General features: G+C 56.3%; 111 protein-coding genes and 2 pseudogenes (1 of these 113 running past the window's edge). 48 read left to right on the top strand and 65 right to left on the bottom strand.

The genetic code is table 11. The features are described 5' to 3' along the window. Window positions 1–35: 35 nt before the first annotated feature. The 11 genes and pseudogenes from CWR52_RS06635 to CWR52_RS23575 all read left to right on the top strand — a co-directional run. Window positions 36–926, top strand: coding sequence for an oxidoreductase (locus CWR52_RS06635; RefSeq protein WP_104949195.1), 891 nt, complete (start codon window positions 36–38; stop codon window positions 924–926). Between the two features lie 117 nt (window positions 927–1043). Continuing rightward, window positions 1044–1481 carry a DcrB-related protein gene (locus tag CWR52_RS06630; protein ID WP_104949194.1) on the top strand — a complete coding sequence of 146 codons (438 nt, stop codon included), beginning with the start codon at window positions 1044–1046 and terminating at the stop codon, window positions 1479–1481. 17 nt (window positions 1482–1498) lie between these two features. Beyond that, the gene (locus CWR52_RS06625) at window positions 1499–5680 is read left to right on the top strand and encodes a glycohydrolase toxin TNT-related protein (RefSeq protein ID WP_104949193.1); all 4182 of its coding nucleotides are present in this window, start codon (window positions 1499–1501) and stop codon (window positions 5678–5680) included. Then, window positions 5673–5894, top strand: coding sequence for a hypothetical protein (locus tag CWR52_RS06620; protein WP_072251983.1), 222 nt, complete (start codon window positions 5673–5675; stop codon window positions 5892–5894). The genes CWR52_RS06625 and CWR52_RS06620 overlap by 8 nt, the downstream gene beginning before the upstream one ends. 147 nt (window positions 5895–6041) lie before the next feature. Next, a pseudogene (locus CWR52_RS23520) lies at window positions 6042–6532 on the top strand (RHS repeat-associated core domain-containing protein); the annotation flags it as partial. A gap of 407 nt (window positions 6533–6939) precedes the next feature. Next, window positions 6940–7506, top strand: coding sequence for a hypothetical protein (locus CWR52_RS06610; RefSeq protein ID WP_104949192.1), 567 nt, complete (start codon window positions 6940–6942; stop codon window positions 7504–7506). 158 nt (window positions 7507–7664) lie between these two features. Next, window positions 7665–8249, top strand: coding sequence for a hypothetical protein (locus tag CWR52_RS06605; protein WP_104949191.1), 585 nt, complete (start codon window positions 7665–7667; stop codon window positions 8247–8249). Between the two features lie 142 nt (window positions 8250–8391). Beyond that, window positions 8392–8913, top strand: a complete 522-nt coding sequence (locus tag CWR52_RS06600) for an SMI1/KNR4 family protein (RefSeq protein WP_104949190.1) — start codon at window positions 8392–8394, stop codon at window positions 8911–8913. 188 nt (window positions 8914–9101) lie between these two features. Beyond that, the gene (locus CWR52_RS23580; protein WP_114149324.1) at window positions 9102–9218 is read left to right on the top strand and encodes an HNH endonuclease; all 117 of its coding nucleotides are present in this window, start codon (window positions 9102–9104) and stop codon (window positions 9216–9218) included. Then, on the top strand, window positions 9212–9757 hold the full coding sequence (locus CWR52_RS06590) for an SMI1/KNR4 family protein (protein WP_104949189.1): 546 nt from the start codon (window positions 9212–9214) through the stop codon (window positions 9755–9757). Before CWR52_RS23580 ends, CWR52_RS06590 begins: the two co-directional genes overlap by 7 nt. A gap of 86 nt (window positions 9758–9843) precedes the next feature. After that, a pseudogene (locus CWR52_RS23575) lies at window positions 9844–10026 on the top strand (RHS repeat-associated core domain-containing protein); the annotation flags it as partial. Between the two features lie 494 nt (window positions 10027–10520). Here CWR52_RS23575 and CWR52_RS06580 read toward each other — a convergent pair. From CWR52_RS06580 to CWR52_RS06565, 4 genes are all read right to left on the bottom strand, one after another. Continuing rightward, entirely contained in the window at window positions 10521–10787 is a 267-nt protein-coding gene (locus CWR52_RS06580) for a hypothetical protein (protein ID WP_252152184.1), read from the bottom strand. A 70-nt stretch (window positions 10788–10857) separates the two neighbouring features. After that, window positions 10858–11448, bottom strand: coding sequence for a hypothetical protein (locus CWR52_RS06575; protein WP_104949187.1), 591 nt, complete (start codon window positions 11446–11448; stop codon window positions 10858–10860). Window positions 11449–11584: 136 nt separating this feature from the next. Continuing rightward, window positions 11585–12040: a hypothetical protein gene (locus tag CWR52_RS06570; RefSeq protein ID WP_104949186.1), complete on the bottom strand. Its 456-nt coding sequence runs from the start codon at window positions 12038–12040 to the stop codon at window positions 11585–11587. Between the two features lie 229 nt (window positions 12041–12269). Next, complete coding sequence (locus tag CWR52_RS06565; RefSeq protein WP_104949185.1) at window positions 12270–13151, bottom strand: LysR family transcriptional regulator; 882 nt, start codon at window positions 13149–13151, stop codon at window positions 12270–12272. A 105-nt stretch (window positions 13152–13256) separates the two neighbouring features. Between CWR52_RS06565 and budA the strand changes: the two genes are divergently transcribed. The 5 genes from budA (at window position 13257) to CWR52_RS06540 (ending at window position 17932) form a co-directional block, all read left to right on the top strand. Then, a complete protein-coding gene (gene budA / locus CWR52_RS06560) occupies window positions 13257–14036 on the top strand; it encodes an acetolactate decarboxylase (protein ID WP_104949184.1) in 780 nt (259 codons plus the stop codon). Window positions 14037–14049: 13 nt separating this feature from the next. Then, window positions 14050–15729 (top strand): acetolactate synthase AlsS, encoded by a 1680-nt coding sequence (alsS, locus tag CWR52_RS06555; protein WP_104949183.1) that lies wholly within the window; start codon window positions 14050–14052, stop codon window positions 15727–15729. Between the two features lie 20 nt (window positions 15730–15749). Next, window positions 15750–16520, top strand: coding sequence for a (S)-acetoin forming diacetyl reductase (locus tag CWR52_RS06550; RefSeq protein WP_104949182.1), 771 nt, complete (start codon window positions 15750–15752; stop codon window positions 16518–16520). Window positions 16521–16651: 131 nt separating this feature from the next. Next, window positions 16652–17125: a cold-shock protein gene (locus CWR52_RS06545; protein ID WP_008499407.1), complete on the top strand. Its 474-nt coding sequence runs from the start codon at window positions 16652–16654 to the stop codon at window positions 17123–17125. A 108-nt stretch (window positions 17126–17233) separates the two neighbouring features. Further along, the gene (locus CWR52_RS06540) at window positions 17234–17932 is read left to right on the top strand and encodes a GNAT family N-acetyltransferase (RefSeq protein ID WP_045909642.1); all 699 of its coding nucleotides are present in this window, start codon (window positions 17234–17236) and stop codon (window positions 17930–17932) included. Window positions 17933–17965: 33 nt separating this feature from the next. On the opposite strand, the gene CWR52_RS06535 is transcribed toward CWR52_RS06540, so the two are convergent. From CWR52_RS06535 to betI, 8 genes are all read right to left on the bottom strand, one after another. After that, window positions 17966–19660, bottom strand: coding sequence for a thiamine pyrophosphate-binding protein (locus CWR52_RS06535; RefSeq protein WP_104949181.1), 1695 nt, complete (start codon window positions 19658–19660; stop codon window positions 17966–17968). A 33-nt stretch (window positions 19661–19693) separates the two neighbouring features. After that, entirely contained in the window at window positions 19694–20434 is a 741-nt protein-coding gene (locus CWR52_RS06530) for an SDR family oxidoreductase (protein WP_104949180.1), read from the bottom strand. 273 nt (window positions 20435–20707) lie between these two features. Then, on the bottom strand, window positions 20708–21355 hold the full coding sequence (locus tag CWR52_RS06525; RefSeq protein ID WP_104949179.1) for an anti-sigma factor: 648 nt from the start codon (window positions 21353–21355) through the stop codon (window positions 20708–20710). Next, a complete protein-coding gene (locus CWR52_RS06520) occupies window positions 21352–21906 on the bottom strand; it encodes an RNA polymerase sigma factor (protein ID WP_032649640.1) in 555 nt (184 codons plus the stop codon). The genes CWR52_RS06525 and CWR52_RS06520 overlap by 4 nt, the downstream gene beginning before the upstream one ends. Before the next feature lie 43 nt (window positions 21907–21949). Continuing rightward, the gene (locus CWR52_RS06515) at window positions 21950–22513 is read right to left on the bottom strand and encodes a fasciclin domain-containing protein (RefSeq protein ID WP_104949178.1); all 564 of its coding nucleotides are present in this window, start codon (window positions 22511–22513) and stop codon (window positions 21950–21952) included. A 587-nt stretch (window positions 22514–23100) separates the two neighbouring features. Further along, window positions 23101–24765 (bottom strand): choline dehydrogenase, encoded by a 1665-nt coding sequence (betA, locus tag CWR52_RS06510; RefSeq protein ID WP_104949177.1) that lies wholly within the window; start codon window positions 24763–24765, stop codon window positions 23101–23103. 13 nt (window positions 24766–24778) lie between these two features. Further along, on the bottom strand, window positions 24779–26251 hold the full coding sequence (betB, locus tag CWR52_RS06505) for a betaine-aldehyde dehydrogenase (RefSeq protein WP_104949176.1): 1473 nt from the start codon (window positions 26249–26251) through the stop codon (window positions 24779–24781). Between the two features lie 13 nt (window positions 26252–26264). After that, complete coding sequence (gene betI, locus CWR52_RS06500; protein WP_104949175.1) at window positions 26265–26852, bottom strand: transcriptional regulator BetI; 588 nt, start codon at window positions 26850–26852, stop codon at window positions 26265–26267. Window positions 26853–26980: 128 nt separating this feature from the next. Here betI and betT point away from each other — a divergent pair, with 128 nt between their 5' ends. Beyond that, window positions 26981–29014 (top strand): choline BCCT transporter BetT, encoded by a 2034-nt coding sequence (gene betT / locus CWR52_RS06495; RefSeq protein ID WP_104949174.1) that lies wholly within the window; start codon window positions 26981–26983, stop codon window positions 29012–29014. Between the two features lie 157 nt (window positions 29015–29171). On the opposite strand, the gene CWR52_RS06490 is transcribed toward betT, so the two are convergent. The 5 genes from CWR52_RS06490 to CWR52_RS06470 form a co-directional block, all read right to left on the bottom strand. After that, window positions 29172–29681 carry an Hcp family type VI secretion system effector gene (locus CWR52_RS06490; protein ID WP_104949173.1) on the bottom strand — a complete coding sequence of 170 codons (510 nt, stop codon included), beginning with the start codon at window positions 29679–29681 and terminating at the stop codon, window positions 29172–29174. After that, the gene (locus CWR52_RS06485) at window positions 29681–30037 is read right to left on the bottom strand and encodes a putative T6SS immunity periplasmic lipoprotein (protein ID WP_104949172.1); all 357 of its coding nucleotides are present in this window, start codon (window positions 30035–30037) and stop codon (window positions 29681–29683) included. The genes CWR52_RS06490 and CWR52_RS06485 overlap by 1 nt, the downstream gene beginning before the upstream one ends. After that, window positions 30034–30594: a type IV secretion protein Rhs gene (locus CWR52_RS06480; RefSeq protein WP_104949171.1), complete on the bottom strand. Its 561-nt coding sequence runs from the start codon at window positions 30592–30594 to the stop codon at window positions 30034–30036. The genes CWR52_RS06485 and CWR52_RS06480 overlap by 4 nt, the downstream gene beginning before the upstream one ends. A gap of 158 nt (window positions 30595–30752) precedes the next feature. After that, a complete protein-coding gene (gene entD, locus CWR52_RS06475) occupies window positions 30753–31394 on the bottom strand; it encodes an enterobactin synthase subunit EntD (RefSeq protein WP_104949170.1) in 642 nt (213 codons plus the stop codon). Window positions 31395–31503: 109 nt separating this feature from the next. After that, window positions 31504–33753 carry a TonB-dependent siderophore receptor gene (locus CWR52_RS06470; protein ID WP_045909630.1) on the bottom strand — a complete coding sequence of 750 codons (2250 nt, stop codon included), beginning with the start codon at window positions 33751–33753 and terminating at the stop codon, window positions 31504–31506. Window positions 33754–33897: 144 nt separating this feature from the next. Between CWR52_RS06470 and fes the strand changes: the two genes are divergently transcribed. From fes to entF, 3 genes are read left to right on the top strand one after another with little or no spacing between them, the layout of a single operon-like run. Beyond that, window positions 33898–35097 carry an enterochelin esterase gene (gene fes, locus CWR52_RS06465; RefSeq protein ID WP_104949169.1) on the top strand — a complete coding sequence of 400 codons (1200 nt, stop codon included), beginning with the start codon at window positions 33898–33900 and terminating at the stop codon, window positions 35095–35097. A gap of 10 nt (window positions 35098–35107) precedes the next feature. Next, on the top strand, window positions 35108–35320 hold the full coding sequence (locus CWR52_RS06460) for an MbtH family protein (protein WP_048026930.1): 213 nt from the start codon (window positions 35108–35110) through the stop codon (window positions 35318–35320). Further along, the gene (gene entF, locus CWR52_RS06455; RefSeq protein ID WP_104949168.1) at window positions 35317–39174 is read left to right on the top strand and encodes an enterobactin non-ribosomal peptide synthetase EntF; all 3858 of its coding nucleotides are present in this window, start codon (window positions 35317–35319) and stop codon (window positions 39172–39174) included. Before CWR52_RS06460 ends, entF begins: the two co-directional genes overlap by 4 nt. 105 nt (window positions 39175–39279) lie before the next feature. Here entF and CWR52_RS06450 read toward each other — a convergent pair whose 3' ends face one another. The 5 genes from CWR52_RS06450 to fepD form a co-directional block, all read right to left on the bottom strand. Continuing rightward, window positions 39280–39759 (bottom strand): Hcp family type VI secretion system effector, encoded by a 480-nt coding sequence (locus CWR52_RS06450; RefSeq protein ID WP_104949167.1) that lies wholly within the window; start codon window positions 39757–39759, stop codon window positions 39280–39282. 223 nt (window positions 39760–39982) lie between these two features. Then, complete coding sequence (locus CWR52_RS06445) at window positions 39983–40684, bottom strand: hypothetical protein (protein WP_104949165.1); 702 nt, start codon at window positions 40682–40684, stop codon at window positions 39983–39985. Window positions 40685–41287: 603 nt separating this feature from the next. After that, window positions 41288–42088, bottom strand: a complete 801-nt coding sequence (gene fepC, locus CWR52_RS06440; RefSeq protein WP_104949164.1) for an iron-enterobactin ABC transporter ATP-binding protein — start codon at window positions 42086–42088, stop codon at window positions 41288–41290. Further along, on the bottom strand, window positions 42085–43077 hold the full coding sequence (fepG, locus tag CWR52_RS06435; RefSeq protein ID WP_104949163.1) for an iron-enterobactin ABC transporter permease: 993 nt from the start codon (window positions 43075–43077) through the stop codon (window positions 42085–42087). The genes fepC and fepG overlap by 4 nt, the downstream gene beginning before the upstream one ends. Continuing rightward, window positions 43074–44078: a Fe(3+)-siderophore ABC transporter permease gene (fepD, locus tag CWR52_RS06430; RefSeq protein ID WP_104949162.1), complete on the bottom strand. Its 1005-nt coding sequence runs from the start codon at window positions 44076–44078 to the stop codon at window positions 43074–43076. The genes fepG and fepD overlap by 4 nt, the downstream gene beginning before the upstream one ends. A gap of 108 nt (window positions 44079–44186) precedes the next feature. On the opposite strand from fepD, the gene entS reads away from it, so the two are divergent. Beyond that, on the top strand, window positions 44187–45434 hold the full coding sequence (gene entS / locus CWR52_RS06425; protein WP_104949161.1) for an enterobactin transporter EntS: 1248 nt from the start codon (window positions 44187–44189) through the stop codon (window positions 45432–45434). A gap of 46 nt (window positions 45435–45480) precedes the next feature. Here the strand turns inward: entS and fepB are convergent, their stop codons facing one another. Further along, window positions 45481–46440 carry a Fe2+-enterobactin ABC transporter substrate-binding protein gene (gene fepB, locus CWR52_RS06420; protein WP_104949160.1) on the bottom strand — a complete coding sequence of 320 codons (960 nt, stop codon included), beginning with the start codon at window positions 46438–46440 and terminating at the stop codon, window positions 45481–45483. Between the two features lie 188 nt (window positions 46441–46628). Between fepB and entC the strand changes: the two genes are divergently transcribed. The 5 genes from entC to entH are packed head-to-tail and all read left to right on the top strand — an operon-like array spanning window position 46629 to window position 51455. Further along, entirely contained in the window at window positions 46629–47804 is a 1176-nt protein-coding gene (gene entC, locus CWR52_RS06415; RefSeq protein ID WP_104949159.1) for an isochorismate synthase EntC, read from the top strand. A 9-nt stretch (window positions 47805–47813) separates the two neighbouring features. Beyond that, window positions 47814–49424, top strand: a complete 1611-nt coding sequence (gene entE / locus CWR52_RS06410) for a (2,3-dihydroxybenzoyl)adenylate synthase EntE (RefSeq protein WP_104949158.1) — start codon at window positions 47814–47816, stop codon at window positions 49422–49424. Window positions 49425–49434: 10 nt separating this feature from the next. Continuing rightward, window positions 49435–50289 (top strand): isochorismatase, encoded by an 855-nt coding sequence (locus tag CWR52_RS06405; RefSeq protein WP_104949157.1) that lies wholly within the window; start codon window positions 49435–49437, stop codon window positions 50287–50289. A 5-nt stretch (window positions 50290–50294) separates the two neighbouring features. Continuing rightward, a complete protein-coding gene (gene entA / locus CWR52_RS06400) occupies window positions 50295–51041 on the top strand; it encodes a 2,3-dihydro-2,3-dihydroxybenzoate dehydrogenase EntA (protein ID WP_104950896.1) in 747 nt (248 codons plus the stop codon). Then, window positions 51042–51455, top strand: coding sequence for a proofreading thioesterase EntH (gene entH, locus CWR52_RS06395; RefSeq protein WP_104949156.1), 414 nt, complete (start codon window positions 51042–51044; stop codon window positions 51453–51455). It abuts the gene before it with no gap. A 499-nt stretch (window positions 51456–51954) separates the two neighbouring features. On the opposite strand, the gene CWR52_RS06385 is transcribed toward entH, so the two are convergent. Genes CWR52_RS06385 through CWR52_RS06375 form a run of 3 tightly spaced genes read right to left on the bottom strand, consistent with a single transcriptional unit; the run spans window position 51955 to window position 54237 of the window. Then, a complete protein-coding gene (locus tag CWR52_RS06385; protein ID WP_104949155.1) occupies window positions 51955–53067 on the bottom strand; it encodes a M20 family metallopeptidase in 1113 nt (370 codons plus the stop codon). A 13-nt stretch (window positions 53068–53080) separates the two neighbouring features. Continuing rightward, window positions 53081–53545, bottom strand: a complete 465-nt coding sequence (locus CWR52_RS06380; protein WP_104949154.1) for a YjiG family protein — start codon at window positions 53543–53545, stop codon at window positions 53081–53083. Continuing rightward, window positions 53542–54237, bottom strand: a complete 696-nt coding sequence (locus CWR52_RS06375) for a nucleoside recognition domain-containing protein (RefSeq protein WP_104949153.1) — start codon at window positions 54235–54237, stop codon at window positions 53542–53544. The genes CWR52_RS06380 and CWR52_RS06375 overlap by 4 nt, the downstream gene beginning before the upstream one ends. A gap of 269 nt (window positions 54238–54506) precedes the next feature. Between CWR52_RS06375 and cstA the strand changes: the two genes are divergently transcribed. Together cstA and CWR52_RS06365 are read left to right on the top strand one after the other, a co-directional pair. Continuing rightward, window positions 54507–56612: a pyruvate/proton symporter CstA gene (cstA, locus tag CWR52_RS06370; RefSeq protein ID WP_104949152.1), complete on the top strand. Its 2106-nt coding sequence runs from the start codon at window positions 54507–54509 to the stop codon at window positions 56610–56612. A 60-nt stretch (window positions 56613–56672) separates the two neighbouring features. Continuing rightward, window positions 56673–56870 (top strand): YbdD/YjiX family protein, encoded by a 198-nt coding sequence (locus CWR52_RS06365; protein ID WP_006809671.1) that lies wholly within the window; start codon window positions 56673–56675, stop codon window positions 56868–56870. On the opposite strand, the gene CWR52_RS06360 is transcribed toward CWR52_RS06365, so the two are convergent. The 4 genes from CWR52_RS06360 to CWR52_RS06345 all read right to left on the bottom strand — a co-directional run bounded on the left by CWR52_RS06360 (window position 56867) and on the right by CWR52_RS06345 (window position 59621). Next, window positions 56867–57271: a helix-turn-helix domain-containing protein gene (locus tag CWR52_RS06360; RefSeq protein ID WP_063438248.1), complete on the bottom strand. Its 405-nt coding sequence runs from the start codon at window positions 57269–57271 to the stop codon at window positions 56867–56869. The genes CWR52_RS06365 and CWR52_RS06360 overlap by 4 nt on opposite strands. Next, entirely contained in the window at window positions 57246–57548 is a 303-nt protein-coding gene (locus tag CWR52_RS06355; RefSeq protein ID WP_104949151.1) for a type II toxin-antitoxin system RelE family toxin, read from the bottom strand. Before CWR52_RS06355 ends, CWR52_RS06360 begins: the two co-directional genes overlap by 26 nt. Window positions 57549–57731: 183 nt before the next feature. After that, on the bottom strand, window positions 57732–58475 hold the full coding sequence (locus CWR52_RS06350; protein WP_104949150.1) for an SDR family NAD(P)-dependent oxidoreductase: 744 nt from the start codon (window positions 58473–58475) through the stop codon (window positions 57732–57734). 57 nt (window positions 58476–58532) lie between these two features. Then, window positions 58533–59621 carry an oxidoreductase gene (locus CWR52_RS06345; protein ID WP_104949149.1) on the bottom strand — a complete coding sequence of 363 codons (1089 nt, stop codon included), beginning with the start codon at window positions 59619–59621 and terminating at the stop codon, window positions 58533–58535. A 159-nt stretch (window positions 59622–59780) separates the two neighbouring features. On the opposite strand from CWR52_RS06345, the gene CWR52_RS06340 reads away from it, so the two are divergent. The 4 genes from CWR52_RS06340 to CWR52_RS06325 all read left to right on the top strand — a co-directional run bounded on the left by CWR52_RS06340 (window position 59781) and on the right by CWR52_RS06325 (window position 64684). Continuing rightward, on the top strand, window positions 59781–61283 hold the full coding sequence (locus tag CWR52_RS06340) for a sugar ABC transporter ATP-binding protein (RefSeq protein ID WP_104949148.1): 1503 nt from the start codon (window positions 59781–59783) through the stop codon (window positions 61281–61283). Further along, complete coding sequence (locus tag CWR52_RS06335; RefSeq protein WP_104949147.1) at window positions 61280–62275, top strand: ABC transporter permease; 996 nt, start codon at window positions 61280–61282, stop codon at window positions 62273–62275. Before CWR52_RS06340 ends, CWR52_RS06335 begins: the two co-directional genes overlap by 4 nt. Before the next feature lie 19 nt (window positions 62276–62294). Then, complete coding sequence (locus tag CWR52_RS06330; RefSeq protein WP_104949146.1) at window positions 62295–63359, top strand: sugar ABC transporter substrate-binding protein; 1065 nt, start codon at window positions 62295–62297, stop codon at window positions 63357–63359. An 83-nt stretch (window positions 63360–63442) separates the two neighbouring features. Then, a complete protein-coding gene (locus CWR52_RS06325; RefSeq protein WP_104949145.1) occupies window positions 63443–64684 on the top strand; it encodes an LVIVD repeat-containing protein in 1242 nt (413 codons plus the stop codon). An 85-nt stretch (window positions 64685–64769) separates the two neighbouring features. Here the strand turns inward: CWR52_RS06325 and mtnK are convergent, their stop codons facing one another. Beyond that, the gene (gene mtnK / locus CWR52_RS06320; RefSeq protein ID WP_104949144.1) at window positions 64770–65969 is read right to left on the bottom strand and encodes an S-methyl-5-thioribose kinase; all 1200 of its coding nucleotides are present in this window, start codon (window positions 65967–65969) and stop codon (window positions 64770–64772) included. A 104-nt stretch (window positions 65970–66073) separates the two neighbouring features. Between mtnK and mtnA the strand changes: the two genes are divergently transcribed. Together mtnA and CWR52_RS06310 are read left to right on the top strand one after the other, a co-directional pair. After that, complete coding sequence (gene mtnA, locus CWR52_RS06315; protein ID WP_104949143.1) at window positions 66074–67090, top strand: S-methyl-5-thioribose-1-phosphate isomerase; 1017 nt, start codon at window positions 66074–66076, stop codon at window positions 67088–67090. Window positions 67091–67132: 42 nt separating this feature from the next. Then, on the top strand, window positions 67133–67603 hold the full coding sequence (locus tag CWR52_RS06310) for an SRPBCC family protein (RefSeq protein WP_104949142.1): 471 nt from the start codon (window positions 67133–67135) through the stop codon (window positions 67601–67603). Window positions 67604–68079: 476 nt separating this feature from the next. Here the strand turns inward: CWR52_RS06310 and CWR52_RS06305 are convergent, their stop codons facing one another. From CWR52_RS06305 to CWR52_RS06295, 3 genes are read right to left on the bottom strand one after another with little or no spacing between them, the layout of a single operon-like run. Next, window positions 68080–68622 carry a 1,2-dihydroxy-3-keto-5-methylthiopentene dioxygenase gene (locus tag CWR52_RS06305; protein WP_008501008.1) on the bottom strand — a complete coding sequence of 181 codons (543 nt, stop codon included), beginning with the start codon at window positions 68620–68622 and terminating at the stop codon, window positions 68080–68082. Then, window positions 68619–69308, bottom strand: a complete 690-nt coding sequence (gene mtnC, locus CWR52_RS06300; protein ID WP_104949141.1) for an acireductone synthase — start codon at window positions 69306–69308, stop codon at window positions 68619–68621. Before mtnC ends, CWR52_RS06305 begins: the two co-directional genes overlap by 4 nt. Continuing rightward, window positions 69305–69919: a methylthioribulose 1-phosphate dehydratase gene (locus CWR52_RS06295; protein ID WP_033144913.1), complete on the bottom strand. Its 615-nt coding sequence runs from the start codon at window positions 69917–69919 to the stop codon at window positions 69305–69307. The genes mtnC and CWR52_RS06295 overlap by 4 nt, the downstream gene beginning before the upstream one ends. Before the next feature lie 123 nt (window positions 69920–70042). Between CWR52_RS06295 and CWR52_RS06290 the strand changes: the two genes are divergently transcribed. After that, window positions 70043–71203 (top strand): pyridoxal phosphate-dependent aminotransferase, encoded by a 1161-nt coding sequence (locus CWR52_RS06290; RefSeq protein ID WP_104949140.1) that lies wholly within the window; start codon window positions 70043–70045, stop codon window positions 71201–71203. Here CWR52_RS06290 and CWR52_RS06285 read toward each other — a convergent pair whose 3' ends face one another. The 3 genes from CWR52_RS06285 to citR all read right to left on the bottom strand — a co-directional run bounded on the left by CWR52_RS06285 (window position 71204) and on the right by citR (window position 74035). Continuing rightward, window positions 71204–71830 (bottom strand): IbrB-like domain-containing protein, encoded by a 627-nt coding sequence (locus tag CWR52_RS06285; protein ID WP_104949139.1) that lies wholly within the window; start codon window positions 71828–71830, stop codon window positions 71204–71206. Then, entirely contained in the window at window positions 71815–73038 is a 1224-nt protein-coding gene (locus CWR52_RS06280) for a phosphoadenosine phosphosulfate reductase (RefSeq protein WP_104949138.1), read from the bottom strand. The genes CWR52_RS06285 and CWR52_RS06280 overlap by 16 nt, the downstream gene beginning before the upstream one ends. Window positions 73039–73129: 91 nt before the next feature. Then, window positions 73130–74035 carry a DNA-binding transcriptional repressor CitR gene (citR, locus tag CWR52_RS06275; RefSeq protein WP_104949137.1) on the bottom strand — a complete coding sequence of 302 codons (906 nt, stop codon included), beginning with the start codon at window positions 74033–74035 and terminating at the stop codon, window positions 73130–73132. Window positions 74036–74659: 624 nt separating this feature from the next. On the opposite strand from citR, the gene ahpC reads away from it, so the two are divergent. The 6 genes from ahpC to CWR52_RS06245 all read left to right on the top strand — a co-directional run bounded on the left by ahpC (window position 74660) and on the right by CWR52_RS06245 (window position 81337). Then, the gene (ahpC, locus tag CWR52_RS06270) at window positions 74660–75223 is read left to right on the top strand and encodes an alkyl hydroperoxide reductase subunit C (RefSeq protein ID WP_008501015.1); all 564 of its coding nucleotides are present in this window, start codon (window positions 74660–74662) and stop codon (window positions 75221–75223) included. 189 nt (window positions 75224–75412) lie between these two features. Next, on the top strand, window positions 75413–76978 hold the full coding sequence (gene ahpF / locus CWR52_RS06265; protein ID WP_104949136.1) for an alkyl hydroperoxide reductase subunit F: 1566 nt from the start codon (window positions 75413–75415) through the stop codon (window positions 76976–76978). A 258-nt stretch (window positions 76979–77236) separates the two neighbouring features. Continuing rightward, a complete protein-coding gene (locus CWR52_RS06260; RefSeq protein ID WP_104949135.1) occupies window positions 77237–77743 on the top strand; it encodes a TorD/DmsD family molecular chaperone in 507 nt (168 codons plus the stop codon). Further along, window positions 77740–80016, top strand: a complete 2277-nt coding sequence (locus CWR52_RS06255) for a molybdopterin-dependent oxidoreductase (protein WP_104949134.1) — start codon at window positions 77740–77742, stop codon at window positions 80014–80016. The genes CWR52_RS06260 and CWR52_RS06255 overlap by 4 nt, the downstream gene beginning before the upstream one ends. Beyond that, complete coding sequence (locus CWR52_RS06250; protein ID WP_104949133.1) at window positions 80013–80570, top strand: 4Fe-4S dicluster domain-containing protein; 558 nt, start codon at window positions 80013–80015, stop codon at window positions 80568–80570. Before CWR52_RS06255 ends, CWR52_RS06250 begins: the two co-directional genes overlap by 4 nt. Continuing rightward, window positions 80570–81337 (top strand): dimethyl sulfoxide reductase anchor subunit family protein, encoded by a 768-nt coding sequence (locus CWR52_RS06245; RefSeq protein ID WP_104949132.1) that lies wholly within the window; start codon window positions 80570–80572, stop codon window positions 81335–81337. The genes CWR52_RS06250 and CWR52_RS06245 overlap by 1 nt, the downstream gene beginning before the upstream one ends. A gap of 39 nt (window positions 81338–81376) precedes the next feature. Here the strand turns inward: CWR52_RS06245 and uspG are convergent, their stop codons facing one another. After that, window positions 81377–81805 (bottom strand): universal stress protein UspG, encoded by a 429-nt coding sequence (gene uspG / locus CWR52_RS06240; protein ID WP_023310731.1) that lies wholly within the window; start codon window positions 81803–81805, stop codon window positions 81377–81379. Window positions 81806–81985: 180 nt separating this feature from the next. On the opposite strand from uspG, the gene CWR52_RS06235 reads away from it, so the two are divergent. Continuing rightward, window positions 81986–83224: a zinc-dependent alcohol dehydrogenase gene (locus CWR52_RS06235; protein ID WP_045909599.1), complete on the top strand. Its 1239-nt coding sequence runs from the start codon at window positions 81986–81988 to the stop codon at window positions 83222–83224. 10 nt (window positions 83225–83234) lie between these two features. Here the strand turns inward: CWR52_RS06235 and yldA are convergent, their stop codons facing one another. Then, window positions 83235–83324, bottom strand: a complete 90-nt coding sequence (gene yldA, locus CWR52_RS23515) for a small membrane protein YldA (protein WP_008501020.1) — start codon at window positions 83322–83324, stop codon at window positions 83235–83237. A 139-nt stretch (window positions 83325–83463) separates the two neighbouring features. Next, a complete protein-coding gene (gene rnk / locus CWR52_RS06230; RefSeq protein WP_045261020.1) occupies window positions 83464–83874 on the bottom strand; it encodes a nucleoside diphosphate kinase regulator in 411 nt (136 codons plus the stop codon). Between the two features lie 245 nt (window positions 83875–84119). Here rnk and CWR52_RS06225 point away from each other — a divergent pair, with 245 nt between their 5' ends. After that, window positions 84120–84737 carry a flavin reductase family protein gene (locus tag CWR52_RS06225; protein WP_104949131.1) on the top strand — a complete coding sequence of 206 codons (618 nt, stop codon included), beginning with the start codon at window positions 84120–84122 and terminating at the stop codon, window positions 84735–84737. On the opposite strand, the gene rna is transcribed toward CWR52_RS06225, so the two are convergent. Together rna and dcuC are read right to left on the bottom strand one after the other, a co-directional pair. Beyond that, the gene (gene rna, locus CWR52_RS06220; RefSeq protein WP_104949130.1) at window positions 84731–85540 is read right to left on the bottom strand and encodes a ribonuclease I; all 810 of its coding nucleotides are present in this window, start codon (window positions 85538–85540) and stop codon (window positions 84731–84733) included. The two genes, CWR52_RS06225 and rna, sit on opposite strands and share 7 nt — an antisense overlap. A 94-nt stretch (window positions 85541–85634) precedes the next feature. Further along, window positions 85635–87002, bottom strand: a complete 1368-nt coding sequence (gene dcuC, locus CWR52_RS06215; RefSeq protein ID WP_048026951.1) for an anaerobic C4-dicarboxylate transporter DcuC — start codon at window positions 87000–87002, stop codon at window positions 85635–85637. 395 nt (window positions 87003–87397) lie between these two features. On the opposite strand from dcuC, the gene pagP reads away from it, so the two are divergent. Together pagP and cspE are read left to right on the top strand one after the other, a co-directional pair. Then, entirely contained in the window at window positions 87398–88015 is a 618-nt protein-coding gene (pagP, locus tag CWR52_RS06210) for a lipid IV(A) palmitoyltransferase PagP (RefSeq protein ID WP_080474221.1), read from the top strand. 190 nt (window positions 88016–88205) lie between these two features. After that, a complete protein-coding gene (gene cspE, locus CWR52_RS06205; protein ID WP_002439184.1) occupies window positions 88206–88415 on the top strand; it encodes a transcription antiterminator/RNA stability regulator CspE in 210 nt (69 codons plus the stop codon). A gap of 219 nt (window positions 88416–88634) precedes the next feature. On the opposite strand, the gene crcB is transcribed toward cspE, so the two are convergent. Next, the gene (gene crcB / locus CWR52_RS06200) at window positions 88635–89018 is read right to left on the bottom strand and encodes a fluoride efflux transporter CrcB (RefSeq protein WP_028019482.1); all 384 of its coding nucleotides are present in this window, start codon (window positions 89016–89018) and stop codon (window positions 88635–88637) included. Between the two features lie 67 nt (window positions 89019–89085). Here crcB and CWR52_RS06195 point away from each other — a divergent pair, with 67 nt between their 5' ends. Both CWR52_RS06195 and tatE read left to right on the top strand, forming a co-directional pair. Then, complete coding sequence (locus CWR52_RS06195) at window positions 89086–89874, top strand: deaminated glutathione amidase (protein WP_104949129.1); 789 nt, start codon at window positions 89086–89088, stop codon at window positions 89872–89874. Window positions 89875–89999: 125 nt separating this feature from the next. Then, window positions 90000–90203: a twin-arginine translocase subunit TatE gene (tatE, locus tag CWR52_RS06190; RefSeq protein WP_023310742.1), complete on the top strand. Its 204-nt coding sequence runs from the start codon at window positions 90000–90002 to the stop codon at window positions 90201–90203. Between the two features lie 81 nt (window positions 90204–90284). Here the strand turns inward: tatE and lipA are convergent, their stop codons facing one another. From lipA to leuS, 14 genes are all read right to left on the bottom strand, one after another. After that, window positions 90285–91250, bottom strand: coding sequence for a lipoyl synthase (gene lipA, locus CWR52_RS06185; RefSeq protein ID WP_024907012.1), 966 nt, complete (start codon window positions 91248–91250; stop codon window positions 90285–90287). 207 nt (window positions 91251–91457) lie between these two features. Beyond that, window positions 91458–92411 (bottom strand): YbeF family transcriptional regulator, encoded by a 954-nt coding sequence (locus CWR52_RS06180; protein WP_045909593.1) that lies wholly within the window; start codon window positions 92409–92411, stop codon window positions 91458–91460. 291 nt (window positions 92412–92702) lie between these two features. After that, entirely contained in the window at window positions 92703–93344 is a 642-nt protein-coding gene (gene lipB, locus CWR52_RS06175; RefSeq protein WP_045909592.1) for a lipoyl(octanoyl) transferase LipB, read from the bottom strand. 94 nt (window positions 93345–93438) lie between these two features. Continuing rightward, the gene (gene ybeD / locus CWR52_RS06170) at window positions 93439–93702 is read right to left on the bottom strand and encodes a DUF493 family protein YbeD (RefSeq protein WP_003858718.1); all 264 of its coding nucleotides are present in this window, start codon (window positions 93700–93702) and stop codon (window positions 93439–93441) included. A 106-nt stretch (window positions 93703–93808) separates the two neighbouring features. Continuing rightward, entirely contained in the window at window positions 93809–95020 is a 1212-nt protein-coding gene (dacA, locus tag CWR52_RS06165; protein WP_047745898.1) for a D-alanyl-D-alanine carboxypeptidase DacA, read from the bottom strand. 139 nt (window positions 95021–95159) lie between these two features. Continuing rightward, entirely contained in the window at window positions 95160–96272 is a 1113-nt protein-coding gene (rlpA, locus tag CWR52_RS06160) for an endolytic peptidoglycan transglycosylase RlpA (RefSeq protein WP_104949128.1), read from the bottom strand. 16 nt (window positions 96273–96288) lie between these two features. Further along, on the bottom strand, window positions 96289–97401 hold the full coding sequence (gene mrdB / locus CWR52_RS06155; protein WP_008501037.1) for a peptidoglycan glycosyltransferase MrdB: 1113 nt from the start codon (window positions 97399–97401) through the stop codon (window positions 96289–96291). Window positions 97402–97403: 2 nt separating this feature from the next. Then, window positions 97404–99305, bottom strand: a complete 1902-nt coding sequence (mrdA, locus tag CWR52_RS06150) for a peptidoglycan DD-transpeptidase MrdA (protein WP_104949127.1) — start codon at window positions 99303–99305, stop codon at window positions 97404–97406. Window positions 99306–99333: 28 nt separating this feature from the next. Next, window positions 99334–99801 (bottom strand): 23S rRNA (pseudouridine(1915)-N(3))-methyltransferase RlmH, encoded by a 468-nt coding sequence (rlmH, locus tag CWR52_RS06145; protein WP_003858701.1) that lies wholly within the window; start codon window positions 99799–99801, stop codon window positions 99334–99336. 3 nt (window positions 99802–99804) lie between these two features. Continuing rightward, window positions 99805–100122 carry a ribosome silencing factor gene (gene rsfS, locus CWR52_RS06140; protein ID WP_023334893.1) on the bottom strand — a complete coding sequence of 106 codons (318 nt, stop codon included), beginning with the start codon at window positions 100120–100122 and terminating at the stop codon, window positions 99805–99807. 269 nt (window positions 100123–100391) lie between these two features. Next, window positions 100392–101057, bottom strand: a complete 666-nt coding sequence (gene nadD / locus CWR52_RS06135; RefSeq protein ID WP_025912714.1) for a nicotinate-nucleotide adenylyltransferase — start codon at window positions 101055–101057, stop codon at window positions 100392–100394. Further along, entirely contained in the window at window positions 101050–102081 is a 1032-nt protein-coding gene (holA, locus tag CWR52_RS06130; RefSeq protein ID WP_104949126.1) for a DNA polymerase III subunit delta, read from the bottom strand. The genes nadD and holA overlap by 8 nt, the downstream gene beginning before the upstream one ends. After that, window positions 102081–102650, bottom strand: a complete 570-nt coding sequence (gene lptE / locus CWR52_RS06125) for an LPS assembly lipoprotein LptE (protein ID WP_104949125.1) — start codon at window positions 102648–102650, stop codon at window positions 102081–102083. Before lptE ends, holA begins: the two co-directional genes overlap by 1 nt. Window positions 102651–102664: 14 nt before the next feature. Then, window positions 102665–105247 carry a leucine--tRNA ligase gene (gene leuS / locus CWR52_RS06120; protein ID WP_152034557.1) on the bottom strand — a complete coding sequence of 861 codons (2583 nt, stop codon included), beginning with the start codon at window positions 105245–105247 and terminating at the stop codon, window positions 102665–102667. A gap of 214 nt (window positions 105248–105461) precedes the next feature. On the opposite strand from leuS, the gene CWR52_RS06115 reads away from it, so the two are divergent. Further along, on the top strand, window positions 105462–105944 hold the full coding sequence (locus tag CWR52_RS06115) for a zinc ribbon-containing protein (RefSeq protein WP_023617134.1): 483 nt from the start codon (window positions 105462–105464) through the stop codon (window positions 105942–105944). Window positions 105945–106527: 583 nt separating this feature from the next. Here the strand turns inward: CWR52_RS06115 and rihA are convergent. The 8 genes from rihA to ybeY form a co-directional block, all read right to left on the bottom strand. Next, complete coding sequence (gene rihA / locus CWR52_RS06110; RefSeq protein WP_104949122.1) at window positions 106528–107469, bottom strand: pyrimidine-specific ribonucleoside hydrolase RihA; 942 nt, start codon at window positions 107467–107469, stop codon at window positions 106528–106530. Between the two features lie 120 nt (window positions 107470–107589). After that, window positions 107590–108315, bottom strand: coding sequence for an amino acid ABC transporter ATP-binding protein (locus CWR52_RS06105; protein ID WP_014883001.1), 726 nt, complete (start codon window positions 108313–108315; stop codon window positions 107590–107592). Then, window positions 108312–108989 carry a glutamate/aspartate ABC transporter permease GltK gene (gene gltK / locus CWR52_RS06100; protein WP_008501047.1) on the bottom strand — a complete coding sequence of 226 codons (678 nt, stop codon included), beginning with the start codon at window positions 108987–108989 and terminating at the stop codon, window positions 108312–108314. The genes CWR52_RS06105 and gltK overlap by 4 nt, the downstream gene beginning before the upstream one ends. After that, window positions 108989–109729, bottom strand: a complete 741-nt coding sequence (gltJ, locus tag CWR52_RS06095; protein ID WP_008501048.1) for a glutamate/aspartate ABC transporter permease GltJ — start codon at window positions 109727–109729, stop codon at window positions 108989–108991. Before gltJ ends, gltK begins: the two co-directional genes overlap by 1 nt. Before the next feature lie 155 nt (window positions 109730–109884). Further along, the gene (locus CWR52_RS06090) at window positions 109885–110790 is read right to left on the bottom strand and encodes an amino acid ABC transporter substrate-binding protein (protein WP_008501049.1); all 906 of its coding nucleotides are present in this window, start codon (window positions 110788–110790) and stop codon (window positions 109885–109887) included. Window positions 110791–111143: 353 nt separating this feature from the next. After that, window positions 111144–112682, bottom strand: a complete 1539-nt coding sequence (gene lnt / locus CWR52_RS06080; RefSeq protein ID WP_104949121.1) for an apolipoprotein N-acyltransferase — start codon at window positions 112680–112682, stop codon at window positions 111144–111146. Between the two features lie 5 nt (window positions 112683–112687). Then, window positions 112688–113566, bottom strand: a complete 879-nt coding sequence (gene corC, locus CWR52_RS06075) for a CNNM family magnesium/cobalt transport protein CorC (RefSeq protein WP_021242574.1) — start codon at window positions 113564–113566, stop codon at window positions 112688–112690. An 89-nt stretch (window positions 113567–113655) separates the two neighbouring features. Then, window positions 113656–113788, bottom strand: the end of a protein-coding gene (gene ybeY / locus CWR52_RS06070) for an rRNA maturation RNase YbeY (RefSeq protein ID WP_008501052.1). Its footprint extends 335 nt past the window's final position; 133 of the gene's 468 nt are visible here — the last part of the coding sequence; its start codon lies off the right edge, out of view — the gene reads right to left on this strand; its stop codon occupies window positions 113656–113658.

Below are 113788 nucleotides of genomic sequence, written 5' to 3'. Positions count from 1 at the left end.
AACTGTTAGCAGGCTTAGCAAAAGGGGAGTTAACCATGTCTGACCATCCTGTGATTGCGCTGATTGGGCCTGGCGCAATTGGTACCACCATTGCCGCTGTGCTGCACGACGCGGGCCGCACGCCGCAGCTGTGCGGACGCACCGCGCATCCTGAACTGCGTTTGCGCTACGACGAAGGTGAAACGGTCGTGCCGGGTCCGGTATTAACCGATCCGAACGTCATTACGCGCCCCGTCGATCTCGTTTTTGTGGCGGTAAAAACGACGCAAAATGCCGACAGCGCCGGATGGCTGCGCGCGCTGTGCGATGAAAATACCGTGGTCTGTGCGCTGCAAAACGGCGTGGAGCAAAAAGCCCAGCTTGAGCCGTGGGTTAACGGCGCAACGGTGCTGCCGTCGGTGGTCTGGTTCCCGGCGCAGCGCGAGCCGGATGCCTCCGTGTGGCTGCGGGCTAAACCGCGCCTGACCCTGCCGGACGTGCCGCAGGCGCAGCGCGTGGTGGAGGCGCTTCGCGGTACGCGCTGTGACGTTGAGCTCTCGGCTGATTTCCCCACCGTCGCCTGGCGCAAGCTGCTGCAAAACGCGGTCGCCGGACTGATGGTGTTGTCCAACCGCCGCGCCGGAATGTTCAGGCGCGAGGATATCAGCGAGCTTGCGCTGGCCTATCTGCGGGAAGGGCTTACTGTCGCCCGCGCCGAGAGGGCGAAGCTGGCCGATGACGTGGCGCAGGAGATTCTGGCGAACTTTCAGCGCGCGCCTGAGGACCTCGGCACGTCGATTCTGGCGGACCGTCAGGCCAACCGTACGATGGAGTGGGATATCCGTAACGGCGTGATCCAGCGCTACGGGCGCGAGCACGGTATTGCGGTGCCGATTAGCGACGTGGTGGTGCCGCTGCTGGCGGCAGGGAGCGAGGGGCCGGGTTAACGGCCGCTGTATTTCCGTTCGGCGAGGGCTAGCGTAAGGCAATAATCTGGGGATAGTCAGCCTTAAACACATATGCGAAACTTACCGCTTCTGAAAAAATGTGGTGGGACCCGCTGAATGTCAGAACCAACTTCGCAGTGCCTTTTCAGTGAAGGACTGATCGCTTTTCCTGAAGGTTATCAGGATCGTACCGTCAACGTATTCGCGCCGTCCGCTGCGGATGCGCCAGCGTTCAACATCTCCCGCGATGCCCTCAACCCCGGCGAAGCGCTTGCCGCATATATCGATCGCCAGCTCGGCCTGATGGAAAAACACATCAAGGGCTGGAAGCAGGGGGAGCGCAGCGCCGCGACGCTGGGCGACGGCCTTTTGCAGGGTGAAACCGTCCAGGCGAGCTACCTGCGCGACGGGAAACGCATCTGGCAGCAGCAGGCCGTATTTAACGTCGAGAACGATAAAATTCTGGTGTTCACCATGACCTGCACCCGCGCGCCTGGCGATGTCGACCGCGCGCTGTTTGGCGATCTTCTCAGGAGCTTTCGCTTCCACCATTAACATCAGGGACCGTTGTTATGTTTGAAGCTGCACGCGTAGGTGATGATATCGGCCACTCCGGTGCGCTGGCAGGGATGATTGCCGGAACGATTGTCGGTGGCCTGATTGCTGCCGCCGGGGGCATTCTGGCGGGGGCGATGTTTATTGCCGGACTCGGCGCATCCTGCCTTGGGGTGGGCGTCCTGCTCGTCGGCGCCAGCCTGGCCGTGGGGTACTACACCGGGGAGCTGGCGACCGCCGCCCGGGACAGCATCGCGGACGCCGGGGCATCCAGCATGACGAAGAAAGGCGTCATCACCTCCGGCTCGCCCAATGTGTTTATCAACGGTAAACCCGCCTCCATGGCCACGGACAGCGCGGTAAAGTGCTCTGACGACGGCTCGCAGCAGATGGCCGAAGGCTCCTCGCGTGTTTCCATTAATGGCCTGCCTGCGGCCCGCATCGGGGATCGCACTACCTGCGACGCGAAGGTGATGACCGGTTCGGATAACGTCATTATCGGCGGCGACCCGCAGCAAACCCTGCCCATTCAGTCTGAAGTCCCCGAGTGGCTGTATAAAGTCTCCGATCTTACCCTGCTGTTCGCCGGGCTTATCGGCGGGTGGGGCGGTGCCGCCGGCAAAGTCGGGGCGTTGTCTAAGCTGCTGGGGAAAATCCCCGGGATCAACAAGCTGGCCCGTATCGCCTGCCGCGCCGGCACGCTGATGACCGGCGTGGCGGCCGCGGGGATCATCGCCCGTCCGGTGGATATTGTCAGCGGACAGAAGTTTCTCAGCGGGGATGATGAGCTGGACTTCATCCTCCCTTCCCGTCTTCCTGTGCGCTGGCAGCGCTACTGGCGCAGCGGCAACCCCGGCGACAGCGTGCTGGGCCGCGGCTGGAGCCTGTTCTGGGAAAGCCGCCTGGAGCCTTATCAGGACGGCCTGGTGTGGCGCGCGCCGTCCGGCGATTACGTCGCCTTCCCGAAGGTCCCGAAAGGGATGCGCACCTACTGTGAAAGCGAAAAGAACTGGCTTGAACACCACCAGGACGACAGCTGGTCGGTGTATGACGTCAGCGGCGAGCGCTGGCACTATGCGCCGCTGCGGGATGATGCCCCGTCACTGCTCCAGCGCATCTCTGAACCCTGCGGCAACGCTATCCTCTTCGAGTGGAATGCGGATAATACCCTGCATGCTCTGACCGACAGCGCGGGCCAGCGCGTGGTCTGCCGCTACGACCGCGACAGGCTCGTGGGCGCCTGGCTGGATGACGAGATCTGCCTGGTCAGTTACGCTTATGATGAACAGCGCCAGCTGGTCTGTGTGACCGGCCGGGGCGGTAGCGTGCGCCGACGCTTCCGCTGGCAGGACGGGCTGATGAGCGCCCACGAGGACGCCAACGGCCTGCTGAGCGAATACCGCTGGCGGGAGATTGACGGTCTGCCGCGCGTGGTCGGCTTCCGCCACAGCGGCGGCGAACAGCTGACGTTCGAATACGATTTTGATAACGGCACCCGCCGCGCGACCCGCGAAGACGGCGCGCAGGCGCACTGGCTGGTGGATGACGACGACAACGTCGCGCGCTTCACGGATTACGACGGTCGCCAGACGACGTTTGTTTACCGCGACGGCGAGCTCTGCGACGTCATCCTGCCCGGCGGGGCGATGCGCCGCAGCACGTGGGACAAATACGGCCGCATGACCAGCGAGACGGACCCGGCGGGCCGCCGCACGGAGTATCACTGGCATCGTCTGACCGACCGCATCACCCGCACGGTGTACCCGGACGGCACCTCATCGCAGGCCAGGTACGATCTTCGCGGCCGCCTGCTGTCGGAGACGGATCCGGCCGGTAGCGCCACCGCGTATCGCTATCCCGATGATGAAGAAAACCTGCCGGAGAGGATCACCGACGCCACGGGCGGCGTGGTGCGCCTGGTCTGGAACCACCAGGGGCTGCTGACGCAGCGCACCGACTGCTCCGGCAGCGTGACCCGCTTCACCTACGACCGCTTCGGGCAGCTGATTGCCAGCGAGGATGCGGAAGGGAACATCACGCGCCGGGAGTGGAACAACGCCGGGCTGCTGAGCGCCGTGATCCACCCGGACGGCAGCCGCGAGGCGCTGGTGTGGAATGAACGCGGCCAGCTCACGGGCTGGCGCGACCCGCTGGAAAGCGAGGTGAGCTGGGCCTATAACGCGCTCGGCCTCCCGGTCAGCCTTACCGACCGTATTGGCCGCGTGCGCCAGTGGCGCTACGACCCGCGCGGTAACCTGCTGCGACTCGATAACGGCAACGGGGCGGAATACCGCTTCACTTACGACGCCGTGGGCCGCCCGCTCAGCGAAACGCGCCCGGACGAGACCGTGCGCCATATGGAATGGGACGCGCGAGGGTTCCTCTGCGCGCTCGAAGAAAACGGCAGGCCTGCCGCCGACGGCGGCATCGCCCGTAGCGTCCAGCAGTTCAGCTATGACGATAGCGGGCTGCTGATCGGGCGCACTCAGCGCCACGCGGAGTACCGCTACTTCCGCGACCTGAGCGGCCAGATCACCCGCATCCGCCGCACGCCGACGGCCGAAGGCGTTGCCCTGGGTATCGAAAGCGATGAGATCGCTTACCGCCACGATTCCGCCGGCCGCGTGCTGAGCGAGTCCGGCATTAACGGCGCGGTGGGCTACGAGTGGGATGCCCTGAGCAACCTGACCGGTCTGACCCTGCCCGGCGAGCAAAAGCTGGCCTGGCTGCACTACGGCTCCGGCCACGTCAGCGCCATCCGCTTCGGGCAGCAGCTGGTGACCGAGTTCACGCGCGACCGCCTGCACCGTGAGGTGCGCCGCACCCAGGGCGCGCGCGAGCAGTTCCGTCAGTATGACAGCCTCGGCAGACGCACCCTGCAGCGCAGCGAATTGAGCACGGACGTGACCCTGCCGGAGCAGGCGATACTGGAACGCCTGTATCGCTATACCGCGCGCGGTGAGCTTTCCGGCGTCAGCGACACCCTGCGCGGTGAGGTGGACTACGGCTACGACGCCGAAGGGCGTCTGCTGAAGCACTACGAGGCCCGACAGGGGCACTGCCGGGCGCAGTTCAGCTATGACGCCGCGGATAACCTCGCCGCCAGTGACGATCCGGTACCGGTCACGGATAACCGCCTGCAGCACTGGCAGGCGCTGTTCATGAAATACGATCACTGGGGTAACCTGGTCAGCCGCCGCAACGGGCTGTATGAACAGCATTATGCGTATGACGCCGAGAACCGTCTGGTGTCCGCCCGGGGAACCGGGCCGGAAGGGCGGTTTGAGGCGCGCTATCACTACGACGCGCTGGGCCGCCGCACGCGCAAAATCGTCACCACGACGCACGGCACCACCGACACCCGCTTCCTGTGGCAGGGCTACCGCCTGCTGCAGGAGCAGCAGGAAAGCGGGCTGTGCAGCACCTATGTATACGACCCGAATGAGGCCTGGAGTCCGCTGGCGCGGGTGGATCATCTTCGTGACCAGAGCAGCGGTGAGATTTACTGGTTCAACACCGACCTGAACGGCGCGCCGCTGGAAGTGACCGACGAGCGCGGCGCGGTGCGCTGGAGCGGCCAGTACGGCAGCTTTGGCGAGGTGCGCCATCAGAGCGAAGGGTTCTCACGGGTTGTGAATCGCTCGGCAATGGCACACCAGCCGCTTCGCTATGCCGGACAGTACGCTGATGGTGAATCGGGGCTGCACTATAATCTGTTCCGCTACTACGACCCGCAGGTCGGGCGGTTTATTGTGCAGGATCCGATTGGGTTGAATGGTGGGTGGAACCTTTATCAGTATGCGCCGAATCCGTTGGGGTGGATTGATCCTTGGGGCTTAAGTGGCACAGATCTGGTCACTTATTGGCCTCCAAATGATGGTGCCTATGGTGAAACCAAGATAACTTTATTGAAACCAGGAACACAAATTGATCGTTATGGATATCCGGGTGGTACTTATACATCACCTGTCGGAACCCCATATCCGATGCGTGCTTTGCCTCCAGGAACTGATGCAAAACCTTATACTATTTATGAAGTTATGAAGCCAATACCAAACGTACAGGAAAGTAAAATTGCCCCTTGGTTTGGTGAAATGGGTATGGGCACTCAATATAAGCTCCAACAATCTGTACAGAGTTATATTGATTCCGGACATTTGAAAGTAATTAAGCAAACAGAAGGCAAAACCTGTGGATAGAGTAGAGTTACAAAGTGAATTAAATAAATTAAACATACCTAGAGATAGCTACTCTATTGATGGTGTTAAGGATGAGACATTATGTTTGATCTTCGATGGAGGGCTATGGTGTGTTTTTTATAGTGAACGTGGAAAACGCACAGAGATTGAATTTTTTGCAACTGAAAGTGATGCCTGTCAATCCTTCCTTGCCAGAATCACCAAATGGTTCTAGTTTCAAAAAGTATGTAAAATTAGGTGCCAGTTTTTGGTGTTTCTTAGGCTGGTACTAATTTTCATGCTTTGGTAATAATAATCAAAGAATGTGAGTGTAATTCTGTCGCATCAACCTTTTTTAGTCTGGTAAGTACTTTTTCCTAATCGGAAAATCGTCACCACGTCGCACGGCATCACCGACACCCGCTTCCTGTGGCAGGGCTACCGCCTGTTGCTGGAGCAGGAGAGTGGGCTGTGCAGCACCTATATTTACGAACCGAATGAAGACTGGAGCACGCAGGCGCGGGTGGATCACCTTCGTGACCAGAGCTGCGGTGAGATTTACTGGTTTAACACCGATCTGAACGGCGCGCCGGGGTGCGCTGGAGCGGCCAGTACGGCAGCTTTGGCGAGGTGCGCCATCAGAGCGAAGGGTTCTCACGGGTTGTGAATCCCACGGCGATGGTACACCAGCCGCTTCGCTATGCCGGGCAGTACGCTGATGGTGAAACGGGGCTGCACTATAACCTGTTCCGCTACTACGACCCTCAGGTCGGGCGGTTTATTGTGCAGGATCCGATTGGGCTGAATGGCGGGTGGAACCTTTATCAGTATGCGCCGAATCCGCTGGGGTGGATTGATCCGCTGGGTTTAATAAACGAATTTGGAATCGCAGGCTATGGAAGCCCCGTCCATGCAAAAGACGGTTTAACTGCACATGAGTTATTACAAAATGCTTGGCTAAGAAATAATGGCATAATAAAAGGTAGAATGTCTGGTATTGCAACTACCAACCCAGCGATAGCTTTGCAAGAAAACGCTATGCATAAAACCATATCCAAATTACAGGCCAAATATGGATTGCATAATCCTAATGTACTAAAAAACCAGTCCGCATTGCAGAATATCAACAGGAATACTGCAATTACTCGAAGAGGTATTTACGAAGACTTGGTGAATAACAGAGGTTGGGAACGTCAAAACGCTAAAAAATTTGCCACTGAAACGGCAATGAAACTTAGAGAAGAGTCTATTGGGTTTGCCAGAAAAAATGGGTTGACAAAATGTTAAAATCTAATCTTATCGCTAAAATAAGTACCCTGCCTGATGGTAATGTCATTGGGCGGATTGGTGGAAATATCCCTGAATACTTTTTAGATAAACTAGGTGATATTCAGGGGCATAAGTTTTATTTGACAGTTCAGAATCCTGATGATGGACATGAGTATATTACGATACTTATTCCTGAAGGATATGATGATATGATTGATAACAATATCTACCCCAATTGTTCAGTAAAAGTTTTTACGCATACGTTTTCTGATGAAAGCAATAATGATGCATTTACGATAAAACACATTAATAAGGCAGTTATTGTTGGGTATGATGAGGTTGAAAATGAAGAGTTTGATTTTATCACTAAAACCAAAGAAGCAAGGTTAATACAATCGGAAGATTATTATTTTGATGCTTTGCAGAAGGATGGTTATGAATTTTTCATGCAGATAGATGAAGATTATTATCCAGATGCATTGCTTGATGGTGATTACATCTTTGGTTACGGTGCTTTGTATTTGTATAAAAACATATCTGGCGGGAATATCATAGCTGGTTTTTGGCAGTACTCGTAAAATTAAGTTATGAATACAAGCCGGATTAATATTAATTATTTCCGGCTTATATAATACAGATGATGTATTTATCCAGAATGCATTTGCTTTCTTATTTTTTAATTGCTTTTATAAAATTTTTTTTCTAATTTAATTAGTTATTACTGAGGGCTATATTTATGGATGCGTCTGATACTGTTGTGAATGAGATTGAAAAAGCATTAAAACAACTTATTGTCATTTGCAATAAATACTCGCTGTCAGGGAGTTTCAGCACCGTCAATGATCTGGACAATGCATTCCCGTCCAACTTACCTCGTTCAACAGATGTTGATTACTTATATAAAAATTACAATCCTGAATATTTAAAAATTGAAACAGGATTCACGCCAATTAAAATTCATTCTGTCAGTGAACTCTCGAATGCTCAAAATGGTTATGAATACTTACCAGACAATTACCTTGTTATTGGTGATGATTTAGGTGGTGGTAAACCTATAATTGCGGTTGTCGATGAAGGGAATACCCCTGTTTATGCAAATTATGATGTAATTGAACCATTTACAATAGCTAGCAGTCTCTCTGGATTTATATTTTCATTAGCTGAGCTTATTGATTTGGTATATGGCCAATATGATATCTTTGATATAGCAGATGATAATGACGAAGTAAAAGATGATTTTATTGATGAGTTGCGGAAAAGAATTGTGCCTCTTATCGGCAATGAAAATTTCGATGCATTCTATGATTATTTTTATGGCTAGGATACATGTTTTTTGATTTAGATAAATGAATGAAATATGCCGGAAACCATTAAGTTCCGGCTTTAATTACTACCATCGATTTTTCCATAACAGAGGTGGAGTATCTAAGATCACTAAGTCATGACCTTAGCAAGGAGAGCTTATGCCTATTTCATGCGGTAAACCTACAACTCAAGATGAAATTAAAATTTTGGAGGCAAAATTCAAAATTAGTTTGCCTGAAGATTATACAGATTTCCTCAGGTTGAAAAATGGCTTTGTTGTAAAATCTCCGGATTTTTGTGAGTTAGAGTATGAAGGTGTCGATGAAGGGGTTATCGCCTTTTATGCCCTTTTTGGAATAAATATGAAAAATCCAAACCACGACATTTTTCGTCAAAATGAAAATTTTTTAAGTGAACTTGATTTCATTGATGATAAGTTAATTATTGGTGATGATCCTGGAGGTAACTTTTACCTTATATTAAATGGCAGTGAAAGCCAAGGTGTGTATTATTGGGACAGAACACCTCTACATGCTGAGGATGATATCCAAGAGTTTGAGATCGCTGAGCAAAATGAGTGCGGCAATATCTATAGAATTACTAATAGCTTTACGGAATTTTACAAGAAAATTTGTGAGACATCTCTTGATGCAGGAATGAATGTAACTGTTGATTTATGATATTTCAAAATAAAGCCATAATCAGAATATGATCATGGCTTATTTTTTTTGCATTTAGACGTTAGTAAATAGATAAACAGTAATAAAAAGAATGTCAGATATGCTTGTATTTTACTATTGGTAATAATGCCATTGCATAGGAAAAAGGTCTTACACAGAAAGGGGCTCAGAATTTGTTAAGGGAAAAGATGCACACTCCACATCATCTGATTGCGAATACCATAATTCTTGTCCCAAGAGATCTTCATGGCAATGTGCCACATATTGGCTCCGCATCAGATATGAGGAGGAAAGGAAAATGTTGAAAAAATTAGAGCGCTTTGGAGCGAAACCGACATCATTACCATTAGATGAACTGAAAAAGAGTTTAAAAGCATTAGAAACATCAATAGGGCCAATTCCTGAAAGTTATCGTGTCTATTTACTTCATTTTGGCGTTTCTGTTCTTTTTGATGTAAATATTGTTTTCAAGGCGTTTCAACCATCTCCGTGGTCTGATGAGCAAGGAAACGATACGCTTGAGTCTTTGTACGGGCTTGCAGAATCGGGTAAAGAATATACTATCTTTGAAATGGCTGATACATACCGGAATGATTTTCGCGATCAATGGTTACCGATAGGAGCCTCGTCTGGTGATAATCAAATCTGTCTTTGCCTCAAGGGAGGTATGTCGGGAGAGATTTGGTTTTGGGATCACGAGTCTGATCCAATATTCAATCATTCAGTAGTGACCTCCGGGCTGACGAAAATAGCAAACTCCTTCAATGAGTTTATTGATATGCTTACTGCTCAGGATGATAAAATAGATGCATCAGGGGTAGTTAAAGTCGATCTTGATTTTTAATAAAAGTGTACTTGTGGTGATCCTGGCGAAGCCCACCTATTGCTGTAAGGTGCGCGTGGCTGGTGCAGAAAATACCACAGTAGCAACAGCCGCTTCGCTATGCCGGGCAGTACGCTGACGGTGAGACGGGGCTGCACTATAACCTGTTCCGCTACTACGACCTGCAGGTCGGACGGTTTATTGTGCAGGATCCGATTGGGCTGAATGGTGGGTGGAACCTTTATCAGTATGCGCCGAATCCGTTGAGGTGGATTGATCCGCTGGGATTATGCAAGACAGAATCTGATGCTGGTGGAAAAAATCCTAATCCTCCAGGGCAGGGGTACCACAATGAGACTTATGCTCCTAAGCCAGTTAAACCAGAGGATGCCCTTAATCGTTGGGATGATTTCCTTGGCCCGGCCCCCATAAAAATACCCATCCAAGAACGGGATTACCAGACCCAGACCGAATCGTATCGGCTGACGGTAAGAGAAGTATCCGTTATGGTAATCATGAAATCCAGATAAGGTCGATATTATTGTCAAAATCACGCTGGATCGATAGCTCTTTTCAACTTCATGCTGCCCAAAGTGGTCAAAATCTATTTTTCGTGAGAAACGCTCAGGTGGTTCTCTTTTTTTCATGGAGAAGCTTTCCAAAAACGCTTATCTGTCGGTATTGTCGTGATGCCTATCTTTTACCTTGCTAAATATTTTGCCGGGAGAGGGAGGCAGGTAAGGAAACAGAACCAGGATGAGCTAGCGTATTGTCACGCTTTATTTCATTGCCTGGCGCTCTTCATTGCATCCTGCTTCCCCGGGTTGCATTGCTGTTTTGTTCCGGGAAGATAAAAATTCCCCGATGGATCCTGATCTGTTCCGCCCGGACAACCTGCTCGGCCATTAGATGAGACGGTGCCATCAGAACCGTTTCCGCCATCAGAGCCATTTCCTCCATCACCACCCTTACCGCCATCAGCAGCATTTACTGCGAATGCACTGAGTACGAGCAAACAGGCAATAGCGCGCTTATTCATTAAAATCTCCATTGTTCAATCCATTTACGTGCGGGAAAATATTCCCGCGAGGGTCCCATGCGGAACATTTCACAGGTACACCTCACGCCTGACTTTCAATATTCGCTTTGACAGCCTCCAGCGTCCTTTTACGAATCCAGCCGCTGCCTGCCCGGATTACCAGCCAGTAAGCTGTCATCCTTAGCCGAGTGCTTCTGTCCGGACAATAGACGAACGTTTCCGTACAGAGTTCATGTTGCCCTGGCGCCAGTTCCGTTATCCGATAGCGAAGTAACAGTTTCGCACTGCCCGGAGCGGCTGGCGTCTGAAAAGCACTGGCATCCGGCACGTTTTCCAGACCGAAATCAGTTCGCCAGAATTGTCCGATTAAGCCATAGCACAGCTCAGATGGTGAACTTTTCAACTGGGTAAAGCTGTGCGAACCAAAGTTGCCGATCGCGTTAGACTGCGGGTTGCGCAGTAATTTCTGCGGTATTTGACGTAATGACATTAGCCGCCGAATCACGGGGTCTTGCCGGACGTCAAAGTTAGCAATCAATGGCAGAATAGTTTCAGGATGAGCAGTATGAATGACCGTTCGATGTCTCTCATGGAAGTGAAACTGGGGTAGAAAAGCGGGAACGTCCCGCCAGTGAGCAAGCGCTTTGCGGGTAACGAATCCTGGATTCAGCATCTCTCATCCTTGTCATCCTTTTAGCCCAGCCAGAGTAACAGATGCTTTGATAAAGACAATTACCAGGAAAAGAGAGGGGGATTTGGCCGAAATCCTCGCCCATCCGCAGCAGAATTCCGGCCTTCCATCACCCGTCTCAGTGCGCCGGAATATACGGCTCCTTCACAAACTCAGCCAGCAGCCAGACCATATCATGCAGTAGCCCTGTGAGTTCTTTTGCCACGCTCGCAGGCAACGTCCCGCCCATCACCGCCCGCGTTAACGCCACGGCATAGTCCACCTGAAGAGCCGTTTCTTGCCAGCAGTCCGGTACGCAGGAGGTAACCTTTTCTCCTGCAATCAACTGCTCAACCAGATACGACGGAAGCTCCGAGTCACAGCATTCCCGCAGCCGCTTCAGCGCAGCCAGCAATCGCTTACAGAGCGTGGTAAACGTCACCGCGTCGTCAGTTTCCACCAGCACGCTAACATACGCCGTGCAGGCGTCAGCCAGTTGAAAGAGATCCGCAGAGTCAGAAAGTTGCAGGTGGAGAAGGTGATGAACAGCGCTTTCTTCAGCGCGTACGTACGAAAATCCAGGGGTAGTCGCCATTTAGCATCCTCTTTGTCCATAAAACGTCATGTTATGCTAACGGGTTCCTACGCCCGGTTACGGATGTGCCGCAACGCAGGCACTTTACGACCGCGAAGAAGGGATGAAAAGGGATGCCCCTGAATTACATAAGGTTGCTTGCAGGTTTGCGAGGCGGCTTCCAGAAGGGCATTGCCGGGTGGCGGCTACGCCTTACCCGGCCAACAAAAACCACCAACCAAACTGGCCGCTAACCCTCGCTCATCATTGTCAGAAACCGCTTCACCGTCCGCGAACGTTCAAAGCGCCGCCAGCAGAGCGCGATATCGGTATAGAGCGCCGGTGAACTCAGCGCATGATAGGTGACATTCGGCGGAGAAATGGCCGCCATAGATTTCGGTACCAGCGCGAACCCGCCGCCTGCGGAAACCATGCTCAGGGAGGATGAAAGCTGCGACGACTGCAGCGCGTGCTGCACGTCAATCCCGGCCCGCTCGCAGCAGCCGTAAACCCGGTCATACAGGCCCGGCGCGACCTCCTGCGGGAACAGCACCACCGGCGTATCCCGCAGTTGTTCTAATGCCAGCGAATCGCATGCCGCCAGCGGATGATCGCGATGCAGCGCCACCACCATCGGCTCGCGGTCGAGAATTTTGATTTCAAACATCTTGCTGCTTTCGCACGGCAGGCGCACGAAGGCGATATCCAGCTCACCGTCCGCCAGCATCGTCGTCAGCGAAGACATATTCGCTTCTACCTGATGAACCTGCACCGCCATGTTCTGCACCTGAAACTGACGGATTAGCGCGAAAATCTGAGGATGAAAAGCGTCAGAGCTGGTGATGCCAATCGACAGGCTGCCGTTCAGCCCGCGCGCGATGCCGCGGGCTTTCTCCAGCGCGGCGTCGCTCAACGCCAGGATCTTGCAGGCGTCCTCGTAGAAGGCTTCTCCCGCTTCGGTCAGCTCCACGCCCCGCGTCAGGCGCCTGAACAGCGGCGTGCCCACTTCCTCTTCGAGCCGTTTGATCTGCTGGCTCAGGGGAGGTTGTGAAATGCCCAGCGCTTTGGCTGCTTTGGTGAAGTGTCGCTCGCGTGCAACCGCGACAAAATAGCGCAGATAACGAAGTTCCATATCTAAAACGTCTCAAACCAGCATGGTATCTATATTGGAACTCTCTGCTGAATCGGGTCAACATTTATTTAACCTTTCTAAATAAAGTTGAAGAGGACGAGCATGATGGAGCATTCATCTGCCTGCGACTGTGAGGCCAGCCTGTGCGAGACCCTGCGCGGGTTCTCTGCTCAGCATCCTGACAGCGTGATCTATCAGACATCGCTAATGAGCGCCCTGCTAAGCGGCGTGTATGAAGGAGAAACCACCATCGCCGATCTGCTGGCACACGGTGATTTTGGTCTGGGCACCTTCAACGAGCTGGACGGCGAAATGATTGCCTTCAGCAGCCAGGTGTACCAGCTGCGCGCCGACGGCAGCGCCCGCGCCGCGAAGCCGGAGCAGAAAACGCCGTTCGCGGTGATGACCTGGTTCCAGCCGCAGTACCGCAAAACCTTCGATGCGCCGGTCAGCCGTCAGCAGATCCATGACGTCATCGACCAGCAGATCCCCTCCGATAACCTGTTCTGCGCGCTGCGCATCGACGGTAACTTCCGCCACGCTCACACCCGCACCGTACCGCGCCAGACGCCGCCGTACCGGGCGATGACCGACGTGCTGGACGACCAGCCGGTGTTCCGCTTTAACCAGCGCGAAGGGGTGCTGGTCGGGTTCCGCACGCCGCAGCATATGCAGGGTATCAACGTGGCGGGCTATCACGAACATTTCATTACCGACGACCGTCAGGGTGGGGGGCATCTGCTCGACTACCAGCTGGAGAGCGGCGTGCTCACCTTCGGTGAAATTCACAAGCTGATGATCGACCTGCCTGCCGACAGCGCGTTTTTACAGGCCAACCTGCATCCCAGCAACCTTGATGCGGCTATCCGCGCCGTCGAAAACTAACAGGAGAACTACCGTGAACAGTGAGAAACAGTCACGTCAGTGGGCGCACGGCGCCGATTTGGTTGTCGGCCAGCTGGAAGCGCAGGGCGTGAAGCAGGTGTTCGGGATCCCGGGGGCGAAAATCGACAAGGTCTTTGATTCCCTGCTGGACTCCTCCATCGAGATTATTCCGGTGCGCCACGAGGCCAACGCGGCGTTTATGGCGGCGGCGGTCGGGCGTCTGACCGGCAAGGCCGGGGTGGCGCTGGTCACCTCCGGGCCGGGCTGCTCGAACCTGATCACCGGCATCGCCACCGCCAACAGCGAGGGCGACCCGGTGGTGGCGCTGGGCGGGGCGGTGAAGCGGGCGGATAAAGCCAAACTGGTGCACCAGAGCATGGACACCGTCGCCATGTTCAGCCCGGTCACCAAATACGCCGTGGAGGTGAGTGCGCCGGACGCGATTGCTGAGGTGGTTTCCAACGCGTTTCGCGCCGCTGAGCACGGCAGGCCGGGGGGCGCGTTTGTTAGCCTGCCGCAGGACATTGTCGATCAGCCCGCCATGGGGGCGATTTTACCCGCCAGCGGTCCCGCGCTGATGGGCCCGGCACCGGAATCCGCCATTAACGACGTGGCGAAGCTTATCGAAAAGGCCAAAAACCCGGTCATCTTGCTGGGGCTAATGGCGAGCCAGCCCGCCAACAGCGCCGCGCTGCGAAAGCTGCTGGAGAAAAGCCGCATTCCGGTGACCAGCACCTATCAGGCCGCCGGGGCGGTGAATCAGGAGCACTTCACCCGCTTCGCCGGACGCGTCGGCCTGTTCAATAACCAGGCGGGCGACCGTCTGCTGCATCTGGCGGATCTGATTATCTGCATCGGCTACAGCCCGGTGGAGTACGAGCCGTCCATGTGGAACAGCGGCGACGCCACGCTGGTGCACATTGACGTGCTGCCTGCCTATGAAGAACGTAACTACGTCCCGGATCTGGAGCTGGTGGGGGACATCGCCGAAACCCTGAATCAGCTCGCTAACCGTATCGACCATAAGCTGGAGCTAAGCCAGCGGGCCTCCGAAATTCTGGTCGATCGCCAGCATCAGCGGGACCTCCTCGACCGACGCGGCGCCTCGCTTAACCAGTTTGCCCTGCATCCGCTGCGCATCGTGCGCGCCATGCAGGACATCGTGAATAACGACGTGACGCTCACCGTGGATATGGGCAGCTTCCATATCTGGATCGCCCGCTACCTCTACAGTTTCCGGGCGCGTCAGGTGATGATCTCCAACGGCCAGCAGACCATGGGCGTCGCGCTGCCGTGGGCGATTGGCGCGTGGCTGGTCAACCCGAGCCGCAAGGTGGTGTCGGTCTCCGGTGACGGCGGCTTCCTGCAGTCAAGCATGGAGCTGGAAACCGCGGTGCGCCTCAACGCTAACGTGCTGCACATCATCTGGGTGGATAACGGCTACAACATGGTTGCCATTCAGGAAGAGAAAAAATACCAGCGTCTTTCCGGCGTCGAGTTCGGCCCGGTCGATTTCAAAGTCTATGCCGACGCCTTTGGCGCGAAAGGCTTTGCCGTGGAGAGCGCCGACGCGCTCGAACCCACGCTGCGTGCGGCGATGGATGTGGATGGCCCGGCCGTGGTGGCCATTCCCGTCGACTACAGCGATAACCCGCTGCTGATGGGCCAGCTCCATCTCAGCCAGATTTTGTGACTCAACATAAGGACAGAGAAATGCAAAAAGTTGCTCTCGTAACAGGCTCAGGCCAGGGGATTGGTAAAGCGATTGCGCTTCGCCTGGTGAAGGATGGCTTTGCCGTCGCCATCGCCGACTATAACGCGGAGACGGCCAGAGCCGTGGCCGATGAAATTATCCGCAACGGCGGTAACGCCGTCGCCGTGAAGGTGGACGTCTATGACCGCGAGCAGGTATTTGCGGCGGTGGAGAAAGCCCGCACCGCGTTGGGCGGCTTCGACGTGATCGTTAACAACGCCGGGGTTGCGCCGTCCACGCCGATCGAGTCCATCACGCCGGAGATTGTCGACAAGGTCTACAACATTAACGTCAAAGGGGTGATCTGGGGGATCCAGGCCGCGATTGACGCGTTCCGCAAAGAGGGGCACGGCGGCAAAATCATCAACGCCTGCTCCCAGGCGGGCCACACCGGCAACCCGGAGCTGGCCGTCTACAGTTCCAGTAAGTTCGCGGTGCGCGGCTTAACCCAGACCGCCGCGCGAGATCTTGCTCCGCTGGGGATCACCGTTAACGCCTACTGCCCGGGTATCGTGAAAACGCCGATGTGGGCAGAGATCGACCGTCAGGTCTCCGAGGCGGCGGGTAAACCGCTCGGCTACGGAACCGAAACCTTTGCCAAACGCATCACGCTTGGCCGCCTGTCCGAACCGGAAGATGTCGCTGCCTGCGTTTCATACCTCGCGGGACCGGACTCTGACTACATGACCGGCCAGTCTCTGCTCATCGATGGTGGGATGGTGTTCAACTAAATTCTAATAAGCTCTGACATGAGTTTTCCCCTGCCCCTGTGCAGGGGCTTTTTTTTGTCTCCTCCGTCATTGTGCATTACACTGCGCGCTGCAAAACTTTAGTCATTACGATCTGACAGGCGGTAACAGCGATGAACGGTACAATCACAACGTGGTTTAAAGATAAAGGCTTTGGATTTATCAAAGATGAAAACGGCGACAACCGCTATTTTCATGTGATTAAGGTCGCGAACCCCGATCTGATTAAGAAAGATGCCGCGGTGACCTTTGAGCCGACCACCAACAACAAAGGCCTTTCCGCCTATGCGGTGAAGGTGATCCCGGAAAGCAAACATCTCTATATCGCAGGCGAGCGCGTAAAGCTCACCTCGATCAAATCCTTCGTGGTGTTCAGCGAAGAAGAGCCCGTTGATACCAAAATCGACAAAGAGAACGCCGTGCTGTCGGTGGGCCTGCTGATGAACAGCATCAAACCAAAATCCGATAAAAAGCCGGGCGAAATGCGCACGGTGAAGAAGCTGGCGATCACCACCTTCCAGAACACGACGCTGATCTTCACCGAAGATGAGATCGACATTGATGCCACGGTGAAGCTGCTGAAGTAATCTTTTTGCCGGGTGGCGGCGATGCCTTACCCGGCTTAAACATCCTCTCTTTTCGCCCGCTTTTTAACCTGCTATAACAAACTCCTTACCTTTCAGGGAGTCACCGCCGTGCCCGAAATCAATCAACATGGTCAAACCGTTAACGATATCGTTCCCGACTGGAAAGGCGCGCGCGCGTTAACCCGCACGCCGCTGTTCGGCCAGTATTGTCGCCTGGAGCCGCTGGACGCCGATCGCCACGCGGCCGATCTCTATGAGGCCTACGCGCTGGGCGACGACAGCGACTGGACGTGGCTTGCCAGCACGCAGCCCACGAGCGTGGAAGCCACCGCGCACTGGATCATGGCGAAGGTCATGGACGATGAGCTGGTGCCGTTTGCCGTCATTGACTTACGCACCGAACGTGCGGTGGGGCTGGTGAGCTATATGGCCAACGAGCGACTGCTGGGGTCGGTGGAGATCGGGCACGTCACCTGGTCGCGCAAAATGAAAGGATCCCGCATCGGTACTGAAACGGTGTGGCTGCTGCTGAAAAATGCGTTTGAGCACGGCTACCGGCGCCTCGAGTGGAAGTGTGATTCGATGAACGTTGCCTCACGCAGGGCGGCGGAGCGGCTGGGGTTTGTCTGGGAAGGGCGCCTGCGCCAGAAGCTGGTGCGTAAAGGGCGCAACCGCGACAGCGATATGCTTTCTATTATTGACGGCGAATGGCCGCAAAGAGACGCGGAGCTGCGTGCCTGGCTGGCGGCGGAGAATTTTGACGACGATGGGCGTCAGATAAAGCGGCTTGAGGCGTTTCGGTTATAAGTTTTTTATGTAGGGTACAGCGTAAACGCGCGGCTAATCCGCGGAAATCGCAATTTCAATCAGGTTGGTTTTTCCTGACTGTAGCCCGCGCGCTACCGCTTCGGCGATATCTGCAGCCTCGGTCACCCGGCAGCAGTGGACGCCCATGGCGGTGGCCAGCGACTGAAAATCGATATGCGGGTTCACCAGGTCCATCCCGATAAAACGCCCCAGCCGCGTTGAGCTGTAGTCAGCCTGGCTCTTCATAAAGTTTTTCAGGATGTTGTACTCCCTGTTGTTCATAACGATAAAGGTGACCGGCAGATTTTCGTGTGCCGCCGTCCAGAGCGCCTGCGGCGAGTAAAGGGAGGCTCCGTCACCTATCAGGCAGACCACCGGCTCCCGTCCGCGCCCCAGCGAATGACCCACTGAGGCAGGCATCCCCCAGCCCAGTCCGCCACCGCGCATAAAGTAATAGCGCTGGTGCTGCTGGTCAGAGATGAACCGGCGGACATGCCTGGCGGTCGCTATCGCCTCATCAACGATGGTGGTGCCCGCCGGAATGGATCGGATGACTTCCCAGGCTGCGACCATCGGGGAGATCGCCGGGCGTAGCCGCTCGGCGGCCAGACGTTCCTCCTGCTGCTGCCACTCCTTCTCCCGTTCGTCGCGGGCCGCAACCAGCAGCCGCTGGTGGACCAGCGTGCTGGCGATCAGGCGCTGCTCAAGCTTTGGCAACAGTTCGTGCAGGGAGAGCTTGATATCCCCCATCACCGAGAGGCGGGTGGCATAGGTGCGGCCAAGTTCGTGCATATCCGCCGAGAGCTGATACACCGCGCAGGTCGCCGGAATGGCCTCCCCCTCGCTGTACAAAATGGTGATCAGGCTTCTGCCGCCGATGATGAACACAGCATCGTAGGCATTGATGATGCTGGCGATTTCGCTGGCGGTGGTGGGCATATTGCCCCGCCAGAGCGCGTGCTGAGTGGGAAAAGGCAAATTCAGCGGCCAGGAGGAGCCGTAGACGTGGGCGCTGAGCGCTTCCGCCAACTGGACAATCTCCTGCGTCGAGCCGCTGGAGTGCACCTCATCGCCCGCCACAATCATGATCCTGCCGGGCGTAACCTGGCTCAGTTCCTCGGCCAGCTCGTCCAGCGAGCCCGCCACGGTGTGGTAGTTCACTTTAGAGGCCGTTTGTATCCCGGCGTCGCTGAGCTCTTCCATCACGTTCATTGGCAGAGAGAGCAGCACCGGACCGGCCGGAGGGTAGCTGGCAGCGTGAAACGCGCGGCGCACCAGCACCGGGAGCTGGTCGGCGCTGGTGACCTCCTGCGCCCATTTCATGACCGGGGAGCCAATGGAAACAATATCATCATACAGCAGCGGATCGCGGACGTAGTGCCGCGTATCCTGCTGTCCAACGGTGACCACCAGCGGGGTTTTCATGATCCGCGAATTAATGAGGTTCCCCATGCCGTGCCCCAGACCGCTGGCGGTATGCAAATTGATAAAGCCCGTTTTGCCGGAAGCTTTCGCATAGCCGTCAGCAATCGCCACCACGGTGCTCTCCTGAAGCGCCAGAATATAGTGAATATTTTCATGGCGAAGCAGGGCATCAATGAGTGGAAGCTCGGTGGTTCCGGGGTTGCCAAAAATATATTCCACGCCTTCACTCTCCAGCACTTCAAGGAGAATATCGGCACCCGTTCGCATATTGAGATCTGATAAGGACGTTAATGATTTAATCATAATGACACCTCATTCAGCATTATTTAACGCCGGCTAAAATTCTTCCTGCGTTGGACGAACAACAATTTCATTAATATCAACGTCGCCAGGCTGTTCTATGGCAAATAAAACCGCGCGGGCAATCGCGTCAGCCGGAATAGCCTGCTTATAAAACTCATGGAGAAATTTTTTGCTCTCTTCGTCAGAACTGCCGAATTGCAGTTCGCTTTCGACGGCGCCGGGCGAAATAAGCGTCGTGCGGAGGGTTTTACCCGCCTCCTGACGTAAGCCTTCACTCAGTGCACGGACGGCGAATTTCGTGGCGCTGTACACCACGCCGCCAGGTGCCAGCACCTTGATGCCCGCGACGGAGGCAACGTTAATAAAATGCCCGCTGCCCTGACGCTGGAACACCGGAAAAGCGGCAGCGATACCGTACAGTACCCCTTTCAGATTGGTATCAATCATCTTGTCCCATTCGTCGGTTTTCAGCTCGCTGAGGGGGGCGATAGCCATAAAGCCCGCGTTGTTGATCACCACATCCACGCGCTGGTAGGCGGCAACGGCAGCGTCAATGGCGCGCTGAACCTCTTCCTGACGGGTGACATCGGCCTTGACGGCGATAGCCTTGCCGCCTTGCTGAATAATCTGATCCACCAGGGCATTAATTCTGTCCAGACGGCGCGCCACCAGCACCAGCGAAAACGCGTTATTCGCTAAATGGAGGGCAATCGCCTGACCAATACCGCTGCTGGCACCAGTAATGACAACAACCTTGTTTGCACTATTATTCATGAGCTTATCTCGCTATTGAGTGATGCAAAAAATAAAAGGCAGAGAAGCGTTAATGAATAATGACAAATTCATTAACGCAGTTTTGGATATATTGTGTATCGGGAATAAAATGATCTTCGTTTAAAACTTAATGGAGTATGGAAGAGTCTGTCAATGTCGTTTTTTAATAATTAAATTAATTACAGTCCTAATATTTAATTCTTATAGGTAACCGAGAATAGTATATAAATGAAATGGGGTCACGATAGCGGCCCTGCGAACAGGGCCTGAGGATTACAATTTGCCACTGTAAAGCACCGGGCCAGTGGGAAGTCCAGTGGGCGATCCGCCCTCTGGTTCAAGGCTTATGGCTATCGTGGCGTCAGGAGGGAGCGTTGTGTTCCTGAGGGTGACGCGTGTGGGGATGTCGTTATGCAGCAGCCCCATGGATACCGGCGCCTGCCCGCCTGGGATCAGCCAAAGCTGCAGGCTGTGTTGCGCCGCGACAGCCGTTGGTCGAAGAGGGGCAATGCTCAGGTGCTGACGGCTGGCGTCCGCGCTGACGACCCACTGTCCGTGCTGTTGGGTATCGTTGAGTACCATCAGCGGAGCGAGTTCCGGGGTACGGATGGCATACCAGGCAACGACCGACAGGACGGCGAGGGAGGCCGCAGCCATCCAGCCGACATAAGGCCGACTTTTGCGTAAAGGCTTTTTGGGCGGCAGATCGAGGGCGATTCTCTTCCACACCGTCTCGGGTGGAGGGACGGGCACAAGATGACTATCCAGCGTGCTGAACATTTCCTGCCAGTACGCCACGCGGGCGGCCAGAGCGGGTTCATGGAGGACCCTTTTCTGGAACTGAAGCCGTGCTCCTCCCCGCAGCGTGCCGAGGGCAAACTCTGCTGCTAGCATGTCGTCGCGTTTTTCTGCGTCATTCATAGCCCGACACACTCCCGAAGATGGTCCATTGCCCGACGTATCCAGCTTTTCACCGAGCCCAGAGGCTGCTGGAGCCAGTCGGCAATGTCGCTGTGAGACATTCCCTGATAGTAGGCGAGCGTAATGCTCTGGCGCTGTTCGCTGCTCAAATGTTCGAGACACTGTCTGAGCCGCTCTGCCTGCACATCGTCGTGCCAGTTATTCTGCTCATCGTTCTCGCAAGGCAGAATCGCGTCGTTATACGCCGTCTCGCGGTCGGCAGCGCGGGTTTGTCCGCTGCGCAGCCAGTCAATACAGCGGTTGCGCACAATGTGCGTAAGCCAGGTCATCGGGGAGCTCAGTGCAGCGTTGTAGGTTTCGGCTTTACTCCAGACGGTGATAAAACAGTCGTGAAGGATCTCTTCTGCCCACGCGCGGTCACGCAGCATGCGCAGCGCGACGGCAAACAGGTGTGGCGACGTGAGTCGATAAAGTTGTTCAAATGCACGGCGATCGCCGTTTGCGACCGCCTGCATTAATTTCAGTTGCTGTTCAGCCAGCGCGTTATCCATGTTTTTCCCGGAAGGCAACGTCACACTTCCGAAGTATAGACAACTACTTAGGCATCAGGACGGTATCAATCACATCGATCACGCCGTTTTTTTGATGAACATCATAGGTGCTAATGTTCGCCACATTGCCTTTACCGTCCTTAAGCTGAATATTGTGCGGGCCGTTGCTCATGATCCACAGCGGCTGACCGTTAACGGTCTTCAGCTCCGCGTGGCCGCCGCCCTGTTTAATTTTCTGCTCCAGCGCTTTCATATCGTAATTACCAGCGACCACGTGATAGGTCAGAATGCTGGTGAGCGTGGCTTTGTTTTCGGGTTTGACCAGGTTCTCGACCGTGCCGGCAGGCAATTTCGCAAACGCCGCATTGGTCGGGGCAAACACGGTGAATGGCCCTTTGCTCTGGAGCGTATCCACCAGCCCGGCCGCTTTGACGGCGGCCACCAGCGTGGTGTGATCTTTCGAGTTCACGGCGTTTTCAACAATATTTTTGCTCGGGAACATCGCCGCTCCGCCCACCATCACGGTGTCTGACGTCATGGCGGCTGATGCGCCTGCACAGAAGAGTAAAGCGCTGGTTACGAATGCAACACGGGTTAGCTTTTTCATCATCTTTCCTCGGATTGGGGAGCAAAGGGGTTGCTCACAGACTGATATACGAGGGGCGGGGGGAAACTGGATGCAGGTAAATAAAAAAATTTTGGGTGGGGAGATAAACGCCCTCTCCCTTATGGGGTAAGGGATCTCCATTCATTTTTTAACCAGAAGCGATAAATGTGATTCAGGAAAATGAATAACTTACAGCGATGCCCTGGTCCGGCTGTAAATCGCCGAAGCGTTTCCGTAAGGCCGGGGCGAGGCGCAGGGATGCGCCGAGAGGGCGTGGCCTGCAGGGATGCAGGCTCATGCCCGACCCGATAGCCTGAAGGAATAAGCTGAGGGTACCGCGAAGCGGCGATTTACCGCCGGGAGCCCGGGTCGCCAGGGCGGCGGCGATTGAGCCGCCCTGGCACGTTCACTGGTCATGTCGTTACAGAGTAGCAAGGAACATAATGTGAACGGAATGACCACCACAGCCGTATGTTCCCCCTCACCCCAGCCCTCTCCCTCAAGGGAGAGGGGGCCGTCCGTGCAGGCATTATTTTGTTGGAAACCCTCTCCCGTATGGAAGAGGGCCTGGGTGAGGAGAAATATCCTCAGCGGCGAACCGGTGCCCCGTTCGCCACATAATACGCCGCCGTGCTCTTCGCCAGCGGCTCGCGTCCGCGGATGGCGTCGGCAATCTTTTCGCCGATCATAATGGTGGTGGCGTTCAGGTTGCCGGTGATGATCTGCGGCATAATGGACGCATCCACCACGCGCAGCCCTTCCAGCCCGTGAACGCGGCCTTCGCCGTCGACTACCGCCATCTCGTCATAGCCCATCTTGCAGGTGCCGCACGGGTGGAAGGCGGTTTCGGCGTGGTTGCGCACGAACTCGTCCAGCTGTTCGTCGGTCTGGCACTCGACGCCCGGGCTGATTTCACGGCCGCGATACTTGTCCAGCGCGGGCTGGTGCATGATCTCGCGGGTGATGCGGATCGCATCGCGAAACTCCTGCCAGTCCTGCTCGTGTGACATGTAGTTGAACAGGATCGCCGGATGCTGGTGCGGATCGCGGGACTTGATGCGCACGTGGCCGCGGCTCGGCGAGCGCATGGAGCCGACGTGGCACTGGAAGCCGTGCTCTTTTACCGCGTTCGAGCCGTTGTAGTTAATCGCCACCGGCAGGAAGTGGTACTGAATGTTCGGCCACTCAAACTCCTCGCGGCTGCGGATAAACCCGCCCGCTTCGAAGTGGTTGCTCGCACCCACGCCGGTGCCGCCAAACAGCCACTCGGCGCCAATTTTCGGCTGGTTCCACCACTGCAGGGCAGGGTAGAGGGAGACCGGCTCTTTGCATTCGTACTGGAGGTACATCTCCAGGTGATCCTGCAGATTTTCGCCCACGCCGGGCAGGTCGTGCACCAGCGGAATATCAAACTGCTTCAGCAGGTCTGCGCTGCCTACGCCGGAGCGCTGGAGGATCTGCGGGGAGGCAATCGCCCCTGCGCACAGCAGCACCTCTTTGTTCGCCGTCGCTTTGGATGGAATGGTGCTTTCACCCTCCAGCCACTCGACGCCCACCGCGCGCTTGCCGTTAAAAATAATGTGATCGGTCATGGCGTGGGTGCGGATGGTCAGGTTCGGACGCGGTTTCGCCTGGTCCAGATAGCCGCGCGCGGTACTGGCGCGTCGGCCCTGCGGCGTGACCGTGCGGTCCATCGGGCCGAAGCCTTCCTGCTGGTAGCCGTTGAGATCGTCGGTGCGCGGATAGCCCGCCTGCACGCCCGCTTCCACCATTGCCTCAAACAGCGGGTTCACACCCGGTTTCGAGGTGGTGACGCTCACCGGACCATCGCCGCCGTGATAGTCGTTCGGCCCCACGTCGCGCGTCTCTGCCTTGCGGTAGTAGGGCAGGCAGTTGAGGTAGCTCCAGTGCTCCAGGCCCGGCTCTTTTGCCCAGTGGTCGAGGTCCATCGCGTTACCGCGGATGTAGCACATGCCGTTGATCAGCGACGAGCCGCCCAGCCCTTTGCCGCGCCCGCACTCCATGCGGCGGTTGTTCATGAAGGGCTCTGGCTCGGTTTCGTACGCCCAGTTGTAGCGCTTGCCCTGCAGCGGGAACGCCAGCGCGGCGGGCATCTGGGTGCGGAAGTCAAATCGGTAATCCGGTCCGCCTGCTTCAAGCAGCAGGACGGTGGTGTTCGGATCTTCAGTCAGTCGTGTAGCCAGCACGTTGCCGGCAGAGCCGGCCCCGATAATGATGTAGTCAAATTGCAAATAAACCTCCCGGTTAAAATATGGACTGGAATTTACCCATCTCAACCTGGATGGACTTCACCTGGGTGTAGCTCTGCAGCGTCATCACGCCGTTCTCGCGGCCAATGCCGGAGTGCTTGTAGCCGCCGACCGGCATCTCTGCGGCGGATTCACCCCAGGTGTTGATCCAGCAGATGCCCGCTTCGAGTTGATGAATGACGCCGTGGGCGCGGTTCAGGTCGGCCGTGACGATGCCTGCCGCCAGCCCGTAGTCGGTGTCGTTGGCGCGGTGAATCGCTTTCTCAATGGACTCATAGGTCAGGATGGACATCACCGGGCCGAAGATCTCTTCGCGCACGATGGTCATCTCGTCGGTGCAGTCGGTGAACACGGTCGGGGCCACCCACGCGCCGTTATCGAAGCCTTCGCCCTTCAGCACGTCGCCGCCGCACAGCACGCGCGCGCCTTCCTCTTTGCCTTTGGCGATGTAGCGCATCACGCTGTCTCGGTGCGGGAAGCTGACCATCGGGCCAAAGTTGGTGCGTTCATCGAACAGATCGCCCGCGCGGATGCGGCCCACGCGCTCGACGATTTTCTGCTCAAACGCGGCTTTACATTTCGCGGGCACGAACACGCGGGTGCCGTTGGTGCATACCTGGCCGGAGCTGAAGAAGTTCGCCATCATGGCGATGTCCGCCGCGAGATCCAGATCCGCGTCGTCGAAAATAATCAGCGGCGATTTGCCGCCCAGCTCCATCGTCACCTCTTTCAGGGACGAGGCCGCCGAGTTGGCCATTACCTTCTTGCCGCTGGCGACGCCGCCGGTGAAGGAGACTTTGGCGATGCCCGGGTGCTCGGTCAGGTACTGGCCGGTCTCCGCGCCCACGCCCGGCAGGACGTTAAACACACCGTCCGGAACGCCCGCTTCGGTGTAGATCTCGGCAAGCTTCAGGGCGGTGAGTGGCGTCACTTCGCTCGGCTTGAAAATCATCGCGTTGCCCGCCGCCAGCGCCGGGGCCGATTTCCACAGGGCGATCTGGATCGGGTAGTTCCACGCGCCGATGCCCGCCACCACGCCCAGCGGCTCGCGGCGGGTGTAGACGAACGAGGTCTCGCGCAATGGGATCTGACTGCCTTCCAGCGCCGGGATCAGCCCCGCGTAGTACTCCAGCACGTCCGCACCGGTGACGATATCCACGGTTGAGGTTTCGGAATACGCTTTACCGGTGTCGAGGGTTTCCAGCTTTGCCAGAGCGTCGTTGCGCTCGCGCAGGATATCGACGGCGCGACGCAGGATGCGAGAGCGCTCCATGGCGGTCATCGCCGCCCAGACTTTTTGCCCGCGCGTTGCGCTTTCGACGGCGCGATCGACGTCTTCGCGCCCGGCGGCCTGTACGGTCGCCAGAACGTCACCGTTGGCCGGGTTGATGGTCTCGAAGGTGCGACCGCTGGTGGAGGATGTATAACCACCATTGATATAAAGCTGCTGTTCTGCCATTCGGGACATAAATTCTCCTCGGTTATTCGGTCGGTAAATGCTGGCTGATAAAGTGGCTGGTGAGCGATTGTGCCAGGGTCTTATCCAGCGGCTTGCCGCTTAGCGCGGCGCGCAGCCACAGCCCGTCGATCAGCGCCGCCAGGCCGTAGCCCGCCTCTTCGGCCTGATCGCGCGGCAGTTCGCGGCGGAACTCGTACACCAGGTTCGACAGCAGGCGGCGGCTGCTTACCTGCTGCAGGCGGTAGAGCATCGGCTGGTGCATGCTGCTCGCCCAGAAGGCCAGCCAGGCCTTCATTGCCGCGCCGCTGGTCTGGGTTTCATCAAAATTGCCGCCGACAATCGCCTGCAGGCGCTGCTCCGCGCTGGCGTCCGGCAGGGCGCGTAAGCGGCTCAATACCGCGTCGCGCAGCTGGCCGGTGATATCGCGCATGGTTGCTTCCAGCAGACCGTTTTTGTCTTTGAAATAGTGACTGATGATCCCCGTGGAAACGCCCGCCCGACGGGCGATCTGCGCGATCGTCGCGTCATGCATTCCCACTTCATTTATTGCTTCCAGCGTGGCGTCGATAAGCTGCCTGCGCCGGATCGGCTGCATCCCCACTTTGGGCATTTTTGCCACTCCATTCATCAGCGTTGGTTAACCATTAAAGCGGTTTTTGATTGGACGTTCAATATAAAATGTGTCTTAATTGTTGCGGATTTGGATTTTAATAGTTACAAAAACAGTGAGGATACTGGATGACAGACCTTTCACAGGACAGAGAAAAAGACAAAATCAACCCGGTCGTTTTTTATACGTCCGCCGGGCTGATTTTGTTGTTTTCCCTGACGACCATCTTCTTTCGTGATTTTTCTGCCGAGTGGATTGGACGCACCCTGAACTGGGTGTCGAAGACCTTCGGCTGGTATTATCTGCTGGCGGCGACGCTCTATATCGTCTTCGTGGTCTGTATTGCCTGCTCGCGCTTCGGTTCGGTGAAGCTCGGGCCCGAGCAGTCCAAGCCCGAGTTCAGCCTGCTGAGCTGGGCCGCAATGCTGTTTGCCGCGGGCATCGGCATCGACCTGATGTTCTTCTCCGTGGCGGAACCGGTCACGCAGTATATGCAGCCGCCAGAAGGGGCGGGGCAGACGATGGAGGCCGCGCGCCAGGCGATGGTCTGGACGCTGTTCCACTACGGACTGACGGGCTGGTCGATGTATGCCCTGATGGGTATGGCGCTCGGATACTTTAGCTATCGTTATAATTTACCCCTCACCATTCGCTCTGCGCTGTATCCGATTTTCGGTAAAAAGATTAACGGCCCGATTGGCCACAGCGTCGACATTGCGGCGGTGATCGGCACCATCTTCGGCATCGCGACAACGCTCGGGATCGGCGTGGTGCAGCTCAACTACGGGCTGAGCGTGCTGTTTGATATTCCGGACTCGATGGCGGCGAAAGCGGCGCTGATCGCGCTCTCCGTCATTATTGCCACCATTTCGGTGACATCGGGCGTCGATAAGGGCATCCGCGTGCTCTCCGAGCTGAACGTGGCGCTGGCGCTGGGCCTGATCCTGTTCGTGCTGTTTATGGGCGACACCTCGTTCCTGCTCAATGCCTTAGTGCTCAACGTGGGCGACTACGTGAACCGCTTTATGGGCATGACGCTGAACAGCTTCGCCTTCGACCGCCCGGTGGAGTGGATGAACAACTGGACGCTGTTCTTCTGGGCGTGGTGGGTGGCGTGGTCGCCGTTTGTCGGCCTGTTCCTGGCGCGTATTTCGCGTGGCCGCACCATCCGCCAGTTTGTGATGGGCACGCTGATCATCCCGTTCACCTTTACCCTGCTGTGGCTGTCGGTGTTCGGCAACAGCGCGCTCCATGAGATCATCCACGGCAATGCGACCTTTGCCCAGGAAGCGATGGCGCACCCGGAGCGCGGCTTCTACAGCCTGCTGGCGCAGTACCCGGCGTTTACCTTTAGCGCCTCCGTGGCGACCATTACCGGCCTGCTGTTCTACGTCACCTCGGCGGATTCCGGCGCGCTGGTGCTGGGTAACTTCACCTCGAAGCTGAAAGACATCAACAGCGATGCGCCGAACTGGCTGCGTATCTTCTGGTCCGTCGCCATCGGCCTGCTGACGCTCGGCATGCTGATGACCAACGGCATCTCGGCGCTACAGAACACCACGGTGATCATGGGGCTGCCGTTCAGCTTCGTCATCTTCTTCGTGATGGCCGGGCTGTATAAATCGCTCAAGGTGGAAGATTACCGCCGCGTCAGCGCCAGCCGCGACACCGCCCCGCGTCCGATGGGGGCGCAGGACAGGCTGAGCTGGAAGAAACGCCTGTCGCGCCTGATGAACTACCCGGGCACGCGCTACACCAAACAGATGATGGAGACGGTCTGCTTCCCGGCGATGGAAGAGGTGGCGCAGGAGCTGAAGCTGCGCGGTGCCTACGTGGAGCTGAAAAACCTGCCGCCGGAAGAGGGCGAGACCCTGGGACACCTGAACCTGCTGGTGCACATGGGCGACGAGCAGAACTTTGTCTACCAGATCTGGCCGCAGCAGTATTCGGTACCCGGGTTCACCTATCGTGCGCGCAGCGGGAAGTCGACCTACTACCGGCTTGAGACCTTCCTGCTGGAAGGGAGTCAGGGGAATGATTTGATGGATTACAGCAAGGAGCAGGTGATTACGGACATTCTGGACCAGTATGAACGGCACCTGAACTTTATCCACCTGCACCGGGAAGCGCCGGGGAATAGCGTGATGTTCCCTGATGTTTGATCCTTGAAGTGAAGAATGTAAAAAGGCATCGCCGCTGCCTTCATGCCGGGTGGCGGCGATGCCTTACCCGGCCTACAAAACCGGTTTGCTGTAGGACTGATAAGCGAAGCGCCATCAGGCGTTAAATGTGCTTTGGGACTGAAGGGCAATATTTCCTTTATTTATATTCACCATTCTGTTTTTCTTTCTGCGCAGGTTTCATCCATGCATCATCATAAATAATATTGCCTTTAACATAGTTCCATTGAATGCCACGAAATCGCAGGCCTACTACTTCATGCATGTTAGGGGCAGAACTGCCTGGATAGTATACATGCGTAAAATCTAAAGATGAGATTACCACACTATCAAGCGTGAGGGTGTAGATCTCTCTTTCTGCTCCCGCTTCAATAATTTCATAATATTTAATAATGGCTTTTTGCAGGCGTCTTCCTTCGCAAGCGACAACGGCAAGGTAAGGACTTACCTTATCTAATTGCTTATGCAGCGTAACTGGGCAATGCTGTCGTGTTCCGGTCATATTGCCGGTATGACTATCGACGGCTTGTTTTACACCATAGCTGCTGTTCATGATTTCGATAGCACCTTCTCGACCTGGCATCATACATTCGCCCTGTACGAGCATTCCGTTCTCGTCGTAGAGAAATAGGTAAGCGGGTAGTGACATTATAATCCTCCCAGATTAGTTAGTTGCCCGTCGTTATCGATAAAAAACTCATGTTCATAATCTTCACCATTCAATCCATAGTTAATTACGTAGGTATATCCATATTTCCAATTGATATCTATGCAATTATCAGGGTAGTTAAGATTCAAATGTTCTCTTCCGGAGCCCGCCACGATAGTTATATCGCTACCTTCACTAGAGTAAATTGTATAGTAATTAAGTTTGTCTTTTTTATTTACGCTAAAACAAAGATAATCTCCATTGATGTACGTGGCTCTGGGATGGGGTGCACGTTTGCCTCCTGGACAGCCCGTCAGTAAAATGCATAAACTAAGCAAGGTAATTATTTTTTTCATCCAGGAAAACCTCTCAAAATCGCCTGGTATTTCTGAAGAAGGTAATAAATAGTCTCATTCCGGTTAAAATCACGATATTCAAACAAATGCTCATTGTTTGTTAATCCATGGAATTTCAATAACCAATAGTCACTTACTATTGATGCCTGTTGCTCTAAACCATAATGCAATAGATCTGCTTTATCTAAGCTGTATGAATAATCAGCAATGCCAGAAAATAATCCCCTGGTTCTGACAAACATTCCTTTTTGTGTCTGCCAGACGTGCATCATTTCATGCATGAATCGATGCTTTTTTCGGAGGCTTTTCTCTAACGAAAAATCTGGTGAATACGTTTCCTCTCTGTACCACATTTCACCATTGGGACTCATCGCTATATCCACAGGCTGGAGATTAAAAGGAAGATAACTTTCCCTGTGCACCCACACCAGATGATAATGGATACTGTAACCGTAAAGCGTCTTAGCGAGAGCTATCTCACCGATGGTGAGTTGTCGGATACCGCCTGGGTTAATCGGGGTTCCTGAGGTGGGAATAATGCTTTCATTTACCGGCATCATAAGTCCATTTAAATTTTGTGGTTATTGGGGTTTTATCCTACTCCTGCAGAAATGGAAAAGAAGATTGATATATTCCTAAAAAGTGTTTTTTTGCATTGCGAGAAATAAAAGAAGTGAAAGAGTGGTGAACAAAGATTTTCGAAGCCTGACGCGCGTTAAAGCAAAGTGATGACTTGATTACCATCAAGTAACCAGTGAACTGTAAATAGCGTGTTTTCCTTAAACTCCGCCTGTGGTCGGGTTAGGGCCAGCGTAAGTGTTCTTTCATCGAGTGTCATAATACGAGCGCAGTCAAAACCCATGTAAGTCCTCACCTGCGGAAAGAGCGCCTTAAACAAACTCTCTTTTGCGCTAAAAGCGAGCGTCAGCGCCAGCGCAAAAGGGTAGCCCGAGTGCGTCAGGCATATCGCTTCCTGCGCATCAACGATGCCGTCCTGGATTTCGCGGGCTTCCCGGTCTGGAAGAATGGCTTCGCAATCAATACCCACAAGCGCATCTGGATGACGGACGGCAACCGCCATCGCCTGCGTGCCGCTGTGGGTGATGCTCCCTGAAACGCCTTCCGGCCAGAGCGGCTCACCGCTGGGGCCGATGCCGGGCACGGTGTAGTCAGGTAAGGCATGCGCGGCGGCGATGCGGCCTGCCAGATGCTCGGCTTTGCGTTTGCGCCCGGCGTTTGGAAGCTCGGCGTGGTGGGGGAGCCAGAGGAGATCGGCGTCGGTGAAGGTGGTTGAGTCGAAGGTGACGTGGTGAACGGTGTGGCCGGCGAGAATGAACGTGCTGTGGGTTGTGTGCATGGTTTTTTCCTTCAGAATTCTGCGGCCTGATGCCCTCACCCCGGCCCTCTCCCACGGGAGAGGGAGCAAACACTAAAAACGGCAACAGGGTTGCCGTTTTGCTTTCACCTTAGAATCGCGTATTCACGCTCATATACCACGTGCGGCCTGGCTCATTATAGGTATAAGCCCCCGCGCCGTACATATACGCACCGGTGGTGGCGTTACCGGTTGTCTGGGCATTACCCGCGCGCCACTGGCGTTTGTCGAAGACGTTATCCACGCCGCCGGTCAGGCTGACGTTTTTGGTCATGTCCCAGGTCGCACTCAGGCCAACGATGCTGTACGGACTGACTTCGTCTTTTTCAGACCCGGTCACCGGCTGACCTTTGTAGTTGTACTTCTTCGGCTGCTGCTTGCCGTACCAGGTAAAGGTCGACTGGAGCGACACGTCCTGATGCACCTGCCAGCTCAGGGTTGAGTTCAGCGTGTACTCCGGAATGATCGACAGACGGTCGCCGGTCTCCTTGTTCTTGCTCTGCAGCATGTAGGTGATGTTGTTGGTCCAGTTAATCGTGTCGCTGACCGGCACGTTCAGGGAGCCTTCCAGGCCTTCCACCACCGCTTTCGGCACGTTTTCCCACTGGTAGATATCCGTCTGCACTTTACCGGAAGAGGTGTGACCAATCGGCGCGTAGCCCGCTTCAATCTTGTCGCGGTAGTCGTTGCGGAACCAGGTGACGCCCGCCAGCCAGCCGTCGTGTTTCCACTCCAGACCAATCTCTTTGTTGATGCTGGTTTCGGCCTTCAGGTCGTCGTTACCCATCATGTAGCAGCCCACGCCGTCGGAGCTTGCGTAGCAGCCCTGGCCTTTGCTGTAGAGCAGGTAGTTCGGGTTGGTCTGGTACAGGCTCGGCGCTTTGTATGCGCGGGCGATGCCCATCTTCAGCGTGAAGTCATCCCCCAGACCCTGCGACAGGTTAAGTGACGGGCTCCAGTTGTTGCCGACGATGGTGTGATGGTCGAAGCGCAGGGCAGGGGTCAGCATGGTGCTGTCGGTCAGCTCCATGTTGTTTTCGGCGAACAGAGAGAAAATCTCTGCCGACGTGTACGGGCTGCGGTCATTGCTCATGCCCGGAATGGTGCCGCCCTGCTGGGTTTGGGTGAAGGAGGTCGAGTCCTTCATGCGCTGCTGGTTCCACTCGGTGCCGAGCGTCAGGTTCTGGTTAACGAGGAAATCAATTGGCAGGTTGATTTCACTGTGCAGCATCACGTCGGCCAGATCGGTGTCGGTGAATTTATTACTGTTGAACAGGCCTTCCAGACCGCCCGCCAGCCCTTCGCCCAGACGGGAGTTTCGGGTGTGCTCGTACTGCGCCCAGTTGCTGGTGGTAATGCCGTTATCCCAGCCGCCGTTCCAGGTCACCGCGAAGTTCTGGCGATAGATACGGTTGGTCTCTTTGCCGTAATTCTTTTTCACCAGGCCGCTGGAGCTGTTGTCGTTGTTGGTGTTCTGGGTATCACCGGCGTAGAGGTTATTCTGACGGCTGTAGCCCGCCTCAAATTCCAGAGACTGCATCGGCGCAAAGTCCCAGCGCACCACGCCGTTGATGTCTTTATTCTCTACCCCTTCACGGCCCGCGGGCAGCGTGTCGGCGTAGGCACCGGTACGGTCAGACTGGTGACCCTGGTTGATGTCCCACGCGTCGGCCTGGGTTTTGTCCAGATTACCGAACATGCGGAAGCTGAAGTCGCCGCCCAGCGGGCCGCTCAGGCTGAAGTTGGTGCGTTTGGTGGAACCTTCATCCTTGTGCTCAGGCGCATTCAGGTAGGTGTTCCAGGAGCCGTGCCACTGGTCGTCGAATTTTTTGGTGATGATGTTCACCACGCCGCCTGCCGCGCCGTTGCCATAGCGCGCGGCGGCAGGGCCGCGGATCACTTCGATGCGCTCGATCATCTCCGGTGGCACCCAGCCGGTATCGCCGCGGGTATCTCGTTCGCCGCGCCAGCCCAGACGGATGGAGTTACGGCTGGTCACCGGCTTGCCGTCGATCAGGATCAGGGTGTTTTCTGGCCCCATGCCGCGGATATCAATCTGACGGTTATTCCCGCGCTGGCCGCTGGTGGAGTTTCCGGTCAGGTTAACGCCCGGCATGGTACGAATGATTTCCGCCACGTCGCGCGCGGGCGGGTTTTTACGGATCTCATCGGCGGTGATGGTCGATACCCCCGGCGCCTGCAGATTCTGCTCGGCGGCGGTGATCACCATCGTGTCTTCGTGCTGCGCAGAGGCGGTGTTGTCGTCTGCCAGAGCGGGCAGCGCGACGCCGTAAATCCCTAAATTGACCAGCAAGGCCAGAGAGTGAATCTTCTTATTCATTGTACGTCCTGCTTTTGTGGTTGTTTTATGAGCGCTTCCCACAGCGCGGGCACTACGCTATTGCAAATGCAAATAGTTATCAATAATATTATCAATAAAATTTGCTCTGAAACAAAAAAGACTGTTAAACATGAGGTTATAAGGGTGACGGCGTTAACAACGGGAAGTGAAGCGTGGTGGCAGTCGAAAAACGGGCCTGAATGGAAGCCGGAAAAGGGAAACTATCGCGTCACGTTCTGGTGGCGTGACCCGGCAGGAACGCAAACAACGTCACGGATCAAACGCGTCTGGCTCTACGTCACCGGCGTGACCGATCACCACCAAAATGCCCGCCCGCAGTCTCTCGAACGCATTCCCGATACCGACGTCTGGCAGTGGCAGGGCGAGTTCAGCCCCGAGTGGCGCGGAAGCTACTGTTTTATCCCTTCCGTGAATGAAAACGATTTTGCCAGCGTCGTGTTTGAAGGCGAGCAGCCGGAGCGCATGGCGCTGCGCGAAGGGTGGCGCAAGCTGCTGCCGCACGCGGTTTCCGACCCGCTGAATCCGCAAAGCTGGCGCGGCGGGCGCGGCCATGCCGTCTCCGCGCTGGAGATGCCGGGCGCGCCGGTTCAGCCGGGCTGGGATCGTCCCGATACGCCGTATCAACAGCCGGTCTGCATTGAGTGGAACAGCGAGCGTCTCAACAACCGTCGCCGCGTATGGATTTTTACCACCGGGGATGACGGCCCCGAGCGCCCGCTGGCGGTGCTGCTCGACGGACAGTTTTGGGCCGAAAGCATGCCGGTCTGGCCTGCGCTGGCGTCGCTCACCGCCGGGGGCAAATTACCGCCTGCGGTCTACGTATTAATCGATGTTATCGATATGGCGCATCGCAACCGCGAGCTGCCGTGCAATTCCGATTTCTGGCTGGCGGTGCAGGAAGAACTTCTCCCCCTGGTTAAAAACCGCGTGCCGTTTAGCGACCGTGCCGACCGTACGGTAGTGGCAGGCCAGAGCTTTGGCGGTCTCGCGTCGCTTTATGCTGGCCTCCACTGGCCGCAGCGTTTTGGCTGCGTGCTTAGCCAGTCCGGCTCCTGGTGGTGGCCACACCGCGGCGGACAGCAGGACGGGCTGTTAATCGAACAACTTAAAGCCGGTGAAATATCTCCTCGCGGGCTACGCATCATCCTTGAAGCCGGGCGCAACGAGCCGCTCATCTTCCGCGCGAATCAGGCGATTTACGCCGAACTGCACATACATCAACCGGTTATCTGGCGTCAGGTTGACGGCGGACACGATGCGCTTTGCTGGCGCGGTGGGCTGACGCAGGGGCTGATGACCCTTTGGCAGCCGCTTATTCACTAACGGAGTCTGTATGGAATTCAGCAATCCTTTCGATAATCCGCAGGGACAGTTCGCCATTTTGCAAAACGACCAGGGGCAGTACAGCCTGTGGCCGCAGCAGTGCGAACTGCCAGCAGGGTGGCGCGTGGTGTGTGAAGCACAGTCGCAGGAGGCGTGCCAGCAGTGGCTTGCCGGGCACTGGCAAACGCTTGAGCCGTCTTACTTTGTGGGGGAGAACGCATGAACCGCCTTCCTCTCGTCGCCGCCCAGCCGGGGATCTGGATGGCGGAACAGCTGTCCACGCTGCCAAACGCCTGGAGCGTGGCGCACTACACCGAGCTGAAAGGCGACATCGACGCGCCGCTGCTGTCAAAAGCGATTGCTGAAGGCATGATGCAGGCCGATACCGTGCGCATGCGCTTTGTGGAAGACAACGGTGAGGTGTGGCAGTGGGTGGATGACACCTTCATTTTGCCGGAACCGTCCGTTGTTCGCGTTGATTCCCACGCCGCCGCCGTGGCGCTGATGGAATCCGATCTTAACCAGAACCTGCGCGTCGACAGCGGTCAGCCGCTGGCGTTTCATCAGCTGATTCGGGTCGGTGAAAACCACTGGTACTGGTATCAGCGCTATCACCATCTGGTGGTGGATGGCTTCAGCTTCCCGGCCATAACTCGCCAGATCGCCGCGATTTATGCCGCGTGGAAAAAGGGCGAACCCACGCCGGAATCCCCGTTTACGCCATTTGCAGAGGTGGTGGACGAGTATCAGCGCTATCGCGACAGCGAGGCATACGCGCGCGACGGCGCGTTCTGGGCCGAGCAGCGCAAACAGCTGCCTTCTCCGGTCTCGCTCTCCTCCGCGCCGCTGCCGGGCCGCGCCGCCACGACCGACATTCTTCGCCTGAAAATTGCAATGGACGCTCGCGCTTTTAGCCAGCTGGCGCAGGCAGCCGGGCAGGCGCAGCGCACCGATTTGGCGCTTGCGCTGGTGGCGCTGTGGCTGGGGCGCCTCACCGGACGGCTGGACTACGCCGCCGGGTTTATCTTTATGCGAAGGATGGGGTCCGCAGCCCTGACCGCGACCGGGCCGGTGCTAAACGTCCTGCCGCTGGCGGTCAATATCGATCCGCAGGAGAGCCTGCCCTCGCTGGCGCTGCGCCTGGCGAACCAGCTGAAAAAAATGCGCCGCCACCAGCGCTACGACGCCGAGCAGATCGTGCGTGACAGCGGGAAAGCGGCGGGCGATGAAGCGCTGTTCGGCCCGGTGCTGAACGTGAAAGTGTTCGACTACCAGCTGGATATCGACGGCGTGGAGGCCATCACCCACACGCTGGCGACCGGCCCGGTGAACGATCTGGAACTGGCGCTGTTCCCGGACGAGCAGGGCGGGCTGAGCATGGAAATCCTCGCCAATAAGCAACGTTACGATGAGGCGACGCTGACGCGTCACGTGGCGCGCCTGAACGCGATGCTGGTGCAGTTTGCCGCCAATCCGGACCTGCGCTGCGGCGAAGTAGAAACCGTTTCAGAGCAGGAATATCAGCAGCTGGCCCGTATCAACGATACCGGGCTGGCGCTGCCGTCCACCACGCTGGCGGATCTGGTGGCAGAGCAGGCAAGCAAAACGCCGGACGCCCCCGCGCTGACGGATGCGCATATTGAACTCAGCTATCGCCAGATGCGCGAGCAGGTCGTCGCGCTGGCTCATCAGTTGCGCGCGCGCGGCGTGAAGCCGGGCGACAGCGTGGCGGTGGCCCTGCCGCGCTCGGTGTTCCTGACGTTAGCATTGCACGGCATTGTGGAGGCGGGCGCCGCGTGGCTGCCGCTCGACACCGGCTACCCGGACGACCGCCTGCGGATGATGCTTGAGGACGCGAAGCCGTCCCTGCTCATTACTACCGACGAACAGCTTCCGCGCTTTAGCGATCTGCCGATTACGACGTTTAGTTACAACACACTGTTACCGACCGCGGGTACTGAGCCGCTGCGGCTGGCAAAGCCGGAGCAGACGGCGTACATCATCTTTACCTCCGGTTCGACGGGCCGCCCGAAAGGGGTCATGGTCGGCCATACCGCCATCGTTAACCGCCTGAAGTGGATGCAGGACCATTATCCGCTGGGCGCGACGGACGTGGTGGCGCAGAAAACGCCGTGCAGCTTTGACGTGTCGGTGTGGGAGTTCTGGTGGCCGTTTATCGCCGGGGCGAAGCTGGTGATGGCCGAGCCGGACGCGCACCGCGATCCGCAAGCGATGCAGAGCTTCTTCGCGCAGTACGGCGTGACCACCACCCACTTCGTGCCGTCGATGCTGGCGGCCTTTGTCGCCTCGCTGACGCCGGAAAACTTCGACTGCTGCAAAACACTTAAGCAGGTGTTCTGCAGCGGCGAAGCGCTGCCGACGGCGCTGTGCCGCGAGTGGGAAGAGTTGACCCGCGTGCCGCTACACAATCTTTATGGCCCGACGGAGGCGGCGGTGGACGTCAGCTGGTATCCGGCGTATGGCCCCGAGCTGGCGGCAGTTGCAGGCAACAGCGTGCCGATCGGCTTCCCGGTGTGGAATACGGGGCTGCGCATTCTGGATGCGATGATGCGCCCGGTGCCGTTCGGCGTGGCGGGCGATCTCTACCTCACCGGCATCCAGCTGGCGCAGGGGTATCTGGGACGCCCCGATCTCACCGCCAGCCGCTTTATCGCCGACCCGTTTGCACCGGGCGAGCGAATGTACCGCACCGGAGACGTTGCCCGCTGGCTGGACAACGGCGCGGTGGAATATCTGGGCCGCAGCGACGACCAGCTAAAAATTCGCGGCCAGCGCATCGAGCTGGGTGAAATCGACCGGGCGATGCTCTCGCTGCCTGACGTGGCCCAGGCCGTGGCGCACGCCTGCGTCTTCAACCAGGCGGCGGCAACGGGCGGCGATGCCCGGCAGCTGGTGGGGTACGTGGTTTCTGAATCCGGCTTACCGCTGGATCGCGACGCGCTGCTGGAATCGCTCAAAGCCCAGCTGCCGCCGCATATGGTGCCGGTAGTGCTGCTGCAAATCAGCGCGCTGCCGTTAAGCGCGAACGGCAAGCTGGATCGCAAGGCGCTGCCGCTGCCGGAGCTGACCCGCAAAACCTCCGGGCGCGCGCCGGAGAGCGAAACCGAAATCTCCGTCGCGCAGGCGTTTTCCGCCCTGCTGGGCTGCGAGGTCAATGATATAGAAGCCGATTTCTTTGCCCTCGGTGGACACTCGCTGCTGGCAATGCGTCTGGCGGCGCAGCTTAGCCGCGCGTTCAACCGCAAGGTCACGCCGGGGCAGATTATGGTCGCCTCGACGGTGAGCAAGCTTGGCGCACTGCTGGACTCGCAAATGAGCGACGAGCAGGCGCAGCGACTGGGGTATGAAACCCTTCTTCCGCTGCGCGAAAGCGACGGCCCGACGCTGTTCTGTTTCCACCCGGCGTCCGGCTTTGCCTGGCAGTTTAGCGTCCTGGCGCGCTACCTCAGCCCGCGCTGGTCCATCGTCGGCATTCAGTCGCCGCGTCCGGACGGTCCAATGCAGCAGCGTGCGGATCTGGATGGGGTGATTGAGCATCACCTGGCTACGCTGCGTAAACAGCAGCCGCAGGGGCCGTATTATCTGTTCGGCTATTCCCTCGGCGGCACGCTGGCGCAGGGTATTGCCGCCCGTCTGCGTGAGCAGGGTGAAGCGGTAGCCTTCCTCGGCCTGCTGGACACCTGGCCGCCGGAAACCCAGAACTGGTCGGAGAAAGAGGCCAACGGCCTCGACCCCGAGGTGCTGGCGGAAATCGAGCGCGAGCGTCAGGCGTTTATCGCCGCCCAGCAGGGGCAGGGCTCCAGCGAGCTGTTTAACGCTATCGAGGGCAACTACGCCGACGCGGTGCGGCTGCTCACCACGGCGCACAGCGCGCGGTTTGACGGCAAAGCGACGCTGTTTGTCGCCGAGCGCACGCGAACGATGGATCCGCAGGTCGCGTGGGCGCCGTGGGTGAGTCAACTGGAGGTGTACAGCCAGGATTGCGCCCACGTGGATATCATTTCACCGCAGGCGTTTGAGAAGATTGGACCGGTGTTAAAGGGGATATTGGGATAACGGCAAAATGTAGTTGTCAGTGGAACGCTACTTACACCTGGATAGTTGATCAGCTATACGATGCGTTAAAGTAAAACAGAAAAGGGACTCTTGCGAGTCCCTTTTTTATGCTACAGCCCGTTCATTCCATGAATCTTTGAACATTATATTTCCATCACAATATTTCCATTCTATAGATTCATAACGAATCTCAACTTCTTCCATATGGTGACCTGCTACACCAAGAGGAAATAATACTGGGGAAATTCTTGTTATCTTTACATTTTCCAGTTTTATATTGAAGTATTCTATTTCTATTCCGGCCTCATTAATCTTATACATCTTGATTAATGCTTCTTTAAATGTTTTCCCCTGGCATACACCTCTGAATAAATAGGGCGTAATGCGATCTATTTCCTTTTCAAATGTGATCGGGACATGAAGACGTGTTCCAGTAAGTTTCCCTGTGTTGTGATCCGTAGGAATCCATATCGAGTGATTTAATGATTTAAGCTCTGTGGAACCTAATCGCGTTGGCATTAAGCATTCACCCACTAAAGGAGAACCATTTTCATCGGTGAACCAAATATGTGCTGGTATAGACATTTTTATCCTTTGTCCTTAAAACGGAAAGCAATTACGAATATAATTATAAAGATCCCTGGGATCAATTTACCGGTTATATTAATATCATCAATATTGGCTACCACTACCCCACACAACAAAGCAGTAAATATAAATACTCCGTACCAATAAATATCATCGATACAATCTTGTATAAAACTATTGAAGAATTGCTTTAAAAAATCCAATATTGGTTTTAACATGATCACATCATTCTTTTAAGCGCATTAGTAATTTCATCATCGGATGCTGTGCTTATGTTTAAATATCCAGCCTTCATAATTATTGGTTCTATAAGAAAATACATCATCTCAAGTTTTTCGACATAAAGTGCATGATAAAATTGTGGCATAAAATGTTTTAATCTGTTGGCGCTTTCAGAAGCTTTGTAGACGATACCATATAAATTCAATGCGGTAATTGGAATACCAGCCCTACCTCCTATTTTTTTCATGAAAGCTGCTTCTACTGATGCATTCATCTTGTTTCCATAACAGATGTAAGAAGTAACGGTATAGATTATGGCGGATTTTGAAAGGTTTTTTATGGCAATGTTTTTTGTAAACGGCGTTAATTTTTCAAGAAGTGTTTTTTTTTCAACTTCATTTTTGTTTTTGAGAATCGTTTCAATATAAATCTTAATCATTCTGAAAATCAAATCTCTGTGTTTAACTAGCTTGCCCAATCCCTGTATAAATCTAACATCTTCATCAATTAATCGGGTGCATACATCATGATAGTTTTTTGTTAAACATGATGAGTAATATGAAAGGCGTGTTGTGGCATCACCAAGATTACTTAAATATTCAATTACACCATCTTTGACACCTATCATAGCCTTATCCAATCTTACGGCTAGTTCTTTGTCAGTTCCTATTTTTTCAATGATATCTTTGCTGTAATACATTCTATGTTCCCATTATTTGATACATTGATGATCCTATACATGGTGTTTTAAACAAAGTGATCACCGTCTCAATATTGGAAAATAGCCAAAAAATGACGCCTTATGTATTATCTTGATAGATAGGTGACCTTAAATCATTAATATGATGAATGTGCTATTCGATGGGTGTTTCTTTATTATTTCCTTCTTCTTGCTTTCTTATTTAAAAAGGGCTTCCAGCCTCTTCTGGTTGTAATTGTATCATCATTGTGAATAATCAATATATCATGTAAGGCGTGATGTTAAATTCTGTCGAGAAATTTTATTTTGTGATTTTGATCTCCTCTGTAAGAGTTTTGACCATCTTTTTGACATCGCGGCGGGAGAATATCAATATTATTTTTCGCAGTGGCTTCTAATATTATCTAACGGCAAATAACAGGGCACGCTTGCATAGTGTGCTATGTAAGCGGCGGTATTTGGAGGAAGATTATCAAGGTTTGAGCTGTAAACTTAATTTGCATTATTCACATCCTTTACAAAATAAGTGCATGCTTATTCGCAGTTTAAGTTCAATTATTTTAGCTCTTTCTCCGTGGGAGAGGGTAGGGACGACGGCAGTCGTCAAACCGCACGTTTCCCAAGCGGCACCACCAGCGGTGTGCCCGCCACCGGATCGTCAATAATCATGCAGCGCATGCCGTAGATCTGCGCGATCAGCTCCGGCGTGACAATCTCTTTCGGCGCGCCCTGCGCCACAATCTCCCCGTCTCGCAAGGCAATCAGGTGCGTGGCGTAGCGGCACGCCTGGTTTAAATCGTGCAGCACCGCCGCCAGGGTGTACCCCTGCGTGCGGTTCAGCTCGCTCAGCAGCTCCAGCAGGTCAATCTGATGGCTGATATCCAGCCAGGTCGTCGGCTCGTCCAGCAGCATGATGGACGTTTCCTGCGCCAGCACCATCGCAATCCACGCCCGCTGGCGCTGTCCGCCGGAAAGGGTATCGACGCTTTGTTGGGCGAGATCGGTAATCCCCGTCGCCTGCATCGCGCGACTGACCGCCTCGTCGTCCTCCTTGCGCCAGCGGGTGAACAGCGGCTGGTGCGGGTAGCGCCCGCGGGAGACCAGCTCCTGCACGGTTATATCCCCCGGCGTGGTGGCGTTTTGCGCCAGCAGCCCGATGCGCCTGGCCACCTCTTTGCTGGCGAAGCGCTGGATCTGCTCCCCGTCGAGGAACACGCTGCCCTCAGCCGGCGTCATCAGGCGGCTCAGCGTGCGCAGCAGGGTCGATTTGCCGCAGCCGTTCGGCCCGATGATTGCCGTAAAATGACCGTCCGGAATGGCAACGGATAAATCACGGGCAATAATTTTTTTGCCGTAACCGAGGGTGAGATTTTCGCCGCGCAAGCGGGTGGTTGAATCTGTCATTTCTTGCGAGACTCCTGAACGAGCAAGACGATAAGGTAAATGCCGCCGAGGCTGACGGTCACCACGCCCACCGGCAGTTGATAAGGCATAAACAGCCGCTGGGCGCAGAGATCGGCGGCCAGCAGTAATACTGCGCCGCACAGTGCCGCCTGGGTTAAGCCCCATCGCGCCGTCCCGCTAAGACGGCGGGCGATGTGCGGCGCCACGAGGGCGATAAACGAGATCGGCCCGGCAATCGCGGTAGAGGAGGCGGTCAGCAGTACGGCGACCAGCATCAGCATCAGGCGCGAGCGCTCTACGCTCACGCCCAGCGCGCAGGCGCTGTCGTCACCCATCTCCAGCAGGCGCATACGGCGCACCAGCAGCAGCGCGCCGATAAACATCAGGATAATCAGCGGCGCGGCGGGCCAGGTTTTGCCCCACGTCAGGCCGTTGAGCGACCCGGCGTACCACAGCCCGGCGGAAAGCGCCGTTTCCAGCGAGGCCTGCAGTAAAAGCCAGGTGTTAAAGGCCATCAGCATGGCGCGGATGCCGATCCCGATGATGATCAGGCGGAAGGTGTCGATACCGTTGCGCCAGGCCAGCGCCCAGATCAGTAATGACGTCAGAATGCCGCCCGCCATCGCCGTAAAGGTAATGGCCGTCAGGTGCTGACCAAACAGCACCATCGCCACCAGCACGCCGCTCCAGGCCCCCGTGTTGAGGCCCATCACGTCCGGGCTGCCGAGTGGGTTGCGCATCAGCGACTGGAAAATCGCGCCGCTGACGCCGAGCGCCGCGCCCACCAGAATGGCCATCGCCACGCGCGGCAGTCGCCATTCGGTGACCACCATGGTGATGTTACGCGGCGCGCTGCCGAGCAGGGCGTCAAACACCTGGGTGAAATCAAGCGTCACCGCGCCGCTTCGCAGGCTCCACGTTGCCAGCAGAAGAATGGCGATAACCAGCTGGGAGACGCAGGCGACTAAACGCCGGGAGGGAGCCATCATGCCCCACCTCCGCGTCTGCGTCGTACCAGGAAGATCAGCACCGGCGCACCGATAAAGGCGCTGACCACCGAGACGCGCAGCTCGCCCGGCACCAGCAGGCGGCCCAGCACGTCGGCAAACAGCAGCAGGGCAGGCGTCGCCAGCAGCGTGACCGGCAGCGACCAGCGGTGATCCGCCCCCACCAGCCAGCGCGCCATATGGGGCATCATCAGGCCGATAAAGGCAATCGGGCCGACCACGGCGGTCGCGCTGCCGCACAGAATCGTGATGGCCAGCAGTCCCGTCAACTGCGTGCGCGCTACCCGGTTGCCGAGGGCGGTGGCGGTGTCGCTGCCGAGGCTCAGGCTGTTGAGCGACCGGCTTAAAAACAGCGCCACGGCGGCAGCGATAATGACCGGGATCGCCACCACTTTAAGCGAGTCCAGGGTGCGGATATCCAGCGAGCCGGCCTGCCAGAAGCGCAGCTGGTCGTAAACGTCCGGGTTGAGCAGGGCGATGCCGTTGGATAAGCCTTCCAGCACCGCGGCAAGCGCCACGCCCGCCAGCGTCAGGCGTACCGGGCTCAGCTGTCCGCCGCCCTGGCTGCCGGTAAACGCGACCACCAGCGAGGCGGCCAGCGCGCCGCAAAAGGCCATCACCAGCTGTTCAGAGGGCGATGTCAACCCGAACAGCGCCGCGCCGAGCACGATGGCAAAGCTGGCACCGGAGTTCACGCCGAGAATGCCGGGGTCCGCCAGCGGGTTACGGGTGAGGGTTTGCATCAACGCACCGGCAAGACCGAGCGCGCCACCGGCCAGCAGTCCGGCAAGGGTGCGGGGCAGGCGGGCGTCGAGCACGATGACGCAGTCGGCGCTCTGACAGGTGCCGGAGAGCGCATCAACGATAACGGAGGCGGGCAGCGGCTTCGCGCCGACCAGCAGGCTGAGCGCAATCGCCAGGCTCAATAGCAGCAATAAAACGGGCACGGCAATGGCGCGCACCGAAGAAGAGGAAAACGACATAGCAACATCCATGATTTGATAATGATAGTGATTATCGTTATCTATCTTATTTGGCTATGTTAGCATGTGCGCCCATGGAATGGGTAGAATTACACTCAAGGCTTTGTCATGAATCAAAAATCCTGGCTGCTCAACCTCAGCCTGCTCAAAACGCACCCGGCGTATCGCGCCGTCTTTATCGCTCGTTTTATCTCCATTTTATCCCTCGGCCTGCTCGGCGTGGCCGTACCGGTCCAGATCCAGACTATGACGCACTCCAGCTGGCTGGTGGGGTTATCGGTGACGTTAACAGGCGGGGCGATGTTCATCGGCCTGATGGTCGGTGGCGTGCTGGCGGACCGCTACGAGCGTAAAAAGCTGATCCTGCTGGCACGCGGCACCTGCGGCGTGGGCTTTATCGGGCTGTGTCTGAACGCCATGCTGCCAGAGCCGTCGCTGATGGCCATATATGCCCTCGGGCTGTGGGACGGTTTCTTTGCCTCCTTAGGCGTGACGGCGCTGCTGGCGGCGACGCCCGCGCTGGTCGGGCGAGAAAATCTGATGCAGGCGGGGGCAATCACCATGCTCACCGTACGCCTCGGCTCGGTGATTTCACCGATGGTCGGCGGCCTGCTGCTGGCAACCGGCAACGTGGCGTGGAACTACGGCCTGGCCGCAGCGGGGACCTTTATCACCACGCTGACGCTGCTGCGCCTGCCGCTGCTGCCACCCCCGCCGCAGCCGCGCGAGCATCCGCTGACATCACTGATGGCCGCTATTCGTTTTCTGTTCAGTAACCCGCTGATTGGCGGCATTGCGCTGCCTGGCGGCCTGCTGACCATGGCGAGCGCCGTGCGCGTGCTGTATCCCGCGTTAGCGGGAGAGTGGCGGATGAGCGCCTCGGAGATTGGCCTGCTGTACGCCGCGATTCCGCTCGGCGCGGCCTGCGGGGCGCTGACCAGCGGCAACCTGGCGCAGAGCGCGCGACCGGGGTTGATTATGCTGCTTGCTACGCTGGCCTCGTTTATCGCCATTGGCTTCTTTAGCCTGATGCCGGTCTGGGCGCTGGGGGTGATGTGTCTGGTGATCTTTGGCTGGCTGAGCGCCATCAGCTCGCTCTTGCAGTACACCCTGATCCAGACCCAGACGCCGGAAGGAATGCTCGGGCGTATTAACGGCCTGTGGACCGCGCAGAACGTCACGGGCGATGCCATTGGCGCGGCGATCCTCGGCGGGCTGGGGGCAATAATGACCCCGGCGGCGTCCGCGAGCAGCAGCGGGTTTGTGTTAGCGATGATTGGCGTGATTTTGTTAGTGGCGTTGGTGGAATTGCGGCGGTTCAGGCAGGAGAGTGTGTTGAACGACGGTGCGGCCTGATGCCCTCACCCCGGCCCTCTCCCACGGGGAGAGGGAGGGAAAAAGCCTACTTAAACAACGTATTCAATCTGTCTAACACCAACATCGCGCTGTAATAATCCAGGCGGAACGTCTCCGTTCCTAACGCCCAAACCCGTTTGTTTTTCACCGACGGCAGATGCGCCAGCAGCGGGTTGGCGTAAATCGCCTTCACGTCTTTCTCATCACCGGCAAATACAAACAGCCCTTCGCCATTCAGCCCCGTCGCCAGGTTTTCACCGCCCAACTGGATAATGTCGTGGCGTTTGCCCTGGCTTTTAGAGGTGTGCAGCCCGGCGGGCAGGTCCGCCAGCGTAAAGCCCAGCTGGTGCAGCAGCTTGCCCTGCGCTGATTCCGCGGTCCACAGGTTGGCACTGTGCGCGGCGGCGGTGTAGACGATGGCGTTCACCGGCTGCGTCGGCAGCTTCATCTGCTGTTTCACCTGCGCGAGCTGTTTATCAAACGCGGCAATGCGCTCTTCGGCCTGTTTTTCCTGCCCGGTGATGGTGCCCAGTTGCGTCAGTAGTGCCTGCCAGCTCTTGTCGTCGTAGTTGATGATAAGCGTCGGCGCGATGGCGGAGAGCTGATCGTACAGCGCCAGTGCGGAATCCCCGCCAGTAGCGCTGATCAAAATCAGGTCAGGCATTTGCGCGGCCACCGCTTCAGCGCTCGGCTCGCCGATATACAGTCGGGCAACCTTGCGCTGCTTCGCGATATCGCCCCACTGGCGCAGGAAACCCTGTCCATCCGCCACGCGGTTGTTCGGCGTGGTCGCGCCGCTGGCGACGACCGGTGCGTCAATGGCCAGCAGGGAGCCGGTTAAGGTCACGCTGGTGGAGACAATGCGCGTCGGTTTGTGCTCAAGGGTATGTACCCCGCGGCTGTCAGTCACCTGACGCGGCCAGTCGGCGGCAGCGGCTGAGGTAAGTCCTAAAACAAAAAGTGATAATAAAAGCAGAGGATTACGGAAAACGGCAGGGAGTTTCACAGCGCGGGATCCTGTTTTTGTTGAAGATAATGCTTCTCATTTTCATAGTTGCCGCAACGGGATGCAAGCTTTTGTCGCACAAGTTATTTGCCCGACGGTTGACAGCGAAGCGATGTGGGATTAGGTTAGCCGACGAAAATATAAATGATAATCATTATTGCTTCTTTTATCATTTTGAGGAGGATGATATGGATACGTCCCTGGCTGAGGAAGTTCAGCACGCCGCAACCACGCTCGAATCAGACCGTTTTTTCTTTATGTCGCCTTACCGCAGCTTTACCACGTCCGGCTGCTTTGCCCGCTTCAGTGAACCCGCCGTCGGCGGTGACGATCCGGCGGGGCACTTCCAGCAAAAATTAGCCCAGGCCTTCCGCACGGCAAAAGCCAGCGGTATTGCTCACCCGGTGATGGTGGGGGCGATCCCGTTCGACACCCGCAAGCCCTCGTCGCTGTTTATTCCGCAACGCTGGGAGACCTTTTCCCGTCCCGCACGTCAGCAGTCCGCACGTTATTTTTCCGGCGCGCAAGCGCTGAAGGTGGCACAACGCACCGAGATCCCGCCACAGCCCGTCTTCGAAGAGATGGTCGCTCGCGCCGCGTCGCTGACCGCCACGCCGCAGGTGAACAAGGTGGTGCTGTCGCGCCTGATTGATATCGCGACCGACAAACGCATGGACAGTGGTGCCCTGATGGAGCGCCTGATCGCCCAGAACCCGGCTAGCTTCAACTTCCACGTGCCGCTGGAAGACGGCGGCGTGCTGCTGGGCGCCAGCCCGGAGCTGCTGCTGCGCAAAGAGGGGGCGCACTTTAGCTCGCTGCCGCTGGCAGGCTCTGCGCGCCGTCAGCCGGACGATGTGCTGGATCGCGAAGCGGGCAATAAGCTGCTGGCCTCCGAAAAGGACCGCCACGAGCACGACCTGGTGACTCAGGCGATGAAGGCCATTCTGGCACCGCGCTGCCACCATCTCAGCATGCCGGATTCTCCTCAGTTGATTACCACGCCGACGCTGTGGCATCTGGCGACGCCGGTGGAAGGCGAGGCGCGTGAAAACGAGAACGCCCTGACCCTGGCCTGCCTGCTGCACCCGACCCCGGCGCTGAGCGGCTTCCCGCATCAGGCGGCGAAAGAGCTGATTGCCGAGCTGGAGCCGTTCGACCGCGAGCTGTTTGGCGGCATCGTTGGCTGGTGCGACAGCGAAGGCAACGGCGAGTGGGTGGTGACCATCCGCTGCGCGCGTCTTCGTGAAAATACCGTTCGCCTGTTTGCCGGTGCGGGCATTGTGCCTGCCTCCTCCCCGGTGGGCGAGTGGCGCGAGACGGGCGTAAAGCTCTCCACCATGCTCAACGTGTTTGGTTTGCACTAAGGAAGACTCATGACCATTCCCTTTACTCGCTGGCCTGAGGCATTTGCCCGCCGCTACCGTGAAAAAGGCTACTGGCAGGATCTGCCGTTGACCCACATCCTGACGGATCGGGCGGACAGCGATGCGGTGGCGATTATCGATGGCGATCGCCACATTACCTACCGCGCGCTGAATCAGGCCGTAAACAACCTGGCCTCAGCTCTTCAGGCGCGTGGGCTGCAGCGTGGCGAGACGGCGCTGGTGCAGCTTGGCAACGTGGCCGAGTTCTACATGACCTTCTTCGCGCTGCTGCAAATCGGCGTGGCGCCGGTCAACGCGCTCTTTAGCCACCAGCGCAGCGAGCTGAACGCCTACGCGGCGCAGATCAACCCCGCCGTGCTGATCGCCGATCGCGACCATGCGCTGTTTGCGGGCGATGATTTTCTTCATGCCTTTGTGGATGAACATCGCTCGGTGCGCGTCGTGCTCCTGCGCGGCGATAAGGGTGACTACGCCCTGGACGCGGCGATTGCGCGTCCGGCGGACAATTTTATCCCTAACCCGACGCCCGCCGACGAAGTGGCGTTCTTCCAGCTCTCTGGCGGCAGCACCGGCACGCCGAAGCTGATCCCGCGGACGCACAACGACTACGACTACAGCATTCGCCGCAGCAACGAGATCTGCGGCATTACTGCGCATACCCGGTATCTGAACGCGCTGCCCGCGGCGCACAACTACGCCATGAGTTCACCGGGATCGTTAGGCGTCTTCACGGCGGGCGGCTGCGTGGTGCTGGCGAACGATCCGAGCGCCACGCTCTGCTTCCCGCTGATTGAACGGCATCAGATTAACGTCACCTCGCTGGTTCCTCCGGCGGTGAGCCTGTGGCTGCAGGCGATTGCCGACGGCGCGGGGAATGCGCAGCTCAAATCCCTCAGGCTGCTGCAGGTGGGTGGCGCACGCCTCTCCGCCACGCTCGCGGCGCGCATTCCGGCGGAAATCGGCTGCCAGCTTCAGCAGGTGTTCGGCATGGCGGAAGGGCTGGTGAACTACACCGCGCTCGACGACGCGCCGGAGCGCATCATCAACACCCAGGGCCGCCCGATGTGCCCGGACGACGAAGTGTGGGTGGCGGACGAGCACGGCAACCCGCTGCCGCGCGGGGAAGTCGGACGCCTGATGACGCGCGGCCCGTACACCTTCCGCGGCTATTTCAACAGCCCGGAACACAACGCCAGCGCCTTCGACGCCGACGGCTTTTACTGCTCCGGGGATCTGATCGCTATTGACGAGCAGGGCTACATCACCGTGCAGGGACGCGAGAAAGATCAGATCAACCGCGGCGGGGAGAAGATTGCCGCTGAAGAGATCGAGAACCTGCTGCTGCGCCATGAGTCGGTGATCCACGCCGCGCTGGTGAGCATGGAGGACAGCCTGCTGGGTGAGAAGAGCTGCGCGTATCTGGTGGTGAAACAGCCCCTGCGCGCGGTGGAGGTGCGTCGCTTCCTGCGCGAGCAGGGCGTCGCCGAATTCAAGCTGCCGGACCGCGTGGAGAGCGTGGATGCGCTCCCGCTGACGCCGGTCGGCAAAGTCGATAAGAAAAAGTTGCGCCTGTGGCTTGCTGAACGCGCCCGGGGCTGAGGAACAGAGTATGGCCATTCCAAAATTAACCGCTTACGCGCTGCCAACCGCCGCAGAGTTGCCGACCAACAAGGTGAACTGGGCGTTTGAGCCCGAGCGCGCGGCGCTGCTGATCCACGATATGCAGGAGTATTTCCTGAACTTCTGGGGCGAAAATAGCGACATGATGCAGCAGGTAGTGGCGAACATCGCCAGACTGCGCGCGTACTGCAAAGAGCACAATATTCCGGTGTACTACACCGCGCAGCCGAAAGAGCAGAGTGATGAAGACCGCGCCCTGCTGAACGACATGTGGGGGCCGGGCCTGACCCGCTCGCCGGAGCAGCAGCGCATTGTCCGTGAACTCACCCCGGACGAAGCGGACACGGTGCTGGTGAAGTGGCGCTACAGCGCGTTTCACCGCTCGCCGCTGGAGCAGATGCTGAAAGAGACGGGCCGCAACCAGCTGCTGATTACCGGCGTGTACGCCCACATCGGCTGCATGACCACCGCCACCGACGCCTTTATGCGCGACATCAAGCCGTTCTTTATCGCCGACGCGCTGGCGGATTTCACCCGCGACGAGCACCTGATGTCGCTGAATTACGTGGCCGGACGCTCGGGCCGTGTGGTGATGACCGACGAGCTGCTGCCGTCCGTTCCGGCAACGAAAGCCGCGCTGCGTGAGCTTGTTCTGCCGCTGCTGGATGAGTCCGACGAGCCGATGGATGACGAAAACCTGATCGACTACGGCCTGGACTCGGTACGCATGATGGCGCTGGCCGCCCGCTGGCGCAAAGTACACGGCGATATCGACTTCGTGATGCTGGCAAAAAATCCAACAATCGACGCCTGGTGGGCGCTGCTTTCCCGCGAGGTGAAGTGATGGGATTGGATTTCACCGGTAAAACCGTCTGGGTGACGGGCGCGGGGAAGGGGATTGGCTACGCGACCGCACTGGCATTTGCCGAAGCCGGCGCGCAGGTGACCGGGTTCGATTTGGCCTTCCCTCAGGATCACTATCCGTTTGCCACCGAAACGCTGGACGTGGCGGATGCCGCACAGGTGCATGTGGTGTGCGGGCGCGTGCTGGCAACGCTTGAGCGTCTGGACGTGCTGGTCAACGCGGCGGGCATTCTGCGCATGGGGGCGACGGATCAGCTCTCGCAGAAGGACTGGCAGGACACCTTTGCGGTCAATGTTGGCGGCGCGTTCAATCTGTTCCAGCAGACCATGGGACAGTTCCGTCGTCAGCAGGGCGGGGCGATTGTTACCGTGGCGTCAGATGCGGCGCACACGCCGCGCATCGGCATGAGCGCCTATGGCGCATCGAAAGCGGCGCTGAAAAGCCTGGCCCTGACCGTCGGGCTGGAGCTGGCAGGCAGCGGCGTGCGCTGTAATCTGGTGTCGCCGGGCTCAACGGACACCGATATGCAGCGCACCCTGTGGAAAAGCGACGATGCGGAGCAGCAGCGCATTCGCGGCTTCGGCGAGCAGTTTAAGCTCGGTATTCCGCTGGGCAAAATTGCCCGTCCTCAGGAGATAGCTGCGACAGTGCTGTTCCTTGCCTCCGATGCCGCCAGCCATATCACCCTGCAGGATATCGTGGTGGACGGCGGCTCCACGCTGGGGGCGTAAATGATCTGGAAACGTCATTTATCGCTTGAGGAGCTGAACGCCACCAGCGTGAATACCCTGGTGGCGAACCTGGGCATTGTCTATACCCACCTCGGGGATGACACGCTGGAAGCGGAGATGCCGGTGGATGCGCGTACCCATCAGCCGTTTGGCCTGCTCCACGGCGGGGCCTCGGCGGCGCTGGCGGAAACGCTCGGCTCAATGGCCGGATTTCTGATGACCCGCGACGGGCAGAGCGTGGTGGGAACGGAGCTGAACGCCACGCATCATCGGGCGGTATCCCACGGCACGGTTCGTGGCGTGTGTCAGCCGCTGCATCTTGGGCGTTCGAGCCAGAGCTGGGAGATTGGGGTCTTCGACGAGCAGGGGCGGCGGTGCTGTACCTGCCGGTTGAGTACGATGGTGTTGGGTTGATTTTTGCGGTCTGCTGCCCACCCTAACCCTCTCCCACAGGGCTGAGGGATCCCCACAAAATAATACCTGCGCGGACAACCCCCTCTCCCTTGAGGGAGAGGGCTGGGGTGAGGGGGAACATACGGCTGAAGTGGTCATTCCGTTCACGTTATGTTCCTTGCTACTCTGTAAGGACATGGCCGGTGAACGTGCCAGGGCGGCTCAATCGCCACCGCCCTGGCGACCCGGGCTCCCGGCGGTAAATCGCCGCTTCGCGGTGCCTTCGGCTTATTCCTTCCGGCTTGTCGGGGACGGGTGGAGGTAACGTCCCTGTAAAGCCCGCCCTCTCGGCGCATCCATGCGCCTCGCCCCGGCCTACAGGAAACGCCTCAGCGATTTACAGCCGGACCAGGACATCGCTGTAAGTTATTCATTTCTCTGAAGCAATGTTAATAGCTTCAGGAAAAAAATTACTGGGGATCCCTCAGCCCACAGGGAGAGGGGACGATTTAGTGCAAAATTAGAGCATAGAGACTACGCGTCTGAGTAAGCGAATTCTTGGCTCAATCGACGCTTTATCCAGCCATTCCGCCGGGCTGTGGAACCCGGCGCCAATTGGCCCCAGGCCGTCGAGCGTCGGGATACCCAGCGCGGCGGTGTGGTTGGCATCGCTGCCGCCGCCGACCGCCTGCCAGGTAATGCCGATACCCTCCGCTTTTCCTGCGGCTTCAACCTGCTGCATCAGGGCCTGAGTCGCAACGCTTGCTGCCATCGCCGGTTTGTGATTCACCCGCGCAAGCGTAGTGGTCACGCCGTCTAAAAAGCCTTTTTCACATAATGCTTCAAGCGCCTGATTCACCCGGTCGTACTCGTCGTTTTCCCAGAAGCGCACGTCGAGTTCGGCTACAGCGTTATCCGCCACCACGTTGGCCGCGCTGCCGCCGTGAATCACCCCAACGTTGAGCGTGGTGCCGCGATCCCAGTCGGTTAACGCATTTATCGCGCTGACGCTGTTCGCCAGGGCCGTAATCGCTGAGCGGCCTTTCTCCGGATCGTTGCCCGCGTGTGCCGCAACGCCGCTGAAGGTAAGGTGATAGCCTGCCATTCCTTTACGCGCCTTCACCAGCGAGCCGTCGGCGCGGGCGGCTTCGCACACCAGCACGCAACGGGAACGTTTGGCCAGCTCGCCGATCCATTCATGGGAATACACCGAGCCGGTCTCTTCGTCCGGGTTCATCGCCACGGCAATCGCGAGACGATCTTTGTCCGCGGCGTCGAGCCCGCGCATCGCCCACAAAATATTCAGCAGTCCGCTCTTCATATCCGAGACGCCGGGGCCGTACAGGCGGGTATTGTCCTCGCTCAACGGGCGATCGGCGACGGTGCCGGGCGCAAACACGGTATCCAGGTGCCCGACCAGCAGCACATCAAAGCGTTCCGCCTGCGGCTTGTTGCTGACGAACACGCCGGGACCTACCTTATCGCCCAGATCCACCTGCCCGGTGTGCCAGCCTTCGCGCTGCCAGAGCTGCTGTATGATGCCTGCCACGGCGGCAACGCCCGCAATGGTCTGGGTGCCGCAGTCCACGTTCACCAGGGTTTTCAGTTCTTCAATGTAGTGGTCAAGATTCATGTTCACGTCCTGTTCAGAGAATAATGCGCATCAGCAGCATGGCTAAGAAAGCGTTGACCACCGAGAGGGCGATCATCAGCGGGATACGTTTGGCGCGGGTGCCGATCACGCCCAGAATGCGGCCCAGATACTGCACCTGTGAGCCCATCAGGTAGATAGCGGGCGCCAGGATCGCCAGGTGCTCGCCGTTGATAATGCCTTTATCAAACAGGCCGATGGCGACGCCGATCCCGCCGCCCATCGACATCCAGCCGCCAATCAGCACCGCGGCAGCCTCACCCGGCAGGCCGAACAGGCCCATTAACGGGGCGAAGATCATGCCCAGCCCTTTCAGGGCACCGGTAATTTCCAGCGCTTTGATGATGATAAATGCCATCACCACGTTGGGCAGGGTGCTGCTGGTGGCGATGCTCCAGCCTTTGCGCGCGCCCTCGACGAAGACATCGGTAATCACGGGGTTAGACTGTGGGGCACTCATGTGGCGTCTCCTTTACGGGTGAAGGACAGGATCAATCGCAGCATATTTGCGCCCACGATTTTCATGATAAACATGACGGCGATACAGGCGCCAATGGACGTGGGAACCGCCGCCGTGCCGTCAACGGCGACCAGCGTGAAGAGGATCGCCCCGGAAGAGAAAAAGTTGGTGATCATCGCCCCGGCGGAGAACTGGAACATGGCGAAAACATCTTTCTCTTTTTCGCTGATTTGCCCTTCATCAGACAGGTTGCGGGTCAGCGACGCGCCCACGTCGGTGCTTTGCAGGCTGCCGATCAGCGCCAGCCCGGTGGTGCCGGGAATGCCCAGCAGCGGGCGAAGCAGAGGGGTTAACAGCTTGCGGGCGGCACGCAGCGCGCCGTAATGCTCCAGCACGTTGATCATCCCCAGCGCGAACATCACCGCGGGAATTAAACCGAGCGCGAAGAGAAACCCGTCCATCGCGCCGCTGCCGCCGGTGCCGCGAAAGGCGCTGGTGGCGGTGGTCAACGTGCCGTCGTCAAGGCTGGCTTTGCTGACGACTTTGCCAAATGCGCCGTTGAGGGTGGTGAAATCAAAGACGCCGTACCACTCTTTTCCGCCCAGCAGGCCGGAGAAGAAAACGGCTGCAAACGCCAGCGCGAAGTACGCGCCCGGCCCGACCTTTTGATCCTGAGGTATTGAACTGTTCATATCCTTTTTCCTTGTATGCACGCGATTGCGCAGGACCATTCTGGCGAGGTTATGAGTAAAAAAAATGATACAAATCATTTCGTAAAGCCGTGTCTGGCTGAAAAAGGCAAAAGTGTGACCAGTGATGGCACGAAAGTGATCGGCTTAACACTGTGGTGTAAATCTCTGGTTTGACCACGCATTATTGCGTTTCAATGTTGTTAAATTTTTCCGATTGTTCTAGAAACAAAATGTAACATCTCACTGTTTCACAACAACGGATAACCACTATGAACAACTCAGGGAAATACCTTACATGGGCAGGGCTCTCCGTTGTGGGAGCCTTTGCCCTGGGCTACATCGCCCTCAACCGGGGGGAGCAGATCAATGCGCTCTGGATCGTCGTTGCCTCGGTCTGCGTTTACCTGATCGCCTATCGTTTTTATGGTCGCTATATCGCAAAGAACGTGTTAGGCGTTGATGCGACGCGCATGACGCCTGCCGTCCGCCATAACGACGGTCTGGACTACGTGCCGACCGACAAGAAAGTGCTGTTCGGTCACCATTTTGCGGCGATTGCCGGGGCAGGCCCGCTGGTGGGACCGGTGCTGGCGGCGCAAATGGGCTACCTGCCGGGGATGCTCTGGATCCTCGCCGGGGTGGTGCTGGCAGGGGCGGTGCAGGACTTTATGGTGCTGTTCGTCTCCACCCGCCGCGACGGACGTTCGCTGGGTGAGCTGGTGAAAGAGGAGATGGGGGCGACCGCCGGAGTGATTGCGCTGGTGGCGACCTTTATGATCATGGTGATCATCCTCGCGGTGCTGGCGATGATTGTGGTGAAAGCGTTGACCCACAGCCCGTGGGGAACGTATACCGTAGCCTTTACCATTCCGCTGGCGCTGTTCATGGGGATCTACATCCGCTACCTGCGTCCGGGCCGCATTGGTGAAGTGTCGGTGATTGGTCTGGTATTCCTCGTGTTCGCCATTATCTCCGGCGGCTGGGTGGCGGAAAGCCCGACCTGGGCGCCGTTCTTCGACTTTACCGGCGTACAGCTGACCTGGATGCTGGTGGGCTACGGCTTTGTGGCGGCGGTGCTGCCGGTGTGGTTGCTGCTGGCCCCGCGTGACTACCTCTCTACCTTCCTGAAAATCGGCACCATCATCGGGCTGGCGATCGGCATTCTGATTATGCGCCCGACCCTGACCATGCCGGCATTAACCAAATTTATCGACGGTACCGGCCCGGTCTGGACCGGTAACCTGTTCCCGTTCCTGTTTATTACCATTGCCTGCGGTGCGGTGTCGGGCTTCCACGCGCTGATCGCCTCCGGGACGACGCCGAAGATGCTGGCGAATGAAAATCAGGCCTGCCTGATTGGCTACGGTGGCATGCTGATGGAGTCCTTCGTGGCCATCATGGCCCTGGTCTCCGCCTGCATTATCGACCCAGGCGTCTACTTCGCGATGAACAGCCCGATGGCGGTCCTGGCTCCGGCCGGTACCGTTGACGTGGTGGCCTCTGCCGCGCAGGTGGTGAGCGGCTGGGGCTTTGCGATTACGCCTGATACGTTGACGAGCATCGCCAGCGAAGTGGGCGAGCAGTCCATTATCTCCCGCGCGGGCGGGGCGCCGACGCTGGCGGTGGGCATGGCGTATATTCTCCACGGCGCGCTGGGCGGACTGATGGACGTGTCGTTCTGGTATCACTTCGCCATTCTGTTTGAAGCGCTGTTTATCCTGACGGCGGTGGATGCGGGAACCCGTGCGGCGCGCTTTATGCTGCAGGACCTGCTGGGGGTGATCTCCCCGAACCTGAAGCGGACCGACTCGCTCCCGGCTAACCTTCTGGCGACGGCACTGTGCGTGCTGGCGTGGGGCTATTTCCTGCATCAGGGCGTGGTCGATCCGCTGGGCGGGATTAACACCCTGTGGCCGCTGTTCGGTATCGCCAACCAGATGCTGGCGGGCATGGCGCTGATGCTCTGCGCGGTGGTGCTGTTCAAGATGAAGCGCCAGCGCTATGCGTGGGTGGCGCTGGTGCCTACCGCGTGGCTACTGATCTGTACCCTGACGGCGGGCTGGCAGAAGGCCTTCAGTCCGGATAACAAAGTGGGCTTCCTGGCAATTGCCAACAAGTTTCAGGCGATGATCGACAGCGGCAAGATCCCGGCACAGTACACCGAATCGCAGCTGTCGCAGCTGGTGTTTAACAACCGTCTGGACGCCGGGCTAACCATCTTCTTTATGGTGGTGGTCGTGGTGCTGGCGTTGTATTCTCTCAAGACCGCGCTGGCGGCGTTGAAAAACGATAAGCCAACGGCGAAAGAGACGCCATACGAGCCAATGCCTGAAAACCTGGAAGAGATTGTGACCCAGGCGAAAGGGGCGCACTAACCTTTGTGCCGGGTGGCGGCTTCGCCTTACCCGGCCTACATTCCCTGTGAGATCAGAATTATGTTCGACACCCTTTCCAAAGCCGGTAAGTACCTGGGCCAGGCCGCCAAAATGATGATTGGCGTGCCGGACTACGACAACTACGTCGAGCATATGCGCGTCAACCATCCGGACCAGACGCCAATGACCTACGAAGAATTTTTCCGTGACCGCCAGGACGCCCGCTACGGCGGCAAGGGCGGGGCGAAGTGCTGTTAACCCTCTTTCGGTAAATAGAGGCTGATTTGCTCCTGCTTGCAGCCATAAATTGCCGCCAGCTTTTCGCGGGTGCGCTTTTGCGGACGGGAGTCCAGCGCTTCCAGCTGTGACACGGCGGACTGGCTGATGCCGAGTTTTTCCGCCACCTCCTGCTGCGACATGCCGCGCAGAATGCGCCATGCGGCCTGCAGGCTGACGTTCTCGTTATGCATGACGTCGCACACTTCCCCCGGTAAACCTACGTTATCGTAGATATCTGATTCGTAAGGGATGTCTTCCCAGTCGTTTTCATCATCGTCATCATACTCAAGCATGGCTAAACGCATGCGAAAATATTCATCGTAGGGAATGACAACATACTGTTTTTTTCCTTCTTCATCCTTGATGAACTGAATAGTCATATTCCGTATGCTCCTCATGAAGGTAGGTGGTGGTTGTCCGGCGTTTTACCGCCACTACGTAACAGGTATCACCTGGCGGGTCTCCGAAGGTGTAAATGACCCTGTAATCACCTAATCGCAACCTGTAGTGGTTTTCGGGAGAAGATAATTTCTTGATATCCGCGACAGTTGATGTTTTATCATCCATCTTCTCCAGCCTGAATTTAATGCGGTTCTGATATCGCGTATCGATTTTAGAAAATTGCTTCTCTGCTGTTTTTGACCACACGATCTTCATCCGTACCTCCACTGTACGCCCATACAAAATATAAGGAAATAATAAGACTATTAGATAAATTCCGAATTTCTTATGAGGTACTGTAGAGCGGAAAAAAAGCGCAGGTAAGAGGCAAAACGCAAACCGTCGAGGCGGCTCGACAAGGCCTCTGCCGGGCGACAGAGGCTTGCAGGAATATTGCGATCAGGCGTTCAAACCGCCGTCCACGTCCAGACCGGTGCCTGAGATCTGCCCGGCTGCCGGGCTGGCGAGGAAGGTGACCGCCGCCGCGATGTCTTCCGGCTGGCCGTAGTGGCCCAGGGCAATAAGCTGACGCTGTGAGTCAGCCTGTTCGCCGTCTTCCGGGTTCATATCGCTGTTGGTGGGGCCGGGGTGCACCAGGTTAACGGTAATGCCGCGCGGCCCTAAATCACGGGCCAGCCCGCGGGTGAGGGAGTTAAGAGCGGACTTGGTCATCGAGTAAACGGCAATGCCCGGCATCGCCACGCGGTTGGCCAGACAACTGCCGATGTTGATGATGCGCCCACCGTCGGACATGTGCACCAGCGCTTCCTGAATGGCGATCACCACGCCGCGAATGTTGACGTTGATCAGGGCGTCAATATCCGCCAGCGTCATGGACTCCAGCGGGCCGCCGCGTGCGATCCCGGCGTTGTTGACCAGAATGTCCAGCCCGCCGAGGGAACGCGCCGCATGGGTGACGGCATCCTGAATCGCCTGCGCGCTGGCGCTGTCCGCCTGCACGGCTTCGCTGTGTCGTCCCAGCGCCTTAATCTCATCGGCGACCGCCTGGGCTTTATCGGCGGATTTTTCATACGTAATAACTACATCGGCACCGGCGCGCGCCAGCGACAGTGCAATAGCCCGACCCAACCCGCGGCTGGCACCGGTAACCAGCGCCTTTTTACCTGTTAAATCGATCAGCATGATGACCTCGTTGCAAGAGTATAAAGAATCATCATTAGGTATAGCCTGTCGGCGCGATTAACGGCTGAAGGATTCCACCTTCTCAAACGCCGCGCGCAGAACCTCAGGCGTTAACGTCACCGGCAGGTAATGAATTGACTCCACCGGGCGCAGGGTGTGGGCAACCACCCTATCCAGCTCGTCGCGGTTGTGAATATCGACCTCCAGCGCGCGAAGCGTGGTCGGCAGGTTAAAACGTCGATACGCCGAGACAAGCTGTGCCAGCACGTCGTCCTGGCCGAGCAGGGCGCTCTGCACCAGAATGCCGTAGGCCACCTTGGTGCCGTGGAGGTATTTTTCCGTCTGCGGCAGCACGGTCAAACCGTTGTGCACCGCATGCGCCGCCGCCACGCGGGTATAGCGTTCGCCCAGACCGCCGACCATCCCGCCGCCTGCGATAATCGCATCCACCACGTCCCGGAACGCCTGCGTCTGTTCACCGCGCTGCTGGTCAGCCAGGGCTTCCTCACTGTGCTCCAGCAGCACGTCGCGGATCGCCAGCGCGCCGTTGATGCCCAGCCGCACGGTCAGCGGCAGCTTTTCAGGCTGCGGGGCGAGCACTACCGCTTCGTACCACTTCGCCAGCGTATCGCCGATGCCCGCCAGCAGATACTCCGCCGGGGCGTTAAGAATGATTTGTGGCTCCACCAGCACCAGGAAGTTGGCGTCGTCGAAGATCTCAAAATGCAGCGCCTGACCGGCATCGTTGTACCAGACGGAGAGCGGGGTCCACGCCGCGCAGGTGGCGGCAATAGTGGGGATGCCCACGAACGGCACGCCCAGACGACGCGCCACGGCCTTGACGGTATCCAGTACCGCACCGCCGCCGACGCCAATCACCACGCTGGCGTCGCTGCCGGATTCGTTCACCAGATGATTGACGTCGCGCTCGCTGCAGTGGCCTTTAAACAACAGGTGTTTCGCCCCCGGCGCGTGAAAGCTCTCCGGCAGGAACGGGCGCGCGCCGTCGATAGCGCGCTCGCCGTAGATCCACACCGCGCGGGAAAGCTGTTCCGGGGTAAAGAAGTCATTCAGATGCGCAAGGCTTCCGGGATGGGAGAAGTAGTTCGCCGGGCCAGGCACGACGCGGATATCGGTGTTGCTCATGGTGTTGTCCTTTTTTAGCAAGCGCTAACCCGATGTTATGTCTGGACATCCGGATGGCTAATAATATTTCGCTTTAACTTATGCCTTTTCCGTCGTTGTCAGTCAACCGGAGCTGTGAAAAATTCGATAAATCAGAAGAGTTATGAAGGATTTACGTGGATGGTTTCCAGTCGCCTTGAAATGCGCGGTATCAGCCTGGCCTTTTCCGGCTTTCAGGCGCTGTCGCGCGTGAACTTCACCTTAACCGGCGGATCGGTACATGCGCTGACCGGCGCCAACGGCGCGGGAAAATCGACGCTGATGGCGGTGCTGTGCGGGACGCACGACCACTATGAGGGCGAAATCTCCATTAATAACCAGCCGGTAAGCATCCGCGAGCCGCTCGACGCCAAACGGCTGGGGATCCACCTTGTGCAGCAGGAGGTGGACGTGGCGCTGATCCCGGGGTTAAGCATCGCCGAGAACATCATGCTCGACCAGCTGGCGCAGCCGGGGCATCGCTTCCGCTGGCGCGCGATCCGTCAGCAGGCGAGACAGGCGCTGGCGCAGCTGGATGTTTCTCTGGACGTACGCCGTTCCATCGACAGCTGCACGCTTGCCGAAAAGCAGCAGATTTTGCTGGCGCGGGCGCTATCCCACCACTGCCGTTTTTTGATTCTTGATGAGCCCACCGCGCCGCTGGACGCGCATGAGAGCGAGCGCCTGTTTGCGGTAGTGAGACGTTTAAAGCAGCAGGGCATCGGCGTGGTGTTTATCTCCCACCGCATTCACGAGCTGAAGGCCATCTGCGACACCTTAACGGTGCTGCGCGACGGCAAGCTGATCGAGTCCGGCCCGATGGCCGATCTGAGCGGCGAAGCCATCGTCGAGAAGATGCTCGGCCACGTGCTGAGCGACATCTATCCTCCCGCGCGACCGCCGCACGGCGACGAAACGCTGCTGCGCGTTGAGGGGCTTCACGACGACGCGCTGCTGAAAGATATCTCCCTGCACCTGCGCAAAGGCGAAATCCTCGGGATTGCGGGGCTGGCGGGGGCGGGGAAAACCGAACTCTGCAAGGCGCTGTTTGGCGCCACCAAAAGCCGCGTGGCGCGCGGTGAGCTGAATCATCAAACCTGGCAGCCGCGCGACCCGGCCGACTCCGTGCTGCGCGGGCTGGCGCTGGTGCCGGAGGAGCGCCGCAAAGAGGGCATTTTTATCGACGAGCCGGTGAGCATGAATCTAGCCGTGTGCGCCGATAACAGCTTCTCGCGCTGGAGCCTGTTCGGCCATCGTCAGGCGTGGCGCTGGGCGGAGGAGGTGATCGCCCGCGTTGGCGTGCGTGCGCGTGGGCCGGGACAGGTGCTGCGTCGCTTATCTGGCGGCAATCAGCAGAAGATCGCCATCGGCAAATGGCTGCGAAATGACGCGAGCGTGCTCATCTTCGACGAGCCGACCAAAGGCGTGGACGTGAAGGCCAAAACCGATCTGTTCCAGCTAATCGACGGCCTGGCGCGCGAGGGTAAAGGGGTGATTTACGCCTCGGGCGAATTTGCCGAACTGGTCGGGCTGTGCGACCGCATCTGCGTGCTGTGGGACGGGCGCATCGTGGCGGAAATCGCCGGGGCCGAGGCCCGTGAAGAGACACTACTTTATTATTCAACCGGAGGAACGGCGTCGTGAGTAAGGCCCTTTCAGTGAACGCGACGGCGTCTGGCCGTCAGCAGATTTTCGATTTTCTCTACAAGTGGGGCATGCTATTAACCGTCGTCGCGCTGGTGGCTGTCTTTGGCCTGGCGTCGGACAGCTTCCTCGACCCGAACAACATCGTCAACATTCTGCGCTCGATTGCCATCGTGACGGTGATAGCCATCGGCGTGTCGATCTCGCTGACCATTGGCGGGTTCGATCTCTCCGTGGGGTCTACCGCGTCGCTGGCGAACGCGCTGGTGATTTCCCTTTTTGTCTGGCACGGCTTCGGCACCACCGAGTCGATTCTGATCACCCTCGCGCTCTGCACGCTGGTGGGGCTGTTTAACGCCTTTCTGATCGTCATCCTGCGCATTCCGGACATGCTCGCGACGCTTGCCAGCCTGTTTGTTATTCAGGGCGTGGCGATGACCTACAGCTACGGCGGGTCGATTACCGAGAACATGGTGCTGCCGAGCGGCGATATGGCGGAAGGGACTATTCCGGCGGCGTTCAGCCTGCTGGGACAGGTGCCGACCATCGTGATCGTCATGCTGGTGGTGACCGTGCTGGCACAGCTGGGGTTGTCGCTCACCACTCACGGACGCCGGATGTACGCCATTGGCGGTAACCCTGAAGCGGCGCGTCTCTCCGGCATTCGCACCACGCGCTACAAGGTGGCGGCCTACGTGATTGCCTCCCTGCTGGCGGGCTTGGGCGGGATTTTGCTGGCCTCGCGTATTGGCTCATCGCAGGTGAACGCGGGCGGCGGTTACCTGATGGATGCGGTGGCGGCGGCGTGGATTGGCTTCTCGCTGGCCGGGTCCGGCAAGCCGAACGCGCTGGGCACGCTGGTGGGGGCGGTGATCCTCGGCGTGCTGTCGAATGGGCTGGTGATGCTCTCCGTGCCGTATTACGCCATGGACATTATAAAAGGGCTGGTGCTCGCGGTAGCGCTGGCGATTACCTACATACAAAAACGCTGACAACACAACGGGATAAAAAATGAAAAAGATTGCACTCTCTTTGGTGGCACTAGGGTTGCTCACTGCTCTGCCGGGATTCGCGGCCACGCCCGCGCCGGTTCCGGCCGCCATTGCGAACCATGACGGCCCCATTCGCATCGCGGTGATCCGTAACCTTGGCTCAGACGACAACACCACGCAGTTTATTGCCGGGGCGATTCAGGAAGGGAAGAAGCTCGGCTTTAAGGTCAGCACCTTTTTAAGCAATGGCGACGATGCCAAATTCCAGGACTTCGTGAACCAGGCCATCAGCCAGAAGTACGACGGGATTATTCTCTCTCAGGGGCGCGATCCGTACTCCACCGCGCTGGTGAAGAAAGCGGTGGACGCCGGGATTAAGGTCGCCGTCTTTGATACGGCGGTTAATGGCGAGATCCCTGGCGTGACCGTCACCCAGCAGGACGATGCCTCCCTGACGAACCTCTCCTTCGGCCAGCTGGCGAAAGATTTCAACGGCAAGGCCAATATCGTCAAGCTGTGGGTGGCGGGCTTCCCGCCGATGGAGCGTCGTCAGGCGGCGTATAAAGAGTTGCAAAAACAGTACCCGGACATCAAAGAGCTGGAGTCTATCGGCGCGGTCTCCTCTGACGTGCAGGGCGACACCGCCAACAAGGTGGGTGCGATTCTGACGAAATACCCGAAAGGTAAAATCGACGCCATCTGGGGAACCTGGGACGCCTTCAGCCAGGGGGCGTATAAAGCGCTGAAGGAGAACGGCCGCACCGAGATTAAGCTCTACAGCATCGACATCTCTAACCAGGATCTGCAGCTGATGCGCGAGCCGGGCAGCCCGTGGAAGGTGAGCGTGGCGGTGGATCCGAAGTTGATTGGCGCGACCAACGTGCGTCTGGTGGCGAACAAAATTGCCGGGGAAACCACACCTGCGACCTACGATTTTAAGGCAGCCGCCATTCCTCAGGCGCTGCTGACCGCCCAGCCGGGCGCGGTGAACGTGGCGTCGCTGGGCAAAATCATTCCGGGCTGGGGCCAGACGGAAGATTTTATCGCGCCGTGGTTTGCGACGCTGGAAGCCAGGTCAAAATAATGCCCGGTGGCGCTTCGCTTACCGGGCCTACGGTGTTGTAGGCCGGATAAGGCGAAGCCGCCATCCGGCGAAAGGACTCAACTATGTCTGCATTACCTCAACCCGAATACAGCCGCAATATGCGGCTGATTGGCCATAGCGATCAGGGCGGTCGCCCGGACGGCGTACAGCTGATGGTCCACCGCGGCTTTGCGTATATCGGCCATATGGTGTCGCAGGGCTTTTCGATTGTCGACGTGCGCGACCCGAAAAACCCGAAAGCGGCGGGCTACGTGCCCGCGCCGGCCGGCACCTGGAACGTGCATCTGCAGGCGCATGATGACCTGCTGCTGGTCATCAATGCCCGGGATCTGTTTGCCGATGCCCGCTTTGCCGACGAAAAGGTCTACTACACCCGGCAGGTGGGCGAGACCGTCCGCGATGTGCAGGACAAAGGCTGGAGCGCCGGGCTGCGCGTTTTTGATATCTCGACCCCGGACGCGCCGCGCGAAATCGGCTTTCTGTCGCTGAGCGGAATTGGCATTCACCGCATCTGGTACGTCGGTGGCCGCTGGGCGTACGTGTCGGCGCTTATTGACGGTTTTACCGACTACATCTTTCTGACGATCGATTTGGCCGACCCGCGTAAGCCTGAGGTGGCAGGGCGCTGGTGGCTGCCGGGGATGAACCAGGCCGAAGGTGAACAGCCGAACTGGCCGGAAGGGAAACGCTACGCGCTCCACCATGCGATTATTGCCGGCGATACCGCGTACGGCAGCTGGCGCGACGGCGGCCTGACGCTGCTGGACGTGAAGGATCGTACCCAGCCTAAGCTCATTAGCCACCGTAACTGGAGTCCGCCGTTTGGCGGCGGCACGCACACCGCACTGCCGCTGCCGGACCGCGATCTGCTGGTGGTGCTGGATGAAGCAGTGCTCGACAACCAGGAGGACGGGGAGAAGCTGATCTGGCTGTTTGATATCCGCGAGCCGTCTAACCCGGTCAGCATCTCTACCTTCCCACAGCCGGACGAAACTGACTACGTGGCGAAAGGGGCGCATTTCGGGCCGCATAACCTGCACGAGAATCGGCCGGGGAGCTTTGTCAGCTCCACGCTGATTTTTGCCACGTATCAGAATGCGGGCGTGCGCGCGTATGACATTTCCAATCCGTATCGTCCGGTTGAAACGGGGGCGCTCGTGCCTGCGGCACCAAAGAAAATGATGGATACCCGCCCAAATCGCCCGCAGGTGATCCAGTCGTGTGACGTGTTTGTGGATGCGCAGGGGATTATTTACAGCACGGATTATAACGGTGGGTTGTCGGTGATTGAGTATTTGGGGTGAGTTTTTGCCGGAGGGCGCTGCGCTTACCGGGCCTACATTCGTAACGTAGGCCGGGTAAGGCGAAGCCGCCACCCGGCAAAAGCACTCAACTGTACTGCCGCACCCGTGCCACCAGCTCTTCCGCGCTGTCGATACGGTCGGCAATCACAATCAGCGCTTTACCGAGCGTTATCGCGTGGCGCAGGCATTCGTGGCGCATGGCTTCATCCTGGATGGTGTCGATATCCGCCACGTGGGAAAGCCCGACGCTGCGGCGAATGAGCTCGGTGCCGCAAAAGCCGATGGCGTCATGCCAGACCTTTTTCAGGAACGCGGAGGCGTAGCCCGGTGCGCCGAGCGCAGCGTCGCGGGCTTTCTCGTTTGCCAGCGCCTGGAACCGTTCCGCGAAGGTGTTCCACAGCTCCTGAATATCGGTCAGGCGCTGCTCGCGCGCGGCGGCGGCATCGCGAATGCCCAGATGCCCCGGCAGGCCGCAGAAGTTCAGCAGCAGGTTGCCGATGGCGGTGCCGACGTCAAAACCCATCGGCCCGAAATAACCGAACTCGGCGTCGATGGCCTTCAGGCTGCCGTCGGCCACAAAAATCGAGCCGCTGTGAATGTCCCCGTGCAGCAGGGCTTCAGCCTGAGAAAAGAAACGGTGCTTCAGGGAGGCCACGGCAATTTTGAGCTGGGCGTCGTCGCGCAGGGCCGCTACGTCATTTTCCAGCTCGGCCGGGTAGCTGTTGCGCTCGTGGATCTGGTAGGGATCGTTGAAGAACAGATCTTCGGTGATCTCGCACATCTCCGGGTTGATGAATTTCGCCACCTGCGCTTTTTTCGCGTGCGGGTGCAGGTAGAAATCGCTGGTGTGGAACAGCGCGTGCGCGAGGTATTCGCCCAGCTGCTGCGCCGCCTGCGGGTAGTAAACGTTGTTGATCAGCTCGCCGCGCCAGATGCGATGGCTGGAGAGATCTTCCATCACCATCACCGCCAGTTCCGGGTCATAGTGGTAGATTTTCACCGTGTGCTGCGGGCTGTGCCGGTAGTGTTCGACCAGGGTTTGCGCTTCGAGACGGGCGCGGTCCAGCGTCAGCGGCCAGGATTCGCCGACGCAGCGCACGTAGGGCAGCGCCTGCTTAACGATGATGCGGCTCACGCCCGCGCTGTCGAAAATTTTGAACACCAGATTGAGGTTGCCGTCGCCTACCTCCTGCGCCTCCACCAGCGATGAAGGATCGTCAAGGCCGCCAAACTGCCTGGCATATTCCACGGCGTCCTGAGCGGTAAAGGTACGGTATTGCGACATGGCCTGCTCCTCACGGGTTTGCTAATAAAGACATGTAGACGTCTATACATCTGGATTTCATCCTGACACAATGTGCTACAACAACGCAACAGGGAATTAACGACATGCAGACATTACAGACGACCAGCCTGCGGGTAGTGGATAATCAGCTCTTTATTCTCGACCAGCAGGCCCTTCCGCAGGAGAAACGCTGGCTGGATGCCTCAGCGGTAGAGACGCTGGTGGGGCATATTCACGCCCTGCGGGTGCGTGGCGCGCCGCTGATCGGTCTCTCTGCAAGTCTGCTGCTGGCGCTGCTGGCGGAAAACGGCAAAAGCCGCGATGAGCTGGCGGTTGCGCTGGAAACCCTGCGCGCCTCCCGCCCGACGGCGGTGAATTTGATGAACAATCTCGACCGCATGAAGATTGCGCTGTGGCAGGAAGATTTCGTTCCGGCGCTGGTGGCTGAAGCGCTGCGCCTGATTGACGAAGATAAACGGCTCTGCGACGCGATTGCGAAAGCCGGTAGCGCGCTGGTAAAACCCGGCAGCCGCCTGCTGACCCACTGCAACACCGGCGGGCTGGCAACGGCGGGCGTCGGCACCGCGCTGGGCGTGATTGCTCGCGCGCATCAGGAAGGCAAGGTCAGTAACGTCTGGGTCGATGAAACCCGTCCGCTGCTGCAGGGGGGAAGATTAACCGCCTGGGAACTTGGCGAGCTGGCCGTGCCGTATCAGCTGATTACCGATTCCATGGCCGCCAGCCTGATGGCGAAAGGGCAGGTGGACGCCGTGTGGGTGGGTGCAGACCGCATTGCTGCCAACGGCGACGTGGCGAACAAGATTGGCACCTATTCCCTGGCGGTGCTGGCAAAATTCCACGGCATTCCGTTCTACGTGGCCGCGCCGCAAACGACCCTCGACCCGGACTGCCCGAACGGCGACGCGATCCCGATTGAACAGCGCGCAGCCAGCGAGGTAACGGGCGTCGCCGGAAGCTTTGGCGCGGTGCAGTGGGCACCGGAAAACGCGAAGGTCTACAACCCGGCGTTTGACGTGACCCCAGCCTCGCTGATTAGCGGCTGGGTGCTGGATACGGGCGTGGTCACGCCGGAAGAGGTTGCGGAAGGGAAATTTGCCTGAGTCCGGCTATCCTTTAAGGGGCTCCCTTAAGAGGACAACATCGTGACGCTCGATCCTGAAACAGACTTAAAACTGGAGCGCGTGGTGGACGCACCGCGCGACCTGCTGTGGCTCTGCTGGACTACGCCCGAGCATATCAAAAACTTCTTCATTCCTGCTCCCCATAAGGTGACCGAATGCGACCTCGACCTCCGCGTGGGCGGACGGTTCAACACCGTGTTTGAGGTGGACGGTCAGCGGATGGATAACCGGGGTGTGTTCCTTGAAATCGACCCGGGAAAAAAGCTGGTCTTTACCGACGGCTATACCGAAGGCTGGAAACCGGCCGAGAAGCCGTTTATGACGGCGATCCTGCTGCTGGAAGACGTAGGCGAGGGCAAAACCCGCTACTCGGCGATTGCGCGTCATCCGACGAAGGAAATCCGCGAGCAGCACGAGCAGATGGGCTTCCACGAAGGGTGGGGGATAGTGCTGGATCAGCTGGTGGAGTATGTGAAGAGGCTAAACGCGTAGTGCGCGCTGGTGCCCTCTCCCACAGGGGTGAGGAATCCCCAGTAATTTTATACCTGAAGCGATGCATGTGACTTCAGGAAAATGAATGGCTTACAGCGATGCCCTGGTCCGGCTGTAAATCGCTGAGGCGTTTCCTGTAGGCCGGGGCGAGGCGCATGGATGCGCCGAGAGGGCGGGCTTTACAGGGACGTTACCTCCGCCCGTCCCCGAAAAGCCGGAAGGAATAAGCCGAAGGCACCGCGAAGCGGCGATTTACCGCCGGGAGCCCGGGTCGCCAGGGCGGTGGCGATTGAGCCGCCCTGGCACGTTCACCGGCCATGTCCTTACAGAGTAGCAAGGAACATAAAGTGAACGGAATGACCACCAGAGCCGTATGTTCCCCCTCACCCCAGCCCTCTCCCTCAAGGGAGAGGGGGTCGTCCGTGCTGGTATTATTTTGTGGGGATTCCTCAGCCCACAGGGAGAGGGAGAAAAGATCAAGCGAGGCGCGGATACGCATCCGCAATGGCGTCACCGGTAAACTGGGCCACCCAGCCTTCCGGATTATCAAAAATACGAATGGCGGTAAAGTTCGGCTCTGAGCCCATATCAAACCAGTGCGGCGTGCCCGCAGGAACAGAAATCAGGTCGTTTTTCTCGCAGAGCACCTGATACACCTCATCGCCAATGTGCAGGCAGAACAAGCCCGCGCCTTCTACGAAAAAGCGTACTTCGTCCTCGCCGTGGGTGTGTTCGTTCAGGAACTTCGCGCGCAGCGCGTCTTTCTGCGGATTGTCGGCGCGCAGGCTAATCACGTCCCAGCTCTGGTAACCCTTCTCTGCGACCAGTTTGTCGATCGCATGTTGATACGCCGCGATCACGGCTTCAGGGGCGGGATCGTGTCCTAAATCGCGATCCGCCGCCCAGCGTTCAAACCGCACGCCTTTCGCGTTGAGCTGTTGGGCAATCTCGGCGGCGTCGGTGCTGTGCCACTGGTGCTGACTGGCGTCTTTGTCGGAATAAATGGTCAATGCGCTCATGAAGGGATCTGCTCCGGGTTAATCTCGTCAAACTGGTGGACCTGATGGTGATGGCTTGCGCCGTCATCTTCACCGCGAATCAGCTGCAGGGTGCGAAAACCTGCCTGTTCAGCCGCGTCCAGCTCCTGATGAATATCCGACAGGAACAGGATCTGCGACGGGGCGATGCCCGTTTGCGCCGCAATGTTCTGATAAGACTGCACCTCGCGCTTGGCGCCGATGTGGGTATCAAAATAGCCGCTGAACAGATGAGTAATATCACCTTCATCGCTGTAGCCAAATAACAGTTTCTGCGCAGCAACGGAGCCAGAGGAATAAACATAGAGATCAATCCCTTGCGCTTTCCATTTTTCCAGCGCAGGCAGCACGTCCGGGTAGAGGTGACCGGTAAAGTCGCCGTTCACGTAGCCGTCGTGCCAGATGATCCCCTGCAGCGCTTTAAGCGCGGTCGATTTGCGGTCTTCATCCATAAAGGCAAACAGGGCGTCGATAAGCTCGCTGACGCTGGCGTGCGGGTGACCGATTTCATCACGCAGGTTGTCCAGAATGGATTTCACCGGCTCGGCGTACTGCTGCGCGGTCACGAAGGCCGCCAGCCGCTCACGCGCGTAGGGGAACAAAACATCATGGACAAAACGAATATCGCTGGTGGTCCCTTCAATATCCGTCACAATCGCGCGAATCATACTCTCTCCAGTTGTCGTAAACGCATTTCGCATTCAAATAAGAACTCTAATCCTTCCAGATGACGGCGGGCTTCGGCCACGTCACGTCCCCAGCAGGTTAAGCCATGACCGCGCAGAAGAAAACCATAATTAAGCGGGCGTTCCTGGGCGTAATGGGCGATGCGCGAGGCGAGGGCGTCGATGTCCTGGTCGTTATCAAAGACCGGGATAGCCACCGTATCCAGATGCGTGGTTTGTCCGGTGAGGGATTTTTGCATCTCAAAGCCGCTGATGTTGAGCTCGGCCTCTTTGACCAGACGCGACAGCACCGTGGCGTTAACCGTGTGAACGTGCAGCACGGCGTTGGCTTCCGGGAACAGGCGATAAATAAGGGTGTGCAGACCTGTCTCCGCCGACGGTCTGCGGCCAGACGGCGCGCGGTTGGTGGCGATCTCCACCTGGAGAAAATCCGCCGTCGTCAGGCTGCCTTTGTCTTTGCCGGATTCGCTGAGCCAGCAGAGGCGTTCGTCCTGACGCACCGACATGTTGCCGCCGGTGGCGGGTGCCCAGCCTTTGGCACCGATCCAGCGGCAGGCGTCGACCAGATGCGTGAGTTGCAGGTTGTCTGTCATTTTCCTTTTACCCTCTCGGCCAGGAATATTCATATTGTTTAGACGTCTAAGCGTCTTGATTGCCAAAGACTAACATCGTGTTATAGTGGCAGCAACATAAGTATTACAAGCAGGCACAACACAATGAGCATTAACGCCTTGATTCCGCAAAGTAAACTTCCCAATCTCGGTACCACCATCTTTACGCAGATGAGCGCTCTGGCGCAGCAGCACAACGCCATTAACCTTTCTCAGGGGTTCCCGGATTTCGACGGCCCGGCTTATCTGCAGGCGCGTTTAGCGTATCACGTGGCGCAGGGGGCGAATCAGTATGCGCCAATGACGGGCGTGCAGGCGCTGCGGGAAGCCATTGCCGACAAAACGGCTGAGCTGTATGGCCATAAGCCCGATGCGAACAGCGACATCACGGTGACGGCAGGGGCGACCGAAGCGCTGTACGCGGCCATCACTGCGCTGGTGCGCGCGGGCGATGAAGTGATCTGCTTTGACCCGAGCTACGACAGCTATGCGCCTGCGGTGGAACTTTCCGGCGGCGTAGTGAAACGCGTGGCGTTACAGCCTCCGCATTTCCGCCCTGACTGGCAGGCATTCGCGGCACTGTTGAGTGATAAAACCCGCCTGGTGATTCTGAATACGCCGCACAATCCATCCGCAACGGTGTGGCAGAAAGCCGATTTCGCGGCGCTGTGGCAGGCGATTGCGGAACGTGAAATCTACGTGCTGAGCGATGAAGTGTACGAACACATCTGCTTTGCAGAAGAAGGACACGCCAGCGTGCTGGCCCATCCGCAGCTTCGCGAGCGCGCTATTGCCGTCTCATCGTTCGGTAAGACCTACCATATGACCGGCTGGAAAGTGGGCTACTGCGTGGCACCGGCCGCCATTAGCGCTGAGCTGCGCAAGGTGCATCAGTACCTGACCTTTGCCGTGAACACGCCGGCTCAGCTGGCGCTGGCGGATATGCTGCGCGCGGAGCCGGAGCACTACCGCGAGCTGCCGGACTTTTATCGCGCGCGCCGGGATCTATTTGTGAATGCGCTCAGCGAAAGCCGCCTGGAAATTTTGCCGTCTGAAGGAACCTATTTCCTGCTCGCGGACTACAGCGCGATTTCCGATCTGGATGACGTCAGCTTTTGCCAGTGGTTGACCAAAGAGGCAGGCGTGGCCGCCATACCGCTGTCGGTCTTCTGTGCCGATCCCTTCCCGCATAAACTGATCCGTCTCTGTTTTGCGAAGCAAGAATCGACACTGCTGTTGGCGGCCGAACGCCTGAATGCGCTCTGATTATTTCACCGTCCAGGCTTCTGAATAACGACGGTCTGCGAACAGTTCCAGCAGGCCGTTGATTTGCTTGAGGCGCAGAACCTCATCGCTGTCCATACCGAGCTCTTTGCCAATTTTTTGCTCGTTCCAGCCAAGCTGCGCCAGTTCACGGACGATTTCTGCCATCGCGTTGATCTGGTGTCGTCCACGCGCCCGGTTGTGACGGATCGTGGCGGCCATACGGTCATGCTTTTCCTGTCGATCCTGGCGCAGGCAGGTGACGGGGAAATATCCCCTGAGCTGACGCTTTAACGCCGCCCGAGTTTTGCCAATTTCATGGCGGTGGAAACCATCCACAATTTCGTAATGTTGCGGTTCACTTTCCGTCACGACAATAGGTTGGGTGAATCCATCGAGTTCCAGCGACTTGCTGAGCAGACTTTTTTCTGGAGGGGCAACGTTATTGGGGTTGTAGTCGTTTGCGATAATCGCGTCCTGTTTGATCCAAAGCACGCAGTCTATCGGTTGCTCACGAAAAGGACTATTTTTATGAATCGCTTCACGAAAAGCATTGATGGCGTTAATCCGATCCTCTTCGGGAAGAGACTGAAGGTACGTTTCGATCTCGGTGATTAATCGTTGTCGCATAATATGCCCCACTCCTTGCGTTTCGCCTTCACTCTTTCACTGTAGCGCTGATAATGTTTGGGTTTATTTGGGCTGAACGACAGCGCTCTGCACCAGTAGTCGTTATTAAGGATAACCTTGCAAATACGGCGCCATGAGGGAATGTCTTTGGCACCAATATCACCGTCCTGGGTGTCGGGAATATCCTCTATGCCTTTCTTCTGATACCAGCGCAGATAAATGGCGATTTTATTGCGGTAATGCTCAGCCGTATTTTGCGGCATGCTGTCGAGGAGCAGCAGGGCATATTCACGCCAGCAGAGGTGATCGGGTTTCAGGATTTTCCGGTGACCATAAAAATGGTTATCGTGCCCGGCGTAAATCCCTCCGCTGCGTACGCCGCTCACGCGCTCGCACATGGCCGCCCAGCGATCGGGCTCAACAACATGGTAGAGCCATAATCCCTGACGCTGCTCAGGACCGAAGGGCTCACAAATACGCATATAGCGGGGCGGCACGCCGGCCTGAAACATCAGATCGTAGAGGGGATTATAGCAGCAGCCTGATTTGGCGAACCAGGTCCAGATATCGGCGGTTTTCCAGTCGTAAAGCGGGTAGACATACCAGGCATGTCCCCCCGGCGCGACGGTTGTCCAGGGCTTATCATCGGCAAACCGTTGTTTACGCGCTGACGCGATAGCCAGAAAGCGGTTGTAAGATTCATCGGCGCGGATACCGATCATCACGGCGGCCGGGCGCTTGTGAGAGAACCAGTCGGAGAAACTGCGCACAAAGGTCTCGAAGGTCATTCCCGTCTGGTAAAAAGGGAAAAAAGCGGGGTCAGAGATGGCATCTGCAGGAGGTTGACGCACCCACTCGGTATGGGGTTCCCAGCACTGCCACTCCGGCTGGAATTGCGACAGGGAATTCTGCGTGGTGAGGGGGAGCGCTACCCACCAGAAACGATCGATGACATCGCTGTATAAGGCACGCATATGTTCGACATGGTTAATGGTGTAAGTAAATTGCGCTTCCCAGTCAATAAAGAGAACATCTATTTTGCGCTTCATCTTGCGGGCGCGTAATGCCGTCAAATGTAACATGACGGTGGAATCTTTTCCCCCTGAAAAAGAGACACACACTCGAGATAAATTTTCCAGAGTCCAGGCTATTCGTTCCTGCGTGGCCGTAAGGACGTTATTATCCAATGGAAGCTTGTAAATTGACATGTCATTCCCTTGCAATAAACCGTGCAATCCGCTAATACATTAATCCAGTGAATGTATTTAATATTACTGACCGCGGGTGAGCGGCCAGTAATTATTGTCTCAGCGCCGAAACTTCGTCAATAAAACTCGCAAATGCAGCGCTATTTAGTGCTGAGCGATTATACATCATATAAACAGGAATTGAAGGGAAGGTTAAATCCGTATTAATTTCACGAAGACTTAGTGCTGAGCCGTACTGTTCAAAGGCCGGGACGGGAACTAACCCAATAATATCGGAGTGGCTGATTATCGACAGAAGGGAGATAAACGAGTCGCTGCGGAAAAGAATATTTCGCTCTGGGAGCACTTTTTCAGCATTCTCCTGATAGCTCTTCACGCTCAGCTCGCTGCTCAGGTAGGCCGTAAATTTTTCCTGAAGAATTTCGTCACGTGTCGCATATGAGCCTAAGCGGGGATGCGCCTCGCGGCAAACCAGCGTAAAAGGCATGTCATAGAACATGTTGCAGGCCGTCGAGCGGCTATTCAGCGCTACAAAAGAGAAGACGAGGTCTGCTTTCCGGTACGCCAGAAGGTCTTCCGCTGAATCCCGGGCAAGGAAAACATCATGCAGTTCAATCTGATAGTTATGCTTCTCCATGAGAATTTTCATCGGATCAAGCATGATTTTAGGCGTCATAAACTGTGGGCAGTAGATCACAAAATTTTTCTTCAGCCCGCTGCTGTGCATAATATTAATGGTTTGCTCAAGCTGATTGAGATTCTGTTCCAGATGCTGATGCAGGTTAGCGCCTACCGTGGTTGGGGTGATCCCTTTACCTGAACGGATAAACAGAGGGTCATTGAGTTGCCCGCGCAGACGTTGCAGTGACTGGCTCACTGCTGAGGGGGTAATGTAGAGCGTCTCGGCCGCTTTACTGATGCTCAGATGTTGATAAATGCACTCAAAAATGACTAACAGGTTGAGGTCAAATTTTTTGAGGTCGTAGAGATTAGCCATGTTGCGTCCTGAAAATGTCGTGTTTGCTATAGCTATCACATCACTGATAACTATAGTTTGAAGTTAACCATTTACAATCCTTGTGGTTAACTCTCTTAATTTTAAATTAAACTCAACTAAATATATCACGCTGTCAGATTATTGAAATAGCGCTTCAAAGATGATTAAGATATTTTTATCTTAGAAGTGAGGGTGAGCACGTCAAATAACAATTGTCATTTATATATTGAGATATTTTTATCATTAAAATAAATTTATAACGTCTCTAAGTGGCTGTTCGATGCTGCCTATCACAGCCATAGGCAGGAATGTCTCTCTTATGGATTGCCCAATCCCTGTACGGGTGGTGTAATCAAACCGCTGTTACCGCCTTGATATAAAGGGTTGTAGAGCGCAACGCAACGCCAGCTTCGGCTGGCACTGAATGTACCTGCGGGGAATTCAGGTATCAGGGCCGCCCGTTGAGGCGGCCTTTTTACTTTCAGGCTTCCCTGTAAAAGGTTCACTTTGTTGTCTTGTCGACGTTGTAAGGTTTGGCTGATTGATTTGATAAAGCATACGCATTAGCCCCGATGGATAAAGTTGGTTACCTTACATCTCAACGAAAACACGGAGGAAGTACAGATGTCTTTGATTAACACTAAAATTAAACCTTTCAAAAACCAGGCATTCAAAAACGGTGAATTCATCGAAGTTACCGAGAAAGATACCGAAGGCCGCTGGAGCGTCTTCTTCTTCTATCCGGCTGACTTCACCTTCGTTTGCCCGACCGAACTGGGCGACGTGGCTGACCATTACGACGAACTGCAGAAGCTGGGCGTAGACGTTTACTCTGTGTCTACCGATACCCACTTCACCCACAAAGCGTGGCACAGCAGCTCTGAAACCATCGCCAAAATCAAATACGCGATGATCGGTGACCCGACTGGCGCCCTGACCCGTAACTTCGACAACATGCGTGAAGATGAAGGCCTGGCCGACCGTGCAACCTTCGTGGTTGACCCACAGGGCATTATCCAGGCTATCGAAGTTACCGCTGAAGGTATCGGCCGTGATGCGTCTGACCTGCTGCGTAAAGTGAAAGCAGCGCAGTATGTCGCTTCTCACCCAGGCGAAGTGTGCCCGGCTAAATGGAAAGAAGGCGAAGCAACGCTGGCGCCATCCCTGGACCTGGTCGGCAAGATCTAAGTCTGTAAAGCCTGGCGGCGCTACGCTTGCACAGGCCTACAGTATCGTAGGACGGGTAAACGAAGTGCCACCCGGCAATCAATGGGCGCCCCCCCGCGCCCATTTCATTCCAGCACCATGATGCAAGTTGCATTCAGGCCGCCTGTGTAAGGCAGCTTGCATGATGACGTTTTAAGAGAGGGAAGAATAATGCTCGACACTAATATGAAAACCCAGCTCAAGGCCTATCTTGAGAAACTGACTAAACCCGTTGAGCTGATTGCCACGCTGGACGACAGCGCGAAATCGGCAGAGATCAAGGAACTGCTGGCTGAGATCGCCGAACTGTCGCCAAAAGTGACCTTCAAAGAAGATAACTCGCTTAACGTCCGTAAGCCTTCTTTCCTGATCACTAACCCAGGCTCTGAGCTGGGGCCGCGTTTTGCCGGCTCACCGCTGGGGCATGAATTTACCTCGCTGGTGCTGGCGCTGCTGTGGACCGGCGGTCATCCGTCGAAAGAGGCGCAGGCGCTGCTGGAGCAGATCCGCGATATCGACGGTGATTTTGAGTTTGAAACCTATTACTCGCTCTCCTGCCATAACTGCCCGGACGTGGTGCAGGCGCTGAACCTGATGTCGGTCCTCAACCCGCGCATCAAGCACACGGCAATTGACGGCGGTACCTTCCAGAATGAAATCACCGATCGCAACGTGATGGGCGTTCCGGCGGTGTATCTGAACGGTCAGGAATTCGGTCAGGGTCGTATGACGCTGACGGAAATCGTTGCCAAAGTGGATACCGGTGCCGAAAAACGTGCCGCAGAAGCGCTGAACAAACGTGCTGCCTATGACGTGTTGATTGTCGGTTCCGGTCCGGCGGGCGCGGCGGCGGCAGTGTACTCCGCGCGTAAAGGGATCCGCACGGGCCTGATGGGCGAGCGCTTCGGGGGCCAGGTACTGGATACCGTGGACATTGAAAACTATATCTCCGTGCCGAAAACCGAAGGCCAGAAACTGGCCGGCGCGCTGAAGGCGCACGTCAGCGATTACGACGTAGACGTGATCGACAGCCAGAGCGCCAGCAAGCTGGTACCTGCTGCGGTTGAGGGGGGGTTACACCAGATTGAAACCGCCTCCGGCGCAGTGCTGAAAGCACGCAGCATCATCATTGCCACCGGGGCGAAATGGCGCAACATGAACGTCCCGGGTGAAGATCAGTATCGCACCAAAGGCGTGACCTACTGCCCGCACTGCGACGGCCCGCTGTTCAAAGGCAAGCGAGTGGCGGTGATCGGCGGCGGAAACTCCGGCGTGGAAGCGGCTATCGACCTGGCGGGGATTGTTGAACACGTCACCCTTCTGGAGTTCGCGCCAGAAATGAAAGCCGACCAGGTGCTGCAGGACAAAGTTCGCAGCCTGAAAAACGTCGACATCATACTGAACGCGCAGACCACGGAAGTGAAGGGCGACGGCAGCAAGGTGACCGGTCTGGAATACCGCGACCGCGTGAGTGGCGACGTGCACAGCGTGCAGCTTTCAGGGATCTTCGTGCAGATTGGTCTGCTGCCAAACACCACCTGGCTGGAAGGCGCGATTGAGCGCAACCGCATGGGCGAAATCATTATTGATGCGAAGTGTGAAACCAGCGTGAAGGGCGTGTTTGCGGCGGGCGACTGCACCACCGTGCCGTATAAACAGATCATTATCGCCACGGGTGAAGGGGCGAAGGCGTCTCTGAGCGCGTTTGACTACCTGATCCGCACTAAAACTGCATAATAAAAGAAAGTAAGACATACCTGCAGTAGCCACCTCTTTATGAGGTGGCTTTTTTTTAGATTTTTTTACCCTCAATTATTCTCGTTATTAACCCCTTCATGCGTTAATTACCTGCTTCGATCAAAGAAAATAATAAGTCTGCTGATAATATCTTGTCGTTTTTTATAGCGATAAATATTTATATTTAATATGAATGACAAAGATACATCCACTTCTTCAATATATGAGGCGTTAACCCCATTTGAAATAAAGGGATTGATGTTTCGTGATTTCTTTAACGCGGCAGACATGGCATCGCGATACGCTTCGTTACATCCTTTATTCCCGGAAAGTGAAACCTGGCAGCAGGATGAGGCGTTAGAGGTAGAGTATGATTTCAACGCCCTTTTTGTCGGCCCTGCAACGCTATTGGCGCCGCCTTATGCCTCGGTGTATCTGGACGAAGAGCCTCTGCTGATGGGAGCTACAACGCTGAGCGTACGCGAATTCCTGCGCAGCATCGGGCTTTTTGTGACCGGGGAAAATAGCGTTCCCGACGATCACGTCAGCTATGAAATGGAGCTGGTGGTGATGCTCTCCGCGCATGCCAGACATTCGCCGCAATATCATGACGCACTCGCCCGTTTTGTGCAGGTGCATCTTGAATTATGGCTCCCCGCATTTATCGCAAAAATAAAGGATTGCGCGAAAACAATCGCAATTAAATGTCTCGCGTTGCAGATGACTAATTGGTTTGATGAATTAAAGACGAGAGTAATATTATGAGTATTGATAAAGGGCTGCTAAACCGGCGCTCCTTTTTAAAGGGACTGATTGCGCTGGGTACCGTTGCCGCATTACCCGGCGGACTCTTATCATCCCGATGTGCCATGGCACAGCCCCCCATTCCGTTTAACCCAAAAACTTACAAAATTTTCCGTAACGCTTGCCCGCGTAACTGCTACGACACCTGCAGCTTAAAAACCTGGGTCAAAGATGACGTCATCACCTTCGTTGACGGGGCAAGCGAGTCCACGTTCACACACGGTGCCCCGTGTGTGAAAGGGCTGACCTACCCGCGCCGGGTCTACTCCCCGGACCGTATTAAATACCCGATGATCCAGGATGGGCGCGGCAGCGGTAAATGGCGTCGCATCTCCTGGGATGAGGCCATGCAGCGCATTGCCAGCAAGATGCTGGAGATTAAAAAGAAAGACGGGTCTATGCTCGGCCTGGCGCTGTCGAAATACTCCGGCAACCTGGGCGTGATGAGTTATGCCGTGGAGGGGATGATGTCTTCTCTCGGTTACACCACGCGGTTCGCCGGTACGCCATGCTGGCCAGCAGGGATCGATGCCCAGCACTACGACATGGGCGACATGTGGTGTAATGACCCGGAAGATCTGGTGAAAGCCAAATACATCATTATCTGGGGCGCAAATCCGGCCTGGTGCTCCATGCATACCATGAAGTACATCTATCAGGCGCGTGAGAAAGGGGCGAAAGTGGTGGTCATTGACCCGCTGTTCTCGCAAACCGCCGCGAAAGCCGATTTGTATCTGCGCGTGCGCCCGGGATCGGACGGCGCATTGGCGCTGGGAATGGCGCGGCACCTGCTGGATATTGGCCGCGTCGACCAGGAGTTTGTGAACAACTTCGCGCACGGCTTCCCCGAATTTGAACAGTATCTGCGCAGCAATATCACCGTGGAGTGGGCATCTGAAATCTGTGGCCTGTCGGCAGAGGTGATTCGCCAGTTGGCGGAAGAGTTCACCGCGGTAAAACCTGCCACTGTCTGGATCGGCTACGGGATGCAGCGCCACGTCAACGGTGGGGCGAACGTACGCGCCATTGACGCTTTTGTTGCCATGACAGGCAACATCGGTGTGGAAGGCGGCGGTGCCCGCTACGGCCATCTGCAGACCTGGGGCTACAACTATCATGCGATGACGCAGAAGCCACCGGTCGGATCTGTTGGCATGGTGGGAGAAAGCGGCCCGGTAGGGGAGTTTGTCAGCGACAGCGGCGAAAAGAGCCACTATTCCGACCGCGCGCTGAATCTGAACCAGACCGCGCAGAGCATTCTAGATGCCAACGATCCGCCCATTCGTATGCTGTGGGTGGCGTGTAAGAACCCGTTCGCGCAGGACTTTGACCGCAACAAAATGGAAAAAGCTTTCAGCAAGCTGGAGATGGTGGTCTGCGTCGATCAGTTCTTCAACGAGACGGTGCAGCATGCCGATATTGTGCTGCCGGTGACTACCACCTTTGAGCACTGGAACCTGTCGTCGTCTTACTGGCATTACTGGCTTTCGGTGAATGAACCGGCCATTAAACCGATGTACGAGTGCAAGAGCGATCTGGATATTGCCGTGCTGCTCTCGCGTACCATCAACAAAATGGAGCCAGGCTCCTGTACCTTCCCGCAGGACATTGACCAGAAAAAATGGCTCGACCTTGAGTTCAATGAGGGCATGGCGAAGCAGTTCGGCATCCGCTCCTGGGACGATCTGCTGAATGGGCCGGTGAAAGCCAAAATGGTCAGCTCGGCGGCCTGGCACGACCGCAAGTTTAAAACGCCATCGGGCAAGTATGAGTTCCTCTCCGAGTTGTGTGAAAAGAACGGTCACAAAGCGCTGCCGGAGTATCTGCCTGCCGCGGAGGGCAAGCTGACGTTCCATCTGTTTACCCCGCATTTGCAGTACGGCCTCCACTCTCAGTTCGTCAACCTCGACTGGATGCAGGTCTTCTGGCCGGAGCCGTTTGTCTATATCCACCCAGCCGCCGCGCACAAGAAGGGGATTCGTGAGTTGGCGAAAGTCCGCGTGTTTAACGACGTGGGCGAAGTGGAGCTGCGGGCGAAGATCACCACCAACGTGCCGGAAGATTTCCTGGTGATGTATGAGTCCTGGTTTAACAAGCTTAAGTACAACGTGCAGAACGTCGTGAAAGATACGCCAGCCGATATGGGCAAGATGGCAACCGGCGCGCCTGGCGCGGCGATCCACAGCCAGTTTGTCGACATTGCCCTTATCGCGAATGAAGGAGCAGACGCATGAGACGCGCATTTTTAGTGAACAGTGATAAATGTATTGGCTGCCGCGGATGCGCCATGGCCTGCAAGAGCTTTAACCAGCTTGAGCCGGATCGCTTCTGGCGCTATGTCTATCCGCTGGATAAAGACATTTATCCGCATGAGGAGCGTGCGTTTTTCTCGCTGGCCTGTAACCACTGTGAGAACCCGGCCTGTCTGGCGGCGTGCCCGGTGGAAGCCTACACCAAACGTGATGACGGCGTGGTGGTCCATAACCCTGAACGCTGTATCGGCTGTAAAAACTGCATCCGTAACTGCCCGTACGGCGCGCCGCGCTTCAATGAAGAGACGCAAAAGGCGGAGAAGTGCAGCATGTGCTATGAACGTCTGGATATCGGTATGGCCCCGGCCTGCGTGAACGCGTGTCCGGTCGGTGCCCTGTCGATTATCGATCTGGATGCCGATCCGCTGCCGAACAATGCCGTGCAGTATCCGCCGGGCTTCCCGAAGATGCCTCAGCTTAATCCGGGTACGCGCTTCATTCTGGCCCGTCAGCCAAAACAGCCGGGGGATAAATAATGGAAAAGTATGAATTACCGCTCGTTATCTTTACCGTGCTGAGCCAGATGTCCGTCGGGATGACGCTGCTCCTGACCTGGCGCACGCTGCGTGGTGAAGTGCATGGCACCCGCCTTCACTGGCTGATTACCGGGCTGATTCTGGGTGTTGCCTCCATTGCCGCCGTGCTGCATCTGGCGCACCCGGAACACGCATACAACGCGTTGATTAACCTGAAACATGCCTGGCTGAGCCGCGAAATTCTGGGCGCGACCCTGTACGGCGCCATGATTGGGCTGGCCTTCCTTAGTAAGGGAAACAAAGGCGCAGCGCTGCTGGCGTCCCTGTTCGGGATCCTGCTGGTGGTGGTGCAGGGAATGACCTACGCGGCACCGGCGATGCAGGCCATTGCCAACGGCATCACCATGATGCTGTTCTTTGCGACGGTCTGGGTGATGGGCTGTGCCGCAACGCCGCTGCTCGGGCTGAAAGGATCAAACACCGCGCTGCGCCAGGGGATTATCGCCCTGATGGCGCTGCTGATTGCCGCGCCGGTGATGTGGCTCAGCGGCGGTACCATCATGAAAATGACCGCTCACGCCTGGTTAAGCTCGCCGCTCTATCTGGGTAGCCTGCTGTGCTGCGTTATGGGTGGCGCATTATCGCTGAAGCGCCAGCCAATGCAGAAAGCGGTGTTTGCGCTTCTGCTGGTGGGCGTGGTGCTCAGCCGCCTGACCTTCTTTGGCGATACCGTCAGCACCATCGTCAATATTGGTCACCTGTACTGATAAACAAAACCCCGCGAAAGCGGGGTTTTTTGTTGGTATTTACCGGACCACCATCACCGGTATATGCGTGTGGCGGATCACACTGGAGGCGTTAGATCCCAGCAGATGCGTGGTAATGGACGGGTTACGCGAACCGATAACCACCACGTCTGCTTTCAGTTCGTTCGCCAGTTCATTTACCGCATCACGTACGCTGCCGAATCTGACGTGCGTTTTGATCCGTGAAGGGTCGATGCTGAAGTGGCTGACCATGGTTTGCAGGCGCGTTTCCGCCTCGTGCTGCAGATGCTCTTCGAAGCGGCGCACATCGGCAGCAAAGCGGTGCAGGCTCAGGCTGGCGGAGCCCGGGAGCACGTGCAACAGATGGATAACCCCGTCCTGCTGCGCCAGGAACTCCGCGTGGCGTACGGCCTTGTCGCTCAACTCCATCTCAAAAACATCAACCGGCATAATGATTCTCTGATACATACCCGTTTCTCCTTGTTTATAAACGCTGTACTCATTCAACCACAAAATAGTCATGGTTTCTGTAAGCGCTCCGTCAGTTTTCTTATCTTGCCAGGATAAATCTCAAAAGACCCGTATTCACAGGCAGACCTTCAGGGGTAGCTACCTTTATACACTTACCCGGAACCTTTCGGAGGTCGCATGAAAGCACTTACGTATCACGGTCCACACCATGTTCGCGTCGAGAATGTCCCCGACCCCATCATCGAACAGCCCGACGATATTATTCTGCGCGTCACGGCCACGGCTATCTGCGGCTCCGATTTGCATCTCTACCGCGGAAAGATCCCGAAGGTGCAGCACGGCGATATTTTTGGCCATGAGTTTATGGGGGAAATCGTCGAGTGCGGCGCAGAGGTGAAGAATTTGCAAAAGGGCGATCGCGTGGTGATCCCCTTTGTTATCGCCTGCGGGGACTGTTTCTTCTGTCGCCTCCAGCAGTACGCGGCCTGTGAGAATACCAACGCCGGGCAGGGTGCCGCACTGAACAAAAAGCAAATCCCCGCGCCGGCCGCGCTGTTTGGCTATAGCCACCTCTACGGCGGTGTGCCGGGGGGACAGGCGGAATACGTTCGCGTGCCAAAGGGGAACGTCGGGCCGTTTAAAGTCCCGCAGCTTCTTTCTGATGATAAGGCGCTGTTCCTTTCCGACATTTTACCCACCGCCTGGCAGGCGGCAAAAAATGCGCAGATTGAAAAAGGCTCAAGCGTAGCCGTTTTCGGCGCCGGGCCGGTGGGGCTACTGACCATTGCCTGTGCGCGGCTGCTGGGGGCTGAGCAGATCTTTGTCATCGATCATCATCCGTACCGGTTGCGATTTGCCGAGGCACGATACGGCGCAATTCCCATCAACTTCGATGATGATAACGACGCCGCGGAAAAAATCATCGAGCAGACCGCGGGCCAGCGCGGCGTTGACGCTGTGATTGATGCGGTCGGGTTTGAAGCGAAAGGCAGCACCACGGAAACGATCCTCAGCAATCTTAAAATTGAAGGCAGCAGCGGCAAAGCGTTGCGTCAGTGCATTGCTGCCGTGCGGCGCGGCGGGGTGGTCAGCGTACCCGGCGTATACGCAGGGTTTATCCATGGCTTCCTGTTTGGCGATGCCTTTGATAAGGGGCTGACGTTTAAGATGGGCCAGACGCACGTCCATGCCTGGCTGGGTGAACTTTTACCGCTGATCGAAAAAGGGCTGCTGACGCCGGAGGAGATCGTGACCCACTATCTCCCCCTTGCGGATGCGGAGCGCGCCTATAAGATTTTCGAAAAACGGGAGGAGGAGTGCCGGAAGGTGATTCTGGTCCCGGGGGCAGACACGCCCGAAGCCGCAGAGCAGACCGTTAAGGGACTGGTGAACGCCTTCCCGGGTGGGGTGGCCTGAGAATGTTCGCTTACCAGTGACGTTCAAGATAGAGCACGGCCGTGACGATAATCGCCACAAAAATCAGAAAGATAAGTGTGATAACGCCTATCTCACTCATGACCGTCCCCGCGGCACCAAAACAGATTAAGCGTGGATTAAGGCCATTTTGCGCGGTATAGGAAAATCGGGTGAATTTGCGGAAAGAGGATGCGGCTGCATCCTCTGTGCAAAGCGGGTAGGCGCTTATTCAGAAGAGTTTAACGCAGGTAATCGCCCGCGGCTTCTGGCTGGTAGAGCAGCTCCAGCACTTCCAGATGGGTCGAGGCACCGCCCGGCAATTCCCAGTGGATCGTATCCCCCGTACGCAGCCCCAGCAGTGCGGCACCCACAGGGGCCAAAACAGATAGCTGTGCGCTGCTGTCGGTCATCTGAGCGGGGTAAACCAGCGTACGGGTCAACTCTTCACCGGTGGTCAGGTTGCGGAATTTCACCTGGCTGTTCATGGTGACCACGTTATGCGGCATCGTCTCAGGCGTGCACATCTGTGCCCGGTCGAGCTCCTCATTCAGGGCGTCGGCCACGGGGAGCGAGGCGAACTCCGCTTTTTCCAGCAGCCTGTCGATACGTTCTGCGTCGAGCTCATTGATGATAATGGTAGGTCTGGACATTTTTTACTCCATGTCGTTAATGCTGCGTCTTACGCAGAAACTGATCCAAAAGAAAACCCTCGCCGTCTGGCAGCGAGGGTTTAACTCTCCCGATGATACTGGCTGAGCGCGCAAGTTTGAAGTGATGAAAGTCACATTCATGGGCCATATGAATTTTGCTGAAATTTATTCAGTCTTCATTCCTGGCGGAATACGTTACGCTGAGTGTCCTGAATCCGGGCGTTGCCCGCCAACGAGAGAGAATTATGTACTTCTATCAACCGTCTCAGGGACACGGCCTGCCGCATGACCCGCTGAACGCCATTATTGGTCCGCGTCCGATAGGCTGGATCTCCTCATGCGATAAGGCCGGTCAGCTGAATCTCGCACCGTACAGCTTCTTTAACTGCTTTAACTATCGCCCGCCGATCATCGGCTTTTCCAGCAACGGCTGGAAGGACAGCGTGCGGAATATTACCGAAACAAAGGAATTTGTCTGGAACCTGGCGACGCGCGATCTTGCCCAGGCGATGAATCAAACCTCCGCGATGCTTCCCCACGACCGGGATGAATTTAGCTTTGCCGGGCTCACGCCTGCGGCCAGCCAGCTGGTGAACGCCCCTCGCGTTGCAGAAAGCCCGGTGAATTTTGAGTGTCGCCTGTCGCAATGCATTCAGTTGACGGGGGCTGACGGTACGCCGGTAGACACGTGGCTGGTGCTGGGGGAAGTGGTCGGTATCCATATTGCCGACACGCTGCTGGAAGAGGGGATATATCAGACGGCGAAAGCGCAGCCCATCCTGCGTGCGGGTGGGCCGACGGCGTACTATGGCATCAGCGATGAAAACCGGTTTGATATGGTGCGCCCAACGGTGGATCAGTAGCCGGCTTTATCAATCACAAATTGTTTACCGCAGTTACCCGGATGTGGCTGCGGGGCAAATGAGGTCGCAGAAAGCGGGTTGTTAATGGTGTCTGCCTTCAGCGAAATCTGCATCTCGGTGAGATACGCCGGATTGCCGTTGCAGGTCAGCTTGAATGCTTTGACGTTCTCGCTGCCCCAGCTCCTGGCCACGGCACGGTCAAAATCGCTGCGAGTGACGGTTTTTCCGTAGTTATCGGCGAGGAATTTACCCACCGCACTGTTTTTAACTTCCTGATTCATCCGCACCATCGTGCCAAAATAGGCATCGGGATCGAAACCAAAGCAGACGCCGTGTTTAGCGTATTCGTAACGCTCCAGGCAGGAGTTACCGCCCGCGCCTGGCATCACGTCGTTGAGCTTTGCGGCAGCGGAAAGCGACAGCCCGGTTTCGGCGGCTTCGCATTTGCGGCTGGCCTTCACTTCCGGCATGTTCGGAATGGGGCGCGTGGCGCAACCAAAACGCATCCAGCGACGCTCATCTACCCCGCGTGCGGCAATGGATTTCGGCAGGCCGGGCCATAATCCGTGAACGGTCAGAAAATCGGCTTTATTTTCGCGCTCTTTTTGCAGGCGACATTCGTCAGGTTCATTGCGGTTGCGCTCGACCATGCTCTGGCAAAACCCGGTTTGCCAGGACAGGGCCAGCACATAGCGATCGAAATCGCCATACTGAGTTGCCTTGAGCGGTTCTGCCTGTGTGGAGAAGACACAGAGGGCAAGCGCGATTGCCCCAGACGGGATAGCGATATCCTTCCTGAACATATGATTTCCTGATCGAATGAGCGTGATTAATTCCTGGGGGTTATTAAAGCACAAAAAGCGCCCGCAGGCGCTTTCTGGATATCAGGAATTTAGCTTAGGCTGCGCCGGGCACCAGCACCTCCGTGGCGATAATTACGATGATCAGCCCAACCAGAACGGGTACGGAGGTGCGTTTTACCACTTCGAATGGGGAGATTTTTGCCATCCCGGCAACGGCGACCACCACGCCTGATACCGGGGAGATGGTACGGCCCAGATTTGACGCCTGCAGCATGGGAATGGAGAGATAGGCCGGGTTAATACCGGAGGAGTGGGCCAGTTTCGGGATCATCTCAACGAAAGCGTAGAAAGGCGCATTGCCGGAACCGGTGGTCATGGCCGCCAGCATGGTGAGTACCACCAGAACCAGCATCAGGATAATACTGGCCGATCCGAACGAGGTGGCGATAGAGATCAGGCTCTGGATAAAGCCGATGGTGCTCAGACCCTGGGCAAAAACGCCCGCAGCCACCAGCAGCATCACCACGCCAGCAAAGGCATCCGCCATTCCGCGATAGGCAACTTCCAGACCCGAAAACACCTTTTGCGTGTTAAAACCGCGCACAAATTCCAGCACGGCAGCCAGCAGCATGCAGATCACCAGAATGGTGATAATGTGCAACTGCGGGCCCCATTTGCCGTCAAAAATCAGCACTCCGATAATTGGCGTGAAGGGCAGAATGGCATAAAACGCGGGTGCGGTGGTGGTGATCTCACTCACGTCCATCATCTCGTGGCTGATGTTTTCTTTCTTATCCAGATAGCGCTGCCAGAAGAAATGCGCGATTCCCATTCCCACAATGGCGACAATAGAGATTGGCAGCGTGGTTTTAAAGGCGAAGTCGATGAGCGACATCTCCGCAGCCTTTGCCGCCAGCACAACGTCGCCGGAGGTCGGGGAGAGAATAATGGCAGCTGGAGACGCGCAAATGGCTGCTGCCGCGCCGCGGCTGATACCAACATTCACCATGACCGGGAACAGCGTGGCCATCAGCAGTACGCCAAGTCCGGTAGCCGACGAAACGGCCAGTGACATCAGGCAGGCGAGGAAATAGGCGGCGACCATCAGCAGATACGGCGAGTTAATGTATTGCAGGGGTTTGGAGGCAAGCTTAACGACCATGTCGTTGGCGCCGATGTGGGTCATGTAGGCCGCAAAACCGCACAGCATCATGATCATCATGCCCAGGTCACCGCCGCGGCTCATGAGCAATATTTTAATATATTCCACAATATCGGTGGCGGTGTAACCGGTGCTGGTTGCGCTGGCAGGCAACACCTGATGCCCCATCAGTGCGCTGATAATCAGCAGCGTTAAACCGCCAACAAATAATACGCCCGTGGCCGAGTAGCCTTTAATGATGTAGCGTGCGACACCGACAATGACGACGACTCCAATAAGGAGCTCGAATAACGTAAGCATGATTTCCCCTGTATCTCTGCTGCTATGGAGCACAAAAAATCAATAAAAAAAAGAAGGATGAAAATGTGCCGAATAAATGGCCTGTTCTTGCTGATTAAAATCAATAAACAGACGACTAGAGAGCAGAACAACTGTGTTTTTGCCATGGCTCATACATTTATGCCATGCGGGTCTTGACCGTCAGAAATAGCGCAATATGTCCTTACAATGATAACAGATTGTTAATATTTTGTGTAATTCAGCATGTTACTGATAAAGAAGGTGAAACAGGCTAAAGGCTCACCCTGTATGTGCTTATTCGACCTTACTGTCCGGTTTTATTAAGAATATTCCCGGAAAAAGGCCGAATAATTAGGAATAACGCTGATGCCGTTAAGCTTTGATTCAACTATTTTATGGTAAACTTTGCCTCGAATACTAAGAATGGTAATTGCATTGTGATCGTACGTAATACATTTTTCTCAATTTTATTGTTTATTTTTGGGCAGTTAACGTTTTCTTCTGTTGCACAGGCAGAGGACAACGCGACGGATAAAGGGTGGTTCTCAACCTTTACGGATAATGTCTCCCAGACCTGGACGTCGCCGGAACATTATGATCTCTATGTTCCGGCAATAACGTGGCATGCGCGTTTTGCCTATGACAAAGAAAAGACCGATAAATACAACGAGCGTCCGTGGGGCGCCGGTTTTGGTCAGTCGCGCTGGGATGAAAAGGGTAACTGGCATGGCATCTATCTGATGGCCTTTAAAGACTCCTTCAATAAATGGGAGCCGATTGGAGGCTACGGCTGGGAGAAAACCTGGCGCCCGCTAGCCGACGAGAACTTCCATGTTGGGTTGGGCTATACCGCGGGGGTCACCGCGCGTGACAACTGGAACTACATACCAATTCCGGTGCTGCTGCCGCTGGCCTCGATCGGTTACGGCCCCGCAACGTTCCAGATGACCTACATTCCGGGCACGTATAACAACGGTAACGTTTACTTCGCCTGGATGCGTTTTCAGTTTTAACTGAAAAAACGTCATAGTCTGGTGAAAAAACATGCAGGCGTTGATTCATAAACGATAAAAATCGGCCAGTGAAAATTAACGCGACTTTAGTCACTTTTTATCAAAGATCCGCTGGACAAAAGGTCTCACAATTGATGTACTGGTAACCGACACAGCATTTGTGTCGTTTTTTAATGTAAAGGTAATTTTGATGTCTAAGATTAAAGGTAACGTTAAGTGGTTTAATGAGTCCAAAGGATTCGGTTTCATTACTCCTGAAGATGGCAGCAAAGACGTGTTCGTACACTTCTCTGCAATCCAGTCTAATGGTTTCAAAACTCTGGCTGAAGGTCAGCGTGTAGAGTTCGAAATCACTAACGGTGCCAAAGGCCCTTCTGCTGCTAACGTAATCGCTCTGTAATTCAGACGCGTCAGCAAGAATTTCAAAACCCGCTCACTGAGCGGGTTTTTTTCGTTTTGAATCAGCCAAGCAGATACATTTTCAGGAAGCTTGCAACGATCAGCACGCTCAACAACACCATGCCTGCGCTCATCAGACTCTGTTTCATTCTGTCACCCTCGTTCAGTACTGCACTCAGAGTGACAGAGAAAAATTAAGCCAACATTAACGGTCCGTCTGTTAATGCGTGCTTGCGGAGGAAAAGAGCCAAAATGCGATCCCCGTCATCGCAAACGAGCCGAGCATGTTAATTGCGATATTCGTCAGCGCCCAGCCGATACGGCCTTCCTGAAAAAGAAACACCACTTCCGCAGAGAACGTCGAAAAGGTGGTTAATCCACCGCAGAATCCGGTGGTAATCAGGACTTTCCACATTGGATCAATATGCGTCATTCGGTTAAACCAGGCCAGCCCCATGCCAATGATAAAGGCACCAATCAGGTTTGCAGCCAGTGTCCCCATGGGAATCGCCTGATGCAGCGGGTTAAACCGCATACTCAGAAACCATCGCGCAACGCTACCCGTTCCCCCACCAATAAAAACGGCTAAAAGTAGTTGTAACACGCTAAATACCTGCTATTTGATGTGTAAGAGAAGCGAGTTTAACGCCGTTTATGATGAGGGGACAAATATGTATGTTGCGGTAGGGCAATTTGCGGTCACGCCAGACTGGCAGGCGAACGCGATAACATGCGTCAACCTGATGATGCAGGCCCGGCAGAAAGGCGCGTCGCTGCTGGTGCTTCCTGAGGCGCTGCTGGCCAGGGATGATAATGATCCGGATTTATCGGTGAAGTCCGCGCAGCCGCTGGACGGCGAGTTCTTGCAGCAACTGCTCGCCCAGAGCGTGGACAATACGATGACAACGATCTTAACGATCCATGTCCCCTCCACGCCGGGCCGTGCAGTGAATACGCTGGTGGCGATTCGTGGCGGGGCCATTGTCGCACGCTACGCCAAGCTGCATCTCTATGATGCGTTCAGCATTCAGGAGTCGCGGCGCGTTGACCCCGGAGACAGTATCCCACCGCTTCTGGAGATTGACGGATTCAGGATCGGGTTGATGACCTGCTATGACCTGCGTTTTCCCGAGCTGGCGCTCCATCTGGCCCTGCAGGGGGCGGACGTACTGGTACTCCCTGCCGCGTGGGTTCGCGGGCAGTTAAAAGAGCACCACTGGGCAACGCTGCTTGCGGCGCGTGCGCTGGATACCACCTGCTATGTCGTTGCCGCAGGAGAGTGCGGCACGAGAAACATCGGGCAAAGCAGGGTGGTCGATCCGCTGGGGGTGACGATCGCCGCCGCTGCTGAAGCGCCGGATTTGCTGGTGGCGGAGATAAACATAGACAGAATTGCGCTTGCACGTCAGCAATTACCTGTTCTTCGCAATCGTCGGTTTGCGCCACCGCAATTATTGTGATGTTTTTTTCAACAATGCTTGATTCACCTTGTTACAGATTGCTATTGTGTGCACGCGCTAAATGACCGTTAATACAGTCAGGTTTTGGCGCTGAATGCAGCCTGTTTTAAGTAAAGAAGGTATCTATGGGTGAGATTAGTATTACCAAACTGCTGGTGGTTGCCGCACTGGTCGTCCTGCTGTTTGGTACCAAGAAGTTACGCACGCTGGGTGGTGACCTGGGGGCTGCCATCAAAGGCTTTAAGAAAGCGATGAACGACGATGATGCAGCCGCGAAGAAAAGCGCTGAGGATGACGTCCCGGCAGATAAGCTTTCTCACAAAGAGTGACAGCAACGCCTGAGGGCTTGCGAAAAAAAACCGGCTCATGAGGCCGGTTTTTTTGTATTACTGTAAATGAATATTACAGCTTTATTTCACTTCTTCGCCTTTAGCCTGCATATCGGCATGGTATGAGGAGCGAACGAATGGGCCGCAGGCTGCGTGGGTGAAGCCCATCGCCATTGCTTCGGCTTTCATTTCATCAAACTCGTCCGGGCTCACGTAGCGCTGTACCGGCAGGTGGTGACGGCTTGGCTGCAGATACTGACCCAGGGTCAGCATGGTCACACCGTGGCGGCGAAGATCGCGCATCACCTCGATGATTTCTTCGTTAGTTTCACCCAGACCTACCATCAGACCTGACTTGGTCGGAATATGCGGATGCGCTTCTTTGAAACGCTCCAGCAGTTTCAGAGACCAGTTATAGTCAGCGCCCGGGCGCACCTGACGGTAGAGACGCGGCACGTTCTCCAGGTTGTGGTTAAACACATCCGGTGGCGTCGCGGTCAGGATATCCAGCGCGCGGTCCATACGGCCGCGGAAGTCAGGTACCAGCGTCTCGATTTTGATGTTTGGGCTTTTCTCGCGAATGGCCGTGATACAGTCAGCGAAGTGCTGCGCTCCGCCGTCGCGCAGATCGTCACGGTCAACGGACGTGATAACCACGTAACGCAGCGCCATGTCGGCGATGGTCTGCGCCAGCTTCTGAGGTTCGTTAGCATCAGGTGCGACCGGACGGCCATGAGCAACATCGCAGAACGGGCAGCGGCGGGTACAGATCGCACCCAGAATCATAAACGTCGCGGTACCATGATTGAAACATTCAGCAAGGTTCGGACAAGAGGCTTCTTCACAAACGGAGTGAAGGCCATTCTTGCGCATCGCCGCTTTGATCCCCTGGATACGCGAAGAGTCGGCCGGAAGTTTGATTTTCATCCATTCCGGTTTTCTTAACAGCGCCTCGCGCTCTGTAGCCACGTTTTTAACCGGGATAAGGGCCATTTTATCGGCATCGCGGTATTTAACACCGCGTTCCATCACAATGGGTTTACTCATAGCGTGCGTGTTCCAGTTGCGAATATCGAAGGAAAGCGTTTCAATTCAAGGGAATGTTGTATTTATCAACTATTTTTGAACGAACGACAGGCAGTATATCATTGAAACGGTCGTTAAAGCAGCCTGCCAGATCGCCAATTTGTAAAATAGTTGTTGTTTTGTGCCTTTTGCCCTGCCTGTCACAGGGGCTTATGCTGGCTCAACCTGTCAGAAGGCCTGACGGATAATGCGGATGACGTTTTCCAGGACCGGATCGCGTAAACTCAGCTTATTGTAATGCAGTGAAATCTCAACTGATTCCGCATTAAGCTGACTGAGGGGAATGCTGTCCAGCGGCCAGCATTTCCGGAGCAGGTTATACAGGCGTGATGGCATCACGCACAGCATATCGCTGCTGCCGATCAGAGAGGCGGTGGTGAACATATTGTAACTGCTGAAGCTGATCTGACGTTCCGGGAAAATTTCATCAATACGCTGACGAAGGGCATGGTTAGACTGCCCTTCGGTCATGAAAGACGAGTGGTCGTAGTTGCGCAGGTTTTCGAGGGTCAGCGGTTCGCTGAGAACCGGATGCTGCTGCCGGCAAACCAGCACCAGGTTGTCCGTATAAAGCACATTTTGCCCCAGCGCTCTGGCGCTGAAGCTGCCGCTTTCAATAATCAGGTCCGTCTGGAACTGGGCAAGCTGAACGTCAGGTTCATGGAGAGGCACATTGCGAAGCAGGAGCTGCGGAGCATGCTCTTTCACGGCCTGGAAGATCGCAGGCATGACCAGCACACCCACAGAAGGGGAACAGCCGATGGTGATGGTTCTCTGCTTATCGTAGCTCCCGGTTAAATCCAGTGCGCCCAGAATCGACTCCAGCCCCTGGCTGATGTACTCATGGAGATGCGTGGCGTAGGCCGTCGGCGTTACCCCCTGGCCCTTACGGATAAATAACGGGTCAGGAAATATAGCGCGTAGCTTTTGGATGGACTGGCTAATTGCGGATGGCGTGAGATTAAGAATTTTCGCAGCGTTAACGATACCCTTATGGACATATACTGCCTCAAAAATAGTCAGTAAATTGAGATCAATATTACGTAAAGTCCGAAAAATTTGCGGCTTGTCTTCGCCACCAGGTTCATTCAGTCGTTTGGCTGGTAAATTATTATACTCCACGCTTTCACTCCGTATACATTCACAATATGAATGATAGTTGAATTTATTTATTATGCTTGTAGAGATTCGTAAAGTGTTGGTTTTGTTTCACTTGTTTATCAAAAGCAAACACTTGTGTGATAATTGCTCACGTTACTTATGCCGTGTTTGCCGTGCTTGCTGGAGGCTAAATAATATGTAGCGGTAATATTCGGGCGCTTCGAAAATATAGAATCTGTGGATTATTGTAAAGTGCAAAAACGGTAAATAAACGGTGGCCCGCCAAATTAGCGAGCCCTGTTGTAGGATATATTAAGCAGGGATATATTCGTGCGGTGGATTGTTAAGTAGTGCTAACACGTTCTTCAAAAGCACGGGACGAATAGTGTCTGGCGTAGCGGTTTCAACCCACTGGCGCACCTGCGTCATTTCCATACCGGCGTAGCCGCAGGGGTTTATGCGCTGGAAAGGGGCAAGATCCATATTAATATTCAATGCCAGGCCGTGGAATGAGCAGCCTTTACGAATACGCAGCCCCAGAGAGCAAATCTTCATTTCCCCAACGTAAACCCCAGGCGCATCGGCACGCGGATGCGCATCAATACCATATTCCGCCAGCGTGTTGACGACGGTTTGTTCCAGTAGGGTAACCAGCTCACGGACGCCCAGCTTTCTGCGCTTCAGATTGAGCAGGACGTACATCACCTGCTGCCCGGGCCCATGGTACGTGACCTGGCCGCCGCGATCGCTCTGGATAACCGGGATATCGCCCGTCATTAATAAATGTTCTGCTTTTCCCGCCTGACCCTGCGTAAAGACCGGCAGGTGTTCGACCAGCCAGATCTCATCGGGGGTTGTATCATCGCGTGAATCGGTGAAGTCATGCATAGCCTGGGAGACAGGCTCGTAAGGTTGCAGCCCGAGGTGACGGACCAGAATTTTATCCTGATACAAAACTGCGTCTCCGAAGACGAGGGACAAAAGGTATGCGGGAGTATATCACAGCGGGGAGAGGGGTTACCCGGCAAACCGGGTAACCGCAAAGGGACTACAGCACCATACGAACGATTTCGATATTGCCGAGCTCTTCGTACAGCGTCTCAACCTGCTCAATGTGTGTCGCAGTGATGGTAATAGAAACCGAGTGGTAGTTGCCCTTGCTGCTTGGTTTTACTGACGGAGAGTAGTCACCCGGCGCATGGCGCTGTACCACTTCAACCACCTGATCAACCAGCTCAGGTTTCGCCAGACCCATTACTTTGTAGGTAAATGGGGTAGGGAATTCAAGCAGTTCGTTAAGTTTGGTTTTCATGTCAGCTCCGGCGTAACGTCAAAAAATAATAACTCCCACGTCAGGTGGGAGTTATCAGGATACTTAGTATATGGGGATCAAAATCACACTTTCAAGTGTTCAATTTTTAACCAAACCAGTGGTGGAACATCAATTTAATGTAATCAATGATTTTGCCGAAGAAATTGCCTTCAGGAATTTCTTGCAGGACCACCAGCGGACGCTGATCGATCGTTTTACCATCCAGCTGGAAGTTGATGGTACCCACAACCTGGTTTTTCTGCAGCGGGGCGTGCAGCTCGGTGCTGTTCAGTACGTAGCTGGCTTTCAGATCCTTCATACGACCGCGCGGAATGGTCAGATACAGGTCTTTATCAACGCCGAGAGAAGCACGGTCGTTGTCGCCGAACCAGACGGGTTCAGATGCAAACTCTTTGCCTGCTTTCAGTGGATTCACGGTTTCGAAGAAACGGAAGCCCCAGGTCAGCAGTTTTTTACTTTCAGTTTCACGGCCTTTAAAGGTGCGCCCCCCCATCACGGCAGAGATCAGACGCATCTGGCCTTCAGTGGCGGAGGCGACCAGGTTATAGCCCGCTTTGTCGGTGTGACCGGTTTTGATGCCGTCAACGTTCAGGCTGTTATCCCACAGCAGGCCGTTACGGTTGGTCTGACGGATACCGTTGAAGGTGAACTCTTTCTCTTTATAGATAGAGTACTCATTAGGGACATCGCGGATCAGCGCCTGACCAATCAGCGCCATATCACGTGCGGAGCTGTACTGACCGTCTGCGTCCAGGCCGTGTACGGTCTGGAAATGGCTGTTTTTCAGACCCAGCGCGTTCACGTAGCTGTTCATCAGGCCCACGAAAGCATCCTGGCTACCGGCGGCGAAATCGGCCATCGCCACGCAGGCATCGTTACCCGACTGCAGGTTGATACCGCGAATCAGCTGGGAAACAGGAACCTGCATACCCGGTTTCAGGAACATCAGAGAGGAACCTTTAAAGACCGGGTTCCCGGTCGCCCACGCATCGTTACCGATGGTGACCAGATCCGTTTCTTTGAATTTACCTGCCTTCATCGCCTGGCCGATAACGTAGCTGGTCATCATTTTGGTCAGGCTGGCCGGGTCACGGCGGGCATCGGCATTCTGTTCTGCCAGCACTTTGCCAGAGTTGTAATCGATCAGGATGTAAGATTCCGCGTCGATTTGCGGAACGCCAGGGATCATGGTCTTGATATTCAGGTCATCGGCGTGAGCTGCAGAGAGCGCAGCCGCGCAAAGGGTCGTGGTCAGCGCCATGCGCTGCACAAAACGAGCAGAAAAAGTGGTCTTCATGGTCAGAACTACGACATCCGTGATGGAATTAAAAAAAGTGCCTTACTATAGCAAATGCTATTCAGGCAGGCATCCGACTTTAAGCATGAGTTTGTGAATGTGTTTTACACAAACTGACAATTCGGATACCGCCGGTTAATTATTTCGCAACAGCGATAAATGACTGAAGCTGAGCTTCATTCTGCAGACGCTGCTGCAGGGAGGCTGCCTGTGATTTGCTGGCAAACGGCCCCATCTGAATGCGCCAGACCGCACCGTTCTGCTCAACGCGTCCTGGTACGCCAAACTGCTGGCTCAGACGCTGCTGATACTGTTTGGCCCGGGCCTGATCGCTCACTGCGCCGACCTGAACCACATAGCTGCCGCTGGCCGCTGTTGGAGCCGTTACCGCTGCACTTTGCGTGGCCGCGGGCGCCGTTACGGGAGCCGACTGGGTTGCTGGCGCAGCAACGTGAGCGGGGGTTGGGGTAGGCTCACTGCCTTCCAGCACGCCAGAGGCTAAGGTCGTCGGTGCGCCAAGAAAGCGGCTACTCTTTACCGGTGCGCCCGTTGAATCGTCGCTTTGCAGCGTGTCATTGCTGATTGGACGTGTTTCTCCCCCCGGCTGAGCAGGCTCGGCCGGAGAAGAGACGCTGCCCATTCCGCCGTCAAGATTTGGGCGGTCGGGCAGGGCATAGGTCTGTTTCGCCACCGTCGTACACGCGGTACCTGGCCCGGACAGCGAACCATCCTGTGCCACGATAATCGGGTCAATACGGACTTTGGTGTTGTTCGAGGTATTCAGACGATCGGCTGACGCGCGAGACAGGGAGATCACCCGATCATTTCCGTACGGGCCGCGGTCATTGATACGCACGACAATCATACGGCCGTTTGCCAGGTTGGTGATACGGGCGTAGCTCGGGATCGGCAGCGTCGGGTGTGCTGCGGTCAGCTGCATGGGGTCGAACGTCTCCCCGGAGGCCGTAAGGTTACTGCCTGGCTCGGCATCGTAAATGGCGGCAAAGCCCGCCTGACTGAAACGGGAAGGATCCTGAACAATTTTATAGCTTTTGCCGTCGCGCTCGTAATCCTGATTGGCACTGGCATTCAGCGGTTCATAAACGGGATCGGCACCGCTGATTTCAACGATTGGGCCATTACACACCGCAGGCTGCGGCGGCGCGACGGTTGCCTGTTGCTGACCATCATCACTTGTGCAGGCCGCAAGTAAACTTGCCGCAATGCAGATCCCCAGCCACTGCTTACGCATTCCGATCCCCTTATTTTTATACGCTTTTTGACAACATTTTTCTGTGGGTATGGATCGACATCACGATACCAAACCCGGCCATCAACACGATCAGTGCCGAGCCTCCGTAACTCACCAGCGGCAGCGGTACGCCTACCACCGGCAGAATACCACTCACCATACCAATATTTACGAAGACATAAACGAATAAAATCAGCATCAACCCGCCAGCCATGACGCGACCAAAGGTCGTTTGCGCGCGTGCTGCAATCCACAATCCCCGCATGATTAGCAGAACGTATAGCGCCAGGAGTATTAAGATGCCCACCAGCCCCAGCTCTTCCGCCAGTACGGCAAAGATAAAGTCGGTGTGGCGTTCCGGTAAAAATTCCAGCTGCGACTGCGTACCGTGCAGCCAGCCCTTACCGCGCAGGCCGCCGGAGCCAATCGCAATCTTGGACTGAATAATATGATAGCCCGCGCCCAGCGGATCGGTTTCCGGATCGAGCAGCATCATGACGCGCTGGCGCTGGTAATCATGCATCAGGAAGAACCAGAGAATAGGGATGAACGCCGCAATCAGCACCACTGCGATGCCAATCAGGCGCCAGCTCAGGCCCGACAGGAAGAGGACAAACAGACCGGAGAGCGCGATAAGGATTGAGGTGCCAAGGTCAGGTTGTGCCGCAACCAGCAGCGTTGGCAGGAAAATCAGCACCAGCGCGATAGCGGTATTCTTCAGAGACGGCGGACAGACGTCGCGGTTGATAAAGCGTGCCACCATCAGTGGCACGGCGATTTTGGCAATCTCCGAGGGCTGGAAGCGGACAATACCCAAATCCAGCCAGCGCTGCGCCCCTTTTGAAATGGCACCAAACGCATCGACCGCAACCAGCAAAATAATACAGAAGATGTAGAGGTAGGGCGCCCAGCCTTCGTAAACGCGCGGCGGGATCTGCGCCATCACCACCATAATGATCAGGCCCATGGCGATCTGGCCGATTTTGCGCTCCATCATCCCGATGTCCTGGCCGCTGGCGCTCCAGATAACCAGCGCACTGTAAACCAGCAGAGCCAGCAGGATTAGCAGCATGGCTGGGTCGATGTGGATTTTGTCCCACAGCGATTTTTTATTTGGATTATCCGTCATGATTATTGGTCCTCCGCCGCAGCGGCGGCCGGGTTTTCAGCCGGCAGTTCGGTGTTGTTATCACCCAGCATGATGTGGTCAAGGATCTGGCGCATGATGGTCCCTACTGCAGGCCCGGCACCGCCGTTCTCCAGAATCATTGCCACCGCGACCTGCGGGTTGTCATAAGGGGCAAACGCCGTCATCAGCTTATGGTCACGCAGACGTTCGGCAATGCGGTGCGCGTTATAGGTTTCGTTGGCTTTCAGGCCAAATACCTGCGCAGTACCGGACTTCGCCGCCACTTTGTACGGCGTCCCGGCGAAATACTTGTGTGCGGTACCGTTCGGGCGGTTTGCCACGCCGTACATACCGTCTTTCGCGATTTCCCAGAAGCCGGAATGAATGTCACCCACCGGGGCTTCGTGCGGCTGGTTCCACGGCACTTTTTTGCCGTCTTCAACCGTACTCTGCAGCAGATGCGGCACTTTCACCACGCCGTCATTGATGAGGATCATCATGGCTTTGTTCATCTGAAGCGGCGTTGCCGTCCAGTAGCCCTGACCGATACCCACCGGAATGGTGTCGCCCTGATACCACGGCTTTTTAAAGCGCTTCAGCTTCCATTCGCGCGTCGGCATGTTGCCGGAGCGTTCTTCCGCAAGGTCAACGCCGGTGTAGTGTCCGTAGCCGAATTTGCTCATCCACTCTGACAGGCGGTCGATCCCCATGTCATACGCTACCTGATAGAAGAAGGTATCCGCAGACTCCTCCAGCGATTTGGTGACGTTCAGATGACCGTGGCCCCATTTTTTCCAGTCGCGATAGCGCTTATCTGAACCCGGCAGCTGCCACCAGCCCGGATCAAACAGGCTGGTATTGCGGTTGATGACGCCAGCACTCAGAGCAGAGACCGCCACGTACGGTTTAACCGTTGATGCCGGTGGGTAAACCCCTTGGGTCGCGCGGTTCACCAGCGGCGTGTTGGGGTCATTCAGCAGACCGGAGTAGTCTTTACTGGAAATGCCGTCAACAAACAGGTTCGGGTCATAGCTTGGCATAGACACCATCGCCAGGATGCCGCCGGTTCGAGGATCGGTGACCACAACGGCTGCACGACTGCCCGCCAGCAGGGTTTCAATATACTGCTGCAGCTTAAGGTCGAGGGTCAGATAGACGTCATGCCCCGCCTGCGGCGGTACCTCTTTAAGCTGGCGGATCACGCGGCCACGGTTGTTAACCTCAACTTCTTCATAGCCGGTTTGCCCGTGCAGGACATCTTCGTAGTAGCGTTCAATGCCCAGCTTACCGATATCATGCGTTGCGGCGTAGTTCGCCAGCTTGCCGTCTTTATCGAGGCGGTCGACGTCTTTGTCGTTAATCTTGGAGACGTAGCCAATCACATGCGTCAGCGCGGAGCCGTAGGGGTAGTAGCGACGCTTGTAACCTTTTACTTCCACGCCGGGGAAACGGTACTGGTTCACCGCAAAGCGGGCCACCTGGACTTCCGTCAGGTTGGTTTTAACCGGAATGGAGGTGAATCGGTGTGAGCGGGCGCGCTCTTTTTTAAAGGCGGCGATATCGTCGTCGTTAAGGTCAACAACGCTTTTCAGCGCTTCCAGCGTATCCTGAACATTATCGACTTTTTCCGGCATCATCTCGATTTGATAGATGGTGCGGTTTAACGCCAGCGGGGTGCCGTTACGATCGTAAATAATGCCGCGGCTGGGTGCGATAGGTACCAGCTTGATACGGTTTTCGTTGGAACGCGTCTGGTAATTGGTAAAGCGGACAATTTGCAGATTATAAAGGTTGGCGATCAGCACGCCGGTAAGCAGCAAAATCCCGGTGAAGGCGACCAGCGCCCGGCGCACAAACAGCGCGGACTCAGCCGTATAGTCGCGAAAAGAATTCTGTAGTTTCATCCGCTGCTTAATCTACCCTGGTCAGTCATTACTCGCGGTGATAGGGGTGGTTGGTAGTAATGCTCCACGCGCGATACAGGCTTTCTGCCACCAGTACCCGAACGAGCGGGTGGGGAAGCGTCAGCGCGGAGAGGGACCAACTTTGTTCTGCTGCCGCTTTGCAGGCAGGGGATAACCCTTCAGGCCCGCCAATCAACAGACTGACGTCACGACCATCCTGCTTCCAGCGCTCCAGTTCGTGCGCCAGCTGCGGCGTATCCCAGGGTTTTCCTGGAATATCGAGGGTGACGATGCGGTTCTTGCCTGCGGCAGCCAGCATCAGTTCGCCCTCTTTATCGAGAATACGTTTGATATCGGCGTTCTTGCCGCGCTTACCGGCGGGAATTTCCACCAGTTCGAACGGCATGTCTTTTGGAAAACGACGCAGATATTCAGTAAAACCGGTTTGTACCCAGTCCGGCATTTTGGTGCCGACGGCGACCAGCTGCAACTTCACGCATTAACCCCAGAGTTTTTCCAGTTCATACAGGCGACGGCTCTCGTCCTGCATGACGTGGACAATCACATCGCCGAGATCGACAACCACCCAGTCAGCCGTCGCTTCACCTTCAACACCCAGCGGTAACAGCCCTGCTGCACGCGATTCCTGAACCACGTGATCGGCAATCGAAACAACATGACGCGTGGACGTACCGGTGCAGATAATCATGCAGTCGGTAATACTGGATTTACCCTTCACGTCAATCGCGATGATGTCCTGACCTTTCAGGTCATCAATTTTGTCAATAACAAAATCCTGGAGTGCTTTACCCTGCAAGTTTTCCCCCTGGGGTGAATGAGATTGTAAAACGTTGAATTCGTAGCCAGGCAGTATACCTGAACTCATGCCTGTGTCGGGACAAATGTCTCCGGCCGGGCTTTTGAAGGCGGGTATCATCCCACCCTCCGCCTGAGATTGCATCGCCATTTTTGTAAAACAATTTCTGTAAAGCAATGACTGGCGGGAAAGTCTGGCAGCGGAGAATAACAGTATGGCTTACCCTGTCAAGGCAGGATAAACAATAAGCCGCTTTTTATGCCTTCCCGCTATTCATCTGCGCTTTTCTGATACAAACCGTGCGTATGGATATAGGCCAGCACCGGTGCGGGGAGCAGATCGTCACATGCTAAACCCTGCTGTAAACGCTCACGAATGAGGGTCGCAGAGATATCGAACCACGGCGTTTCCGCCAGATAAATCTTCCCGGCAGGCTGATTGTGGAGATCTTCAACATTGGCGGTGAGATGATCTTCCAGCCACTGCTGGTACTGCGCTTCACGCATGGTCAGCGGATAGCCAGGACGGCGGCAGACGAGCAGATGGCTGTTCTCCAGAATGGTTTCATATTTATGCCATGTGGGGAAGTTCAGCAGGGAATCCTGACCAATGATAAAAGCCAGCGGCTGGTCTGGCCCCTGTTCTGCGCGCCACTCCTGAAGCGTCTGCGAGGTCCAGGAGGGGGTGTCGCGACGCAGCTCACGCTCGTCAAGCCGGAAGAGCGGCTTATCAGCGATGGCCAGGGCAAGCATCTCTTTTCGCTGCTCGCTGGTCGCCTCGGGCTGTGGACGGTGGGGCGGGACATTATTGGGCATGATGGTAACGCGCTGAAGGCCGATCAGATTCGCCAGAATTTCAACCGGCTTCAGATGCCCGTAGTGTACCGGGTCGAAGGTGCCGCCATACAGGGCCTGTAAAGAATGCATACTATCCATCAATAAAAACGTCTGCCAGCGCCTTGTGGCAGAGCAGCAGAGAAAGGCTTTCCAGCTCCGCCCAGACCGACTGGCCGTAATCTTGCTTGAGCGTAAGCTCGGCGCGCATCAGAAGCTGTACCGCCTGGCGAAGCTGTTCATGACTCAGGCGGTTGATGGCTTCGGTGGTCAAAGCTCGGCGATTTTGCCACACCCGGTGTTTATCAAACAGCGAACGCAAAGGCGTGTGGGCAGACTGACGCTTGAGCGTAATCAGCAGCAGTAATTCGCGCTGCAGGGTTCGCAGCAGAATAACCGGTTCGCTGCCTTCGAGGCGCAGCTGCTGCAGAATATGCAGGGCGCGTTTACTTTTTGCCGACAGCAGCGCGTCCACCCAGTGGAACGGCGTGAAGTGCGCCGCGTCGTTAACGGCCTGCTCGACGCGCGGCAAGGTCAGCTTGCCGTCCGGCCAGAGCAGGGAGAGTCTGTCAAGCGCCTGCGCCAGGGCCAGCAGGTTACCTTCATAGCAGTAGCAGAGCAGCTGATTTGCCGCGTCATCCAGCTGAAGGTTGTGCTGTTTCGCTCTCGCGGCGACCCATTTAGGCAGATGTGCCTGCTCAGGCGTCTGACAGCTGACCAGCACCGCGCGGGGCGCGAGTTGGGTAAACCAGGCCGCGTTTTCCTGCGCTTTGGTCAGCTTGTTGCCACGCACAATAAGGAGCAGATCGCTGTGTAAGAGGCTGACCAGCGTAGCGAGCTGCTCGTTTATCGCCGCGTTAGGGCCGTTATCCGGCAGCAGGATCTGAATTGTCTGGCGCGATGCGAACAGGCTCATCGCCTGACAGAGCGAGAAGAGGGCGTTCCAGTCGGTGTTGTTATCCAGCTGGACGGTGTGGTGTTCATCGAAGCCCTGCGCGGCGGCGGCATGTCGCACGGCATCCAGGCTTTCCTGAAGCAATAACGGATCGTTTCCAAGAAGCAGATACGCCGCGCGCAGCCCTTCATTGAGCTGCGCGCGGAGTTGTTCAGGATACAGCCTGATCATCATTTACCCAGAGAGTTAGCAGCAGGAAGCGTGCCATCAACCGGTTTATCAACAATGTCAGATCCTTGTTTGGTTGACGCTGCAATACTAGGCAGTTTACGGATCAGCTGCTCCGCCGCCTTGTCGTACATTTCGTTGATGATAATCTGCTGTTCGGCATCTTTTGCCAGCGCCGTCTGCGGGTTATCGAAGAACGAACGGTATACTTTCGTGCTGATCGGGTAGATGTCTTTACCCGGGATCAGGACTGCCGCGTTGACCGTCAACACCATTTGATACTCTGCGGTACGGCCATCCTGGAAGATAGACGCGGTATCTCTCGACAGACCACTTCCTGTCACACGCAGAGACGGTACATCCTGACGCAGCGTCTGTTTCTCAACAAGCTCAACGCCGTTCAGACGCAGCTGATTGCGAATTGCCCGGCTGAGTGGACCATTCGGATCCCCGGAATCGAAGATCATCGTTTTCATCTCAGCGGGCACCGCTGTGGTATTGCGCAGGTGCCAGCCACAGCCAGCGGTGACAAGCACCGCCAGTGATAAGAGTATTGTTGCCAGTTGTCGCACGTTTCCTCCCGCGCTTAGCCAACGACCAGATTCAGCAGTTTACCCGGTACGTAGATCACTTTACGTACGGTAACGCCCTCAAGATATTTTGCGACCAGAGGTTCCTGGCCCGCGCGCTCGCGAACCTGTTCTTCGGTTGCATCGACCGCCACGGTAATTTTACCGCGAACTTTGCCGTTCACCTGGACCACAACCAGCGTCGTGTTTTCCACCATCGCTGATTCGTCTGCCACTGGCCACGGCGCGTTGTCGATATCGCCTTCGCCTTTCAGCTCCTGCCACAGGGTAAAGCTAACGTGCGGCGTGAACGGGTTCAGCATACGAACGACGGCCAGCAGTGCTTCACGCATGAGGGCACGATCCTGCTCGCCGTCCTGCGGAGCTTTCGCCAGCTTGTTCATCAGTTCCATAATAGCCGCAATTGCGGTATTGAAGGTCTGACGACGACCAATATCATCGGTCACTTTTGCAATCGTTTTATGAACATCACGACGCAGCGCCTGCTGATCTTCAGTCAGGGCGGCGGCGTTCAGCGCTGGGGCATCGCCCAGTGAGGTGTGCTCGTAAACCAGTTTCCAGACGCGTTTCAGGAAGCGGTTAGCCCCTTCAACACCGGATTCCTGCCACTCCAGCGTCATGTCTGCCGGAGAGGCAAACATCATGAACAGTCGCACGGTATCCGCACCATAACGCTCAACCATCACCTGCGGGTCGATACCGTTGTTTTTCGACTTAGACATCTTGCTCATGCCGGTGTAGACCAGCTCATGACCTTCGGCGTCTTTGGCCTTCACAATACGGCCCTTCTCGTCGCGTTCAACGATCGCGTCAACCGGAGACACCCAGTTACGCTCGCCGTTTGCACCGACGTAATAGAAGGCATCCGCCAGCACCATGCCCTGGCACAGCAGCTGTTTTGCAGGTTCGTCAGAGTTCACCATGCCCGCATCGCGCATCAGCTTATGGAAGAAGCGGAAGTAGAGCAGGTGCATGATGGCGTGTTCGATACCACCGATGTAGATATCTACCGGCAGCCAGTAGTTCGCCGCGTTGGAATCCAGCATGCCGTCCTGATACTGCGGGCAGGTGTAGCGAGCATAGTACCAGGATGACTCCATAAAGGTGTCAAAGGTGTCGGTTTCGCGCAGCGCAGGCTGGCCGTTGACGGTGGTTTTAGCCCACTCAGGATCGGCTTTGATCGGGCTGGTGATGCCGTCCATAACGACGTCTTCCGGCAGGATCACCGGCAGTTGATCTTCTGGCGTTGGCATCACGGTGCCATCTTCCAGCGTCACCATTGGAATTGGCGCACCCCAGTAGCGCTGACGGGAAACACCCCAGTCGCGCAGACGGAAGTTAACTTTACGCTCGCCCACGCCAAGGGAGGCCAGCTTGTCGGCGATGGCGTTGAAGCCCTCTTCGAAGCTCAGACCGCTGAACTCGCCGGAGTTGAACAAGGTCCCTTTTTCGGTCAGCGCGTGTTCGGACAGGTCTGGTTCAGAACCGTCAGCGGCCAGGATAACAGGCTTGATGGTCAGGCCATATTTGGTGGCAAATTCGTAGTCGCGCTGGTCGTGACCCGGAACGGCCATCACGGCGCCCGTGCCGTATTCCATCAGTACGAAGTTGGCGGCCCAGACAGGGATCGCTTCGCCCGTCAGCGGGTGAATGGCTTTAAAGCCGGTATCAACGCCTTTTTTCTCCATCGTTGCCATATCGGCTTCGGCCACTTTGGTGTTGCGGCATTCGTCGATGAAGGTAGCCAGTTCCGGATTGTTTTCTGCCGCTTTCTGCGCAAGCGGGTGACCTGCGGCCACGGCCAGGTAGGTCGCGCCCATGAAGGTGTCCGGACGGGTGGTGTAGACGGTCAGGGTCTGGTCGTAGTTCTCAACGTTGAAGGTGATTTCCACGCCTTCGGAACGGCCGATCCAGTTGCGCTGCATGGTCTTAACGGTATCTGGCCAGTGGTCCAGATTATCCAGATCGTTCAGCAGCTCATCAGCATAAGCGGTGATTTTGATAAACCACTGCGGGATCTCTTTACGCTCTACTTTGGTGTCACAGCGCCAGCAGCAGCCATCGATAACCTGTTCGTTCGCGAGAACGGTCTGGTCATTCGGGCACCAGTTAACGGCAGAGGTTTTCTTGTACACCAGGCCTTTTTTGTACAGCTCGGTGAAGAACTTCTGTTCCCAGCGGTAGTATTCCGGCGTACAGGTTGCCAGCTCGCGGCTCCAGTCATAGCCGAAGCCCAGCATTTTGAGCTGGTTTTTCATGTACGCGATGTTGTCATACGTCCACGGTGCCGGCGCCGTATTATTTTTTACCGCCGCGCCTTCCGCAGGCAGACCGAACGCATCCCAACCGATGGGTTGCAGAACGTTTTTACCCAGCATGCGCTGGTAACGCGCAATCACATCACCGATGGTGTAGTTACGCACGTGGCCCATGTGTAGTCGACCAGAAGGATAGGGAAGCATCGACAGGCAGTAATACTTCTCTTTGCTCTCGTCTTCGGTTACTTCAAAGGTGCGCTTCTCGTCCCAGTGTTGCTGGACTTTTGATTCTATCTCTTCCGGGCGGTATTGCTCTTGCATGGCAGCCAGTGGTCCTGTTTTCAATACAGCTACAAATGTAGCCAATGGATGTGGTAATTCAGATCCGCATAGCATAGCCCAAACGCCCGCGTCAAAACAGCCTTTCGCACAAATGCGCTTTGCAGGAATTTACCGGGTCTGTGCTTCACCTGACAAAGCGGCGATGAAATAAGGTCTATTATTAGAAATAGTTACTTACCCGGGAGGCAAAATGATGAACAAGGTTGCTCAATTTTACCGCGAACTGGTGGCGACACTGACGGAACGGCTGCGTAACGGCGAGCGCGATATCGATGCGCTGGTGGAGCAGGCGCGTGCCCGCGTGTCGCAAACGGGTGAGTTAACGCGAACCGAAGTGGAAGAGGTGACGCGTGCCGTGCGTCGCGATCTGGAAGAGTTCGCGCGCAGCTACCAGGAGAGCCAGGAGGAGGTCACGGACAGCGTTTTCATGCGGGTGATCAAAGAGAGCCTGTGGCAGGAGCTGGCCGATATCACGGATAAAACGCAGCTGGAGTGGCGTGAAGTCTTTCAGGATTTGAACCACCACGGTGTGTACCACAGCGGTGAAGTGGTCGGGCTGGGAAATCTGGTGTGCGAGAATTGCCACCACCATATTGCGGTGTATACGCCGGAGGTTCTGTCGCTGTGTCCGAAATGCGGCCACGATCAGTTCCAGCGTCGGCCGTTTGAGCCCTAGGTAAAAGCGCAGGTTTGCGCCCTCTCCCCGTGGGAGAGGGCCGGGGTGAGGGCGTCAGGCCGCAAAAGGTAAAAGCAAAACGGCAACCATGTTGCCGTTTTTAGTGTCTGCTCCCTCTCCCTGTGGGGTGAGGAATCCCCAGTAATTTTATACCTGAAGCGATGCATGTGACTTCAGGAAAATGAATGGCTTACAGCGATGCCCTGGTCCGGCTGTAAATCGCTGAGGCGTTTGCCTTCCGGCCGGGGCGAGGCGCATGGATGCGCCGAGAGGGCGGGCTTTACAGGGACGTTACCTCCGCCCGTCCCCGAAAAGCCGGAAGGAATAAGCCGAAGGCACCGCGAAGCGGCGATTTACCGCCGGGAGCCCGGGTCGCCAGGGCGGTGGCGATTGAGCCGCCCTGGCACGTTCACCGGCCATGTCCTTACAGAGTAGCAAGAAACATAAAGTGAACGGAATGACCACCAGAGCCGTATGTTCCCCCTCACCCCAGCCCTCTCCCTCAAGGGAGAGGGGGTCGTCCGTGCTGGTATTATTTTGTGGGGATTCCTCAGCCCTGTGGGAGAGGGCCGGGGTGAGGGCATCAGGCCGCACTATAGTAATCCAGCCTCTCCGCCAGCAAATCCACAAACGCCTCACGGTCAATATCCACCATCAGCGTGGTATTCGGCTTATTTCCCGTCAGCGAGTAGTAGTCCACCACCGTCATCCCCTGGGTGTATTTCCCCTGAGTTTCGACGCCAACCCACCTGTGGACCGTGGTAAACATCTCCGGTTTTAATAGCCAGGCAATGGTGCACGGATCGTGCAGCGGCGCGCCGTGGAATCCCCATTTCTCGGCTTTGTGATACTCCATAAAGAAGTCGAGCAGCTCAGCCACGGTTGTCGCGACCGGATTACCAACGGAGCGGAAGCGCTCAATGTCGTCAGCCATAATCTGTGCGCGATGGGTCACGTCCAGCCCCGCCATCACGACGGGCAAACCGGACTGGAAGACGATCTCCGCCGCTTCCGGGTCGACAAAAATGTTGAATTCTGCGGACGGCGTCCAGTTTCCCAGACCCATGGCCCCGCCCATGATGACGATACGGGCGATTTTGCTGTGCAGTTCAGGGTGGCTGTTCAGCAGCAGCGCGACGTTGGTTTGCGGCCCGGTAGCCACCAGCGTCACGGGTTCCGCGCTATCGCGCAGCACCTTCGCCATCAGCTCCACGGCGGTGCAGTTTTGCGGCGTGAAGCCTGGCTCAGGCAGCGCCGGACCGTCCAGCCCGCTTTCACCATGCACGTTATCCGCGATAATTAATTCACGCATCAGGGGCTTGAGGGCGCCACCGGCGACGGGAATATCGGTGCGCCCGAGCAGCGTCAGCATGCGCAAAACGTTACGCAGGGTTTTATCCGGCGTCTGGTTTCCGGCGGAAGAGGTGACGGCTTTGACGTCGAGTTCAGGGGAGGCAAGTGCAAGAACGAGCGCGATCGCGTCATCATGACCCGGATCGCAATCGAAAATGATGGGTTGTGCCATAGCGTTCTCCATTCATAGCGTTATTTTGTGACAAGGTTAACGCTGCAATGTGACGCCGAATAGAAAAAGAGATCTAAAGCGTGAAGCAGTGCGCAATCCGCAGATTGCGCACCGGGAAGGTTAGTGCAGGATTTTGGCGAGGAAATCTTTCGCACGTTCGGATTTCGGGTTGGCGAAGAACTCCTCTTTCGGGGAATCTTCCACGATCTTCCCTTCGTCCATAAAGATCACGCGGTTAGCCACTTTACGTGCGAAGCCCATTTCGTGGGTCACCACCATCATGGTCATTCCTTCGTGCGCCAGTTCGACCATCACGTCCAGCACTTCGTTGATCATCTCCGGATCGAGCGCCGACGTTGGCTCATCAAAGAGCATAGCAACCGGATCCATGCACAGGGCGCGGGCGATCGCCACACGCTGCTGTTGGCCGCCGGAGAGCTGCGCCGGGAACTTATCGGCATGCGCAGAGAGGCCAACGCGTTCCAGGAGCTTCAGGCCTTTCTCGCGCGACGCTTTTTTATCACGCTTGAGCACTTTCACCTGGGCCAGCGTCAGGTTCTCAATAATGGAGAGGTGAGGGAACAGCTCAAAATGCTGGAACACCATGCCAACGTGAGAGCGAAGCTGGGCGAGGTTGGTTTTCTTGTCGTTGACTTTGGTACCGTTGACGACGATCTCGCCCTGCTGCACCGGCTCCAGCCCGTTGACGGTTTTGATCAGCGTCGATTTACCGGAACCGGACGGTCCGCACACCACTACCACGTCGCCTTTTTTCACTTCGGTGGAGCAGTCGGTCAGCACCTGAAAGTGCCCATACCATTTAGAAACATTTTTCAGGGAAATCATTGTACCGTCCTTTTCTTCAGCCAGCTGACCAACAGCGACGCGCTTAAACTAATCACAAAATAGACCGCACCCGCAAAGAGCACCATCTCAACCTGCGTACCATCACGCTCACCGATGGTTGACGCGGTACGGAAGAAGTCTGCCAGGCTCAGCACGTAGACCAGAGAGGTATCCTGGAAAAGCACGATACCCTGGGTCAGCAGGAGCGGAACCATGGCGCGAAACGCCTGCGGCAGAATAATGAGCTGCATGGACTGCCAGTGTGTCATCCCCAGCGCCAGTGCGGCGCTGGATTGCCCGCGGGAGATACTCTGAATGCCCGCACGGATAATCTCCGAGTAGTAAGCGGCCTCAAACATCGAGAATGCCACCATCGCCGAGATCAGACGGATATCGGTTTTCGGCGACAGCCCCAGCACGTTTTGCAGGAAGCCGGGCACGATCAGGTAAAACCACAGCAGCACCATTACCAGCGGGATGGAGCGGAACACGTTAACGTAGGCGGTCGCGAACCAGGCGAGCGGCTTAAAGCTCGACAGGCGCATGACGGCCAGCAGGGTGCCCCAGACGATACCGACAATAATGGCAATAACGGTGATTTTTAAGGTAATCATCAGTCCATCAAGCAGATAAGGCATGGATGGAACGATAGAACTCCAGTCAAATTCGTACATTATTTGCCCCCCATGTTGCCCGGCAGGCGAATTTTGCGTTCAACCAGGTTCATCACCAGCATGATGAAAGCGTTAATCAGAACGTACGCGAGCGTGATCGCGGTGAAGGATTCCCACGCGTGAGCGGAGTAATCCAGCAGCTTGCCCGCCTGTGCAGCCATATCGACCAGGCCGATGGTTGAGGCGATGGCCGAGTTTTTCACCAGGTTCATCATCTCGGAGGTCATCGGCGGAACGATGACGCGGTAGGCGTTAGGCAGCAGCACGTAGCGGTAGGTTTGTGGCAGGGTTAATCCCATCGCCAGACCCGCATTTTTTTGTCCACGGGGTAATGACTGAATGGCGGCACGCACCTGCTCGCAAACGCGCGCAGCGGTAAACAGCCCCAGACACATCATGGAGGAGACAAAGAACTGCACATTCGGATCCAGTTCCGACTTGAACCACATGCCAATATTTTCCGGCAGCAGTTCCGGGATAACCAGATACCAGGTAAAGAATTGCACGATCAGCGGAACGTTACGGAACAGTTCCACATAGAGGGTGCCAAGCGTTGAAAGAAAACGGTTAGGGACGGTGCGCAGAATACCGAACAGAGAACCGACAAGAAACGCGATGATCCACGCCGTTATCGATAATGCCACGGTGACCTGAAAGCCGCTCCACAGCCAGCCAAGATAGGTGGTGTTGCCGAACGGGGCTTGTTGCAGAAATATGCCCCAGTTCCAGTCGATTGACATAATAAACTCCAGAAAAAAAAGGGTAGCAGCGCTACCCTCGAAGATTGGTGAGAAGCTCATTTTTCGCGCTGAGTGGGGAACGACCACTCAACGTATAGTCTGTCCATGCTTCCCGACAATCGAGAGGGCAGGAGATCCCGCCCCTGTTGTTCTAATTAGTTAAGAGCCTTGTCATTTGGAGATTTGAACAGCGCTTTCATGTCGTCAGACAGTTCAAAATTCATGTTCAGGTTTTTTGGTGGAATCGGGTTCTTGAACCATTTGTCGAACCATTTTTCCGCTTCGCCGGAGGTCTGCACCTGAGCGATGGTGTCATCGATCAGCTTTTTGAACTGCGGATCGTCTTTACGCAGCATACAGCCGTAGGCTTCTTTCGACTGCGCGGTGCCGACGATATCCCAGTTGTCAGGTTTCTTCGCTTTCGCACGCTCGCCCGCCAGCAGGGCATCATCCATCATAAACGCGACGGCACGACCGCTTTCCAGGGTACGGAAGGAGTCGCCATGGTCTTTCGCGCTGATGATGCGCATATCCATTTTTTTCTCGTCGTTCAGCTTGTGCAGCAGCACTTCTGACGTGGTACCGGAGGTGACAACAACCGCTTTGCCTTTCAGGTCAGCGAAGTCTTTGATCTCGCCGCCTTTCTTCGTCAGCAGACGGGTGCCCACGACAAAGATGGTGTCAGAGAAGGCCGCCTGTTTCTGACGCTCGAGGTTGTTGGTGGTGGAACCACACTCGAAGTCAAAGGTGCCGTTTTGCAGCAGTGGAATACGGTTCTGTGAAGTGATTGGGATCAGCTTCACCTGCAGGTCAGGTTTGTTCAGCTTTTTCTTCACGGCTTCAACGATAGCGTTGGAGTAATCCTGTGAATAGCCCACGACTTTTTGCGTGTTGTCGTAGTAAGAGAACGGGACAGATGATTCACGGTGGCCGACCACGATGACGCCGTTTTTGGCAATCTTGTCGAGAGTGCTGCCTGCTGCTGGCGCATCTTCAGCGTGAACCACGCCTGCAGACATTCCCATCACCAGCATTGCTGTGGCCAGTTTACGTAATTGCATACCCAACTCCTTTCTTATCAGCGCCAGAGACGCATTGATACCCATTGTGATGTTGTTATATCTCGCGCAATGCGAGTGCAGTGTTATGCAAGCTTGTTAACATTTAGTCTGGCTTAATGTAAAGATTTTGCTGCGTTATTGTTTATTTTTGCGAAGCGCGCCGCACCATTCAGAGGCAAATATCTCCCGTTGCACCGTTTCGGTGCTACCGATGAGCTACGCTGGTGCGACAAAGTTGCACGTTAAGCCAAACTGCGTTTACCTGAATAAACAAAGCAATAGGCGTGCCAGAATGGGAGTTTGGGAGGATTTACCGGGTAAGCGTCAGCGCCACCCGGCAACAGAAGGGAAGGTTATTTACGACGCTGACGCAGGCTCATCAGCACTGCGCCAAAGCCGAACAGCACGGTCAGTATCCACAGCGACCAGTTGCCGGTACGGGCGTATGGCGTCAGTCCCGTGGTTGGCGTGACGTTAGCGGTCAGTACCTCACGGGTAAACTGCGGGATCATCGCCTGAATTTCACCCTGAGGACCAATCACGGCGGTGATGCCGTTGTTGGTGCTGCGCAGCAGCGGACGCGCCAGCTCCAGGGAGCGCATACGTGCCATCTGGAAGTGCTGCCACGGGCCAATTGACTTACCAAACCAGGCATCGTTGGAGATGGTCAGCAGATAGTCCGTATCCGGGCGGAAGTTATCGCGCACCTGCTCGCCGAGAATGATTTCGTAGCAGATAGCCGGCGTCAGGGCAGCGCCGTGCGCGTGCAGCTGAGGCTGAACGTACGGTCCGCGGCTGAAGGAGGACATCGGCAAATCAAAGAACGGGGCCAGCGGGCGCAGAATCGATTCCAGCGGCACAAATTCACCAAATGGCACCAGGTGGTTCTTGTTGTACCGGTCAGTGGAGTGGTAGCTGTATTCGCTGTCTTTGCCGAGCGTAATGATGGTGTTGTAGGTGTCGTAGCGGTTCTGCTGATTCAGACGCGCATCGACAATCCCGGTGATCAGCGTGCTGCCGCGGGCCAGCAGCAGGTCGTTCATCATGTTGAGGAACGGCTGCTGGTTGATCTCCAGATCGGGAATGGCAGACTCCGGCCAGATAATCAGCTGCGATTTACCCATCACCTCTTCGGTGGCGTTGGCGTAGATCTTCAGCGTATTCAGCAGCTCTTTCTCGTCCCACTTCATCGACTGCGGGATATTACCCTGAACCATGGAGACCTGCATGGCGCGCTCGGGCTCGGGCGTGAACCACTGGATATAACGCAGCGGGAAGGGCAGGGCGAACAGCACCAGCGCCACAACCAGCGGCTTCCAGCCACGTGAAACCAGCGCTAATACCAGCAGGCCGCTGACCACCATCAGCAGGAAGTTAATGGCCTCAACGCCCATGACCGGCGCCAGGCCTTTGAGCGGGCCGTCAATCTGACTGTAGCCGAACTGCAGCCACGGGAAGCCGGTCAGCACCCAGCCGCGCAGGAATTCCGTGATTTGCCAGACCACCGGTGCGGCAACCGCGACGCGCAGCCAGCTGGTTTTGGGCCACAGGCGAGAAAGGATGCCGGCGAACAGGCCAGTATAGAGCGAGAGATAGGCGGCGAGCAGTACCACCAGAAAGACGTTTACCGGGCCCGGCATACCGCCAAACTGGGCGATGCTGACGTAGACCCAGTTAATACCTGAGCCAAACAGCCCCAGTCCCCAGAAGTAGCCGATAGCGGCAGCCTGTACCGGACGACGGTTCAGGGTCAGACCCTGAAGCCCCATCAGGGAGAGTATGGCCGCAGGCCAGATATCGTAAGGAGAAAAAGCCAGCGTACCGCTGGCTCCGAGTAACAGCGCCAGCAGCAAACGGACGTGCTGGCGTTCAAGCAATGGGGCAAATGCCATTTACATTAATCTTCCAGTTTTGGCACCGGTGAGTCGTCCGGCGTTCTGACGTGAACCTGTATAATACGTCGGCTGTCGGCCATGGCTACTTTGAACTGGTAACCGTCGATGTCAACGGTCTCACCGCGCGCCGGGAGATGGCCAAAGGCCTGCATCACCAGCCCGCCAATGGTATCGACCTCTTCGTCGCTGAAGTGGGTCCCGAAGGCGTCGTTGAAGTCCTCGATGGAGGCCAGCGCACGCACGGTCCAGGTGTGGCGGCTAAGCTGACGGAAGTCGATATCCTCTTCTTCGTCATACTCATCTTCGATTTCGCCCACGATCAGCTCAAGGATATCCTCGATCGTGACCAGACCGGAGACGCCACCAAATTCATCAATAACAATCGCCATGTGGTAACGCTGAGAGCGAAACTCTTTCAGCATCCGATCCACACGTTTACTTTCCGGCACAACCACGGCCTGGCGTAACACTTTTTCCATGCTGAAGGCTTCGGCATCGCTGCGCATAAACGGCAGCAGATCTTTCGCCATCAAAATCCCTTCGATGTGATCTTTATCTTCGCTGATGACCGGGAAACGCGAGTGGGCGGATTCGATGATCACATCGAGGCACTCGTCCAGTGTCTGGTTACGTTTCAGGGTGATCATCTGCGAGCGGGGGATCATGATATCGCGAACGCGCTGGTCGGCGATGTCCATAACCCCTTCGAGCATTTCGCGCGTATCTTCGTCGATAAGGTCGTTCTGCCCGGAATCACGAATCAGCTCCAGCAGTTCATCACGGTTTTTGGGTTCGCCGTGGAAAAGCTGGTTCAGAATGAGGGAGAAAAATCCCTTTTTACTGGTTGTCGTGTCGCTACTGTGTGAATTGTCGTCGCTCATGGCGTTTGTTAAGGGTTCTCTTGTTAGTTCAACGTTTACCGCCACGCGATGTCCTTTCGTGGCGGCAGGTGAGTCAGTCAGGTGACTAACTATTCTTTCTCGGCAATGTACGGATCCTCATAGCCCAGAGCAAGCATTATCTCTGTCTCGAGGGACTCCATCTCTTCCGCTTCGTCGTCTTCGATATGATCGTAGCCGAGCAGATGCAGGCTGCCGTGTACC

Source organism: Enterobacter sp. SGAir0187 (assembly GCF_002952735.2).
GTDB lineage: Bacteria > Pseudomonadota > Gammaproteobacteria > Enterobacterales > Enterobacteriaceae > Enterobacter > Enterobacter quasiroggenkampii.
Note: the sequence above shows the minus strand (reverse complement) of the source record. Positions and strands in the feature narration are given on the sequence as shown.

Bases quoted from the DNA above. Each gene is read 5' to 3' on its own strand.
- mtnA (WP_104949143.1), top strand. From the start codon at position 66,074: ATGCAGACATTACAGACGACCAGCCTGCGGGTAGTGGATAATCAGCTC.
- rnk (WP_045261020.1), bottom strand. From the start codon at position 83,874: ATGTCCAGACCTACCATTATCATCAATGAGCTCGACGCAGAACGTATC.
- CWR52_RS06255 (WP_104949134.1), top strand. From the start codon at position 77,740: ATGAGTATTGATAAAGGGCTGCTAAACCGGCGCTCCTTTTTAAAGGGA.
- nadD (WP_025912714.1), bottom strand. From the start codon at position 101,057: ATGGATAGTATGCATTCTTTACAGGCCCTGTATGGCGGCACCTTCGAC.
- CWR52_RS23580 (WP_114149324.1), top strand. From the start codon at position 9,102: ATGCACACTCCACATCATCTGATTGCGAATACCATAATTCTTGTCCCA.
- CWR52_RS06295 (WP_033144913.1), bottom strand. From the start codon at position 69,919: ATGACAGACAACCTGCAACTCACGCATCTGGTCGACGCCTGCCGCTGG.
- holA (WP_104949126.1), bottom strand. From the start codon at position 102,081: ATGATCAGGCTGTATCCTGAACAACTCCGCGCGCAGCTCAATGAAGGG.
- CWR52_RS06570 (WP_104949186.1), bottom strand. From the start codon at position 12,040: ATGGCGACTACCCCTGGATTTTCGTACGTACGCGCTGAAGAAAGCGCT.
- CWR52_RS06325 (WP_104949145.1), top strand. From the start codon at position 63,443: ATGTCTGCATTACCTCAACCCGAATACAGCCGCAATATGCGGCTGATT.
- betB (WP_104949176.1), bottom strand. From the start codon at position 26,251: ATGTCCCGAATGGCAGAACAGCAGCTTTATATCAATGGTGGTTATACA.
- CWR52_RS06600 (WP_104949190.1), top strand. From the start codon at position 8,392: ATGCCTATTTCATGCGGTAAACCTACAACTCAAGATGAAATTAAAATT.
- mtnC (WP_104949141.1), bottom strand. From the start codon at position 69,308: ATGATTCGCGCGATTGTGACGGATATTGAAGGGACCACCAGCGATATT.
- CWR52_RS06470 (WP_045909630.1), bottom strand. From the start codon at position 33,753: ATGAATAAGAAGATTCACTCTCTGGCCTTGCTGGTCAATTTAGGGATT.
- rna (WP_104949130.1), bottom strand. From the start codon at position 85,540: ATGTTCAGGAAGGATATCGCTATCCCGTCTGGGGCAATCGCGCTTGCC.
- CWR52_RS06235 (WP_045909599.1), top strand. From the start codon at position 81,986: ATGAAAGCACTTACGTATCACGGTCCACACCATGTTCGCGTCGAGAAT.
- entS (WP_104949161.1), top strand. From the start codon at position 44,187: ATGAATCAAAAATCCTGGCTGCTCAACCTCAGCCTGCTCAAAACGCAC.
- CWR52_RS06485 (WP_104949172.1), bottom strand. From the start codon at position 30,037: ATGAAAAAAATAATTACCTTGCTTAGTTTATGCATTTTACTGACGGGC.
- CWR52_RS06330 (WP_104949146.1), top strand. From the start codon at position 62,295: ATGAAAAAGATTGCACTCTCTTTGGTGGCACTAGGGTTGCTCACTGCT.
- pagP (WP_080474221.1), top strand. From the start codon at position 87,398: ATGGTAAACTTTGCCTCGAATACTAAGAATGGTAATTGCATTGTGATC.
- cspE (WP_002439184.1), top strand. From the start codon at position 88,206: ATGTCTAAGATTAAAGGTAACGTTAAGTGGTTTAATGAGTCCAAAGGA.
- uspG (WP_023310731.1), bottom strand. From the start codon at position 81,805: ATGTATCAGAGAATCATTATGCCGGTTGATGTTTTTGAGATGGAGTTG.
- lnt (WP_104949121.1), bottom strand. From the start codon at position 112,682: ATGGCATTTGCCCCATTGCTTGAACGCCAGCACGTCCGTTTGCTGCTG.
- CWR52_RS06550 (WP_104949182.1), top strand. From the start codon at position 15,750: ATGCAAAAAGTTGCTCTCGTAACAGGCTCAGGCCAGGGGATTGGTAAA.
- budA (WP_104949184.1), top strand. From the start codon at position 13,257: ATGGAGCATTCATCTGCCTGCGACTGTGAGGCCAGCCTGTGCGAGACC.
- CWR52_RS06225 (WP_104949131.1), top strand. From the start codon at position 84,120: ATGTACTTCTATCAACCGTCTCAGGGACACGGCCTGCCGCATGACCCG.
- CWR52_RS06350 (WP_104949150.1), bottom strand. From the start codon at position 58,475: ATGCTGATCGATTTAACAGGTAAAAAGGCGCTGGTTACCGGTGCCAGC.
- CWR52_RS06445 (WP_104949165.1), bottom strand. From the start codon at position 40,684: ATGTATTACAGCAAAGATATCATTGAAAAAATAGGAACTGACAAAGAA.
- CWR52_RS06340 (WP_104949148.1), top strand. From the start codon at position 59,781: ATGGTTTCCAGTCGCCTTGAAATGCGCGGTATCAGCCTGGCCTTTTCC.
- CWR52_RS06090 (WP_008501049.1), bottom strand. From the start codon at position 110,790: ATGCAATTACGTAAACTGGCCACAGCAATGCTGGTGATGGGAATGTCT.
- fepG (WP_104949163.1), bottom strand. From the start codon at position 43,077: ATGATGGCTCCCTCCCGGCGTTTAGTCGCCTGCGTCTCCCAGCTGGTT.
- CWR52_RS06535 (WP_104949181.1), bottom strand. From the start codon at position 19,660: ATGATTAAATCATTAACGTCCTTATCAGATCTCAATATGCGAACGGGT.
- ybeD (WP_003858718.1), bottom strand. From the start codon at position 93,702: ATGAAAACCAAACTTAACGAACTGCTTGAATTCCCTACCCCATTTACC.
- CWR52_RS06360 (WP_063438248.1), bottom strand. From the start codon at position 57,271: ATGACTATTCAGTTCATCAAGGATGAAGAAGGAAAAAAACAGTATGTT.
- fepD (WP_104949162.1), bottom strand. From the start codon at position 44,078: ATGTCGTTTTCCTCTTCTTCGGTGCGCGCCATTGCCGTGCCCGTTTTA.
- dacA (WP_047745898.1), bottom strand. From the start codon at position 95,020: ATGAAGACCACTTTTTCTGCTCGTTTTGTGCAGCGCATGGCGCTGACC.
- CWR52_RS06250 (WP_104949133.1), top strand. From the start codon at position 80,013: ATGAGACGCGCATTTTTAGTGAACAGTGATAAATGTATTGGCTGCCGC.
- mtnK (WP_104949144.1), bottom strand. From the start codon at position 65,969: ATGTCGCAATACCGTACCTTTACCGCTCAGGACGCCGTGGAATATGCC.
- CWR52_RS06375 (WP_104949153.1), bottom strand. From the start codon at position 54,237: ATGAACAGTTCAATACCTCAGGATCAAAAGGTCGGGCCGGGCGCGTAC.
- ahpC (WP_008501015.1), top strand. From the start codon at position 74,660: ATGTCTTTGATTAACACTAAAATTAAACCTTTCAAAAACCAGGCATTC.
- dcuC (WP_048026951.1), bottom strand. From the start codon at position 87,002: ATGCTTACGTTATTCGAGCTCCTTATTGGAGTCGTCGTCATTGTCGGT.
- entC (WP_104949159.1), top strand. From the start codon at position 46,629: ATGGATACGTCCCTGGCTGAGGAAGTTCAGCACGCCGCAACCACGCTC.
- CWR52_RS06105 (WP_014883001.1), bottom strand. From the start codon at position 108,315: ATGATTTCCCTGAAAAATGTTTCTAAATGGTATGGGCACTTTCAGGTG.
- entD (WP_104949170.1), bottom strand. From the start codon at position 31,394: ATGCACACAACCCACAGCACGTTCATTCTCGCCGGCCACACCGTTCAC.
- CWR52_RS06480 (WP_104949171.1), bottom strand. From the start codon at position 30,594: ATGCCGGTAAATGAAAGCATTATTCCCACCTCAGGAACCCCGATTAAC.
- CWR52_RS06565 (WP_104949185.1), bottom strand. From the start codon at position 13,151: ATGGAACTTCGTTATCTGCGCTATTTTGTCGCGGTTGCACGCGAGCGA.
- CWR52_RS06280 (WP_104949138.1), bottom strand. From the start codon at position 73,038: ATGTCAATTTACAAGCTTCCATTGGATAATAACGTCCTTACGGCCACG.
- CWR52_RS06530 (WP_104949180.1), bottom strand. From the start codon at position 20,434: ATGAATAATAGTGCAAACAAGGTTGTTGTCATTACTGGTGCCAGCAGC.
- CWR52_RS06365 (WP_006809671.1), top strand. From the start codon at position 56,673: ATGTTCGACACCCTTTCCAAAGCCGGTAAGTACCTGGGCCAGGCCGCC.
- CWR52_RS06260 (WP_104949135.1), top strand. From the start codon at position 77,237: ATGTTTCGTGATTTCTTTAACGCGGCAGACATGGCATCGCGATACGCT.
- fepC (WP_104949164.1), bottom strand. From the start codon at position 42,088: ATGACAGATTCAACCACCCGCTTGCGCGGCGAAAATCTCACCCTCGGT.
- CWR52_RS06355 (WP_104949151.1), bottom strand. From the start codon at position 57,548: ATGAAGATCGTGTGGTCAAAAACAGCAGAGAAGCAATTTTCTAAAATC.
- citR (WP_104949137.1), bottom strand. From the start codon at position 74,035: ATGGCTAATCTCTACGACCTCAAAAAATTTGACCTCAACCTGTTAGTC.
- CWR52_RS06460 (WP_048026930.1), top strand. From the start codon at position 35,108: ATGGAATTCAGCAATCCTTTCGATAATCCGCAGGGACAGTTCGCCATT.
- ahpF (WP_104949136.1), top strand. From the start codon at position 75,413: ATGCTCGACACTAATATGAAAACCCAGCTCAAGGCCTATCTTGAGAAA.
- mrdA (WP_104949127.1), bottom strand. From the start codon at position 99,305: ATGAAACTACAGAATTCTTTTCGCGACTATACGGCTGAGTCCGCGCTG.
- entF (WP_104949168.1), top strand. From the start codon at position 35,317: ATGAACCGCCTTCCTCTCGTCGCCGCCCAGCCGGGGATCTGGATGGCG.
- CWR52_RS06450 (WP_104949167.1), bottom strand. From the start codon at position 39,759: ATGTCTATACCAGCACATATTTGGTTCACCGATGAAAATGGTTCTCCT.
- CWR52_RS06630 (WP_104949194.1), top strand. From the start codon at position 1,044: ATGTCAGAACCAACTTCGCAGTGCCTTTTCAGTGAAGGACTGATCGCT.
- CWR52_RS06115 (WP_023617134.1), top strand. From the start codon at position 105,462: ATGAACAAGGTTGCTCAATTTTACCGCGAACTGGTGGCGACACTGACG.
- rlpA (WP_104949128.1), bottom strand. From the start codon at position 96,272: ATGCGTAAGCAGTGGCTGGGGATCTGCATTGCGGCAAGTTTACTTGCG.
- CWR52_RS06195 (WP_104949129.1), top strand. From the start codon at position 89,086: ATGTATGTTGCGGTAGGGCAATTTGCGGTCACGCCAGACTGGCAGGCG.
- betT (WP_104949174.1), top strand. From the start codon at position 26,981: ATGACAGACCTTTCACAGGACAGAGAAAAAGACAAAATCAACCCGGTC.
- entH (WP_104949156.1), top strand. From the start codon at position 51,042: ATGATCTGGAAACGTCATTTATCGCTTGAGGAGCTGAACGCCACCAGC.
- CWR52_RS06345 (WP_104949149.1), bottom strand. From the start codon at position 59,621: ATGAGCAACACCGATATCCGCGTCGTGCCTGGCCCGGCGAACTACTTC.
- CWR52_RS06305 (WP_008501008.1), bottom strand. From the start codon at position 68,622: ATGAGCGCATTGACCATTTATTCCGACAAAGACGCCAGTCAGCACCAG.
- CWR52_RS06580 (WP_252152184.1), bottom strand. From the start codon at position 10,787: ATGGAGATTTTAATGAATAAGCGCGCTATTGCCTGTTTGCTCGTACTC.
- corC (WP_021242574.1), bottom strand. From the start codon at position 113,566: ATGAGCGACGACAATTCACACAGTAGCGACACGACAACCAGTAAAAAG.
- CWR52_RS06610 (WP_104949192.1), top strand. From the start codon at position 6,940: ATGTTAAAATCTAATCTTATCGCTAAAATAAGTACCCTGCCTGATGGT.
- CWR52_RS06405 (WP_104949157.1), top strand. From the start codon at position 49,435: ATGGCCATTCCAAAATTAACCGCTTACGCGCTGCCAACCGCCGCAGAG.
- CWR52_RS06625 (WP_104949193.1), top strand. From the start codon at position 1,499: ATGTTTGAAGCTGCACGCGTAGGTGATGATATCGGCCACTCCGGTGCG.
- CWR52_RS06575 (WP_104949187.1), bottom strand. From the start codon at position 11,448: ATGCTGAATCCAGGATTCGTTACCCGCAAAGCGCTTGCTCACTGGCGG.
- CWR52_RS06520 (WP_032649640.1), bottom strand. From the start codon at position 21,906: ATGGATAACGCGCTGGCTGAACAGCAACTGAAATTAATGCAGGCGGTC.
- CWR52_RS06380 (WP_104949154.1), bottom strand. From the start codon at position 53,545: ATGAGTGCCCCACAGTCTAACCCCGTGATTACCGATGTCTTCGTCGAG.
- yldA (WP_008501020.1), bottom strand. From the start codon at position 83,324: ATGAGTGAGATAGGCGTTATCACACTTATCTTTCTGATTTTTGTGGCG.
- CWR52_RS06490 (WP_104949173.1), bottom strand. From the start codon at position 29,681: ATGTCACTACCCGCTTACCTATTTCTCTACGACGAGAACGGAATGCTC.
- tatE (WP_023310742.1), top strand. From the start codon at position 90,000: ATGGGTGAGATTAGTATTACCAAACTGCTGGTGGTTGCCGCACTGGTC.
- CWR52_RS06385 (WP_104949155.1), bottom strand. From the start codon at position 53,067: ATGAATCTTGACCACTACATTGAAGAACTGAAAACCCTGGTGAACGTG.
- cstA (WP_104949152.1), top strand. From the start codon at position 54,507: ATGAACAACTCAGGGAAATACCTTACATGGGCAGGGCTCTCCGTTGTG.
- gltJ (WP_008501048.1), bottom strand. From the start codon at position 109,729: ATGTCAATCGACTGGAACTGGGGCATATTTCTGCAACAAGCCCCGTTC.
- gltK (WP_008501047.1), bottom strand. From the start codon at position 108,989: ATGTACGAATTTGACTGGAGTTCTATCGTTCCATCCATGCCTTATCTG.
- rihA (WP_104949122.1), bottom strand. From the start codon at position 107,469: ATGGCACAACCCATCATTTTCGATTGCGATCCGGGTCATGATGACGCG.
- CWR52_RS06245 (WP_104949132.1), top strand. From the start codon at position 80,570: ATGGAAAAGTATGAATTACCGCTCGTTATCTTTACCGTGCTGAGCCAG.
- lipA (WP_024907012.1), bottom strand. From the start codon at position 91,250: ATGAGTAAACCCATTGTGATGGAACGCGGTGTTAAATACCGCGATGCC.
- CWR52_RS06525 (WP_104949179.1), bottom strand. From the start codon at position 21,355: ATGAATGACGCAGAAAAACGCGACGACATGCTAGCAGCAGAGTTTGCC.
- mrdB (WP_008501037.1), bottom strand. From the start codon at position 97,401: ATGACGGATAATCCAAATAAAAAATCGCTGTGGGACAAAATCCACATC.
- CWR52_RS06515 (WP_104949178.1), bottom strand. From the start codon at position 22,513: ATGAAAAAGCTAACCCGTGTTGCATTCGTAACCAGCGCTTTACTCTTC.
- CWR52_RS06285 (WP_104949139.1), bottom strand. From the start codon at position 71,830: ATGCGACAACGATTAATCACCGAGATCGAAACGTACCTTCAGTCTCTT.
- CWR52_RS06545 (WP_008499407.1), top strand. From the start codon at position 16,652: ATGAACGGTACAATCACAACGTGGTTTAAAGATAAAGGCTTTGGATTT.
- betI (WP_104949175.1), bottom strand. From the start codon at position 26,852: ATGCCCAAAGTGGGGATGCAGCCGATCCGGCGCAGGCAGCTTATCGAC.
- CWR52_RS06605 (WP_104949191.1), top strand. From the start codon at position 7,665: ATGGATGCGTCTGATACTGTTGTGAATGAGATTGAAAAAGCATTAAAA.
- entE (WP_104949158.1), top strand. From the start codon at position 47,814: ATGACCATTCCCTTTACTCGCTGGCCTGAGGCATTTGCCCGCCGCTAC.
- CWR52_RS06635 (WP_104949195.1), top strand. From the start codon at position 36: ATGTCTGACCATCCTGTGATTGCGCTGATTGGGCCTGGCGCAATTGGT.
- CWR52_RS06590 (WP_104949189.1), top strand. From the start codon at position 9,212: ATGTTGAAAAAATTAGAGCGCTTTGGAGCGAAACCGACATCATTACCA.
- leuS (WP_152034557.1), bottom strand. From the start codon at position 105,247: ATGCAAGAGCAATACCGCCCGGAAGAGATAGAATCAAAAGTCCAGCAA.
- CWR52_RS06290 (WP_104949140.1), top strand. From the start codon at position 70,043: ATGAGCATTAACGCCTTGATTCCGCAAAGTAAACTTCCCAATCTCGGT.